This is a genomic window from Pedobacter sp. L105 (assembly GCF_009765875.1).
Classification (GTDB): domain Bacteria; phylum Bacteroidota; class Bacteroidia; order Sphingobacteriales; family Sphingobacteriaceae; genus Pedobacter.
Window position 1 is genome coordinate 115,344 of the sequence record NZ_LMUP01000007.1, and the last position, 115,343, is coordinate 230,686.

Here is a 115,343-nt window from a genome sequence, read left to right on the forward strand (position 1 = left end):
GAATTGATTGAGATCCGAAATCCGGTCTAAAGTTCCGCCGGAAGAGATCACCTTCCTGTCATAACTGATCCTGATATTTCCTGTAAGTTTCTTTTTAAGCCATACAGTTACTCCATGTGTAGTACGAAGGATAAGCTTTCCTTTTTGTGTACCAACAAAATCACCTGCAGAATCAATGTATTCCACTCTCCAGGTGGCTGAATCCAACCTGGAACCAAAATGATCTTTATAGACCAGTGTTCCCCCTTTTAAGGAATTTTGGGCAGTCTGCACCTGGGCCGAAAGGTGATTAACAGCCATTAGGAAAATAAAAAACAAAGGGAGCTTAAGGGATCTTTTCATCAATATATATTAGTTTAAAGTGCTTAGGAAGTTACTATTCTGCATGATCCGGAATAGCCTTGCCTGCATAGGCGAGACATTGAATGGCCGCCAATCCCCACTGGGCAACAGCATTGGTAGAAATTTCCTGATTTTCATCCACAGGGTATAAAACCTGTGTACCAGTTATCTTCCTTATTTTAAACTTACCTGGAACGATGCCTGCTTTACCTGCATAAAATTCTTTCCAGGCTCTTTTTGCTAAAGCCGGGTCCTGATCTTTAAAAGCAGCGAAGGCGGTTAACCTGGAATGTCCCTGTGCCAGGTTCAGTTTTGCAAAACTTTGTCCCAGCTCTTTCTCCTGCTCTTCTGCAGGGGCATTGTATAAACGGCAATATTGCAGCCATGCGGCTGTAAACTCGGGCACATCTAACAGTGCAACCAGTTCTTCCGAAATTTCTGTTAACCCGAATACAGCGTTTAAATGAGAAACATTAAACTCTTTGGAGGTTTTGATCTCAAACTTACCGGTATCTACATGCAGGGTGCCTTCACCGGTAAAAAAGCCATGCGGCTGGGCAGCAATGGTTTTCATACTATTGATTAACCTGTCCCTGATCTCGTGGTTACCCGTACGCTCCCACTCTGTTAACCAGGCGGCAGCAATTGCCCCCCAGTCTGTACCAAAACTTGCAGGGATCATGTTTTCAGTATAGTCTGGCTGTTTGGTATTCCTTATATTATCCAGTTTTCGCCATGGCTGTATACGGCTTAACGTTTTGGCCGCAAAAACCTGTTCTTTCAGCAAATCTCCAACCCTTTCATCGGCTGTTAAATAATAATAGAACCTGCGGTTTGCTGCTGTACTGATCCGCAGCTGTTTGGCGCTGTCTCCCCAGTGCATTACATTATGTCTTGACCCAAGCGGGGCAAAACGTCCGATATGATGTACATCTACTTCCCCTGTATGCCGGGTCATTGCTTCTGCTATTCTAAACACATCATTACGCTGTGTTTTCAGGTAATAGTACCATAACCATAAATCGGTAGACAGTTCAGAATTGTCCCAGCCAAAGCCCCCTACATCATATCTCCAGGTATGCCTGTCTTTATCATAGGTATGCATGAAATCGCCATAATTCCAGTAACCATACCATTTATGTTCTTCCACCTGCTTTTGATAATACTCAAAATACTGGTCCAGCTCATTTTCTATCTTTACTTTAGCTAAAACCGAGCGGTCTGGCAGGCTCCAGTTTCCACCAAATACCTGCTGTTCCTTTAAATAAGTATGATCGGTCAATAACACTGCCGGCTGCTGGATCTGTTGAGCGATCAATAACAGTTCCTCTCTTGAAGGGGTATGATCAGTTAGTTTCAGCATAATTTCGCTGGTTCTCGCTACACCATTCGGTGTACCGAAACCCGGTTCATAATCTTCATAGGTAATATCCAGTGCTTCCCTTTGTTTTTCATAATTATCCTCCCCCATACCGTTGTGATAAAAACGAAGATCCATAGCTGTTGCTTCCGGCGCCCATAACCATAAGCTGAGCTTTCCTTTTGCTGTAGCCGCCTGGCGGATATCCAGCTGGGCAGGAAAACTTTGCCAGAAATTCCTGATGCCGGCCACTACACCACCTTTAGGTGTTCCCAGATAGACTGTTCCCAGTGCCCTTTTGCCGAGGGCAGAGCTGATCCATCCATACCCTGCGGCCGTGCGCTTTTTTATCGTAAATCCTTCAGAATTTCCCTGAAACAGGGTGTAATCACTAAATGCGGGAATATATTTCAAGTGCTCTGCCACTTTATTTTGAAATTCAGCTACTGGCGGGGTAGCTTTTCCATCCAGCTGTGCTGCAATTACTAAAGCTCCGGGATCTCTGCGCAGACCTGTTAAGCCACGCACAGCCTCTGCAAATATTCCATCCGCTTCATCACTCACAAAACGTATATGCCGGTTATGTAACTCATCATTTAAAGGAACATCAAAAGAAAGACCTAATCCTTTGATGAAATGTTCATTTTCATTGGCATCATAAATCAGTGTATGCAGGATACGGATCTCATCCGTACCTGCAAAAAAATGGAGACGTACTACAAATGGCAATAACTTTAGTGCGTCAGCGGCGTGGCGTCCTGTGATTTTAACCACCGCCCTTAGCGGGCCGCTTTGTTCAATGACTACATTTTCAATTTCTCCGCTTAGGATATCTCTATGGACAGGATTTTCATAATTATCATCGGGCTGGTCCTGCAACAGGGCGGTTAAGATGCCAGAACTGGCGATGATTTGTCCGTTTCTGCTGATTTCCGGAATTAATACCCTGCCCGATTTTCGGATGATACACTGAATGAATCCTGTATTGATATGAATTTCATCCGCCTGGTTGCTAACGATCAATATAGCCCCCTCAATTTCCTTTTTACCGGGAACAACAGCATAGCTGCCATCTGATGGCAGACCTGAAGCTGCATGCCCTGTCCATTTCAGCGATCCGTCTGGCCAGTAGGCCAAAGGCCAGGTCTGGATAAAAAAGTTTTTGCCTTCCGTATTGCTCAAATGAAATTTCTGATCTGCTTTTAGCCTCCCTTTTGGCCATGGAACTCCCCAGGTTAAACCTGCCGAAAAAGGTGTATTACTTTTTTCTATCCATGCCAGTGTTGCCGGAGTTACAGGAGTATTGATTTTTGACAGCGTATTTAAGGTAGAAGTATTCACCAGAACTGGTGTTGCCGCAGTTGCTATAATAGAGTTTTTAATAAATTTCCTTCTTGAAAGGGTGCTTTTGATCATGATACGAAAGGTATATGATTGAAGTACTCAAAAACAGGGTTCACCCCCAAGCAAAAGGATTTTATTTTTAATCTTTTACAAATTTCAGGGCATGTTTCCTGATACCAACAATGATCATTTTAGATTTTAATAGATCAATTCAGCAGGCTGGTTCCGGTGATGAATAATATTGAGTAGTCATTAGAACCTGTTCAAAATTTAACAAAATTATTTACGATTTAAAATCAAATAATTGAAACTTACAGGATAGGTGTAATTTTTATTTAAACGAAGCTATGATAACCAATATATTGAGTAATAATTATTTATTTAGATATTATATTTCTTTTAGAAATAATTACCGACGTTTGTATCGTAAATATTAAACCATGGAAGAATTAACAGAAAGATTTTCTAAAATAGAAGAAGCCCTTTTAAATCTGGAGTATAAAATCACAGTTCTTGAACAATCTGTTGCAGATCTTAGAGACACAGTTTTAGCACTTGTTGATCTGGTAAATAAAAAATTTGCTATGATCGATGAGCGGCTTGACAAGATGGATCTAAGGCTCGATAGAATGGATGAGCGTTTCGACAAAATGGATCTAAGGCTTTACAGGATGGATCAAAGGCTTGACAGGATGGATGAAAGATTTGATCGCATCGAAACCAGGTTAACAAATTTGGAAAGCCAGTTAAATACCCTGGCAAAGGAAACTGCTGCCAACTTTGCAAGGGTAGATCAGAAGCTGACCGGGGTAGATCTTAAGCTCATCAATATTTATGAGAAACTAGACGATGTTGCCAGGGAATTTGCAAAACTCAATGAGGTTACCCGTTACGAGCAAAAATATGAGGATTTGGTATTCTACAATATGCTAAAACGCTAATTGTCTTCTACAAATTCCCAGGCACTCTGATAAGCATCTTTACCTTCGGCATAGGTGATAAAGTCTGAATAGAAGGATGAGCGGGAAAGCGTGGCACTGTCTCCAATTACTACGAGCTTCTTTTTTGCGCGTGTCATCGCTACGTTCATCCTTCTGGTATCTGAAAGAAAACCGATGGTACCTTCACTATTGCTTCTGGTGAGACTGATGTAAACCACGTCCCGCTCCTGTCCCTGGAAGCTGTCAATGGTGTTTACTGAGATATGCGTTGCATACAATTGCAGTTCAGGGGCGTTTAGCAATAAGTCTTTCAGGATGTACACCTGTTGTTTATAGGGTGAGATAACAGCTACAGAAGGAAAGTTCTCCGGTGTATACTTTAGCTTTAACTGCTGAACCAGCTGCGTCAGATGTTTCAGTAAAAATACAGCCTCCTCGGGGTTGGTGCTGCTGGTCCCTTCATTTTTTTCATCAAAACCACAGCCCGCGGTATCGATAAAGGCCAGCGGTTTGTCTTCCGGAAAAAGCAAATGGCCAGCCACAGCAGCATTGGCTTTTAGTTTACCCTGGTAAAAAACCTGTGAAGAATAACCCATGATGCTTTCATGCATCCGGTATTGTTCTTCCAGTAGTACTACTGCTTCGGGATGAAGTGTTACGCACTTTTCCAATAAGGTAGTGCTCAACCCATTTCTGGCCGCTACATTCGATTTTACTGTTGGGGATAGCTGGCAATGATCTCCGGCAAAAACTACCTTTTTTGCTTTTAATACCGGTATCCAGCAGGCAGGTTCGAGCGCCTGGCCAGCTTCGTCAACCACTACGGTATGATACTTACGGTTTCTCACGGTATAATGATTGGCACCAACCAGCGTAGCCGTAATCACCTGTGCTTTGCTCAGCAGGTCGTCCATGATATATTGTTCAATATTACCCACCTCCTTCATGATCTTATGCGCTTCACTGAACAGCGCCTTACGCTGCTCCTGTTCTGCTTTACCAAAATTCCTTTTGTATTTGTGGGCCATGTTTTTGTATTCATTGGCCTGTTTTTTTAAGGTTTTTAACTCTTTGGTTTGAGGATGTTCCGCCATTTTACTATCCAGCGTTAAAGACATCAGCCTTTCAGAAACCCTTGCCGGGTTCCCTACCCGCAACACATTTAACCCTTCATCTGCCAGTTTCTCACTCAGCAGGTCTACGGCAGTATTACTCGGTGCAACCACCAGGATTTGCTGATGATCTTGTTTGATCAGTGCTTTGATAGCCTGTACCAGGGTAGTGGTTTTACCTGTACCCGGAGGGCCATGCACAATAGCCAGATCGTTGGCCGCTAATATTTTATCTACAGCCAGTTGCTGTTGAGGATTTAATTTCGGAAGGTCGTATTTAAAAGTTTCCGTATGGAAAGAAGGCGATTTGGAACCGGTAAGCACCCGGATTAAGTTTCCTTCTTCTTTATCATCGAGTTGAGCGGAAGCCTGCTTTAGGGCAGCCTGCATTTCATCATAACTATTGTTATCAAACAATACATCAACACCTAATTTGCCGTCGCGCGACCAATCGGGCAGTTCATCTGTACGCAACGTGATCTTTAGTTTATTACCGCTTTGATGGGAAACCACACCTTCCAGCCTGTCAATCTTTGGATCATGATTGGAAAACAGGACTACAGAGGCCCCAAAACGTAGCTGGTGGTTGATCTCCTGGTGCGTGGTACGCTCCAGTTCTACCGTCAGGTAATCTCCCCTGCTCATCTCTGAAGCCCTGATAGCTATGGGATACCAGGTAAGCCCATTCGCCCTGCGTTCTGCAACGGAAGAAGATTCGGTCAATTTGAGGTAGGCAGCCTGGTCTTCTTCTCTTTCGGTTTTCAGCAGGTCGAGCAGTGTATTAAAATATTCCATTGCTGCAAAGGTAGCAGTTTAGGCTTATTTAAAGGGATGCCCGCAATGTTAAATAGAAGGGTACTTCTACCTGTTTCCTTGAATTTTCCAGGATCAGGTTTGCTGCAATGCGCCCCATTTTCTGAAAATCAGTAGAAATGGTGGTTATCCCGTTGAGAATGATCTTTTTCCAGGGGGTTTCATTGTAGGAGATCAATCCTACCTGGGTACCTATATCCAGCCCCAGGGTTTTTATCCGTTCAATCAGCGTCACCAGATCGTCTTCCATCAGATTAATGAATACTTCTCCTTCGCTGATCGGCTCACGACTAATATTACCGACTATCTTTTGGATAAAGCCGTATTTCTGACAGAACCGGCTAAACCCTTTTTTGATCTCTGTTGGAAAATAACTGTTCTCCGGAAAGACCAGTTTAAGGGTATGGTATTTATTCAGTGGCTCCAGTGCCTTTTCCAAGGCCTGGAAAATGTCTTTTTCAAAGTTCTCATAAGCAGCCCCAAACTCCCCGCAGATACCCGGTATTAATTTGTCCATCAGGATCAGCTTATTTTTGGGGATGCTGTTCAAAAGTTCATACTCTTGATTTCCCGCTTCCAGGAAATGGGGGATAATCACATAATGGGAATATTGCTCATTTTTAGTGGTGATCAGTTCCTTAAACACAGAAAAATCATTGTTATAGATATAAAAATCTATAGCCACATTGTCCCCTATCGCATCTACAAAAGCATCATAAATGATCTTTTTATGGTTACTCAGTTTATTAAACATCAGACAAATCTTTAGCCGCTGGTGATAATCTTCATTCAGCACATAATACCCTTTTCCCGGTACAGAGCCCAGTATACCTAAATTCTTCAGGTGTTTATATCCCTTTTCTGCTGTATCACGGGAGATTTCAAGTTCATAGCTCAGTTCATTAATAGAGGGCAGCGTATCGTTCTTTTTTAACCTTCCTAATTCGATAGCAGATAGTACGGAGTGGGTTAACTGTAAATATTTGGGTATTACCGAATAACCGTCTACCTGAATGTAACTGAAAAAATTATCTAACTTCATTTGGTTTGAATTGCGTGATTAAATTACACAGTTTATCTACATCAGAAAAACTAAACCTGCTTTATTCTACGCAATCGTTCCCGGAAATATTTTATCTTCTATCTATATCCAGTGATCAAAACAGGCCCTAATAAGCCGGATGGCATAGGTGCCCAGCCCGACGCATCGAAGGGTTTATAATTGATATTTACAAAGTTAATTTCGTGGTAATTCCTCCATTTAATGCCTTTCTGATCCATATCCCTGATGCGGTTGGCCATCAGATTGGCCACTTCTACCCTGATGGTATTTTTACCAGGTTTCAAATAATCCCCGATCCGCTTTTTGAAGGGAATGCTCCAGATGATACCGGCATCCCGGCCATTGATCCAGACATGGGCACTTTCATTTACCTGTCCTAAGTCCAGCACATATTCGCGTTCAAGTTTTGATGGCAGGGTAAATGTATGCGTATACACCCCTGTACCTGAAAAGGAAACTGCCTTTGGATCGCCCAGGGTTGTCCATGAAACCAGCTGCTGCAATTTTTGATCCGCGGGTAATTCGGGTCCGCCGCTGCTAAAATGTAATGTCCAGTCATGATCCAGCTGTAACGGTTTTCCTGGATTGGAAAGATATAACCAGGCTTTTTCTGTTTTCGGGCGATTGGATAATTGTAAAAACAAACTCTGTCCTGATTCGAGGTAGACCTTCACCCAGGTTTTACCTTCTTTTAACTTCGTTTCTGCTTTGCCATAATCCCCTGTCAGCGGGTCCAGTATAGTTACCGAAGCCGTTTTTTGGTTGACCGGTATCCATTGGTCGATCAGGTTGGCGGTATGGTTAACCAGGTAATAGTAACGGCCATCAGTTAGCTTACGGCGTATAAATTGAAGTCCGCTGCCGGTTAATTTTTCTCCTTCAATATGTTTATACAACAGTGCCTGCTGTAGATCTGAGGCCAGCAATACTTCTCCTGATCCTACAGCTGCCTGCTGCAGGCCTGCTGTTACCGATTTAAACCTGAGTTCCTGTAGCAGCAGCTTAAATGCTGCCCTGTTACTTTCCAGGTTACTTAATCCCGGAACATCTTCAGGCAGTTCCTGAAAGATGATGCGCGCACCGGCACGTGCCAGTGCAACGATGTGCTGTAGCGTAGGCAGTGGCATAAACCGGCATGCCGGAATAATCAGTGTTTGATACGGCGCCGCAGTACTGGCGGTAACCAGCTCCCTCTTCAGGGTTTTTGTTTTGGACAGCATCAGATCGGATGCAAAATCAAAGGAATATCCATTCTGTTGCAGCAGGATGCTTTGTTTGTAAAATGCGGTAGGATGTAACCATGTATCTACATTATGCACCCTTAGTGGCATATCCAGTCCTTTTGGATCTCCCCAGGCATCATAAACAGGCCAGTAGATCAGCAATTCATTATCTGCCTGTCCTGCCTGCAGCAACGACTGGCAGCGGGTCAGGTAATCATTCATCCCTTTTAAATGCGGCCACAAGGTATTTGCGGGCACCATATTGGTCGACGCATAGAATAACCATCCCGGAAAGGGAATATCTGAAGGGCTAAAAGTAGTACCGTGAAAAAATATATGATTGATGCCAGCGAGGAAAATCTTTTCTGCTTCTGGTTTAGCCTGTGAAAAGGAAGTTTTAAAATGTTCTGACAGCCAGGTGAAGGTTTCTGAAGAAACCAGTGTTTTACCTGAAACGTGTGCGGCTGAGCTGGCAAACTTACTCATCATAGGGTCAGGATCTACATTCCTGACGTCTGCGCTATCCCTTCTTAAACCCGGGATAGGGAAATAACTTGGGCCAAAAGTTTCCGTTTCGGGTATATCTACCGCAGCATATAAGTCGAGCAGGTTACCTGGAGATCCATGCGACTGGTTCCTGCTGATGCTATGATGGCGGTGCGCCCAGTTGCTCCAGTTTATGGTAAAATTATCCAGTAAAAGCTGGCTCATGGTTTCGCGATAATCAGATTTCAGCCGACTGGGTTCGTTACTGCTGGAATCTTTACTCATCAGTTCTTTGATGTGCATATCCAGGTCATACCCTTTCAGACGTTTAAACTCAGCAAAAAAAGTGGGCGTCCAGTTTGCGCCATAAACTTCATAGCTATCGTTAAAAAAAGCCCTTACGCCTGTCGGGCGACCAGCAAAGGCCTGATCAAACCTGTTCAGGTAAGCATCTACAGCAGGTTTATCCAAATGGTCCAATACCAAACCCTGACCACCGGGCGCGGCTCTTTTCACCTGTTGCAGGGTTTTGCCAGAGAACAGCGCATAGATTTCCCAGTCTGAGCCGGGAGCTGTCCAGTTTAATTTTCCGCTGGCATCCACCATATCGATGAGACGTTTCACCTGTCCGTTGGCCGAGTAGGCAGTAACAGATTGTAAAATAGCACCGGCTTTTTTCTGCTTTTCATCTTTTACGGTGATCAATTCTCTCAAAGACTCGTTTTGAGACACTTTATACTGCTGAACGATCAATTTAGAGGCCCCGAACTCCTGAGTTACCTGAGGACCTCCAAATGGCCATCCTGTGCCATTATTCATATCCACACCCATCCCCAGGGCTGCTGCTTCTTTTACGGTATAGTTGAGCATGCCCATCCATTTTGGGGATAGATAATCAATATAACGGTTTTCAAAACCTACAGCACCATAGATAGGCGTAATTTCCACACCGCCAATACCGGCCCTGGCATAAGTAGCCAAAGCTTCACCCAGATTCTTTTCATCTACGGCATTTCCCATCCACCACCATCTCGTCCAGGGGCGCATTTGCTTTTCTATCACCGGCCAGGGTGTATTTTTTTGTTTTAACGTTTGTCCTTCAGTGAGTATCACTGAGCTGAAAAAGGTTAAAAATAACAGTGCTTTCTTCATTATCTTTTTTAATACGTTTTAGTCCAGATGGAATACTTGTTCAAGCGGAATAGCCAGGGGTGAATGGTCTGGGTTGGTCTCCATGATATCGGCCATAAATGCCCACCACCGCTGCACAACTTCTTCCTGCCCCAAGTTCTGGGAGCTCCCTTCAGACACCTGCTGCACCGCAAACAGGATATCCGTTTCTTCATCCCAAAATATGGTGTAATCATAGACACCGTTTCCTTTTAGCAAAGCTAATAGCTCAGGCCATATGGCGTCATGTCTTTTTTTATATTCCTCCCTAAAGCCTGGCTTTAGTTTCATTTTAAAAGCTATTTTCATATGACCTTTTGTTTAAATATCTATTTCACTGGCATACATTTCTTTTTACTTCTTTAGCTGATAGATTTCTGCTCCTGCAAGCAGCAAACAACCCAGGCCATAATCTTCAAAATCAGGTCGGCTTACAGCGGTTACCGGCTGGCTGTCCTTTGGTTCTTTTCCTGTACCCTGCACGTAACTCAGCGAGCCATCTTCATTTACAGCATCTTTCACCAGTGCATTCCATCCTTTAATTACTAAAGGTTTATATACTTTAACATCAAGTATTCCTTTATTTACTCCCCAGGCCATTCCATAGATAAAAAGTGCTGTACCTGAAGTCTCTTTACCTCCAAAATGGTCAGGGTCGTGCAAGCTTACATTCCAGAATCCATCCGGTCGCTGTAAGGGTGCCAATGCTTTCATCATGTCTTTGTAAGTAGTTAGATACTCTTCCCGGTGTGGTGCATCTTTTGGCAAAATACCCAGCACTTTAACCAGTGCGGCAATCACCCAGCCATTGCCGCGGGCCCAGTAGCAATCATCTCCGTTAGGCTCTTTATAGGGAGGAACAAAAGATTTATCGCGCCACCAAAGGGCGTCTTTTGGATTGTACAGACCGCCACCCTCAACTGTTTTTGTATGCCAATATAGCTGGTACAGATATTCAAAATAAGCCTGATCATGATAAACTGCGCCCAGCTTGGCAAACACGGGCATGGCCATTTGCAGGGCGTCAATCCAGGTCCAGTCATTAATCTTCCCTGATTTCATCATCGAATCTATAGAAGCCTTAATTTCTCTGATGCGCTCCGGCTGAGGGTCGAGCTGGTACAGATCAATATAAGTCTGGCCACAAGCCTGATTATCTGCGTTACGGGTAGTCGCCCCGCCGCGTAGCCCCCAGTTATGTTTTTCTCCCCATGATACCGCGTATTGTTCATATTCCTTTTTCGGATCTGTCTGGTATAAACTCATCAGTCCTTCGTAATAAACTGCCCTTGTCCAGATGTTGCTTGGACGGGTAGTATTGGTAGTGATCGAAGCGCCGGGATCGGGCCATTTATTCATAAAATATGCATTGGCCGATTCCATTATTTTTAGAACTGATTTCTTTGATGGCACCTGCTGCGCATGCCCGGAAATAGAAAATAAAAGCAGGATTACAAGTATCCCCGCACTTAATTCCCAGCTAAGAGTTAACCGTCTTTTATACTTCATAATCGATTCAAATAAACTTTGTAAAACCTTGATAAATATCAAACTAAATTAAATACACCTGACACACTGTCACTTAAAACATCGGCTTCAAACCTTCCCATTTCACCTTCCATTTTCCATTTTTCGGAAAGCCCGGATTCGTTACCGTAGCGCCATCCCAACCGGCGCACATCATGGCCACCGCGGTTAATAAACCTCCATTTCCAGGGAGATATAGGCGCAGGCGTCCGTCCTGATAATTGTGCCCATTGTTTAGAAAAGTATTGGTTTTTACCTGCATCATCAGCGCATCAATTGCCCGGTCGGGCAAGCCCAAACGAGTTGCCGTCATCGCTGTCATTGGGAAGTCCCACCCCCATGTTGCTTTCCAGTTCCAGCTATCCCAAACCAGGTTGAAGGTTTTTTTCATCACCTGCCGATCTAACAATCCGGTCTGCGGAAGCATTCCATAAGCAGCCAATACAGAAGGATGATCTGTCTTGTATTCCGGGTTGGTATAAGAATCCTTTGCACTTTCTGCAGCGAGGTAAACTCCGTTTTGTATAGGTAATGGCGAAAGTTTATTCAGCACATCATCCCATTTCGCCTCCCTTTTTAAGCCTAGTCTTTCCCTCCATTTTTGTGCAACCGTTAAGGCCCAGTTCCAGTAAGCCAGTTCATAGGTTGGATTAAAGGTTTGTTCTGCCTTGTACCTTTCCTGCGCGGGAATGAGGCCCGGCCCTAAGCGATAATATCCTGTCTCTTTATCAAAATAGGCAAAAGAAGCCATAAAAGTTGCTGTACCCATTACCAGGTCTTTATACTTTAGCAATGTCTGCTGATCGGGATGTGCACGGTAAGCAAGTTCCGCAAAAGTAATGATGTGCGGTTCCTGCCAGATGAGCATTGCCCCTACTGAGGATGGACTTTCATTCCCGTTATTATCGGTCATTTTTTGCCAGCGCAATCCTTCAAAACCTTGGCGGGCAGCTAATTTTTTCGCTCCGCTGGCCGCCTTAAAATACCAACCCGCACCTTTTTCCATCAATTCCGGTCGCCCCCACAAGGCAAAATGCAGCATATGCCACCAAGTCATTTCCAGATGGGGCTTTCCATACCAGCTATTGTAAGTTAATCCCGTTTCCTGGGGCGGAAAAGAACCTGCACACTGGATTTTAGTGAGGTATTGCGACAATACAATTCGGCGTTCCAGCTCACTGGCGCGGGGATCAGTGCTTCCTGAAAGGTCAACTGCCCCTCCGCTAAGCCAGAAAGCTAACCAGCCTTTGACACTATTAGCTTCAATAGCAGCAAATAAAGGCACTTTATCGGGAGTACTTTGCTGTTTAAACCAGGCACTGAGTTCAAAAGTTGCCGAACTTTTATCCGGAGAAATGATAAATTCGTGTGCCTGTTTTTCTGCGATAGAGGCCTTTCCCTGCCAGTGCAAAGCGGTAAAATAAGTAGCAGAATCCAGGTGATGGCTCAGCATAGCCTGATGGTCATCGGCAGTGATCAGTTTAGACTGATGTTTTTCCGGATGTTGCCAATTGTTGCCTACATCGGACCAGTTACCTGTAGGATAAGGATAACGGAGCCTGATCTTTAACCTGCCTGCCTGAATCAGTTCTGAGGTAACACGGGTAGAAATAATATCTTCTGCCTGATGGCAAACGGTAAACACTTCCACAGGAATACCTTCTACGGTAAACTCACTTTTGATCTCCCCTGTCCACAGGTTAAGATGCTGGTTGATCTGCTGAATATCTTCAGGACGGGCAGCTTTTCCGTTTTTCAGCGTGATTTCAAAGCCCAGGTTGCCCAATTGCAAGCGGTGAACATTCTGCCTGAACCAGTCGGACGCCGCCTTATTTCTTTCTGGTTTCTTGACCTGAACGGCATAAGTAACTGGTCGCCCGTACTGCTGGTAAGTTTTCAAAGATTCTTCTAAACGGTAACCTGCGGTATCGGTAAAAGTATCCCATCCCCATTCTGATTGCGTACCCAAAGGTATCCCGTTTTGATAAGCATCAGGAAAAGTCTGTAAACCTGTAATATCCACTGTAAAGGCAAATTTACCATTGCCAACCGACAAAGACGACAGGGAATCTAACTGTTTTACGGTTACCTTATGCCTGCCTACCAGTTGCTGCCGGTCAATTTTCTGTGCCTGTGCAGTGATGCCGCAAAGTAAAATCACTCCTATCCATCCTGCTCGTTTTATACGGTTTGCTATCATTTCTTTAAAAGAATTTAGAAGATCAGGTGATTTTAAAGATAAACGGTGATGAGGTCATGTATTTGCCTCCCTGTGAAGTGGTAAACAGATAAGTGGCTTTATCTTTTTGAAAAAGCAATTGGGGCCTTTCAAAACGGCCATACTTTTTCAAATAGGAAGGCGGCGGGGGCTGATTGATGCCATAATGTTTCGCATCAAAATAAGCGATCTGCGGCTCTTTCCATTTCAATCCCTTATCAGATTCCATGATCAGGCCATCTTCTTCGTTAAACACGCCCATATCCCTTGCAATGATCTTAAATTCACCTTTCTCCCTCCACACAAATGCATCTTCAAACTGTTTGTTTCCTCCTTTGGAGGAAAAATCAATGACCGGATTACCGGAATACTTTTGATAAGGCCCTTCCAGCCGGTCTGCTATGGCCAGCCCATACTTCCTGTTTCCGCGGATCACAGGATCTTTAGAATTTTCATATTCGCTGGTGTTCCACGACTTATAATATAACCAGTACTGCCCATTAGGATGTTTAATAAAAGCCGGATTAGTGGTACAGTGGTCATCCCACGCCCCGGCCGGACCAGCTTCGAGCAAAGGCTGGTCTGGTCTTATCCAGGGGCCATCTAAGGAATCGGCAAATGCCAATCCTATTCTCTTAGTATTGGTTTTCCCATTGGAATTACCCATAAAAAAGAGGCAGAACTTACCGTCTACTTTTTTAATCAGCGGGTTATGACAAGTTGTAGCATCCCAGAAACCAGGTCCGCGAGGTGCCAGAATAACTTCTTTGAACTTAAATTCCGATTCCGGAGAATCTGCTATGGCATGGGCTATTTCAGAACCATTGATCCATCCGCCCATCTTTTTACTGGCTACCCACCTGGAAAAAAACAGGTGGATCTTTCCGTCTTCTGCTTCTATCGGGCTGTTACACCACACATAATAGCCTTCCATTTCCAAGGCCCTGCCTACCGGTTTAAGGTGTTTGGAAAATTCAGAAACAGGATTGTGTTCTCCTGCTGCAAAAGTAAGATCGGGCAACATGCTGCCTAGCGACAGCATCCCTATACCGGAAATAAAATGTCTTCGTTTCATCGTGTATGAATTAGTTCAAACTACTTTAAAAGATATTGTGCTAAAGGACATTGTGGTGCAGAACGTATGCCTTCTGCCACAGCAGCCGCATTGATCTTTGCACCTTCTAAATTGGTATGGGTATGATCACCCGGAAAATAAGCTTTCACCACCTCCTGACCTGATCGATCATATTGATCTGCGATCAGGTTATTGAGGTCTACAAAATAAGCCCCCTCCGTTTTTGCGGTTTCTTTAGCCGATGCCGCATATTCTCCCTCATTCCGTGTCACCTTGCCATCCTTCCAGTTATCCCGGGGAATCAATGAACATACCAATGGGATACCACCCTTTTCCTTAGTTTCTTTGATGAACTTGCGCAGGTACCAGCCATAGGTATACACTACTTCTTTCTTTTTGGTGATCGGGTTATAGATCTCCTTACTTTCGGTCCCCACCCCTCTAATCGTTCCTCTTGCACGGGCGGTATCATCCAGCTGACCGCCATCGTTATGGCCAAACTGCATGATCACAAAATCGCCGGGTTTAATCCTTACGCGCACACTATCCCAAAGTCCTTTGGTTAAGAAGGTTCTGGAACTGGTGCCGCCCAGGGCATGGTTTTCAATTTTAATTTTATCGGTGTTAAAATACCCGGAAAGCAGGTCGCCCCAGCCCCACATGTTTTTATCCCCGTTTCCTTTACCGTTTTTTACGGTAGAATCTCCTATCACAAACAAGGTGGGCTTATCTTTCAGCAAGGTAAATGCGGTGGTTAAACCTAAAATAGCGGCTAGCGCTAAGCCGAGATACTTTTTCTGTGTAAACATCTGTCTAATTTTTTACGGTAATGATATTTGGTTTTGGTTCTTTTTTCATGCCTTTACCTAAGTAAAAGCCGGTATGCGGAGGCTGATTGTAACCTACATTCTGCCAGGCAATACTTAAACGGTATTGCGGATCATGCATCAGCGTGTACAACCTGTGTTTTGAAGGAATGGTGGTGGTATAAATCCTGAGCTGCTGATTATCAGCGGTGCGGTAGATCACTTCCTCGCGCCAGTCGCCAAAAATATCGGCCGTTAATGCCGGGTTAGCTTTAGTGCCGTTGTTGGACAGGCAACCGGTAGCAGTGAGCAATCTCCCTCCCTGGTATTTATCGATATGGTTATCATCCAGCAGCTCTCTAGACAGATCGGCATCCCACCAGATCACAAAATTGGTGGAAGCGGGACTTTCGCCTACCCTGTTTCCTTTCATATCGAATAAACCTTTGGAACCTGAGTACCAGAACTGTGCACCAGTCAATGACGTATCGATATTATCTGCTACACCACGGCCTACATCTATTCCTTCAGACCCCTGCCATAGTATTTTTCCGGTTTTCGCTTCATATACCGCAGCTCCCGGTCCTTTATAGCCATTTAAGATTTCGTGAATACCAAAAACTTCGAGGCCAGGCCTGTCCGGATCAAGATCGCCCACATGCAGGGCATCTCCATGACGCAATCCTGTGGTATATAAACCCTTGCCATTGTCGTCAATGCACATCGACCCAAATATGATCTCATCTTTTCCATCCCCATCTACATCGGCCACCGACAGGTTATGGTATCCCATTCCTGAATAAGGGCTTGCTGCATCCTTTGAATCGAACACCCAGCGGGAACTCAGTTTTCCATTTTTCCAGTCCCAGGCCGCCAATACGGTACGCCCATAATATCCGCGGCACATCACTATGCTGGGATGTTTGCCATCGAGATAAGCAATACAGGCCGTAAAACGATCTACACGGTTTCCATTGGTATCATTGCCGCCGTTACCGCCTACACCACCCCAGCCGCCTATATTACCTCTTGCGGGAATATAATCTATAGTAGACATCGCTGCACCGGTCCTGCCATTAAAAATAGTAAAGTATTCCGGCCCATCCAATATTTTACCATCTGCATTTCTCCAGTCTTTTTTTGCATCACCGATTACTTTTCCTTTACCGTCGGTACTGCCATCGGCGGTTTTGCAGGCAAACTCAGCTATGCCGTCGCCATCCAGGTCGTACACCATAAACTGGGTATAGTGTGCGCCATCGCGGATATTGATGCCCAGGTTAATTTCCCATAATAAAGTTCCATCCATTTTATAGGCCTGAAAAATGGCCGGGTCAGTAATTCCTTTTTGTGAATTATCATGCGTGCGACCAGTTTGGTGCAGTATCACTTCATATTCGCCATCCCCATCCAGATCGCCTACAGAAACATCATTGGGCGTATAACCTGCCGGAGTTTTTAGCGCAATAGTGAGGTATTGCTGTACCGCAGGATTTGCAGGAAGGATAAAAGCCCTGCTTTCTTCCTGTTCTTTGCCGTTTAGCACAGGTTTTACAGTATAAGCATTTACCAGATCAGGATCTACTTTGGCATCTACAAAATCGGTAGTTGCCGTGATCGGCTTTTTATTTAGTTTTACCGCCGCATTACGGCCGGTTTTACGATAAAGGTTAAAAGCAATTCCATCAGGATCTGTGCCGAGCAAACGCCAGCCCACATAAACGGAATCGCTGCCTTTATAAACAGCTACCACACCACGTCCCAGGTTTTCCATCTGTCGCTGTGCTTTGCCCGCCAGGCTAAAGAACAGCAGCAAGATCATAAAAATGGGTTTGGCCATTTTCAGGAATAAATAGCGGTTAAAGGGTGATGAAGCTTTCATAATTACATTTTAATATCCATAGCTGTACCGTCTTTTACCACCAGTTTAGTGCTATCATTGGCCACAATCTTCACATTATTGAACTTCCATCCCTCTGCATGATCAATTGTACCTGAAGTAGCTGCTGTAACATCCACATTGGTCAGGTTAAAATTCCTGACTTTAGACTGCGGAAAGCCATTTACATTGATGGCAGTTTTAGCCCCGGTGATATGAACATTGGAAACAAAGACATCTTTAAAAGTTGGAATCCCCCTTTCGGCAGGTTCCACTTTAGTGAGTAGTTTCTTCCAGTGTGGCGGCAGCGTTTCTTCTTTATACCCCTCAGGCAGTTTAGAGTAACTATAGGCCGGGTTCCAGTTCATATTTACTTCCAGGAAAGTACCGATATTGGTCATGGTAATATTTTCAAAATAGATATCCTCTACTGTTCCACCTCTTGTAGCGGCCGATTTAATGTTAAGTGCATTTTTTGTGTCATTGCCCCTAAGGTCGGTTGCCAGCACATGACGGATGCTGCCCGAGGTTTCACTGCCAAAGGTCACCAGTCCTGATCCCCTGCGGGCGATACATTTCCTGATCACTACATACTCTGTAGGGCGGTTTACCCGCAGGCCATCCCAGTCCCTTCCTGCTTTTAAACAGAAATTATCATCATTGCAGTCGATATCGCAATTCTGGATCAGCACCCAGGAGGAGGAATCGATATCCACCCCATCCGTACTTGGCCCGTGGCCGCCTATATTATTCTGAATGAGTAAACCATCCACTGTAACATGATCTGAATAGAGCACCTGCACTGTCCAGAAACCTGCCTGCTGCAGGGTTAAACCTTTTATCGTTACATCAGAAGATCTGGAAACCAATACTGTTCTTGGTCTTTTGGCATCATAATCTACAATCCAGCGTAAGCCTTTAGGATCATAGGTTTTGCGCAGGTTCCAGTACATATCCCAAAACACCTTACCCTGAGCATTCACCAGCCCGTTACCTGTAACAGAAACATTCTTACGGTCTAGCACATTGATCAGTGCTGCCGGCCATTTCATTTCAATTCCCGCAATACGGGTATCAATTTCCGGATAATCAGCTATATTCTGGCTGCCCCTTAGTTCTACTCCGGTATTGATTTGCAGATGAACCCCATCTTTTAAAAAGATGGAACCTGTTAAATAGGTTCCTGCATCGAAACTCACTATACCGCCCCCTGCCGCCGCACAGGCATCGATTGCTTGCTGAATAGCTTTGGTATCCAGTGTTTTCCCATCATGCACAGCGCCATAGGAATTTACCTTATAAACCTTAGTCTTTATGGGGGCTTTCCTGGCGCCCACCTTGTTCACCCATTCTGCCCGCGTTTGTGCATAACCCGAATGGCCGGTTACACCAACTAAGACCAACACGCTTAATATAAATTTTCGGGAGAGCTGATTAAAAAATTGGTTCATCATCGTTTTCATTGTTGAATTAAAGTTATTGCCATCAGTCCTGTTACCACATCGTTTGCCAGTGTAATCAGGTGGAGGCTTTTCAAAGTTTTAGTATAATCCAGGGGCAGGTCCAATACTGTAGCCGCACCCCCATCTATCGTTTGCTGATCGGGTTTAAGTCCGCCAGGTTTTCCATTGCTAAAGATCCCGGTTTTCAAATGAACCCTGGGCGGCCTGGGTGTTTTTAAATTAAAGGCAAAACCATCAGTATAATAATCTTCCTGAATGGGCCACCACGTTTCCGGGTTACGCAAAATAAGTGTGGTGGAGGAGCCATCGGTATAAGTCACCACAATTTTACCATTATCAAACTGGCTTTGCATCGGGTTGGTAGACCCGGCCATTAAAAAATAGGCATGACCTGCTTTACCAGACAAAGGGATCTCCTGATGATCAGGATAATTGTCCCATAGGGAGGTGAAGACAATATTTTTTGTTCCTGGCGTACCAGGTGTCAAAAACCTGATGCCCTGCGGCGTTAAAATTTCATTGCCTGTACCTGCCAGTTTCCGTAATCCGGTATCATCAATAACCGGCGCCGCCTTTGTGTTGGTCCAGTCGCCAATGCCCTGCCAGGGAATCTGTAAGGTAGCTGTTGCAGGCCTGGGCGTTAAATATTTGGTATTGAATATATCTGTTACCCTGGCGTTAAAAACAGAAGACAGGTCTACAGTTTGCTGTTTAAGCTGCTTTAAATCAATATCCCAGTTATTCAATTCTAAAGTATCGGTCTTACCATTTACTGCTGTAAATAACACAGCATTGGTTCCCGCCAGCAGGGCTGCTCCTTCCAGTATAAACGACCTGCTCAAAGCTTTTGGCTGCAGGACAACTGTTGCTTCCTCTCTGCCCAAACGGATAGTCCCGGTAATTTGCCGATTACTATTATTGAACATTTTGAAAACCAGTTTGTTTGCTTCCTGCCCGGCTTCAGGTAAAACAGATATGGCTTTTTTAAGCTCAAAACAAAGGGGGTACCAACAGGTCAGCTCTCCCTGTCTCAGTTGTACAAATGCCGTGCGGTTGCCCGTTTTACCGCTTAACCGGGCTTTAAACCGACCGGCTTTAAATTGAATAGCGCTAAATACCTGCTGCGGATCGTTTACCTTTAATACTGAGGCCTGTCCAAAATTTACCTGCAGCAGATCTCCAACAGCATACGTAGGCGACAGAACAGGTTTTTCAAAGAATTTTCCTTTCCAGACCACCTTCACATCATATACTTTAGCAGCAGGGGCATTGATTTCAATCATAGGTTCTCCAATCACCTTGTCTTTATTTTTCCAGTCCGTTTTCTTTCCGTTTATTTCCACGCTACTCACTGCAGTCCCCCTGGCTTTGATTTCCAATTTTAAGGCTAAGGGCGTGGCAAAGGAAAGCTTGAAACGATAATGATCTGTAGTTCCGTTCCGGTTAAACTGTTCATCCAGATCAGGAATATGGATGGCCGCATGGTTCCATGCTGCGGGAAATCCAGGTTTGATCACCAGGGTATGCGCTAAAGCATCCGGCAGGATACCGAACAGACCACTGACCAATGCCCTTGAACTTATTCCAACAGGATCAGCGAAATCGCGGTAAGCTTCGCCCCTGGCGGCGTCATAATAAGAGATCTGTACAAAATTGCCGGGGCTTCCGCCTAAATACATATCGGCCAATATTTCGCTTTTGAACAGGGTAAAAGCTTCTTCATTTCTTCCGGCTTCCCAATTGGCCAGGGCAGTATGCATCACTTCGGCCATCGCTACATTATTGGTAGACCAGGTATAAGGCATCCAGTTACTTGTAGATAAAGTATAAAATTTACCAGCAGGCAGCCCGGCTGAGGATATTGGAAGATGAGGAATCTCCTGATCTATATAACGTAAACTCTGATAAGCCTGGAAGGGATCTGGAAGATCTGAGTCTATAATGTGGTAAATAGTCCATAAAGCTGCTGCCGGGTGGTTATTTTTGAGGCCCTTTACATCTTTGTATTCTGCATACACCCCTTTTCCAGGCATCCATAATTGATGGTTTACTGCATTTAATATTTTTGCGGCTTCCTTTTGATAGGGTATCGGATCTTCATTGATCAATGGGGCAATACGGGCGGCCATTACATTTGCCCGGTAGTTATAAGCTGTAGAATGGGTTACTGCGCCACCGCCGTAATATAGGGCATCACTGGCCCATATAGCGGCATAGGCATCATATAACCCATCGTTATCGGGGTCAAAATTCCTTTTCTCCCAGGCCAGATGCCGCTGTATAACCGGCCACATCTTTTTCACAAAATCCAGGTCGCCCGTCCAGTTAAAGTGCCAGAGCAATTCATCAATATACACCAGGTTCATATCATAATGATGCGGACGAATAGATTTACCTTCAGGATCACGACTGATATAACCTGAACTAAACAATGATGTTCCCATTTTCTCCTGCTGACGGGATAGTTGAAAAGCCGTATCTGCAATGACAGGCCCCGCTAAAGGTTCCCTTACCTGCGATTTTGCATAGGCTTCGAAATGGGTCTTTGCGCGGTCGTGCCAACCCAGGGGATCGGCAGTGTAGGCACCGCGCCAGCCATTGAGCCTTATCCTCCAGCCTATAGCACCGTGCAGATAAGATGGGCTTTCCCAAATCGCATCTGATGCGATACTCAACGCTGCACCTATGGTATTGAGGTAAGGATCGGGGGTATCGAGCTTTACCCGTCCGGTTATTTGTTCCCTAAACTTTTCTGCATTTATAAACGCTTCTGCGGCTTCAGATTTTTCCCCGGCACCTTTAATCAGGATATACAGGCTTTCGTTATTTTTCAACGCTGCAGCCCCTGTAACAACGGGAGCCTTAGCAACTTTACTTTGATAAAATTCAATGGGGCTGGCTAGTTTAGAAGCATCAGAAAGTTTAACTTCCGATGGGAATACGCCTTCAAGAACCGTTCCTTTACCATAAGTTAAATTAAAAGTATGGTTAGTTAGCTGGTAGTTGTTATTTAAACAATTCTCTGGTTTAAGGTAAAAACTAGATTCAGGATCGGGCCCCATATCACCGGAACGGGAGAACTTTTCGCCGCTGGCCCCGCCAAAAGCATATACTAATTTTACCCCTTGCGCCTTACCTTCCAGCCAGGTCTTCACGATTATTCCTTCGGCATCTGCCAGCGCCATAACAATTACATGCAACTTTCCGCTACCCAATAAAGGATCTGTAATTTCATAACTCATCCTGCCTGGCGTATACCTTGCTGTAATTTGTTTTGCAGCGATCAGCCATTTGCTTTCAGCGCCATTGGGGCCAATCAATCCAAATTTGAGGTTTCCGCCCATGCCAGGCATGTAGAGGGCGAACTCGGGCAGGTCTCCTGCTTCTACCCTGAACGCCGTATTTGTACCATAAAGTGCACGGTTAAACCTCCGGTTTCCATTGGTGATCACAAAATCATCCCCTTCAGGATGATAACGTAATTCATGCTGCTGTCCATGCCATAAGCCCTGCTTTAAGCGCATAGCAGGATTTAGCCCCTGTGCGCTTAAAGCATAAGCATAGAGCAGCATTCCGGCAAAAAGCCGGCACCATAAACCTGTGGGTTTAACCTGCATCATTTAATAACCAGCGTTTTGTGTATATAAACCTGGTTTCACATCCAGCTGGCTTTGAGGAACGGGGTAAATCACATAGTTTGTTTTGAATGGCTGGATCAGCTTTTTAACATCATCTACAGCAACCCAAGCGGGCATTACTGTGGTCACCAATCCGCTTCTTACCAGGTCATGCCAGCGTGTGCCTTCAGCAGCAAACTCTTTCCTTCGTTCTTCCATCAGTTGCGGAAGGGTTACACCAACCTGGTTCCCTGCTAATCCTGCACGGATACGGATGGTATTGACCACATTGTCTACATCTGTACTTTGCGACCCCGCAGCGCCATGTAATACACATTCTGCTTTGAGCAGTAATATATCGGTATAACGTGATACAATAAAATTAATCGGCCAGTCGGTCCTGTTTGCAGGAACCTTACTGATATCTACATACTTCTTAAAAAATGATTGTGTTTCTACCACACCACCTGCGGCAGTATAACCCGGCTGGATGGTAAAAGCTTTACGCACATCTCCTGTTTCATAAGAGCTAAGCAGGTTATTGGAAACCGGCCTGATCTCCAGGCCTCCCTGAACGGGCTTGCCAATGGATTGGAAATAGGCATCAGGAACCAACACCCATGGATAAGTTGCGCCCAATACAGGAACCGAACCGGATGAATACTCCACATCAAAAACTACCTCGCTATTGTTCTCATTGGTATAAGAGAATATGTTGGCATAAGCCGTTGTAGCCGTACCGGTATTGGTGATCAGGCTGTACTGGCCGCTGCTAATGATATCATTGAGCTGTGCTTCTGCCAAACTCCATTCATTTAAAGCTAAACCAGGGCCTTCAACTCCATAAGTTGGGCCAGAGCGGGTCATATAAACGAGGGCCAGCAGGGATTTTGCCGAATATTTGTTTGCCCTTCCCTTATCTACTGCTGCATAGGCCGAGGCCTGCGGCAGGTTAGCGATAGCAAATTGCAGATCGGAAATGATCAGGGCATACACATCGGCAACGGCACTTCTTGGAATCGTTAAAGCATCTGCGGTCAATATGGGATGGTCAATGAGTGGTACCTTTCCAAACCATCTTACCAAATCAAAATAATACATCGCACGCAGAAACTTTGCTTCTGCCTGGTACCTGTTCCTTAGCGTAACATCAGGAACAACAGTTCCGTTTTTTGTCAGCTGATCAAGTATGGTATTGGCCCTTGAAATCCCGTTAAAATTGGTAGACCAGGCTTCTTCCAGATAAGGGTTTGAAGCCAGGGTACTGAAAAAATCATTGATCCCTTCCCAGTCGCGCACCCCACCCTGCGAAACAGCGTATAAATTATCCGACCGGGTTTCTGACAAGTTTAACTGGCGATCGGGATAGTTATGCAAGCTGTTGTAAACCGCATTGGTAGCCTGTAAAAAATCGTTTGGTGTAGTGAAATAAGTATCGGTAGTATTGTTTGAAATGGGTTGCAGGGCAAGGTCTTTTTTACAGGAAGACACCAATAAAGTACCTGCTAAGCATATATATAAGAATTGTTTCATGATTGCTGGATTAGAATGTAAAGTTTAGACCAAGGATGATTGACTTTGGCAAAGGCAGCCCGCCATAATCACCTGTTTCGGGGAAGCTGGTGTTACCGCTCAGGTTAGTATTACTGGCTTCAGGGTTAAGGCCACCGGTATAACTGTCATGTTCAAAGAAGTTCTCTGCGGTAATATAAATCCTGGCACCCCTGATGCTTTTTGTTTTAAACTGTTTTCCCAGATCATAACCGAGGGTAATATCACGAATACTGATATAATTAGAAGAATACAACCAGTTGGTATTGGGAATGGCACCAAACAAAGAATAAGCTTTTCCATCTTTTCCATTTCCGGGGCTGTCTGCAGAGCGCCACCTGTCCCTCACTTCTCCCAGTGCATTATCCGGCACCCCCTGCCCTGTTCTGTCCAGCGCACGGTCTAACAGCGAATAAATAGATCCACCGGCCTGTCCCTGTATTAAAAAGGTAAGATCAAAACCTTTGTAACGGAAAGTATTAGTGATGCCATAGGTATAGGTAGGATTTGGATGTCCCAGGATCTGACGGTCATTGGCATTGATTACACCATCCCCATTTGCATCCTGATATTTGGGATCGCCCACGGTTTCGTTGCCAAACAAGGGAACTTTATTGGCGATATCTTTAGCGGAAAGAATACCGATCTGTTTTACCAGGTAATAACTGTTTAAGGGTTGGCCTACCTGTAAAATGGCATGTGAAATATCAAAGCTGGAAGGGATCAGTATCTGCGACTGCCCCGGGCCTAAAGAAGTTACTTTGTTGGTATTGTGACTTACATTGATAGACGTATTCCATGATAGCGTACCCGTTAGGTTACGCGTATTTAATTCCAGTTCCAGCCCTTTATTGCTTACGCTTCCCACATTGCTAAGTTGTGTGGCAAAACCTGTTGATTCCGGAATAGGCACATTGAGCAACAGGTTGGAGTTGGTTTTATTGTAATAATCTGCCGAGGCCGTGATACGGTTCTGGAACAAACCGATATCCAGACCAAAGTCGGTAGTTTTAGATTTTTCCCATTTCAGGTTAGGGTTGGCCGCTCCGATCAGCGCCTGACCATAAGCAGGCACCCCGTTTAAACTGTAGTTACTGCCACCCAATAAAGCACGGCTGCTGTAATCACCGATGTTATAATTTCCTGATTCCCCGTAGCTGACCCTCGCTTTCAGGTCACTGATCTGCGGGATGGCCTTCATGAATTTTTCTTCTGTAATTTTCCATCCTACCGAAGCTGAGGGAAACCATCCGAATTGATTATCAGCACCAAAACGTGAAGATCCGTCCCTTCTCATACTGGCCGATAATAAATACTTATTGTCGTAGCTATACTGCACCCTGCCAAAATAAGAAAGTAATACATCAGCAGTTTCTGACGTGCCACCGGTAATCCCAGAGGCACTGCCTAAAGTAGTTACCCCACTTACGCCAAACCCTCCAACCGAACCGAGGTTTGCCGATTCCAGTTTATCAGAGTTATAAGATTGCCCCAGTAAGAAGGAGAAGTTATTTACCTTGTTGATCACCTTGGTATAGGAAAGTGTATTTTCATTCACAAAAGTCCGTTTAGAGTATTCAGAGAAAGAGCCTGATGTACCTACATTGGGCGAATTCTGCCTGGTAGTGATAGAACCGGTAACGCCATAAGGTGAATAGCCTTTTGCAGTGGTATTGGTATTGTCTAAATTGGCAGTACTCCTAAAAGTTAAACCGTCAATAATTTTGTATTCCCCAAACACTGTTCCCAGGGTACGGAAGATCTTGGTCTCACCAATGTTATTTTGCAGTTTGGCAATCGGGTCGTTAGTAGTCACTGACCAGATATATTGCGAGTTGTTAAATACGTTTACTGTTCCCGGATTATTCTGCTGTATGGGCGACATACCCAGCAGCTGGTGCAGGATATTGTCTTTACCTTCTACTCCAGGATCTTCCGTTACCGAATAAGTAGGCGCCAGATTGATACCAAACTTTAGCTTATCATTCACTTTTACTTCTACATTGGCCCTGGCAGAATAAGCAGTATAACCTAAACCAATCACCATTCCCTGCTGGTTGGCATAATTACCGGATACATAATAATTTACATTGTCCGTTGCACCGCTGGCATTTACCTGATAGTTTTGGGTGATGCCTTTTCTGAAGGCTTCATCCTGCCAGTCTACCACTTTTAACCCGCCATAACCTGGCTGTGTCCATCGGTCATCCAGCATATAACTCACATTGTATTGACCAGCACCCAGCCCTAAGATAGCGCGACGCTGATCGGTAGTCTGACTGGCTGTCCTTCCGGGACCTGAGGCCACCCATTGTGCATTGATCATTTCCGTGGCCCTGTCAATCCAGTCGGCACCACTTAGCATATCCAGTTTCTTACTTGCTTCCAGCACGCCCGAATAGGTATTTACATTGATCGTTGGTTTACCGCTTTTTCCTCTTTTGGTAGTGATCAGTACCACACCATTGGCGGCCCGCGAACCATATATAGCTGCTGCAGAAGCATCTTTTAATACTTCTATTGATTCAATATCATTAGGATTGATGTTATCCAGCGGGTTTCCTGTAGAAAAGTTACCCGAACCGTTCGGCGTAGCCGAAGCCAGGGGGAACCCATCGAGTACATAAAGGGGTTCATTACCGGCAGAAATTGAGCCCGAGCCCCTTACCTGTATACTGAAAGCTTTTCCCGGAACACCGGTAGTTTGTTTTACAGTAACACCGGCCATCTGGCCAACTAAAGCCTGATCTACCCTTGCGATAGACCGTTCTTCTAATTTATCGGCCTTAAAGGTAGCCAGTGAACCGGTTACATCACTTTTCTTTTGCGTTCCGTAACCCACCACCACTACCTCTTCCAGGTCGTTTTTTGTTTCAGAAAGTTTAATATTTAATAAGCCGGCCTTGCTTACTACAACTTCCTGGCTAGTGTAACTCATATACTGAAAAACAAGCGTGGCGCCAATGGAGGTTTTGATATTAAAAATACCATTGGCATCGGTAGCGGCACCTTTTGTTGTACCTTTTACGGTGACAGATACAGCAGGAATGGCGAGTCCTTTTTCATCAGTTACTTTTCCTGTAACCGTTACGTTCTCCTGTGCGAAAACAGCAGAAAAACTAAACAAACACATCACCAGGAGGAGGGAGAATCTTTTGCCGCAGAAAGATGGCAATAGTTGATTTTTACACATAGAAAACAGATTTGATATTTGGTGTGATAAAACTAATTTTAATGTTTATCACTCGCAACCTGTAGTATCCTGCTCTCTATCTGTTCAAAAAAAAATGCCATCCCCTGTTTGGAGGATGGCATTCTTAACTATGAATGTTCTTTATTATAAACCTACAACTTTGTAACTCACTTTGTTATTAGGACCGCTAAACTGTTCGTAATAAACACCGTCTTCAGTCACATATAATTGCTGGCCTTTAACATTGATCTCATGGGTACCATCAGGTAACTCATCAACCACATCGCCTATTTTCTGACCGCTGCCTGCGTTAACTTCACCGTTTTCGGTATTGATCACGCCGTTTTTACCTGCAATGACATAAACAGTTTTACCTTCTGCATTTTGAGTTTCCTGGTAATACACTCCTTTATATTCATAATAGTTCTGTCCGTTGATGGTAACGTCTGCTGCATCATCAGGGATGCTTGGAACTTCACCACCTACCGGAGGTACAACTACTTTATATTTATTGTCTTCAGATTGTTGGTAATACAAACCACCTGAATAATAATATTCATCATCACCATAGTAGAAAGGATAGTAACCGTATGGCAATACGCCAATACTGAATCCCAGGTAAGGTGCGTAGAAGTTATAATATCCATAATATGGTCTTCCGAATCCATATCCATAACCACCATGGCCTCTAAAACCGCCACCATAACCACGGCCACCGTAACCACGTCCGCCAAAGCCACCTCTACCTACTCCTCCTCTAAATCCTGCACCGCCTCTAACGCCTACATTACCTCTTACGCCAACACTTCCGCGCGCCTGGAAATTTCCACGTGGGCCACCAGAAGAAACTCTTCCTCCGCCACCACCACCAAAACCTCGTCCGCCGCCACCGCCGCCGCTAAAGTGACCACCGCCACCTCCACCGCCGGAATGACCACCGCCTCCGCCACCACCACGACCTTGTGCAACAACACTTCCTCCGCTTACTATTGTGGCAACCACTATAGAAGCAGCTATAATTACCGATTTAAATTTTAGAGTTTTCATAATTAAATTATTCAATTTGTGTGAGTATGACTATTAACGTTGTAAAAGGATTATTCGTGCAATACAATATAATTTAAAGGTGACATAAATATGATAATCACGTTTTAATGTGGTTTTAATGCACTTTTCATTCCTCTTTTCTCAAATAGTATAGTACCAAATCCGTGCCGGAAAATACTAATCGCACCGTCTAGCTGTTTCCTGACGATGCGATTACTATTGAATGCCATTTTTTATTAAATTTCCCGCCTATGGCTTGGCAGGTACAGACTTACCGGCGCTTACACTGTCTGTGCCCCTGTCGTTCCTAAAAGAATGCGTGCTGTCGGCAGCACCTACGCGGGTGGTATCCTTTACAGCGCTATCCGCTGCAGCAGTAGAATCTACGTGATCCGTTGATTTTTTATTGCCACTACATGCCCCAAATGCCAGTCCGGCTAAAATAAGGGCAACAAAAGTTCTATTATTTTTCATAAGAATATATTTGTTTTTATTGGTTATGAAGCTTGCATAAGATTATTCATTACTTTTTGTAAGAAGTAACCTTATGCAGGTTTCATTATTCATACGGTTTTATACTATTTCAACAAAAAACACCTGCTTATAGTTTTGTGGATCAGAAAAAACCTCTGCTATTCAGCGCTGTCTTATATAAAATATATGTTATACTGACGCTTTTTAAGCTTCTCCCGAACGTAAACAGAAAAAGAATTGTATTTTCGAATTGTTATTTCATCAACTCAACCTAAAATGAACCTTTTTAACAGGCCGGCCCTTTTAATTATCTCTTCTCTTTTTTTTTCTGCTTTTTCTAATGCCCAAACCACAGCGCCCAAACCTTACGGTGCTCTTCCAACTGCAAGACAGTTAAAGTGGCAGGAAACAGAAATGTACTGTATCATTCATTTTACCCCTACTACCTTTCAGAATAAAGAGTGGGGTTATGGCGACGCAGATCCTTCTATCTTTAACCCCACAAAATTCAGCGCCCTGCAAATTGTTAGCGCCGCTAAAGCAGGAGGGTTTAAAGGTATTGTCTATGTAGCCAAACACCATGATGGCTTTGCTTTATGGCCTACTAAAACCACTACCTATAATATCAGCAAAAGTCCATGGAAAAATGGCAAGGGAGATATGGTGCGCGAATTTCAGCAGGCCGCAAAACAGGAAGGCATGAAATTCGGAATTTACTGTTCTCCATGGGACAGGCATAACCCTCATTATGGAACGCCTGCCTACCTGGTAGATTACCGTAACCAGATCACAGAACTTTACAGCAATTATGGCGACCTGTTTATGAGCTGGCATGATGGCGCTAACGGCGGAGATGGTTATTATGGCGGAACCAATGAAAAAAGAAAGGTTGACCAGTCTACGTATTACGACTGGATGAATACCTGGGCCATCACCAGGAAGTTACAGCCTAATGCCAGCATTTTTAGTGATATTGGGCTGGATGTACGCTGGGTAGGCAATGAAAAAGGCTTAGCTCCGGAAACTAGCTGGTCTACCATTACCTTCAATGAAAAAAACGGAAAACCTGCGATGCCAGGATTTATGGATGATTCCAACCTTGGCAGCGGTACCAGAAACGGTAAACAATGGATACCTTTTGAAGGTGATGTAGCGCTCAGACCGGGATGGTTCTATCATCCTGAACAAGATGAACAGCTAAAGTCTGTTGAAGACTTATTTAATATCTATGTACATACCGTAGGACGGGGCGGCGCCCTTGACCTTGGCCTGTCGCCCACTAAAGAAGGCATACTTTTTCCTGATGATGTAGAAAGACTGGCTGAGTTTGGCAATTTTCTGAAACAGGTATTTGCCTATAATTTAGCCAAAGATGCCACCATCACCCTGTCTAACGTTCGTGGCAAAAGCCAAAAAGCATTTGGCGCAGCTAAGTTAACAGATGCCAGCCGTTACAGTTATTGGGCAACAGATGATAAAGTACATCAGGCCACAGCAGAGCTAACCTTTAAAAAACCGGTTCGCTTTACTATTATACAGCTTCGTGAAAATATTAAGTTAGGGGAGCGTATAGACAGCGTCAATGTTGATGTTTTCAAAAAAGGCCAATGGATTAACCTGGCAAAAGCAACCAGTATTGGTGCCAACAGGATCATTCGTCTGGAAAATTCAGAATCAGCGGCTAAGGTCCGCATTCATGTGTATGCACCGGTAGCTATCGCTTTAAGTGAAATAGGCTTGTACATGGAGCCTAAAATTAAAACGGAGTCTGCTAAGAAAGATAAAAACAGTTATAAAAGCTCAGGATGGAAAGTATTGAACCCTGCTGCGGAGATCACTAATCCTGCCTATGCATTAGATGACAATGAGGCTACTGCTGCCCAGCTGATGAGCGGTAATGCTATTGATATTGATTTTGGGAAAGTGCTGACCTTTGCTGCAGTGGGTTATCTTCCCGCACAGGACGGGTCGTCTGCAGGGGCTATTGAAAAGTATGAGGTGCTTAGCAGTAATGATGGCGTAAAATGGGATAAAATTGCCGAAGGCGAGTTTTCAAATATTAAGGCTAACCCTATTCTACAGCGTATTGGCTTAACGCAGCCGGTTACCGCAAGATACCTGAGATTGTTATCCAAACAAGCTGTTGCCGGAAAAGATGGCCAGCCGCAGGTTCGTATAGCAGAACTTAGTGTTTACAAAAAATAAACCCGCAGCTCTTTTACAGCAAGTCTGATTTTAGATTTTACTGTTCCCAGAGGGATTTGCAATTCATCAGATACTTCGGCCTGTGTGTACCCATGAAAGTACACCAGGTCCAGTATTTGTTTTTGAGAGGCTGTAAGTACGTGCATCAAATCTTTCACCCCAATAGAGTCTGTTTTGTCGGGCACATAGTGGTAATGATCTACCTGTGAGTAAACACTATCAATATCTTCATTACGGGTACTTTTGGCAAAGGTTTTTCCTCTTTTATAGTCTATAGCCGAATTACGGGCCAGCCTGGCCATCCAGGTAAACAATTTTCCTTTTTCCGGGTCATATAGATGAATGGATTTCCATATCTTAACAAATGAATCCTGCAAAATATCTTCTGCTATTTCCCTGGCGGGTACTACTCTCATGATAATACCCAGCATAGAGGCTGAATGTAACGTATATAATCTTCTGAACGACAAACTTTTACGCTCTTTAAGATCCGCAAGAAATTTGCGCTCGAAGCAATTTGAACAAGTAAGATCATCACAATATGTGGTCATTGGTTGAACCGTATCAAAAGTGGCTATCATCATAATATTAAATTATTAATTAATTTAATGTATCCAAAAATACTGCGTTTCATGTTAATTACAAGGGCGAATTGCCGTTCATTTTATTCATTTTTCAATGAAGATAAATGGTCAAATAATGGAGCTTTTATACATTTCTTCGTGCTGAAACAGCAGTAATTAGTAGCTTATTAAAAAGGTTAGATCAATGAGGAGATAGATGAAAATATTAGAGCTTATATCAAATGCAAATGAGCGTGCTGCTAAAATGGCTAAACTGATATCTAATTATATCTATTTAGCCAGTATATATTTTACCTAATTAATTGCCTTTATTTAAAATTGAAAATTCAAATACTCGTTTTGTGATACATCCTTTTTTTTATAGGACTTCATAAATATCCAGCAATGAATATGATCACCTTTATCAGGGGCAGGTATATTCACAGTAACCGTCAAGTCTTCACGCCTGGCTGCATAAGGGAAACTAAACGATTCATTTTTTGTGGAATTGTAAATAAAAATAAAAACGTTATCCTCTATCCATGAACTTCCAGGATGAAAAGAAACTTTCATCCAGTCTAATTTCAGCTGAGAAGCTATAATGGTTGCCTGCTTATTGTGTCTATCTTCAATAATTTCCATTAATAGGTCTCTTTGCGGCTTATCAAGGTTTTGAAGGCCAAAGTCATCCAGTATAAGTAAGTTCTGTTTCTCTATTCGTGAGATTTCTTTATACAAAGAGTTATCAGCATTGGCTCCATGTAATCTTGTAAAGAGTTTGGCCATATTAAAGTAAGCTACCTTATATCCTATGGCACAGGCGTGATGACCAAGAGCCGAGGCGATAAAGCTTTTACAGACAAATAGAATGAAGCTTTCTACAAAATGAACTAATTTAATTAGAATCTAGTAAAATATATTTCATCTCAGGTATTCTTAAATGCTAAACTAGCATAGTTCTAAGCAGATTTTATAAAAATCATTATTCCCATTTTCACAGACAAAAAAAGACCTGTACCAAATTGATGATACAGGCCTTTTATAAAATTGGAATCTCCTAGTTATTCCCAAACAACTGAATCTGATAACTGAAATTTGTCGGTTTTGCATAAACTAAATAAGGCTCTAACGGTTTTGGTCCGCAGCCCCATGATCCTACTCCTAATGTTTTATGGCTAATACACAGCACAGTTCCTTTACTTTTTGGCAGATCTATCTTATACTCTACATTTTCCATTTCTTCGTCACTATAAGGAAGCGCAGCAACCTGCAATAAAGAATCAACCTTTTTAATCTTTATCCCTACTCCTTTTTGTGTCACTAAATTTGCCCATCTTACATCTTCATGATTACCGCATTCCATCGGTTTTTCATAAGGGGTGAGTTCTTTATTGACTGTATTGTAATAATGCCCTACATCAAAGCCGCTTTTACGGTCGGCATAATTTTCCATCGGACCACGGCCCAGATAATCAAACTGAGATAAATCTTTATTCAGGAGCAAACGCACGCCAATTCTAGCTAAGATTAAGGTTGGGTCAGTAAACTTGACATCATTATCCACATTGATCAGCCCGTTACTATTGATGGTATATACTACATTATGATGAACAGTAAAATTCTGTTTGCCTGTTCCGGTTAAACTGACTTTGATTTCTACGATTTTCGGAGATACTTGTCTGCTCTTCACCTCATCAGTTACCCATTGAATGGTTTTCAGACCCTTTTTCTCCCAATTTTCATCAGCCCACATATCATCTTTTCTATGCGGGGCACGCCACAAATGCAGCATAGGGCCACCAGCATCGCGAAGGATATTCTGACCATCCTTTTCTATCTTAGAGAATGTACCTTTTTCCTTATCAAATTCAATAAAGAAATCAGGCCCTTTGATTTTGACTTCATTTTTAGCATCTGTTAAAGTTAAACCACCTGGATTTGCAGGCTCCAAAGGAGCAGGTAAACCTTGTGGCAATTCAAACTGCTGTTCAGCAATCTCGTATCCTTTCTTTGCCCAGATCTGATCAGCAGAAAGATCAAAAGAAATCCTTAGAAAATAGGCTGCCCCAGGTTTTGGCTGAATTGTGTAAGGGATTGTTATATCTTCTTCTTTTCCCGGATCAATGGATAACGCAGCCAGATCACCTGTGGATATCACTGTACCATCTTCTGTTAATTCCCATTTACCCGGGAAAGCATTGAGGTTAGTAAACTGGTACCTGTTTTTAATGGTAAATACTTTATGTTCAAGATCCTTTGCCCGGATACTGATCCATTGGTAAGCATGTTTCAGCTCTGGATAATGGGGTTTCAACGACCGGTCTGAAAAGACCACCCCTTTGTGAATAAAATACTGATCATTAGGATACTCGCCAAAACCACCACCAAAAGCAGTAATATGATGGTTAGGGTCACGATCATTATAAATTCCCTGATCCTGCCATTCCCAGATAGCACCACCCAGTAACTGAGGATATTTATCAAAGAGGTCGTTATAGATATCTACCGATCCCATAGAATTGAACATAGCATGTGCATATTCGCACAAATAGAACGGTTTGGTCAATGCAGGATCATTGGCATTTTTCTCTACATCCTGCACACTGGTATACATCTCACTGTCCAGATCAGCAGGATTACCTTTGCCAATGCCAAAGCCCTGGTAATGTGTTGGACGGGTTGGATCGATAGCTTTAATAGTGCTCAAAGCTGTTCTAAAATTAGACCGCCACTGCCGCATTCGTTACCCAAAGACCAGATGATCACTGAGGGATGGTTTTTGAAATTCTGTACGTTGGCTACATTCCTGTCAATGATGGCCGCTTTGATCCGGGGATCTTCATTGAACTCATCCCATGCACCATGACTTTCTACATTGGCTTCAGCAACCAGATAGATGCCATATTCATCACATAACTCATACCATCTTGGATCGTCAGAATAGTGACAGGTACGAACATGGTTACAATTGGCTTGTTTGATCAGGACGATATCTTTGATCATCTGCTCTTCGGTAATGGCATGACCATCATCCGGCCAGTTTTCATGCCGGTTAACCCCTTTCAGTTTCACCGCTACCCCATTAATGGTAAATAACCTGCCCTTGATTTCAATATGGCGGAAACCAGTTTTGGACGATAAGGTCTCTATTGTTTTGCTCCCTTCTGCCAGTTGGATGACCGTAGTATATAAATTTGGCGTTTCAGCCGTCCATTTTTGCGGATGATTAACTTTAAACCTAACCTCTACATTGACTTCCTGACCCGGTTTTAAAGACGGGATGGCTTTGCTACCCTTCGCGCCGGATACCAGGGTTTCACCGTTATACAAAGAAACTTCAAGGTTGCGGGCTTTGACCGTAGCAGTACCATAATTTTTAACTTTGGTACTCACTACTACATCTGCATTTTGAAACTGTTTATTTAGATTAGTTTTTACAAAATAATCCCTGATATGCTGCTGAGGGCTGCTCCATAATGTTACATTACGAAAAATGCCACTCAAACGCCACATGTCCTGATCTTCGAGATAACTTCCGGTGGTAAAACGATAGACTTCTACAGCCAGTGTATTTTTTCCTGGTTTTAAATATTTGGTGAGATCAAATTCTGCGGCATTACGGCTGTTTACACTATAACCCACTTTACGTCCGTTTACCCAGATAAAGAAACCGGCATCTACCCCATCAAAAGTGATAAATACACGGCGTCCTTTCCATTCGGCAGGTACGGTAAAATCACGGCGGTAACTGCCAACAGGATTTCTTTCCTTAAAAGCGGTATACTTTTCTGGCGGGGCACTCATTACCCTTGGGAAGTCTTTCTTAAAAATGTAGGTATAATTGCTGTAATACGGCGTACCATAACCCTGAAGCTGCCAATTAGAAGGCACGGGTATCGTTTTCCAGCCGGAAACGTCGTAATCGGTTTTATAAAAATTCACAGGACGCTTTTGCGGCCAGTCTACCCAGTTAAACTTCCACAGCCCATTTAAACTTTTGCTATAAGATGATTGATGCCGGTTGGCTACCAGGGCTTCCTTTAAAGAGGCATAAGGCATTAAAGTAGCGTGACTGGCTTCTTTATGGATACCAATATTTTGAGGATCTTCAATTTCTTTTGGAACAGATGCCGTATCACGTTTGGACAACCGGCTGCCAGCTGGCAATTGTGCACTGGCATCACTGTAGTGAAGCAAAACAAAAACAAGGATCAATAAAATTTTCGGGATCAATTCTTTAAATAAGGGTCTGCTCATAGTTTAGGGATAACGGAATAAATTTATAGAATAAGAATTATAAACTTAAGCATTTGTGCTGTAAAACTCAGATGTCTTCTACTAATACCAGTGTAGGACAGTGTAAACCTATTTTAGTAAAATAACTAGCCTATTGTAAACTCTATTCAATAATTAAATTTATCATTGTAAACCACAGGCAGTGAAAACAAATTTCATTGTAACCATATTAGTAATTTACTTTCTCAATGCAAACTTATGTCAGTATAGGACAATTCGACTTTAGTTTGATATTAAAGCGGGATCTAAAGGCAGATCACATAAGGTTGACATACCCGCTACCTATGTCAACCCTATGTTACCCCCCTTTGACACCTATGTCAAAGGTATGTTAACCTGCCACTTGACACGAACGGTCCTATACTAAGACTAGTTTTTTGTCCTATACTTGTTTAACAGCAGCTCAGTTATAGACTAATGTATCAATTTGATTTTTTAAATTCCTGATTATAACCTTTAAGATTGCTCTTTAGCGATTGACGGGCAACATGAATCCTGGTTTGGCAATGCCATAGGTATTTGCAGCATATCAGTACTCTCATGGTTTACCGTGTTGTTTTACCATCTTCTATAACTATTGATCATAGTATTCCTCATGATTGTTTACAACAAGCCTTTCAAATTTGTTCCTTTCCCTATTTCAATGACAAAGAACCTAACAAATAGGATTTTGGTCAGCAGACCGTAAAAATCAAAATTCAAGAAACCACCTGAATGCTTTTCTAAATAAAGAACCTATATTTGAAACATACCACTTAGTATGTAATGAGAAAATCCGAACAGACACGCCTGAGCATTATGCAGACTTCAGCCCAGCTGATTTATGTAAAAGGTTATCAGTCTACCAGCATAGATGATATTTTATCTTCCATGCAGGTAACCAAAGGTGCCTTCTTCTATCATTTCAAAAACAAGGAAGAAATGGCATTGGCTTTTATTAAAGAACTGATGTACCCAGGCATGAGAATGATGATGGTTGAGCCATTGCTTAATTCCAAAGATCCAATTAAAACAATCAGCAAACAGCTCAAAGATATCCTGAACAATAAGGTACATTTTGATATGCGGTACGGCTGCCCAATGATTAACCTGATTGAAGAAATGTCTCCCCTGAGCGAAGCTTTTAGCAATTCCCTTAAAATGATGACACTGACCTGGGTAAATGCAATCAGCGATTGTTTAAAGCGCGGACAGGCCAATGGACAGCTGAGGCCTGATGTAAATACGTTGGAAGTGGCCAACTATATGGTAACCGGGTATGCCGGTGCCAGAAATATGGGAAAAATATTCGGGATTAAATCATACCAGAGTTTTCTGAAACAGTTTAGCTTTTACATGGAAAGCCTCAGATAAAAGGAAATAAACACGCCATTGAGTATTTTATCAAAACCTTATGTTTTCCACTTTTCACAAAACCTTTACCCAATATAAAAGCTAATACTGGATTTCTTCAATTTTCACAGGCCCTAATAAGCCGGACGATTCCAAACTGCTGGTAGCGTTAGGGCCATAAAGTACCGTTGTTTTGCGCTGATCTGCAGGTAGCCTGCTATCGCCAATTAAGCGGTTTGCCCAGGTATTTACTACCTTTACTTCCAGCTTATTTCCACCGGCTTTCAGCGCTTTGGTAATATCAACTTTGTATGGATACGTCCATGCCCCACCCATTTCAATGCCGTTAACAATTACTTTTGCAATTGACCGTGCCACCCCTAAATCAATGTAATAATTTGCACCTTTTACAAGCTTGCCCACCTTAAAATTGGTATGATAATACGCCGTGCCGGAATAATATTTAATACTGTCGTTAGGGTTTGTAGACCAATCTGTTAATGTATTAAACACAACTGGCTTGGCAGGCCCGCGCATGTTGCTGTCAAAATTAACTATCCAGGGTTGCGTGAGTTCAATAGTATTTTTAGGCTGGGGATAATTAATCTTGGTGGTATCTCCATTATTTCCAGCCTCTTTAAATACTACAAATGCGCTTTCAAAAGGTGTGAGCTGCATGGGTATGGAGGTAGTTGATCCTGTTTGTGAATACGCCGGCAGGTTACGCATACTGCCATCGATAGCATTCCACAACTCGGGACGCTTGCCGGTTACGCGGAAAGCCGTTGATATATTAACCGGGCTGTTTTTTTGATTGGATACGAAATAGACAGAACCATCCTGCAGTTGCCTGTGTATAAAAAGGACGGAATCACTTTTCGTTATTTTAAGATCAGGCTGCACTTTGATCAGGTCTAATGCCTGTTGCATGTCCATACCACTTAATACTAAGCCATTGCCGTAACGATTAACCTTGGTTGCCACACCGTCAATATTTCCCCAAAGATCTGCTGCCAAACTCCGTACCTGTTTATCTGCCGAGGGATAATTTGCGAGGCTAGGCGACCGGTTAGGCTTTGGACCGAGTATCACAGCTCCCTGCTGCACCAGTTCTTTTATTTTTTCTAACAGTTCCGGCCGTATAGTTTCCAGTTTGGGTAACACGAGGATGCTGTAGCTGATACCATTAGGCAATACCAGCTTACCGTTACTAACAGTAAGTTTTTGTTTGATGACATCACCATTGATATAATCAAATGAGTAGCCCTGTGGCAGGGCCGGATCAGTTACACCTGTCATTTTTGGCGCGTCTTCACCTATAAAGTAAGCTACATCGGCTACATACTGGCCCTGCTGCAACATCATATTGCACCTTTTTATATATTTCAAAAATACATCCATATCATAAAACCAGGTATTTAAGCGGTTAAATTCCACGCCAAAACCCGCATCCAGCCCTGGCCTGGTATTATCGTCGGGCTGCTGAATGTATAAATGCAATAAAGTGTTATTAATTCCTTCGGTAAAGAAACGGTCGCCACGTTTTTTGAACATGGCCGGATAACGGTAAAATGCGCTGCCACCCGCGGTAAATGATTCGGCAGATACTTTGATCTTTCCATAAATATGTGCTGAAGATGAAGCCGCACGGTTTTCTATATCACCCAGGTCTCCTTCGCTCCAAAATTCTCCTGCTACTTCATCCGACTGGCCGCCATATTGAAGAAATTCACCCGGAAAACCCCAGTGCCCGTAATTTTCAAGCCAGGTGGTAAGGCCGTTCTGGTGGCTGATCTCTCTCAGGCCAGCTACATATTTAAAAGAAACGTCATCAGCAATCAAACGCCTCAGGTCCCAAAGAAAACGATCTGACATATCTTCGCTGCGCACCACTTTTCCCTGCAATACGGGAATATAGGGTGTAGGATCGTAACTATATTTTTGTTTAAATTCCGCTATCAGATCATCTGTCCAATTCTGGCCGCCGGTTTCGTAGCTATCCTCTACAGTAACCTTCCATGTTTTACGGTCTTCGGCAGGGATGCGTTTGATAATTTCACCTAAAAACGCGTTAAAATGCGCTGTAATGTGAGCCTTGCTCATTTTATCTACTTCAAGGCCCCGCCCTTCAGGTGGCGATGGGGCATTAACAACGTTTGTAGGCGTCATCCCACTCCTTTCAATGATCCAGTTTCCGGATGGAACATTCCATTTCAAGGTGCCATCAGCAGCCAGATATTTTGATAAATCTACAACACTTGCCGGGTCGATGATATATTTTGACGTCTCATCAGGTTGTGGAATCCATTGATAGGTTTCCCAAAACGGATGTGGAGTAGGCCACATTTTAGCCAATGTCTTCTCCAGATAACTTTCCACTGCAGGCGTAGCTGATAGTTTTAACTCGGTAATACCTGCATGTGAAGATATACCTGTAAAAACTATCCTGAAACTAGTTGAAATGGTAGCAGGAATAGATATTGTTGCAGGGCCATAAGGTGTAAAACCAACATACAAAGCTGAATTGCTTCGGTCAATTGAAAAATGCCTCACGTTAACATACTGATCATTTATTTTAGCCTGTACATCGCCTTGAAAAAGTTGTTGCCGCTGTGTTGTATTGATAATTACGCTGCGTACGGTATAGGGTGACGAGGTCTGTATAGTTAAAGAAAGTGGCTGATCATGGTTGAGATGAATGGCCGTAGCAGGATTATGATCCATTACATTACTAAGCGAATCGATAAGGGGAACTGAAGATAAGGACGGCTTTAATGAGCTGATATCGTGATCATAATCTTTATTTACGGGATAAGCCAGCACCTTTACATCCTGAAAATTCGCCTTCGGTTTAGGGAGCTGTTTGTTAAATAACACTGGCCCTTTTACCATAACTTCTGATGAAGTAAGGTAGCGCATTGCCTGCTCTGGTTTGACCCAGGGGCCGCCCGACTGACTCCAGCCAGGGCTATTAAAAATACCAATTTGTATGTTTAAACGCGTGGCTGTTTTTAATGCAGTATGTAAAATATCCCACCATTCTTCTGTAAACATTTTAACTTTTCCATAAGGAACCTCTCCATCCAGGCCAATATTGCCTATAAAAGCCCGGTTGATCCCTACTTTTTTCATCGCTTCCAGGTCTTTGATTACACCTTCTTTTGAGATATTACCAGAAATCCAATACCAATAAACGCTGGTTTGAATGGAATCGGGCACGGTAATAAACCCGGTTGCTAACCGGGTTAACGATACAGACGGAGAAACAGATTTTTTTTGGCCCTGGCATTTGGCAATATTAGCGTCAGTTAAAAATATAAGCGTAAAAATTGCGCTTAGACTGATTAGTAAAGTTGATCTCATTTAAATTGTATTATTGGTTGACAAATAATGATCATGTTTGCTTTAACAAAATTAATAGTTAGCGATTCACCTGATTTGAAATGTTAATCCTATTACGGAGATATAACACTGCTTAGGTATTAAAGTCTTCACGCTTTTTTATTCTAGTGATGAGCATAAAAAGTACTTCTTGTGGGATTTAAAGAAATTCACGCTATCAGCACACTTTGATATATTCAATTTTTAGCACTGCCGCCAGCTTCTGTAGTTTCGAACTGATATGACCCTTTCCCACCGCACAATGATGCGCCGGCCCATGCAGGTTCCAGTTTTCTATAAAAGCTTTGGCACCGATTGAAAACTTATAGCGGCTATTGGTATTACCAATTTCCAATATATCGCCGCCCACAGATTGCCCTTCAGCTATTAAAAACTTCATGCGGCCATTACCGTCTTCAATGACGGAAAGCAATGTAACGTCTCCATGTTTTACCGACATTTCTACCGACAGCCCATTCCCTACTTTGCCATGGTAAACCTGTAGAGGCTTTACTTTGATCTTTCCTTCTGCAATGCCGGGGTGGCATGGCCCATCGTGCCCCATCAGCACTACATCGTCCGTAAAATCCATTGCATAATATTCTGTAAAGGACCCTCCCGCCCCAAACGTGTCTATGATTTTCATGGCAATGGCATTCTTCACCTCATATTCACCGGCCACAGGGATATTCCGGCCTGTTAGAAGTGAATTACCCAATATTATCGATGACATGGTATCCTCATTTTCTGCATTACCGCTGCCTTTATGGTAATAAGCAAATGCGCCCAGTTGATATTGCGAAATTATTTTGTCCAGTGCCACTGCGGTTTTGGCCGCCCGTTTAATCTCTAGTTCAGAACAATCGCTTTGAACATCAAACGCCTCGTATATTTCTGTCACCTTACGGTTCAGCTCATCCTCAGTAACCGAACGTTTTGAAGCAGACAGCGCATCAACCTCAATGATTTCCATATGACCGCCAAAGGTGGCGTTAACAGCTGTCAGATCAGTATAGATATCCATCATCCCACCGTAGTAATTGCCCATTAACCCTAACCTGTTGTAATGAAGAACCCTGGATACATGTGCCGCTTCTATCCATTCTGTAATCTCTTTCCAAACACTATCATCATTGTACAATACCCCGGTAACCTGGTGAAACGGGATATGGCAACGTTTAAATACATTTGCAATTTCGGGCACAGGACATGCCGAGCAGTAGGCAAGCCATTCGCCGGTCATTTTAGTCCTGTCATTCAAACTATTAAACCATTTATAGTTTATAGCGGGTTCTGGCGATAGATTGAGCACAATAACAGGTACGCCGGCTTTTTTTATAACGGGTAAAACTGTGGCAGAAAGCGCATAGGTTGACACATAAAGAAAAACCAGGTCTACATCTTCTTTCTTTAAAATATCACCTGCAGCGAAAGCTTTATCTATGGAATCGATCAATCCAAGGTTAACCAGGTGGGCACCTTTGTTTTTTATTCCTTCGGCCACAACATCAAGGTAACCGCTTAACCGCTTTTCCAAACCTTCAAACTGATCCCAGTAAGCATCCAGCCCAATTCCAAACAAGCCAACTCTTGTTATATTATTTTTGCTCATTAAAATCTTTCATAAAGGTGTGACAATATATTCCTGGTGAAATAGCAGCAAAAAAAAATTGTAAAATACAGATTTCCCCAGGCAGAATAAAGTTCATAAATGGTTATTAACTGATTGATAAGTATCAAATGTGCGTAAGGAACGGTTAAAAAAAAATAGACTTTGTGCTGTTAAAGATGGACTATCTTACTTTATCTACTACCCATTCGCCTACCTGATGTCCCTGGATCAAACCATGGTTTATGGCATCCATAAAATGTATACCTCCCCAAAACCTGGATATGCCCGCCTCGTTGGCTGCCTGTTGAAAAGAACTAAAATGCCGTGTCGGAATACCAAAGTCTTGCTCAACATTATCGGTATAACTAAAGTTACCCCCAAAAAAATAAGTGAGGATTGTTGACGATGTTGCAGATACAACGGAGTGCCCGCTAATATACTCCGGAAATGGAGGAGTTTGCAGCAGTGGTTTCCAGTTAGGATCGATGTATTGCCGTATGGCCGTTTCCGGACGGATCCTGTTAGTGCGGTATTTATCATCCCAACAACAAATAAAAGCGTCCAACAAACCGATAGCTTCTACGGTATTTACCCGAATGGTTTGCGAAAAGCCGGCCTTTGTTTTTGCGCAGGCGATGTTGGCAATTCCCATCCAATGCGCTCCCGGCGAGATCTTTTTAAGCCCAACCAGCATATGCCCGTTATTTTGAACAGCAAATGGATTGCAGTCCCAAAAATTTGCGATATCTCTTTCTTCCTGTGTTAAACCATTACCACTCTTGTGATAACTTAATAAAATGTACTTATAAAAAGCAGAGCCCTTGCTGGTAGAAAAAGGGACAGGGGCATCCGGCACAAATTGCCCGGCAGAATCAATTGATAAAGGCCTCACGGTATTAAAATAAGGCTCAACGGGCACCATATAAGACGGTGCGGTAGGTGCCCAGCTTCCCGGAACACCGGTGGGGCTATAACGGCGATAATTACTAATTCGGTTATAATGGTCAGACTTGGCATAAGCCAATATCTTTTTGCTGATCAACTGTGCATAATGTTGGGAGCTGTCGATTGTTTCTCTATCAACACCTAATTTTTGACAGGAATCAATAAACCGCTGCTCGTTTATTGCCATCAGGGTGCTACCAGAAGGCTGGAGCTTTTCGGCAGTTTTATACATTGCCAGCACCGCACTGAGCTGAAAATCATAGTTGCCAAGCTTTTCAGGTATACTGATAGACGGATATTCATTTAACACACCATGCATGCTTTTAACATGTTTATCATTTTCTGATACGATTTCATAGCCAGACAAACAAGTGTAAGCGAAAAATCTTGCAGCCAGGGGCGGATTGGTTACATCGTGTATCATCACATCGCTCATCTGGTGAATTACTTTAGCAATATCCCTATTGCTGAGCGATATTTTTTTTTGATGGTGGTGACAGCCACTGATGACCAGACAAATTACCCAGGTAGCCGATATAAAATTAATTTTTTTCATGAGATCAGTTTAATTTATAAGCCGCCATACTGCTGCTGTTTATACCGAAAAGAAGGGTGTTGTTTATGTTCACTACGCTCCTTACATCGCCCTTGAGCTTAAAACCGGATTGCAACTGTGGTACATAGGTAAAATCGCCTTTTCCGTTACCTTTTAATAACACGCCGTAATTAGCATCGTATTTACCAAAATGGATCCGTGCCTGATTCATATTTCCGCACAATAGAAGATCTGCATTGCCGTCATGATCATAGTCTAACGCGGTGATAGAAAACACAGGAGAATATTGCGCCTGCAAAGGCAGTGGTACCTCCCTTAGTTTTTTCCCTTTATTGCTTACAAAAAGTACTGTTGACAATGTATTAGCCGACAAATGCCCGGCCCCTTGCATTTCCTCCGGTGTAAATATCTGATTGATTGTAGCCTCCGCATAACTTTTATAATCCGGAAAACGGGTTCGCATCATACTGATCTGGTCCAGCAATTCATCACGGGTTACACAGGGATAGCTCTTATGCTGAATGTAAAAACATAGTATCGGATCTACTGAGCCATTTCCATCAAAATCCTTAAAATAGATCTCTGCCGGCTCCTTATCAGTTGCTTTGCATTGAGAGTTTAAACCAAGATTACCCACCACCAGATCTGGCCGCCCATCGTGATTGAAGTCACCCACCTGCAGACAATTCCACCATCCTGAATATTTTTTGTCGAAATATTTTGCGCTGGCATCGATCAATTTCCCGTTTAGATTCTCAAAAACCGTCACCGGCATCCACTCCCCTACTACAATCAGATCTGGCTTTCCGTCGCCATTCATATCTTGCCAGGCGGCATCTGTTACCATACCGATATGTTTTAATGATGGGTTTATCTTGTTGGTCTGGTCTGTGAAATGCCCTTTGCCGTCATTGATCAAAATAAAGCTTTCCGGTATTTCAGGATAACGCCCGGGAATTAACCTGCCCCCGATAAACAGATCTAATTTACCATCTCCGTTAATATCCGCTGCTTTTACACAGCCTTTGCTACTCAGCATTTTAGGTAAGGCATTCGCTGATTTTATAAAATTGCCCTTTCCATCATTGATATACAACCTGTCCATCAGTAAAGGATCATCAGCTGCATAATCTCCATAACCACCTGAGCAGACGTACAGATCGGGTTTACCATCCCCATTGGCATCAAAAAAAATTGCAGCTGCATCAGTACTCTTTTTATCATTATCAAATGCAGGCTCCTCTTTTAAGCTAAATGCACCATTCTTTTGCTGAATATAAAGGCTGCCAGCTTTACCGTTACCGCCACCAATGTACAGGTCTTCCAACCCGTCGCCATTAACATCTCCCTTTGCCACACACGGACCGGAAAAAGAAAGGGGATTGACTAACAAAGGCTGCCGCTTAAAATCATTGATGGTATTTTTTGCCTCGCGATAATTTACCGGGGAGTTGATTTCTTTAAATAATGGCTTTGAAATTGCCGGCTTTAGCTCGCTACCCGAAGCATTTTTCTCTTCGAGCGTTAGCAGCTGATCGCCCTTAATAGCTAACAAAACCTGCCTTTTGCCACGAGGCCATATGATTTTTAACGAATCAACCTTCTTATCCTTGCCTAAGCCAAAATGCAGGACAGGAGATACACTGGATTGATAACCACGTGTTGGCATTTGTTCCAGATATTGTTTTTTAGCGCCAACATATATTTCTATTTTGGCCCCGATACCCTGCGTATTTTTGCCGGCCCCTTTTAAAGAAATAGCCAGGTAATGATTTTTATTCTGGCTTTCTGCCTGGTTATGATAAATGAAAGCAGGTTTATTAATATTGTTTACCACCAGGTCCAGGCTGCCGTCATTATCAAGGTCGACATAAGCCGCCCCATTACTATTAGAGGGTTGATTAGCCCCCCATATGGCGCTAACATTAGTAAAAACAAGGTTACCATTGTTCCGAAAAAAATAGTTTTGCACATCTGATGAAGGCATCTGGCGAACGAGCTGAAGCAGGTCTTTCCGCATCACACGCCTGTCCCGCAGGTTATCGCCCATAAATTTCAGGAAATCCATGTTGGTTACATCGCGTGTATAACCGTTAGATACAAAAAGATCTTTCCAGCCATCATTGTCGTAATCTGCAAAAAGTGGTGCCCAGCTCCAGTCTGTATTGGAGATACCGGCTACCTGCCCGATTTCACTGAAAGTATTATTCCCGTTATTGAGTTGAAGCATATTGCGCATATACTGGTAGTAAAAGCCCTCCCGCAAATTGAGGTTGAAGCCTTCATAATTATCTGCCCCGAATAATAATTTTTGTCGTTTATTATCTTCAGGGAGCATATCAAGTGTGTAAATATCGGGCTTGGAGTCATTATTAATATCGGTTACATCATTCCCCATAGAATAAAATGAGGTATGCCCCAGCTGTTGCTGCAATTCATCACTGAACGTACCATTACCCTTGTTGATATATAAACGATCGGGCACGTTGTAATCGTTAGAAATATAGATATCTGGCCAGCCATCGCCATTAACATCACTTATACCTGCCGCTAAACCATAAGATAACGTTGTATTGACGATACCGGCTTGTTTGGTGGTTTCATGGAATACATTATTATCATTTTTGAACAGCCTTATTCCCGCCTCACTATCATTAGTTTGCATTAAATTACGTACCGTAATATCATCGGCCAGGTTAATGCGCTGAGGATTATGGTTTACCAATAGCATATCCAGATCGCCATCCCTGTCATAATCAAAAAAATAAGCCTGCAGGCTGTATGATGAGAAGTTGAGCCCGTACTGTGCAGCAGATTCTTTAAAAACCGGCGCGCCACTTTTATCGTTACCCTGGTTTATAAACAGCTGGTTTACCCTTTTTTCTGATTTGAGATGTCCGGAATAACAAACGAAAATATCCAGTTTGCCATCGCCATTGATATCTACAGCCGTTACGCCGGTTTTCCATGGACCGGGCCGGCCGGCAACTCCTGCTGATGCGGTAACATCGGCAAATTGCATATGCCCTTTGTTGAGATACAGTTTATTATCCGTCATGTTAGCGGTAAAATAAATATCCTGCAAACCATCCCCGTTAAAATCGCCTATGGCAACCCCGCCGCCGTTATAAAAATATTCGTACATCAAAGAATTTGTATTTAACCCTTCCGTTAATGTATTGGTAAAATCTATATGGGTCATCTGCTGGCTTAGCAGTTTGAATAAAGCTGGTGATTTTTTAACGGAATGGTCATTTTTGCATCCGGTTCCCATAAAAATACAGACCAAAACTACAGCGATAATAAATTTGTAAGATGGTAACAGTTTCATCATCAGCGGGGTTTAAATGATAACCAGAACCTTTCTTTAATAGGTTCTGGTTATCAGGATAAATATTAATAGCCAGGATTTTGAACCAGCTTTTTATTTTGATCTATAGCGCTCTGCGGAATTGGGAATACGTAGTTTTTACTTGCGTTAAACCTTCTGTCACCGCCGGGCGTGGTTACGGGCGTATAGCTTAAGCCACCCTGGGCATTGGCTTTTATGGCAATTCCGTGTAATGGTTTGTTAATATTGACCTCGGCAAGGCGCCATCTGATTAAATCCCAATAACGCTTGTCTTCGAACACCAATTCAATTCGTCGTTCGCGCCTTATCGCAGTTCTCATTTGATCTTTGGCTAATCCAAAGGTTAAGTTTGGCAAGGCAGACCTAGTGCGGATTTTGTTTATGGCATCGTAAACTGTCCCGTCGGGCCCTGAAGCTTCATTTTGTGCTTCAGCATAATTTAACAACACCTCTGCATACCTGAAATAATAATAATTCTGCCCCCCACTTTTGTTATTCCAGTTGTCTGGCCCGAGGTTATTGGAGTTGATATTCTTGCAGGTATAGTAGCCGGTTTGCGTAGCATCACTATGGTCGGAAAGATCAATTTCATTCGCACTGTTTACGCCCTGGCGGGTAAAAATGGTGTCATTGTACCAGAATGTATTGTCATAAACTATTGTTTGATAAAAACGCTGTTCACGGTGTAAATAAGGGTTATTAGGATCAAAACCCGAGGTAGGATCTGTGATCTCTTTGCCGTTATCCATTTCGTAATCATCAACCAGCTCCTGTGTAGGGCCAATACCTCCCCAGCTGGTTTCTACACCGCCTTTAGTAAAAGTAGGGCCATTAACACCAGAATACCAGTTGCCTTTTACATAAGGAATATATTGCCTGTAAAAAATAGCTTCTACATTGGCTGTATTGTCTAGAAACAGCTGACCATAATTTGAATATAAATTGTAAACCTTTCCGTTACCTAAACTATCTATTACCATTTTGTTGGTAGCTGCCGAAGCCGCGTAGTCATTAGAGAAAAGCTCTACCCAGCCGCGTAAAGTTAAGGCAGCTCCTTGTGTGGCCCTGCCAGCATCAGCCGCAGTTTTAGGCAAATCATGAGAGGCTGCGGTTAGCTCTGATTGTATAAACTTATAGGTATCGGCAGCGCTACTTCTGGCTACGAAAACATCATTTCCCTGGGTATTGATATTAAGCGGTGTGGTGATGATGGGAACGCCACCATAGGCCATATACAACAGATGATAAAAATAGGCCCTTAAAAACCGGGCTTCAGCAGTTCGCAGTTTTTTATAATCTGCGGTTAAGGTTGGTGACGACGCTACGTTAGTGATAAATAAATTACATTTACGTATATAGGTATAATTAGACGACCAATCCAGATTTATTGAGGGCCAGCCGATGTTTGAAGGTGTATATTCTGCCTGTGCAAATAACGTTCTTGAAATATCCTGCGAAACACCATTTATAGAATTATCTGATATATTATCAAGAGGATCTGCAGAATTATTTTCGTCAGGAAGGCTGCCGTAAATATCATTCAGAAACAGATCGGTGGCCGCATTTGTGGCAAAAGCTTCACCTCCGGCTATTCGGTCATTCGGCGTAACATCAAGTGATTTATCCAGCGCCTTCTTACAGGAGAAGTTTAAAAGACTTACAATCAGCAGTAAAGCACAACTGAAGTTAAAATATGCATTATTTTTCATTTTTGTAATCTTTAAGAATTTTAAAATGTTACGTTTAACCCTAGGGTAACTATCTTGGTCTGCGGATAATACTGGCCGGTGCTTGTACTTGAGGCTACTTCAGGGTCAAAGTTTTTGATTGGGCTCCAGGTAAATAAGTTTTGCCCTGAAACATAGAACCTTACAGATTGCAAACTGATAGACTTAAGCACACTAGGCGGCAAGGTATAGCCAAAGTTTATCGTTTTTAACCTGATATACCTGCCATCCCTAACCCACCAGGAAGATGTTTGAGTATTATTTGTTGTCGGGGCCGTGGCTATGCGCGGATTAGGTGCGTTTGTATTAGTGGGGGTCCAGTAATTTAACTCATCAATTGTGGCAGAACCATTTTGTTGAAATGGATACACCTGGTCATACCAATCGGCCTTTGCCGCTCCCTGAAATAAAAACGACAGGTCAAAATGTTTATAATTTACGCTTGGCGTAAGCCCATAAATAATTTGCGGATTAGAGGAAGTTCCTATCGGCACAATGTCGTTATCATCTATTTTACCATCGCCGTTAACATCCTTATAGCGTAAATCGCCGGGAGCTACAGTTCCCCAGGGTTGAGTTGCAATGCCGGTTTTCAAATTTCCCTTGCCGTCAAAATCAGATTGTTGAAAATAGCCGAGGGCCTGAAAACCGAACAGCTGTCCAAGCGGCCTTCCTGTTTGCCGGCGATTTGGATTGTTAAAGGTTGTTGAGGTTTCATAAACCTGTAACAACTTGTTATGGGCGTAAGTAATATTTCCGGAAATACTAAGGCTGAGGTCTTTATTAAATCTATGAGATGTACCCAATGTTAATTCAAGGCCCTGGTTTTGCATCGCTCCCCCATTTACCTGAGATAAGCCAATACCGTATTCTCCAGGAACGGTTGTAGCCGGGTTTACCAGCATGTCATTCCTTTTTTCAAAAAAGTATTCGGTTATAAAAGTTAAGCCGCCATTCCACAAGCTTCCTTCCAAAGCGATATCGGTTTTCTTAGCACGCTCCCAGGTAATATTTGTATTTGCTTGTGCGTTTTCATATAAACCCTGTGTACTTTGTCCGCCTATGATTGCAGAATTACCATAGAGTGTATAAGAGGTAAGGTATTGAAATGGCGTACCCGCCAAATTACCAGATTCACCCCATGATCCTCTTAACTTCAGATTATCTACCCATTTCAAATTATTTTTGATGAAGGGTTCCTGAGATAATTGCCATGATGCCGAGAAAGCGGGAAAAAATCCAAGTCTGCTGCCAGGTGCGAAATAGTAGTGCCCATCATAGCGGCCTGCTGCTTCAAAAGAGTATTTGTTGTCATAGGTATAAGAAGCACGGTAAATGGCTGATTTCTGCTTTGCTTCTGATGAAGAACCGCTATTGCTGATGTCGGCGTTATTTGAACTGCCATTGTTTAACTCTGGTATGGGAATATTATAATTAATCCTGGTGGCGCCGAAACTATCAATTTTTGAATTCCTGCTTTCTAATACCAGTGTGCCTGTGATTTCACTTTTTCCAAAAGTATTATGATAGTTGATATAACCCTGATAAGTGAAGGCTTGAGTCTGTAAAAAATTTTCAGCATAACTCGGCTTTACCGGCCCGTCATTACCGCTTAGGGTAATCGCCTTAGTAGTAGGATCGTAAGTATAAATTGGAATTGGGGTTAGCCAGGTCCTTTGAAAAGACGGACTTCCGGCAGCATTATCTGGATTATAGTCATAACTTACCACCGCTTTAACACTTAAACCTTTAACAAAGGGTAGCTGCTGTTCAATACTCAACTGATTAAGCAAAGTAAAATCTTCGTTAATAATATAACCACTGTCATATATATTTCCGTAAACAGACCGGCCAATATAACTTCCAGGTGAGCCATCTGTGAAGGTTACGGCCTGGTTTGGCGGTGTACGGAAAGCCTGGTAAAATATATTGGCAGATGAAACACCTGGGTAATGCCCATTTTCTACCCTTCCATTCATGGAAACGTAGATTTTGGTTGTTTTAGTCACATCCGCATCCAGGTTCATATCAAGATTATACCGTCTGAAATTTTCAGTTCCCCATAAACCATCCTGCGAAAGATATCCCAGAGAGGCAAAATATCGGGTACTTTCATTTCCGCCTGATAATTGCAGGTTATTACTTGACATGGGTGTATTACGATTGTATAGTTCTTTTAACACATCATTATCAGGATGGCCATTCGGATCAGTATGGTTCTGGTATAGCGCAAGGTCTGTTGCTGAGTAGGCATGTGGCGCACCCATATTATCGTCGGCAGCATTATACAGCGTTGCATATTGAAAAGCATTGACAAACTTTGTGGTAACTGTGGGATTTTGTAAACCGTAATAGCTATTGTAGGTAAGTGTAGGTTTACCTGCTTTCCCTTTTTTTGTAGTGACCAAGATAACGCCGTTTGCTCCTGCCAATCCGTACGGGGCAACGGCAGCAGCATCTTTTAAAATGGTAACAGATTCAATGCTATTAGGATCAAGCTGGTTATAGGCTCTTGGAACACCATCCACAATGGTCAGGGGCGCTGAACTGCCCGTTGTACCAACTCCCCGGATCATAATATTCGCGTTATCAAAACCAGGGTCACCATCAGGCTGAGTGAATAATACCCCGGCCACGTGCCCGCCCAGGGCATTACTGATGTTCGGCACAGGCTGAGATGATATATCTGAACCTTTTATCGTGGATACGGCTGACGTTAGCGAGCTTTTCTTTTGCGTGCCGTAAGCAACAACTACAACTTCATCCAGGTTGTTGGAACTCGAAACCATTTTCACGTCTATTTTGAGGCGGCCTTTGGGATCAATTTCCTGCGGGGCATATCCGGTCATGTGAAATTCAAGTATAACTTGACCGCTGGGCACATTAATGGAGAAGTTACCCTGATTATCTGCTGATACACCGATCTTCGTTCCTTTTACGGATACAGTAGCACCTGGCAATATTCCTTTTTCATCCGTAACTGTACCAGTAATGGGTTTTGATTGTGCCTGCACCGAGCAAATGCCCAGAAGCAGTAGAACAACAAATAAGATTCCTTTTTTGACGATTGCTCCCTTCGGGAAAACAAACGGGTAGCGGGAAATCTTTACAGGAGTAAAAATTGAGTTCATATATATTTGGTTTTAAAGTTTACAGGCTATCGCTGCAACAAATATGATACTCATAGCCTTACGAGTAAATAGATATTTATACTATAAAACTGGATTATCTTATTATAGAAGAGGAACGGTAATTCAGAAGGTCAATTTCAAAGGGGCAACAGGAATTAATTCTTACTCTTCCTGGTTATTTAACCCCTGGTAAGCACACCTGATTTTAGAAATTACAATGATTATATAATCTTTTACAGCTATATCATCTTAATGGAAAGAAGATGTGATTTCGATGGGAGCAGTTTTTTGATGTGCGTCTTTTGACGAATATTCATAGGCCTTAATCAGTTTGCCCATTTTATCGAATACTAACATCTGCGTGGAAAAAGATGGAATGTGTCCTTTAAATTCCCGGTCCAGGTCGGCATTAATACTAATTACAGCGGGATCTGATTGAACTGGTCCACGCTTAAAAGCCAAAGTATAATTCAGGTTTTCGGTTTTATTTTTGTTCAGGATCATTACCGAAATACCACTTTCATCTCCGGTAGGGATAACCACCAGATCATCGGTATTTGGGCTATGTAATAAGTATTTACTTTTGATAAAATGAGCAAGCAGCGCCGTATGGTAATAATTAGACCGGGGTTTATAAACACCGTCTTCCAGATCAAACAAACTTAGATCTGTACCTGTACGTTCGGCACCTCCTTCCAGCATGCTCCAGGGGCACATGGCAAATGCGCCTTCACGCATGCCTAAGTCATACATTTCAGCATAGATCTGCCCATTGTGAAAATTATAAGGCAAGTAAGCTTCGTTCAATGTCAGGTCTACCATCCAGTGCGTATTAAACTCTGTAATTGCCCATCCAATTTGCTCTCCGGCAGGACGTTTTGCATTGATGGAGGCCAATCTGGATTTTAAATCTTTAACGTTTTCCTCAATTTTGGTGATGTTCATGAATTTGTATTGATGGAACGTTACCTTATCCAGGTAGTAATACTGTTTTCCGGGAACTTTGCCTGTAACGTCAAGGTTTCCACCCAGTAAGCGGTTTAGGTAAGATAAATTATAAGAAGCCAGGTCAAAACCCATCACTACGGCCGTTGGATCGTAACGTTTGATCTGCATGCTGATTTTAGTAAAATACTCCCGCACCTGTTCTGGAGTGGCAGGCTGGTGTTTATGGTCGGGCTCATTTCCTATGCTCCAGAAACGGATATGTTTTCCCATGGTGCCATTGATATAGGTGACCGCTTTAAATGCAGCATCGTTATCTTTTAGCTGCCGGGGAAGCTGAACAATAGGCTCCGCACCGGAAGCCCTCACGTAATCGATCAGCGCCAAAGCCGACTGACTGATAAAATCAGCCTTTTCATAAGTGTTCCCTCCTATTCTTACCGACTGAAAACGCACCTCCGATATCTGGTCTTTCACTTTTGAAATGGAATGCTGTTCCCAGGCATTCTGCCCGATTAAGTAAGGACTGATTGTTATTTGCGCCGAGCTGATTAACGGCAAAATGAATCCCGCAAGTAACATCATGCCTGTTTTTAACGAAGATCTTATCGCTTTTCCTGATAAATACATACAATTCTTTATTTCCTTTTTACAACCCATTTTATTTGAAAAACCGCAATAAATACCTCCATAACCGGGAAAGACCTTTGACAATTAAAGGATATCATTTGACGGGTACATATTCGCTATTTTTAAATTAAAACAGTGTTAAAATTGTTAGCACTACAGATTACGTCTCATTTTCTATCTCTTTTATAGAGTATTACCAGAAAAAATCTCTTTTATCAGAATAAAGTCAATTTAGAAGCGAGGTTTCAAAGGAATCATGAAACGAGGAGCTTTTTATGTACCTGAATACATCTTTAAATAGGAAAGGGAAGAAATAACACAAACATTTCCCCTTAGATATTTGTAGTGACAAATAATTTAATGAAAAATTTCTAAAAAATTTGCCCTATGAAAAAGATTACACTTATTGCAGCACTTGCTGCCACTGCGCTTAGTTTTAATGCACATGCCCAAATTCAAAAAGGAAATGTATTTGTTGGCGGAAATTTTGCCGACCTGAACCTGGGTCTTGATAACCCAAAAGTATTTAACCTTAATGTAACGCCTAAAGCAGCATGGTTTGTTGAAGATAACCTTGCATTGGGTGGATACGTAAACTTTGGTTTAGAAACTACTAAACATGCCCCAACTACTACCTCTTACGGTGCCGGTGCCTTAGGCAGATATTATACCGGTAAAGATGTTGAAATCTTAAAACACGGCAGGCTTTTCGCAGAAGCTACAGTTGGTTTTGGCGGCGTAAATGTGAGCGAGGGTGGTGGAAAGACAAATGGCCTGAATCTGAGCGTAGGTCCTGGATTTGCTTACTTTATTACACCTAACATCGGATTGGAAACATTGTTGAAATACAATGGCCTGGTAGGTTTTGGCAATGCGACTTCACAAAATAACCTTGGCCTTACTTTCGGACTGCAGATTTATCTGCCAGGACAAAGTACAGCTAATAAAGTAAAGGGAGATTATAACCACTAGCTGTTGCAGATTGAACCGTATCCATGGATACGGTTCAATCTACTTATTAATATCAGTCTTAATTTATTTGATTATCTCCCTAAAATCTTTTTTACCACAAAATTATCAAAGAAATAGCTCCGGTATGAATTGCCGATCGGGATTTCAAACTTCCGGATTAAAACAGTATTGTTATCAAATGAAGTGATCTCATTGACATTGATCACGTAAGACTTGCTGATCCTTACAAAAATATGTTGCGGCAATTGCTCATGGATGGTTTTTACATTCATCGCGGTGATGACCCTCTGGTCTTCAGTTTGCATCACTACATAATCTTTTAAGCCCTCAATAAAAAGAATGTCTTTGAATTGAACTTTTATAAAACGTCGCTCTGACTTCACAAAAAAGTAATCATCTCCTTTATGCTGGATTTCACTGGTCGGGATTTCACTTTCTAACAACTTGTTATATGCGAAGGCTTTGTTCAGGGCTTTTTGAAAACGCTCTTCTTTTACCGGTTTCATCAGGTAATCCAATGCATCCAGTTCAAAACCTTCCAGTGCATATTCGGGATAGGCGGTAGTAAAAATAATCAGCGTATGCTTAGGAACGGTTTTAGCAAACTCTATCCCATTTAGGCCGGGCATCTGAATATCAAGAAAAATAAGGTCGACCTTTTCTTCCTGCATATATTTCCCTGCTGTCAATGCATTACTAAAATCGCCCACAATTTCTAAGTTAGCAACTTCAGCAGCCAACAACAATATGGCTTGCCTGGCTAAAGGTTCGTCATCAATGATTATAGCCTTCATATCTTGATTTTTAAATGCACATCGAAGGTTTTCGCATCATCAGTAATGATTAACTGGTACCGGTTTGGATAAATCAATTCTAACCTTCGTTTTACGTTGGCTAATCCCAGGCCCCCACCGCCATTTTGGGCAACTTTGATACGTGGTATGGAGTTGATGCAGCGAAAATGAAGTTCCCCATCTACAACGAAGAAAAAAACATCAACAAAAGAAGGTTCTTCTGCATCGATATTGTGTTTGATGGCGTTTTCGACAAAGGTAATGAATAATAAAGGCGCTATTTCAACACCCTCCAGCGCGCCATCCTTACAAATGGTGAAATCAAAATTATCACGTCTGATTTTTTCCAGGTTTAAGAAATCTTCCAGAAACTGAATGTCTGAGGTCAGAAACACGTTACTCTGCACACTATCATACAATTGATAGCGCAACAGATCGCTCAATTTTATTAAAACCTGCGACGCTCTTACCGGGTCTATCTGCGTTAAGACATTGGCATTGTTGAGCATATTAAACAAGAAATGAGGATTGATCTGTTTTTTTAAATGCTCCAGCTCTGACTGGATAGTAGCCGTTTCCAGGTCATTGATCCTTTGCGAATCAACGATCCAGCGCTGGAATAGTTTTACCGCAGCCGATGCGCCAAAGAGTATCATAAATATAAAACTGAACGCGAATAGGTTAGGCCCGTCATGCGGCCGGGCGTAAACAGTTTTAATATGAAAAAACATAAATTCTTTAATCTTAGAAACAAGCGTTTGAACCAGCACAAACCAGCCTATGATCCATAAAAAATAACCCAGATAGTTATCTCTGAAAAGCAGTCTTGGAACTAACAGGTACATATTGATATAAAACAACGAAAGCAACATGGAGAACATGGCAATCTTGGCATAAGTGTTTACGGGTTCCGTAAATTCCACATTACCATTATAGAATGCAGCCACCAGCAGCACAATTAAACTTAAATGCCGGAATATACGGTACCTGGGACTGATCAGGAACTTAAGGATGATCTCATTATGAAACGGCTTGGCCGTAGGTGCAGCACTCATAGTATTTCTAAATAACTAATCTAAAGGTACACAATTGAACCAAGCGCCTTTTTGCTATTATACCAAAGCGGATAACTATTATACCAAAATATTTTTTTTAACAAATGGCGGTAAAAAACTAACCTGACCAACTCTCCATACAAATTAATTAAATCCATTTTTATTGATATAACCAAAATCCATTTTTGTATAATAAGTGACTTCTTTGGTATAATAGGAAGATTTGGTATTGGTGCGGCCCATAGTTTAGTGCCAAATCAAAAAAATATGCTTAGAATACCTTTACTTTTATGCTTTGTTTTTAGCGTGATTTTCGCCTTTGGGCAGAAAAGATATAGCATTAGCGGCACCGTTAAAGATAATACCACGGGTGAAACACTCATTGGTGCATCTGTCAGGATCAAAGAGATTCCGCAGGGCGGAACATCAACCAACAGTTATGGATTTTATTCCGTATCGGCTCCCGATGGCGATTATACCCTGCTCTACAGTTACCTCGGGTATGAAACAGTTTCCCGTCAGGTTTCCATCCATAAAAGCCAGGTTATTGATATCCGCATTACGCCAAACAGTTCTTTAAAAGAGGTAGTAATCAGCGCCAATAAACCAAATAACGATCAGATATCTTCGCCACAAATGGGGCTTGAAAAACTGAACATGGCCCAAATTAACGCTGTGCCTGTGGTTTTTGGTGAAAAAGATGTGTTGAAGACCATTACCTTAATGCCGGGAGTGAAGTCTGGTGGCGAGGGTAATACAGGGTTTTATGTGCGTGGAGGGGCTTCTGATCAGAACCTGATTTTACTGGACGAGGCACCCGTTTATAATGCCTCTCACTTGTTTGGGTTTTTCTCTACTTTCAATTCTGATGCGATTAAAGATGTGAGCATCTATAAAGGAGGTATGCCTGCAGAATATGGCGGACGCCTGTCATCGGTACTGGACATCAAAATGTTTGACGGAAATACCGAAAAGTTTACCGTACAGGGCGGCCTTGGCCTGATTGCCTCAAGGCTTAAAGTTGAAGGGCCAATAGACAATGGCAAAGGGTCATACATGGTGAGTGCAAGAAGAACATATATTGATCTTTTCACCAAAGCCTCAAAGGATTCTACCGTTAAAGGAAGCTCACTTTATTTTTATGATGTAAATGCTAAAGCGAATTACCACTTTGACAGCAATAATGCTATTTTCTTTTCGGGTTATTTTGGAAAGGATGTGATTGCTTTAAAAAACACTTTCGGCACCAACTGGGGCAATACAACAGGAACAGTGAGGTTTAATCATGTTTTTAGCCCAACGCTGTTTTCTAACACCTCATTGATTTACAGTAACTATAATTACGTTGTTCAAAGTTTTCAAACCGACAACAGCTTTAAAGCGACTTCAAAAATAACTGACCTTAACCTTAAAGAAGACTTTCAATGGTCGGCCAGTGACGATCACCGGGTTAAGTTTGGGTTCAACGTGATTCACCATAACATTGAGCCGGGAAATATTTCATCCGATGCAGATAATGTGAACGATATCAACGTACAGAAGCGTAATGGCTACGAAGATGCAATTTATGTTAGCGACGAGTGGAAGGCAAGCAGTAAATTAACAATACTATATGGACTGAGGTTAAGTGGCTTCTCTCTGGTTGGCCCGGGAACAATTGATACGTATAATACCGCAGGAGAGGTAACGGATACTAAAACCTATAGTTCTGGTCAGACGGTTAAAAGTTATTATTATCTGGAACCACGGTTTTCTGCCGGCTATCAGCTGAATGACGAAAACTCCATCAAAGTTTCTTACAACCGCAATACCCAAAACATCCACCTGTTATCCAATTCAACCACCAGTTCGCCAACAGATCTGTATGTGATGAGCAGCAATAACATTAAACCTGAAATTGCCGACCAGGTATCTACGGGTTATTTTAAAAATTTTAGCGACAATAAGTTTGAGTTCTCTGCAGAGGTTTATTATAAATGGCTGCAAAACCAGATTGACTATAAAGACGGTGCCCAGTTAATTGCCAACCAGGATGTAGAATCGCAATTGGTATATGGTTCTGGAAGGGCTTATGGACTGGAACTTTTCTTAAAGAAAAAGTATGGTAAGTTTAACGGATGGGTGGGTTATACCTTATCTAAAACGGAGGATAAATTTGCTGCGATCAATAATGGCAATTATTTCCCGGCCAGACAAGACCGTACACATGATGTTTCAGTGGTTGGTATTTACCAATATAACAAACGCTGGTCCTTTTCAAGCGCATTTATCTATGGAACAGGGAATGCGGTTACTTATCCCACTGGTAAATACAGCACGGGCGGCTTAACCACTTTTTCTTATTCCGGACGTAATGGTTTCCGCGAACCCGCAACTAACCGTTTGGATGTAGGCGCTACGCTTGAAGGCAAGGAACATAAAAAATATCATTCCAGCTGGACCTTTAGCATCTATAACATTTACGGAAGCAGAGAACCTTATTCCATCACTTTCCGCGATAGCAAGACTGTAGCCAACACTACCGAAGCTGTAGAAACCAGCATTTTCGCTACCCCTATCCCATCAGTAACCTGGAACTTTAAATTTTAATCCAATGAAGACTATTCAATCTTATATAAGCCTATCCATCATATTGCTTTTTGCAACAGCCTGCACCAAGGTAGTTGATATCAAGGTGGGTAATGACACCGGCAGACTGGACATTGAAGCCAATGTGACGAATACAAGCTTACCGCAAGTGATCAGATTAAGTAAAAACGTACCCTTTACGGATACCAATACTTATCCGGCCGTTACCGGGGCAACGGTATCGGTCACTGATCAAAGCGGACAGGTTTATCCCTTTGTAGAGGGACCCACTGGAACCTATACCAGCAATTCATTAACCGGTGTGGCCGGTAATACTTATAAAATGACTGTGCTGACCAATGGCAACACCTATAATGCAAGTTCCGTAATGCCGGCACAGGTGATGTTAGATACTTTAACTTCTCAAAACACACCAACCCCGGGCAGCGACAACAAGAAGGAAATTTCAGTGCACTACCATGATCCTATTGGCGTTGACAATCATTACCGTTTTGTTTTGTGGGTGAACGGCGTACAGGAGAGAGTTGTTTTTGCAGCTGATGATCAGTTTAACGATGGAAAAGATGTAAGCGTGATTTTAAGACAGGATGACGTAGATATCCATGCCGGCGACAAGGCGGTTGTAGAAATGCAATGTTTAGATCAGCCTATTTATTTATACTGGTTTACCTTATCACAACAGAGTGCTGACGGACCGGGTGGCAGTGTAACCCCATCAGATCCCCCAACAAATATTAGTCCTGTATCCCTGGGTTACTTTAGTGCCCATACCACCCAAACAAAAAGTATAATTGTCAAATAAAATGAAAACCAGGAAGTTATTACAACTGATGGTAGTGGTTTGTCTGATGGGTTGGTCGACCGGACTATTTGCCCAGGACAGTTTAAATGTATCTCCCGGTGCATGGCATTTGCAAAAGTGCCTGGATTACGCCAGGAAAAATAATATTCAACTCAACTCCTTAAGGCTGGATCAAAAGACCAGCCAGCAGGAGTTGTTATTGTCCAAGAGTGCAGTACTCCCCGGCTTGTCGGGCTCTGCAAGCCAAAACTACGCCCACGGCAAAAATCTGGATGTCAACACCGGGAACTATCAGTCAGGATTTACTCCGAGTGGCAGTTATAGCCTGAATAGCTCTGTAGTGCTTTACCAGGGAGGCTACCTTAAAAATGATATCCAACAAAAAAACTTATCCCTTCAATCGGCAAATCTAAGTGTGCAGGAACAGGAAAATAATATCACCCTGACCATTACGCAGTCTTACCTGAATATTCTGCTGGACAAAGAAACCATTATTTACGAGGAGGAAATTGTAAATACATCCCAGGCACAGCTTGACAATGCGAAGCAAAAGCTGGTTGCCGGAAGTATAGCCGGCAAAGACGTTGCCCAGCTGGAATCACAATTGGCAAATGACAAATATACCCTGGTATCGGCAAAAAACACCCGTCGCCAGGATCTGCTGGCATTGAAGCAGTTGTTACAGTTACCCATTAGCTATTCACTGGAGATTGTTGACCCCGATACGGTGATTGCCAAAAAAGCGGTACCGGCCTTAAACCTTGTTGTGGACAATGCCATGTCATTCAGACCGGAAGTTAGAATAAGTGAGCTCGGTGTTGAAAGTGCGAACATTAGCCTGGCAAAAGCCAAAACTGGCTTTAAACCAACGTTAACCGCCAATGGTTCTGTGGGATCAAGTTATGCCGGTACCACGCCGGGATATTTCCGGCAGCTGAACAATTATTTTAACCAGCAGGTGGGAATCACCTTGTCTGTGCCCATTTTCAGTAAGCGGGTAACCAAAACCAATGTGGAAGAAGCCAAAATTAATATCGACCAGGCGGTGCTTACCCTGCAGGATACCAAAACTACGCTTTCGCAAAATGTTGAAAAATCATATATCAATGTCCTTACTGCAGAAAGTCAATATGATGCCGCTGCCGAAGCTTTGCGATATAACAAAGAGACCTACCGCATTGCCGATGAGCAACTATCGCTGGGTGCAACTGCGATGGTAGATTTCCTGCAGCAAAAGGCTTTGTACGTGCAGGCACTCCAGAATTTTATACAAGCAAAATACAATGCGGCATTGACTATTGAAATATACGATTTCTATAATGGCGTGCCTGTGCAACTTTAATATCCAGCAACAATGAAAAAGTCTACCAAAAATATATTACTAACCGTTATACTGATCGTCGCAGCTGTCTGCATTTGGGTGTTGTTTTTTCATAAACGAAGCAAACCCATTGCCCTGGTAACGGAGAAACCTGTTTACGGCAACATTGCGCAAAGTGTTACCGCTACCGGCACCATCGAACCTGTAGATACCGTATCCGTGGGTACGCAGGTTTCCGGAACAATCAGTGTGTTGAATGCCGATTTCAACTCCAAGGTGAAAAAGGGGGAGTTACTGGCGCAATTGGATAAATCACTATTACAGGCGGTGGTTGATCAGGATAAAGCAAATTTGCGCACACAGAAGAGTTCACTGGCCTTTAATGAAAGTACATACCGCCGGCAAAAATTACTTTATGGCGTTAAAGCAATTAGCAGGGCCGACTATGAAACGGCGCTTAATAATTACAATGCTGCAAGTGCCGGCGTAGCTAATGCGGAAGCAGCTTTAAGATCTGCCGTGAAGAACCTATCTTATGCGGATATCTTTTCACCAATTGATGGTGTAGTTTTGTCAAGGAACATCAGTATTGGTCAGACAGTAGCTGCTTCTTTTAGCACGCCAACCCTGTTTGTTTTAGCAAAGGACATTACCAAAATGCAGGTAGAGGCCGCTGTAGATGAAGCCGATATAGGCACTGTGCATCAGGGCCAGCGGGCTACTTTTACCGTGGATGCTTATATGGATGATTCATTTAGCGGCATGGTGGCTGATGTGCGTTTGCATCCAAAAGTTTCCTCCAATGTGGTTACTTATGCTACGATCATCAAAGCCCCTAATGAGGATATGAAGCTAAAGCCAGGGATGACCGCTAACATCGTAGTATATACCAAAGAGGTGAAGCATGTTTTGCTGATCAGTTCCAAAGCTTTAAATTTTTCACCTGATTCTACACTGAAGAAGGATTATGTCATTGACACGGCTGTGAAGAGGCTTCCAAAAACAACAGTTCCAAAAGCAAAACCAGGTGCTGTATGGGTACTATCCGGAAACAGGCTCAATGAAGTGCAGGTACTTACAGGCCTGGATGACAATACGCATGTTCAGATTCTGGAAGGCCTGAGCGCCGATCAGCAGGTGGTGACCTCCTATCCTATTCCGGGAGAAACGGCCAGCTCTTCTTCGCTATTCCCTAAACCACCTGAAAGCAATTCAAAGAAGAAATAACAGACCATAAACCGCTGCGAAAGATCAATTCAAATGTGTTGCTGAAGCCAGCATCAGCTTACAGGTTACAAATTTAACAAAACGAGTTGATGCTGGTTTCACAACAGATAGTTAATGATAAGACCAGCATCCGCTTACTGATTACAATTTAATAAACCGGGTTTACGGGCTCTTGAACATAAGAGCAACAATAAAAAAGATGAAAAACAAGCTGATAATAACTTCATCACTTACAAACCGCAGAAGGCAACCAGAAGACATTGTAAAAACAATAAATAAACTTCTAAAAAATATTTACTGATGAATAACAAGATCCTTGAACTGAATGATATCAAAAGGCATTTCCAAATGGGGACAGAAGTGGTTAACGCACTGAAAGGCGTATCCTTTGACGTGTATGCTGGCGAGTTCGTGACCATTATGGGAAGCAGCGGTTCTGGTAAAACTACCCTGTTGAACACCTTAGGATGCCTTGATAAACCAAGTGAGGGCACTTATTCCCTGGATGGGATCAATATTGGTCTGCTGAACCGGGACCAGCTGGCCAAATTACGCAATGAAAAGATCGGTTTTGTTTTCCAGGCTTATAATCTGCTGCCCCGTACTTCAGCACTCGAAAATGTAGAATTGCCTCTTTTTTATAATCCTTCGGTCAGTGCTGCCGAAAGGAAAGAGAGGGCGATTGCCGCATTGGAGGCGGTTAAACTTGCCGAAAGAATGTACCATATGCCCAACGAATTATCTGGCGGACAGCAACAGCGGGTAGCCATTGCAAGGGCACTGGTAAATGAGCCGGTGATGATACTGGCGGATGAGGCTACCGGAAACCTGGATACCAGGACGTCCTACGAAATTATGGCACTGATGCAGGAACTGAACCAGTCAAAAGGAAAAACTATCGTTTTTGTAACACATGAACCTGATATCGCTGCATTTAGCGGTCGCACGATTACGCTTAGAGATGGTAGGGTGATGAAAGACAATACCAATGAAAACAAGCGGGATGCAAAGGAAATGCTGGCTTCACTCCCGGTTACGGAAGATTATTAACAAAACAGCTTACACAGGTTTAAAAATCAAAACAGATGAAACTAATCAACCTTGTGCTGCTTGCGATAAAAGCGCTACAACGGAATAAATTAAGGGCCTTTTTAACCATGCTGGGTATTATTATCGGCGTAGCGTCGGTGATCACTATTGGTGCTATAGGAAATGGCTCCACTATCAGCATCCATAGATCTTTGTCTGGCCTGGGTTCTAACCTGATTACTATTCTGCCCAATAGTAACGTTCCGGGCGGTGCAAGGCTACAGGGTGCTGACGTGGAGACCCTCACTTTTAAAGATATTACGGCAATCAAACAACATGCTGTTTATGTTGCGTATGTATCCCCTTCTTCACAGGCAAAAGGACAGGTGATCAATGGATCGTTAAACTGGCCAACAACTATCAATGGCGTAAATTCGGATTTTTTAACGATCCGTAACTTGTCTGTACAGGATGGAATTTCATTTTCCGAGCGGGACATACGCACCTATGCAAAGGTTTGCCTGTTGGGTAAAACTGTAGTAAAAAACGTTTTTCCGAAAGGTGTTAACCCAATTGGTAAGGTGATTCGATTTAACAAAATCCCCTTCCAGGTAATTGGTGTATTGGCACCCAAAGGGCAGAACACTTTTGGCCAGGATGAAGATGATGTCATTTTATCTCCCTATACTACCGTTCAAAAGAGAATAGTTTCATCAATATATTTTGGAAGTATCTATGCATCGGCCAAGTCGGAAGATTTATCTGATCAGGCATCAAAAGAATTAACCCGGATTATGAGGGCATCTCATCGCCTGCGCGATAATGCAGATGATGATTTTGTGATCAGGACGCAGGAGGAACTGATTAAAACACTAAGTTCTATTACCAATTTATTAACTTATTTATTGACCGGAATTGCGGCCATCTCTTTGTTGATTGGCGGAATTGGCATCATGAATATCATGTATGTATCAGTTGTAGAAAGAACCAAGGAAATAGGCTTAAGAATGTCTATCGGGGCCAGAGGTATTGATATATTAAGCCAGTTTCTGGCTGAAGCAGTGATCATTAGTGTTGCCGGCGGATTAATAGGGATAATTTTAGGTGAAGGCCTTGGTTATATGATTTTTCATCTTTTAAAGTGGCCACCTGTAGTGAACACCACATCAATACTGGTATCCTTTTCTTTTTGTACGGTAATAGGTGTTTTCTTTGGTTATTATCCTGCTTTAAAAGCATCGAGATTAGACCCTATTGAAGCCCTTCGCTATGAATAACAGGGATAAAATAAACCGATAAAATTAAATTCCATAGGAACAAAATTATGAATAGTATGTTATAGTGTTACAACATATAAATGACTGCCCTTTCGCTCAAAAACAGATTTAATCTTTTGACAGATGATCATTTTAAATAGGATTATTGCAGGAGTGGATGTCTGAACAGCGGGAAGGACGTGGAGATTTATAGGTTGAAATAAAATATATTATTCATAAATACAATAAACGATGGATTTGCAGTTGAACAACAAAACAGCCCTGGTTACCGGTTCTACAGATGGAATAGGCTTTGCCATTGCAGAGGGCTTATTAAAAGAAGGTACCAAAGTATATATTAACGGACGCAGCCAGACTAAGATTGATGAGGCTATTAAAAAGTTAAAAACAGCAGTTCCCAAGGGAGATGTTGAAGGTATTGTGGCAGATTTCAGCAAAATTGAAGAGGTGGATGCATTACTTGAGCAATTGCCCGAAGTAGATATCCTGGTGAACAATGTGGGGATTTTTGGCGACCAGCCTTTTGAAACTACAGATGATGAAACCTGGTTTAATTCTTTCAATGTTAATGTGATGAGTGGGGTTCGTTTGTCGCGTCATTATGCGCCCATTATGAAAAAGAAAAACTGGGGACGCATTATTTTCTTATCCAGCGAGTCGGCGGTTAATATTCCTGATGATATGATTTTATATGGGGTTACCAAAACAGCTTACCTTTCATTAAGCCGAGGACTAGCGAAACATTTGCGTGGAACCAATGTAACGGTAAACGCCATCCTTCCCGGCCCAACATGGTCTGCCGGAAATAAAAAAGGTATGGAAAAGGTAGTCAAAGAAAAAGGAATAACCCTGGAAGAAGCTTCTTTACAGTTCATTAAAGAAAAAAGGCCTTCTTCTATTATCCAACGATTTGCAAGTGCAGAGGAAGTTGCCAATCTGGTTGTTTATACCGCCAGTGAATTATCTTCTGCTACAACCGGAGCAGCCCTGCGGGTAGATGGCGGTGTAATAGATTCGGCATTTTAAAGAAAAATCAGCATACGGACATTGCCAGGTGCCCGTATGCTGATGATAAAATTTCCAATATTCGGCAATGGTATTAATCTTTTATCAGGCACCCGCAGAATACTTTTTGGGCTTTTGCAGATGATGACGTTCAAATAGCCGTGTAAAATGGCTGAGGTTGGTAAAACCCAGGGCATAACCCGTTTCTGATACAGAATAGCCTTTGCTTTTGAGCAAAAAAGCAGCTTCTTCCATACGCGCATTTTGGTAATAACTGTAAATGCTATTACCAAATACCTGTCTGAAAAGATCCTTCATTTTTGTTTCACTAAATCCCGCAGTTTTAGCTAGCTGGGGCAGGCTTGGCTGGACACTCAGATCATTTAGAATTTCGGTTCGGATGATGAATAGCTTTTCCACATCCGCTTTGTTGATGGGATTGTGCCGAAGCGATTGCCGGTTATGCAACTGGCTGAAAACATATAACAACAAGGATTCTACTTTTACACGGTAAAAGAAATTGGTCAGCCCGCTTTCTTCTTTGGGTTCAGATATTTCCTTCAGCGTGATCTGGGCTTCCGGACTCATACTTTCATAAAAAAGATATGAATCTTTCGAATTTATGATGGTTTGAATTAAAGGATCTGGTTTACTCATCCGCAGTAAAGGGCCCAAATTGGCTGCCCTGATGGCTACAACGGTAAAGTAAATCTCAGAATTTGCAGGAAACGTAATGGTAGAATCCAGTGTATTTGAAAAGATCTGAACGGCAAGATCGTTATAGCGGGTAAATACCTGTTTCTGCTGGTGATCTGCAATCAAAGTAAAAGGTTCTTCATTGCTATAAAAGATAATGCTGACAAAGGTGGTAGGCTCTTTAGTCCCTATCCTCCTTAAAACCAGCTCTTCTTTAAGCCGGTAGCGGTGCACCAGCATTCTGAAATCGGTATCAATATCTATCCAGCGCACAAAACCTTCCCCCAGGGAAGAAGGAATTTCAAGCCGGTTATCGATCACCGGAACATTGAGGCGCCCGGCAAAAAAGTGTAAAAAATTAAGATCTACGTCGGTTACAAATTCAATAAGCATAATAAGGTATACGTTTTAAAATTAATGATCATTGTTGATGGAATGCTATAAAAGGAAACATATTTTTTACAGCACGAGTTATGACCAGCAATTTAATCCCGGCGGAACCGACTATTTTTAAGGCGGAGCGCGCTATTTTAAAATCGTCATTGACATGATATTTGACCTATCATTTAAAACAAATATGTCATGAAAAAATTATTGATGCCTTATCATACTGAAACTTTAAAATTAAAAAACCACCTGGTAATGGCCCCGATGACCAGAAGCCGGGCTCTAGGAAATGTACCCAATGCACTGATAGCCGATTATTATAAGCAGCGAAGCGGAGCCGGACTGATCATTGCTGAAGGTACTGCCACTGCTCCCGAAGCATTAGGTTATCCACGTATCCCTGGCATTTTCTCAGCAGAACAGATAGCTGGCTGGAAAACGGTAACTGAAGCGGTTCACGCTAACGGTACTAAAATATTTTTGCAATTGATGCATACCGGCCGTATTGGCCATGTAGACAATTTACCAACCGGCGTTTTCTTATACGGCCCCTCTAACATCACTGCAGCCGGTCAGATATTTACGGATACTGCAGGTCTACAGAATCATTCAAATCCTGTTGCATTGACCACTGAACAAGTTGAAAATGTGATTCAGGAATATGTTCAGGCAGCAAAAAATGCAATTGAAGCAGGATTTGACGGTGTTGAATTACATGCTGCCAATGGTTATCTGATAGAACAGTTCCTAAACCCGAACGTAAATAACAGGACTGATATTTATGGTGGAAATATAGAGAACCGCAGCTGGTTTGCCATAAAAATTGCCGAACAGGTAGCCGAAGCCATAGGTAAAGAAAAAGTTGGTATCCGCATTTCACCTGATTCAACACTTGGTGATCTACAGCCCTATGATGCCGAAACCGTACATGAAACCTATATTCATCTCGCTAAGGCTTTCAACAGGATTGGACTAGTGTATGTTCATATCAGTCTCAACCCACAGGTTACAAAAGAAACGCTAAGTGCAATCCGAACTGAATTTGAGGGCACACTGATACACTGTAATAATTTCACTACCGAAAAGGCCGAACAGGAATTAGGCAATGGCGACGCAGATTTGATTGCATTTGGCCGTCTGTTCCTCGCTAACCCCGATCTGGAACGAAGATTAGATCAGGGAGCAGTGTTAAATGCACCAGATTTCTCTACTTTATTTACTCCTGGTGCCAAAGGTTTTACAGATTATCCAGGGCTATCCTGATAACCAGCACAGTTTTTGAATAGACAGTAGCAACTGAGAAACAATTCTTGTGAAAGCATCATGATCGTAGAATCACAAACAGTAATGAACCGGAAATATGAGCTCTTGAAAACAATAAGAGCTGGTGAGAAAAAGATCATGATCGCTTCATAAACACTAAATCGCTGAAGGCAGCAGATGGTTAAAAGACCTGAGCGCTACTGATTAAACAAATAGATATACTGATTAAAATATATTCTTATGAAAAACGAAAGTCAAGAACAAACCAATCATGCCGTTAGATATGATAAATTTGGAGGTACAGAAGTATTATATATAGCTGAAACACCGATGCCGGAAGTTGGATCAGATAAAGTGCTGGTCAGGATAAAAGCTGCCGGCATCAACCCTGGTGAAACATCCATCAGGTTAGGAAAATTGGAACATATGTTTAAATCCACCTTGCCAACCGGTCAGGGAAGCGACTTTGCCGGAACAATTACAGCTATTGGAGATCAGGTTAAAGATTTTAAGATTGGAGATGAGGTAATTGGTTTTTCTAACAACCGTAATGCCCAGGCGGAATATATTGCCGTAGGTCAGGATCAGCTGGTGATCAAACCTGAACAAATGACCTGGGAACAGGCCGGTGGATTATTTGTAGCGGGAACCACTGCTTATGCCGGGGTGGATGTACTTTCTTTATCGCCTGGTGATGTGGTAATCATTTCTGGTGCTGCTGGTGGTGTAGGATCAATCGCCGTGCAGATTGCAAAAAACCTGGGTGTAGAGGTGATCGGTTTTGCAAGTGAGGCTAATCACGAATGGTTAAAAAAACATGGTGTAATCCCTGTAACTTATGGCGAAGACAATTTAAAAGCAGTTCAGGAGGTTTTAGATGGGCGAACACCTTCCGCTTTATTTGATGTTTCAGGCAATGGATATGTGAAATTAGGTATCGATCTGGGGATTCCCAAAGAACGGATCAATACAATCATAGATTTTGAAGCAGCTTCTACCTATAGCGTGAATACTGCAGGAAATTCTGCCGGGGCATCTGCAGCCGTCATGGAAAAATTGACAAAAATGATTGACGAGGGAAAACTGGAAATACTGGTTGCTGGCTCTTATCCACTAGCTGAGGTAAAAGCTGCTTACGATGATCTGGCAAGCAAACATACACATGGAAAAATAGTTTTGATTCCTTAAAAAATCGCGCCATACAAACCAATGTGACCTAGTAATTTAAAATAAAGCCAGTTGTAATAGGAATTACAACTGGCTTTAAAAAAAACTTAAATACCATAAATAGTTTTCAGGAATTCTTTTAATTCCAATGGTTTCCTACCCAATAATTTTGCAAGGTCGCTGCGATTGGTATCAAATTCACCGTTTTTGATGGCTTCACCGAAACCAGCAAAAAAAGCAGCGTTTTCTTTGGGAACGCCAACCTTTACTAGTTGTTCAATATAAGCAGTTGCATCAGGATGATGATACAACACTTCTTTACCAGTAATCTCTGAAAGCATTTCAGCTATTTCACTAAATGAGTAAGCCGTTTCTGCTGTGATTGCATATTCCTGGTTTTCATGTCCGGAGGTAGTTAGCACCACTGCAGCTGCTTCTGCCATTTCTGTTCTTGCAACGAATGGTGTTTTACCCTCTCCTGCCGGGAAGAAAATGCCTGTTTCCAGAACTTTTTCGCCCGAAAATAACGGTACCAGATCAGCGTATAACGTGTTGTCCAGAAGCGTATAAGGGATGCCAATTTCTTTTAGGTAATTGGCTGTGTCAATATGGATTTGACTCACGTAAGGAATAGCAGTTCCTTCAAAGCTTTTAATGTCTATACTGGTGTAGACGATATGTTTCACGCCATTTTCTTTGGCAGCATTGATCACATTTTTATGCTGTGTAAGCCTGTCGTCCAAATCGGATGAAGAAACGAGTAATAACTTATCCACTCCCTGAAGGGCGGATTTTAAAGAATCATAATTTTTGTAGTCACCGATTTTGAGCTGCACCCCTTTTTCGCTTAATTCGGCAGCTTTGTTTTCATCCCTAGCCAATGCAGCGATGTCATTGGCTGGAATACCTTTTTCCAGAAGAGATTTGATAGTAGCATTTCCTAAATGGCCTGTTGCGCCTGTTATTAAAATCATAGTTTCGTCTATTTTAAAATGAATAATTACCTTTGTTACGCAAAGAAACTAATAATGATTTCAAATTGTAACTTGTTACCTTTTGGTAACAATGAAAATAGTGGTAACCTAAAAGTGACTAATGGAAGATAAATTTGAACATTCGGCATGTCCTGTTACAGCAACGATTGCTTTAATTGGTGGAAGATGGAAAACAATTATTATGTACATCCTTTCCGACCATACCAGGCGGTTTGGCGAAATAGCAGCACGAATGCCTTCTATTTCCAGAAAAGTACTGACTGAACAGCTAAAAGAACTCGAAGCCGATGGATTGATTAGCCGAAAGCAGTACAAGGAAATTCCGCCACGCGTAGAATATTCATTAACAGATTTAGGCAATAGTTTATCGCCGATACTGAGTGAAATGGCAACATGGGGACAGGAAAAGGTATTGAATGTGCAAAAAAATTTAGTTCCTGAATACCTGCCTGCCGCACCGCTTCACGATAGCCTTTGATTTTTTCCACTAAACCAGCTATTTGAGTTTATCAATTGAATTTGATAAATTAGGCTGATATATGATCAGTAAATCTATCCCTTTAAAAAATCAGTTTAATCTTTTTATAGCCCTGGTTATCATTTTAAATACAATTGTATTTACGGGTAAAGCGCAAACTTTAGATCATATTTCCACAGCAGCAATCCCCTTAGGCGGTAATACATGGCGGTACGATCATGGAAAAACCGACCTGAGTTTTATAGCTAACCAAAGTGCACCCATAGGTGGAAACATAAGCAATGATGGAATTGTAAACTGGAGTTTAAAAAGTATAACTTTTAAGACCTTTGTAAGGTTTGCCCAAACAGGACCAATAAGGGCTTCGCTTACACTCAAGGTTCCTACAGGAAAAAGTGAAATAGAAGTTATCGCAGCAGGGAAATCATTGAAATTAAAAGTTGAGGGAGATACAGCGAAGGTATATGATTTAGGAAAGTGGAATGTAAGGGATACCGGGTATTACAGCTTCAAAATTAAAGGGCTTTCTAAAACAGGGAAGAGTTTCGCCGAGATTTCCAACCTGACCATTAAGGATATGGACGGCAATAAACTTTCTTATGTTCAAAATAATGAGGGCAACTATTTCCATTGGGGAAGACGTGGGCCATCGGTACACCTGAGTTATAAAGTACCAGCAAACCTAAAGGCAGAGTGGTTTTATAATGAAGTCACTGTACCTGTCCATCAGGATATTATTGGTTCATATTTTATGGCCGATGGTTTTGGAGAAGGGTATTTTGGTATGCAGGTAAATTCTCCAACAGAACGGAGAGTCCTTTTTTCTGTGTGGAGCCCTTTTAAAACGGATGATCCGGGTAAAATACCAGACAATCAGCAAATTCGTCTGATCAGTAAAGGTAAGGACGTACATGCCGGATCTTTTGGAGATGAAGGCTCAGGCGGACAAAGCTATTTGAACTATCTATGGCAGGCTGGTGTTACTTACCGCTTTTTATTACACGGGGAACCTCTGGCAGATAATTATACCCGATATACCGCTTATTTTTATGACCCTAAATTGAGCAAGTGGTTACTGATTGCCAGTTTCAGCAGGCCCGCCACACAAACGTATTTAACACACCTGCATTCTTTCCTGGAGAATTTTGAACCAGAAGCCGGTAATGTACAAAGAAGTGTTGATTTCACTTCCCAATGGGTAAGAAGTAAGGAAGGTGAATGGATAGAATTAAATACTGCCATGCTTACCGGAGATGCTACAGCGCATAAAAAGTTCAGAATGGATTATGGCGGAGGATTAAGAAATGGTTCTTTTTATCTTCATAATGGCGGTTTTTTTAATGATTATACCCCATTGAATACAATTTATAAAAGGTCAAAAACAGGTAAAAAACCTGATATTGACCTTTCTGCTTTGCCAGAGTAAAATCAATCGATGATAAATTACCAGGGGTTTGTTGCGGTGTGCTCAAGTCTGTGTGTAAAGAAGCAGCCTGTGGGCCCATCAGCATCCAGGCAAGCCAGCCAAACAGCAGGTTTAGCCCCTTGCGCTACCGTATTCGGTGCAGTAGGACCGCCCGCATCTGTCTGCGTCAATCCTGGATCAGCACTATTCACTTTGATTGAGGTACCAGCCAGTTCTTTTGCAAGCTGGACAGTAAACATATTTAAAGCAGCTTTTGAAGCCGCATAAGCCAGGAAAGGAGGTTTTGGGCCATTTTCATGTAAATGTTCGCTTGCTATGGTAACTGAACCTATAGAGGAAGACATATTGACAATTCTTCCTGCTTGGCTTTTTTTAATCAATGGAAGAAAAGCCTGGGTAACTGCTACCTGCGCCATAAAGTTGGTATTTATATAACCATAAAGCAATTCGGCACTGATATCAGATGGTAAAAATTTTTGACTTTCTGCCTCTTTTCGATTCGGCAAGCGGGCTGCGTTATTGACCAGAATATCCAAACGTCCAAACTGTTCTTCTACCAGAGCAGCAGCATTTCTAATGCTTTCCTGCTGAAGGATATCCAGCTGAACAAAATGGACTTCGATATTTTGTGTGCTTAATTGGCTTACAGCAGCTTTACCAGCGTCTGCATTACGCGCACCTAAAATGACAACCATATCTTTTTCGCCAAGCTGCCTGGCGATCTCATACCCCAAACCACGGTTTGCACCAGTGATTAGGACAATTTTCTTTTCTGTGTTTTTCATATCCCAAAGTTAAAGCAGCTCTGGTTATGGACACTTGATAAAAGGCAAGAAATCTTCTATTGCGGGAGATGACTTATTTTTCTCCTTACCCTGCTCAGGGTACTATCTGTAATATTAAGATAAGAAGCCAGATATTTAAGCGGTACCCGCTGTATCAGAGACGGGCGTTTTTCCAGAAGATATAAATAACGGTCGGTTGCACTCAATTGTACACGAAATAACATTTGTGCTTTAGCCTGCGCAAACCGGTCTTCATATAGTTTACGGGCAAATTTTTCAAATATAGGGAACCGGGAGTAGACCTTTTGCAACTCCTTATGGGAAAGGAAAACCAGTTTAGTGTCTTCCAGTGCATGCACATTGACGGAACTTGGTTTCCTGCTTTGAAAACTGAGAAACTGACAGATAAAATCATTTTCCATGATGAAGCCGTTGGTATATTCTTCTCCCCTATCATTAGGCGTGTAAGACCGGACAATACCCTGATAAATAAAACCCCAGAAATCACAAACCTCGCCCTCTTTTAATAAAAACTGGCTTTTATTAATTGTCCTGCTTTCAAAACAATCGCTAATAGACATTAAGTCATCAGGATTGATCTCTACTAACTTCGATATGGTTTCAATGATGAAACGAATCTCCTGTTCACATGGCTTCATAGTACGAATCATTTTTACAAAGAAAGTATTTTTAAATCGATCAGGTGAGATATATTTTATCTGACCTGATCAATTGATTTCACCACAAGCTAAAATGTACTTTCGACTTATTTATTCCTCCAGGTAGCAGGATGGTTATCTGGTATTATCCTCTTACTCTTTACTGTCGTTGATTCGCTTGATCGCATCTTCCGCTAAGTTCGCAGATTCCTTGTCATCAATATTTTTGCGTTCCTTTTTGATGTCCTCTAAAGAAGCAATCAATTTAGGGCCAACACCATATTTTTTATAGGTAACTGCGAGATCGCTGATGGTACGGATACCTTCTGCTACATAGGTACGGTTGGTCATCCTTCCAATCATGCCTGGCATCAGCTTTACCGCATTATCAATCTTAACCTGTACAGAGGCTTTTTTAAATGCTGCCATTACGTAAGGCCATTCTGCATCAGCGCCGTTCGTTTCATAAACACCAACAATTGCCTGAGAAACTGGCCCCTCTGCAGCTTGTTGTAATTCCTTTGCTGTTTTAAAAGCCTGGGCAGGAGCTACCACGTTCAATGCTGTTAACGCCGCGCCACGTACAGTGTAAGATGGACTTGTTAAGGCTGTCTGATAAAGATCCTGATAAGCCGCATTTTTAGTTTTGCCCAGCAAGGTTATTGCGGCAGCACGTACCGGATAGTTGGGATCGTTTTTAGCCAGGTCGGCAATAATGGGAAGAAACTCTGCCAGTAAACTTTGATCATCTGTTTTAATTGCCTTAACAGCCTTGATGCGCAAGCCATGGTATTTATCTTTTAATGCTGCTTTTAGTATTTCCTTGCCTTCTGCAGTTGTTTGCTGATCGGCAGCTGCCTGGAAAGCCTCAAAGCGATCCATATAAAGTGGGGCATGCTGATATTGGTAAAGCAATTCGGTTAAGGTTTTATGATCTGTTTTCTTAGTCAGCAGTATCTTCTCTGCATCAACATTCACCAGGTCTGGCCTGGCAGATAAATTAAAACTAAGCGTATCTTTTGCATGGCCTAACCAGATCTGGTGCCTTTCAGTTTTTCCACCAGCATATACATCAACAGCCACTGGCAACTGGAAGATCTGGCCCGACTGATTTTGGGCAATAAAAACCTGTTCTGTTTTTGTAGATTCGTTCCATTTATAGGTAATATCCAATATAGGATGACCCGCACCGTAATACCATTGGTTGAAGAACCAGTTCAGGTCCCTTCCGGATACTTCTTCCATAGCGAGGCGCAGATCCTGTACTTCGGCACTTTTAAAGGAACGATTTTTAAGATAAACACCTAAGCCTTTAAAAAAGGCTTCATCACCCAGGTAATTACGCAGCATGGTAAGTACCAATCCACCTTTATCATAAATATTTGAACCATTGATACCTTCACTATCAGAAAAATAGAACGGCACCAGGTTTTGATCTGCAGCTGTCTTATTCCTCAGATAAGCCTGCAATTCATCATAGCGTTTATCGTCACCATCATCTTTACCATATTTCTTTTCGTTCCAGTATTTTTCACCAAACACCGCAAAAGACTCATTTAGCGTTTCATTACTCCAGCTTTCGCAGGTAGCAAGGTCGCCAAACCATTGATGGAAAAGCTCATGCGCTATAGTAGTACCACCAGTACCATTTGGATCATCTATCAGTTCCCATGGGCTTTTTTGTACGTAGTCGCCAAGCAGGGTTGCCGAGGAATTTTCCATTGCACCAAGCGGGTAATCCCTCACCACCACCTGCGAATATTTTTCCCAGGCGAAATCAACACCAAGTGCTTTAGAAAAAAACTCCATCATCTCCGGGGTTTGGCCGAATACCGCTTTTGCATAAGGGAAATATTTAGGCTCCAGGTAATAGTTGACCTCTATATTGCGCCATTTATCTTTGTAGATCTTGAAGTCGCCAATGGCCATCATGAACAGATAAGGCGAGTGTGGCAATTTTTGTTTCCAGGTATCCGTACGGGTACCATCAGCATTAATTTTCTGACTGATCAGCAATCCGTTAGACAGTGTGGTGTATTTAGCGGGCACGGTCATGCTTAATTGCTGGGTAGTTTTTTGCTGTGGCTGATCAATGGTAGGGAACCAGCAGGATGAACTTACAGCTTCGCCCTGTGTCCATATCTGGGTCGGTTTATCTTTTTCGGTACCTTTTGGATTAACAAAATATAAACCCTTACCGTCTAATTTCTGACCAGGTTTATCGTGCAGCAGGTTAGGCTTTGAGGTATATTCGATATATACCACGTATTGCTCGCTGCCTTTATATTTTCTATCCAGTTTGATATGGAGTAAAAGGCTGTCTTCATAGTTGTATTGAAGTGATTTGAGCTTACCGTCTTTTAGGATAGCAATTTGCTGAATATCCATTCCTTTTGCATCCAGCGTCAGTGAATCTGTTGTATAAAAATGGGGCTTTAGCGTCACCCATTCTTTACCGTACAGGTAGGATTTCTGGTAATCAAACCTGACATCAAGCCGGGTATCAACCAAATCATTTATTTTAACTGGCGTTTCGCGGTAGCCTTTACCGTCTTTAGGGTTGATATTCGGCTGAGCGAAAGCAGCAGCAGAAATGACCGAGAAGAGTATAATCAGAAAAAAGGGCAGGTAGCGTTGTTTCATTATCAAAGTAATAATTTTAGGTGTAATTAACTGTTTTTATTAAGGCAAAAGCAGGTCATTTTCCAAACCACGGCTTTAGTGGGCGGAAGATAGAAAACAATTTTTCCAAACGCAAGATTAATCGGTTTAGCAACTTATATAATACATATAACGATCTTCCACTTGACCCGCCACAGTGATCTTAAAAAATAAAAAAGATTTCCGCAAGCCAGCTTACCTGGTGATACAAATTCAAGTGAGTAAGAGTGAAAAATAGATGATGCTTTTAAAATGCTATTGTGCTTTTCACAAGATATAGCTACTCGATTTTAATGACATAGCTATACCTGGTTTTAATTTTACCCGGAATAAACTCAGGAAATTTAACCTCTGAATTTCCCCCGGTAACAATATAAGGTAATACCTCTCCGGTTTCCAGCAGGCTTACCTTTTTACCTTTTAAATTCATATCTCTTAAAAGCACTTTGTGATTTGCAGGCCACACTGGAACAATCGCAAATACGGTGTTGCCTTTTTGGGTAAAGAACACTTCTTTTATCGCATAACCGGGATCCGGATCTTCAGTCAATTTTAACATGATGTCTCCACCAACATGGTCGCCGTTGTCTTCAGATTTTGGCTGATAATCTCTTTTACCGGGCCCCCACTGAATCGTGTTTTTATACTTGGTAGTGCCGTAAATAGCCTCACCATTTATTTTAAGCCATTGACCAATTTCCAATAAGCGTTCTTGCATGATAGGCGGTATTTTTCCATCTGCATCCGGACCAATGTCTAAAAGGAAATTGCCACCCCTGCTTACTTTATCAAGCAAATGAAGAATCAGCACCTTGGCAGAGTTATAATCCCAGGCATCCTCCATTCTGTTATACCCATAGGAGAATCCCATACCACGGCTTTCCTCAAAATAGTGGTTTTTAAAATCCATGTTAGGTTGGTATTCAGGGCTGTAAAAACCTCCGTGTTTGTAACGGGTGTCTTTACCCCAGCGGTCGTTCACCACAATTTTATCTTTGACTTTACTGTCGTTAAACATCCAACTGAGTATTTCTGTTGAGTGCCATAAAGTATCTGGCTGCTCCCACTCCCCATCAGTCCAGAAAACATCTGGTTTATAGGTATCGATCACATCCTTAATCTGCGGGATCATGTGTTTCTGAACGTACAACTGTTTATTATTTAGCCATAAAGGATTATACCATTCATACAAAGAATAATAAATACCAGGATGTACAGACGTTTTTCTTACCGCCTTAAACAGGTCACCCAATAAATCTCTTTTGGGTCCTACATCTACTGCGTTCCAGGCAAAACCACGACTTTCTGAAGCTTGTTTACTTGGCCATAAGGCAAAGCCATCATGGTGTTTGGAAGTAAGTACAATGTATTTGGCACCAGACTGTTCAAAGAGTTTGGCCCAGGCTTCAGGATCAAATAAATCAGCTTTAAAAAGCGGGGCAAATTGGTAATAACTAAAATCAGCGCCATATTTTTTATTGTGATATGCTACCGCTTGCCCCTTAAAACCATTTGATTGCAAATTTTCCTGGTACCATTCAGCATACTGCCCTTTTGGGGCCCATGCCGGTACGGAATAAACTCCCCAATGGATAAATATTCCAAATTTGGCATCCTTGTACCATTCAGGAATGGGTCTGGAATCTATTGATTTCCAGTTTGGCTGGTAGGTTTGTGCAAACATAGATTGACTAACAAGCAGTAACAGGTACAATAAGTATTTCTTCATCTTAGTTCATTGGGAGTTGACAGTTTAAGGGGTAGCACAAAAGAGATTAGAAAATCTATGATGTAACGCCCTTAAAGATAGTAAAATCTGAAAGGTATAAACAGATGGAGAGAAAAACTTGTTACAGCTCCTCCAGATGCTTCAAATAATAATTTGCGCGGAGTAAAATAGCTTCCCGATCGTGAGGAGCCATTTTATTCCATAAACGATAGACCATAGTGAGCCGGTAGTTAAGACTCAGCTTGTTGCGGTGGCGGTCGTGAAAATCCCAGTAGAGACTGTTAAAGGGGCAGGAATTTTCTTCGGTTTTTGTAGTGTGGTCATAGTGGCATTTTTCACAGTAGTTACTTTGCTTATGGATATAATTGGCACTTCCAGTATAAGGTTTTGATCCAATTATTCCTCCATCAGCAAACTGGCTCATTCCTCTGGTATTGGTAATCTCTACCCACTGGATGGCATCAATGTAAATTCCGAGATACCAAAAGTCTACATCGTCGGGTTTGATCCCTGCCAGTAAGGCAAAATTTCCAGTAATCATCAATCGCTGGATATGGTGCGCATAAGCATGTTCGAGTGATTGGCCAATACTATGTTTGAGGCAATTCATTTTTGTTTTTCCGGTCCAATACCAATCCGGCAGTTTTCTCTGGTGATCAAAGTAATTTAGGGTCTCAAATTCCGGCATTTTTAGCCAGTAGATGCCTCGCATATATTCGCGCCAACCCAGGATCTGCCTGATAAATCCTTCAAGCTGATTGATGGAAATGGATTTTTTATCCTGCTTCCAGGCTAAAAGTGCAGCGGTGATCACTTCCTTTGGGGATAGCATCTTTGTGTTCATCGCGAAAGACAAGCGCGAGTGATAAACTGACCATTCGTCCGTGTGCATCGCGTCCTGAAAAGTACCGAACAGCGGCAAACAGTAGTCAGTAAAATAATGCAAAAGTTCCAGCGCTTGGTGGCGGTTGATTGGCCAATAGAACTTTTCAGGATCTATGTAGCCGATAGTTGTTATTCCTGCTTCTCTAATACGTTCATATTGAGAGCTTATATTATTATCAAACAATAGCGGTGCATAGGGCTTATGGTTCTTTGGTAGCTTCTTGCGGTTCTCTTCGTCAAAATTCCATTTCCCGCCTACAGGCTCCTGCCCTTCCATCAATACTTTATGTTTTTTACGCATTTCCCGGTAAAAATTCTCCATCAGCAAAGCCTTTTTACCTGAAAAAAATGTGCCCAGTTCATCACGGGTAGTATAAAAGTGTTCGGTATCGCAGGCCTTACCAGCGATAAGTAATTTGCTGCAATAGGCTTTCAGTTCTTCATCCAGCCGGTATTCATCGGGCAATTGATATTCAAATCTTTCGATCTCATATTTTTTGATCAGTAAATCGCAGTTCGTGGCAAAGCGCTGTTTGTTTGAAGGATCATCAATTTTGAGGTATAAGGTATCATGACCACTCTTGTTCAGCGCTTCAACGAAACCTTCCATGGCCGCGAAAAATGCACAGACTTTTTGGATATGGTGCCATATGTAATCCGTTTCCGTACGTATTTCCATCATCACATATAAGACTGATGGATCTTGATGCGCAAACCAGGAATGCTGCAGGTTGAGCTGGTCGCCCAATAGCAGTCGTAATACTTTATACTTTTTTTCCATGTTTGTCTAGCTCATATCCTTAACACAGTTTGATCCGTAGTGTTTCCGATAGCTTTGATTATTTATCGAAATCTACCGGACCAGGAAGCCGCCATCAATTGATTATCGCATTTATCTTTTAAATGGAGTTGAAATTATTCAGCATTTAATGTTTTTCATAAAATGCAACTCCAACTTTCACTAGATACAAACCCAACGAACTGGCCGAATGAAAACATCTGACAAAAAATAATATTTTGTCAGAAAATACAATTATATTTGAGCATCAGATCAACTCATGACAAACCCGGACGATATTATTCAACAGGAAATTTTGCAGTCTGCCCTGCAGCTTTATCGTAAAGCCGGCCCCAGAAAGGTAACCATGGATAATTTAGCCAGAGCTACAGGCCGCAGCAGGAGTTCTCTTTATTATTATTTCAAAAATCGCGATGAGATTTTCCAGGCGGTACTCAGCAGAATTGCGGAGGATGTTGCGTCAGAGATTCGGGTTGCAGTAGCTGCAGCGAAAAGTTTAAACGAAAGGATATTCGCATTTTGCTTCACCAAGATCAAAACCTCTCAGGAATGGAAACGGGTTTTTAATGCCATTGATCAGCTAATGAGTGCCGAAGAACAGTCAAAGCATGCGAAATTTTTAGATGCTTTACATAGCAAACTTATTTACCTGGAAAGGGGTATATTGATGGAAGTACTTTCCACTCAGGATTTACAGGTTAACGCCCGTATCCATAACAATGCTGAATTGGATATACTGACTTTTTTGATTTCAAGCAGTGTACGTGGCGTAAGACGCGAAATCTATGACCATAATGACCCGCATGATGCAAAAGATGCAGCGCAATTATTGAGCGATATGGTTACCCAATGGCTGAGGTCATAATTTTTTATCCATTTTTCGACATTATTTAAAATTTCGTCAGTTACATGAAGCAAATAAGTGAGTATAATATATTTAGAGCATTTGCGAGCCGCAACTTTATGCTCTATTTTTTCGGCAGGGCTGTTTCTCAATTCGGTACCTGGATGCAGCGAACGGCTGTGGTATGGGTAGTATATGCTATGACGCATTCTGCATTTCTGCTCGGCGTAACCATTTTTGCAGAGCAATTCCCATCCTTTCTTTTTTCCATACTTGGCGGCGTGGTTGCCGACCGCTTTAACCGATACACCGTGATCAAGATCACCCAGATTACCTCTATGATTCAGGCTGTGTTGCTGGCCTTACTGGTGATTACCGGCCACACCACAGTGTGGGCCATCCTCTTGCTGAGTGTGATTCTGGGTATCATTAATGCCTTCGACGTTCCTGCCCGGCAATCTTTGATCAATGATGTGGTTGCCAGGCCGGAAGATTTACCCAATGCACTCTCCCTCTCTACAGCAACAGCCAGTCTGGCACAATTGCTGGGTCCTGCCCTATCAGGCATTGTGCTGAGCGCTTATGGAGCTGGTGTGTGTTTTCTCCTGAATGCAGCAAGCTTTGGCGGCGTTATCCTGTCGCTATTGCTGATGAAATTACCGGCTTATCTTCCCAAAAAAACGGATAAAAAGGTGATGACTGATTTTGCTGAAGGTTTTGCTTATATTAAAAACACTCCTGAAATTGGCCTCATCGCAGTTATGCTGGCGCTAGTTAGTTTACTGGTTCTTCCTTATAATACCCTATTGCCTGTATTTGCGAAAGTGGTTTTTAAAGGGGATGCGTCGACCTTTGGTTATATCAATAGTTTTGTAGGTATTGGTGCAGTAATGGGAACGATCTTTCTGGCCTCCCGCAAGTCTGGCGCAAATTTGAAACGTATTTTATTCTTCAGTACTGTGCTTTTGGGCATAGGGCTGATTTCTTTTTCACAGATCAGGAATTTCCCCGCAGCTATGTTTTTTGCCGCTATAGCCGGCTATGGGTCAATAGCACAGTTTACCATCAGCAATATTCTGGTGCAGTCGGGCGCTACCCCTGCTATGCGTGGCAGGGCGCTCGGCATTTTGCTGATGGCAACTTTTGGTATGCTACCTGTTGGCAGTTTGCTGATTGGCGCCATTTCTGAACATATCGGCGCACAGACAACTGTTTTGGCCCAGGGTATTTTAACGCTGGTCATTGCATTATTGTTCGTTAAGTTTTTAACCCGGCCTGCAAATAAGCTGAACATGCAACCAACTCAATGATAAATGCTGGTATTTCTAATCTTAAACTAACCATTGACCCAACCAGTCTTCTAAAACACTAAGATTCTCCATGGTATCGCAGGCGGCTACATAGCTGTCAGGTCTTACCAGGATAAAACCTGGGTGGCGGCCAAATACGTTTTCATAATCTGTTTCTTTTCCTGTCACGCTGGCAATGATTTGTACAGGAATCTGCTGTTTAGTCTTTAAAAGTGTGCCTGGCACCTGATCTGCATCCTGGTTGACCAGCAAAATAGTAAAGGCTGAGGGGTTCAGCAAATCGTAAACAAAGCTTGTATGGCCGTCTTTTAAAACGACCTTCACCTGCAATAGTGTGTCGGGAACCCTCATACCGGCGTTTAAACTACCCATTGAACGACCTTTTGCTGAAAGCCTGCTTTCTTTATATTCGTTTGCAACTTCGCTGATTATAGAAGTCCCTTTTTTCTGGATAAATTTAAAGCTTAATAGAGGGGGAATAAAAGCTGACATTAAGGAATAAATTACCGGATTTAACGAGTTAAACATATCTGTTGCTTTTTCAGTCGTGTTGAGCAGGCCTTTAATAATTGGAACACGTTCTTCCTCATAACTTTCTAAAAGTTCAGATTTAGCCAATCCTTTAATTACAAATGCCATTTTCCAGGAAAGGTTGATCATGTCCTGTATGCCTGTGTTCATTCCCTGACCACCAGCAGGACTATGAATATGGGCAGAATCACCACCAAAAAATACATTCCCTACTTTTAAAGTCTTCATCATACGACTATTGATACCATAACGTGATCCCCAGTTCATATCAAACAACCTTCCGGGAAGATGTACCACGTTATTATACAGATTTTGCAATTCCTCAATTGTTGGTGGCGCATCTGCTTTAGTATGATTTTCAGGATCAGTAACCATCATCCTAAACCGCTTTCCTGTCATTGGAAATAAAGCTACAAAGCCTTTTTTACTGATAAATACAGACATTTCGTCTTCAGGAATTTCCCCATCAATATGCAGGTCGCCCAGCGCGTAATTCTGCCCCATAGTTTTACCTTCAAAATGTAACCCCAGCTTTGTACGGGCGATGCTATGGGCACCTTCAGCACTAATCAGATAGGATGCGCCAAATTGTTCAGTTTTGCCATCGGGCTTTTTTATAGCAGCAGTGATGCCATTATCTTCCGCCAATTGCGTAAAATCAGTCATTTCTGTAGCCCATTCAATCACAATTCCCTGTCTGGCAACCTGATCACGCAATAGGCCCTCTGTTTCCGCTTGAGAAATCAATAAGCAAAAGTTATAGCGGCTTTGGATTAAAGCCAGGTTTACCTTTCCCAAAATTCTTTTTTCATTGTAGATGGTAGTATGATGAACCGGGTTACCTTTTGCGAGCATGTCTTTAGCAAGACCACGTTGCCCCATCAATTCAATTGTGCGTGACTGAACAGCCAGTGCCCTGGATGTTTTAGATGGCCCCTGAGCTTTATCAATTATTCTGACCGGTATGCCCATACGGCTCAATTCCATTGCAGCAGTTAATCCTGTAGGACCTGCACCGGCAATCAATACCGGCAAGGTTGTTTTTTCCTGTTTCTGTTGATTATTCATCTGATTATATTTATGACCGCGATCACTACAGTAAAATTAAGCTGGTGAAAATGGACATCACAAAAATCCGGTATTGAACAGCAAAGCACAAGGTTGAAAGGATTGTAAAAAAGGTAAAAAAGTCGCTATTTTGAAATAAGCTTTCGGTAAGCCATTGGTGAATCACCGGTCAGGTTCTTGAAATATTTCCCAAAATTGGACACATCGTCGAAACTCAAAAGGCCTGAAATTTCGCTTACTGTTAAACTTTTGTTTTGAAGCAATGCTTTTGCTTCGAGTATAACCCGTTCGTCGATCATCTCTCCAGCTGTTTTTCCAGCGTGACGCTGTACAATACCCGAAAAATATTTATTGCTTAAATTTTGTAAGGAGGCAAAAAAGCCTACTTTTCGTGCATTTCTGAAATGTTTTTCCAAATTATCTTTAAAGATGGACATGATGACTTCGGTGTGAGAATAATCAGCTGCAATGTTGTTCTCCTTGCTATTAATCTCAGCAATTTCAAACAGCAGAATTTGCAGGATGCTCCTTATCATATCCGCTCTATAAACGCCAGACTTTTTCACCTGTCTTTTGATGAGGTTAAAATACGTGCGGATAATTTTATTTTGACTTTTATTTAACAGGAGATTATGGTCATTTTTGTGGTAGAAAAAACTATAATGGTCAAGTTTACTGGTATCAGACAGGTTTTGAAGGAAAAATGATTTATCGAAAAAAATCACTTCGCTTTCAAAATCTGAACTGCTATGTATAAACTTACGGATGACGGCGGGGGCCATAGCAAAAATAGCTGGGGCCTTTACCTTTTGAGACAGCAAATCTGACTCGACCAGCAGTTCCCCTTTTTGAAGAAATGCAATAAAATACACCTCCATCCGACAGGGTTCCCACTTGGGTTCATTTTCGCGGTCAAACCGGTGAATGATAAATTGATCACTTGATTCACATTTTCCAAACCTGTTTTTTAAGGTTTCAATGTTGACAATATTTATTAATGACATATCATATGGTCAGTTTACCCTGAAGATAAGGATAATCAATTTAGCACGAACGACCAAACTAGTGCAATCCCTCTAGTTTAGACTGAAAATAACAGTCTCCTTAAACTCATCATCAGCACTTTTATCGTCTTTGATCTCTGTTAACAATTTGCTGAATTCGATTTTTTTACTGGTGAGGCTCAATTGAGCAGTCTTAATCGTTCTAAGCAGTTCTTTATCATCAGGATTTTGAGTAAGTTTTGATTCAAGATGATACAGGTATTTCTGTGCAGAGAGCGCTACTGATTTAAGTTCAATTAATTTCTCTGAATTTGTCATAAGCCATGATTTGAAGGGAAGGTCGTAAATAGTTTGATCAAGACAAAACAATTTAGAACAAAGTTTTTCATCAATTTGGCTAAGAAATCAAATAATTGCTATAAAAAGATCATCAACTTAGCTCGATATCCATCTGTTGCAACAGACCATCATTGATGATGTAAACATGTATTACTTTACCATCAAATAAGATATTGCCCTCTAAATCCTTCACCAATTGGTCAACTTCAACCGCTAAAGTTCCATTCTCTCTTTCATGGAAACCAACCGGTATTACCTTCGGGTCAATCTCTTTCCATTGGCGTTCCCAATAAGCGCTAACTTCATCATGACCGTTTGCATAGTCACCTTCCCAGGCTTTTGACCATTTTACTTCAGGATGCATTACCTGTAGTATGGCATTAATATCCCTGGCGTTAAAAGCCGTATAAGCATTTTTTATTAACTCTTGATTTTTAAGCATTTTTTCTTTGTTCATGAAATTATGTTTTTAATTGGAATTGTGTAGGGAGATCTAATCTGTATCACCCAAAACTTCATCTACCATACCCTGTGCTTTAGCTTCCGGGCCTGTCATCCAATAATCCCGGTCAGAAGCATTCTGTACCCAGTCATAGGTTTGACCGCTATGTTTAGCGATAATGTTATACAGATCTTGCTTTACCTTTATGATTTGTTGCGCAGTAATTTCGATATCAGCTGAAACGCCCTGCACGCCACCTGAAGGCTGGTGGATCATGATGCGCGAATGCTGTAGCGCTGCTCGTTTTCCTGCTTTGCCTGCGCAAAGTAAAATGGCGCTCATAGAACAAGCCATGCCAATACACACGGTGCCCACATCAGGTGTGATCAATTGCATAGTATCATAAATCCCCATACCCGAATACACATCACCGCCGGGAGAATTGATATAGATCTGGATATCTTTTTTAGCATCTACAGATTGCAGAAAAAGCAATTGCGCCTGGATAATATTTGCCATCCTGTCTGCAACAGGTTCGCCTAAAAATATGATCCGATCCATCATTAAACGTGAAAAAACATCCATTTGTGCTACATTCAGCTGGCGCTCTTCAGTGATATAAGGCGTCATGTTTGTCGGGATATTGATTGCACGGTTCAGGTAGCTATCCACATACTGGCTCCCTATGCGGTGGTGTTTAACTGCATATTTTCTAAATTCATTATGGTCGATATTCATGATTAATCTTTTTTGAACAGGTTTGTGATACGCTTCATAAAGCCGCTGTGTTGTGGTGCAGTAGCCAATATTTTTTGTACGGCGATAATCTCGTCTTTTAGCTTTTGGCGGCTATATTGCCTGACCAACGCATAAGTGTTTTGCTGATGCTGTATATCGTTTATCAGATCTTTGTTCAGCAATGTGTTAGCCTCGAACAAAAGCATGTCGCCAGGGGCCAGCCGGCCAGAAAGATAATCTTCGATAGCTTTGATATTATTCAATGAAGTCCGCATAGTTCAATGAGTTTTGTTTAACAGTTTCCCTGACTTTTTCGAGGCATTTATATTTTGCTACTGTTGCTGTATGTACGCTTGAGTAGTCAAATAGCGTTGCTACATTTGCAACCGGCAAACGATCATAATAATAAGCTTTAAGCAGTTCCATACATTTTTTACCTGCAGTTTCGAGGTAGTACAGTATTTTGTCGGTGGCAAGTTGTTCATCAGGTACAACTGCGGTGTCAAAATCATTTAATGGCTCGTTTTTACAACTGGCCCTATAACGTTGCAGCCATATTTTTTTGGCAATACCTACCAGATACGCTTTCTCGTTTATAATGATCTCAGCCTGTGTTGAGGTAACTTTCTCATAGTAGATGACCAGCGTATCCTGGAAAATATCCTGTGCTTCTTCAAGGCTGCCTCCCATTCGTGCAACATAACGGGCAACAGGGGAGAAAGCCTTTTGATATAGTGTTATAAAAAAAGCTTCTCGCAGTTCGACCTTTAAAAATCTGTTGTTATTTTTTGCTGTCATGAGTGTTTATTAGTAGGTGTAACCTATACGCCAAATATCACCCATGAAATTGCAAAATATTTTAAAAAGAATATTGTATCAAAACTATGATGATTTATAATAAATCTAAGGTATGGCTATTAAATAGCTATTTAGTCTTGTTTATCAGCTAATTGCTGATCCCGATTGCGTACATGATCTGCAAGCTGGTAGCTGGTTCCTTTATCTTCACTTTTATCTTCCATTCTTAGCAGAATGAATAGCGAAATAATAGGAATCAGGAAGGAGATGAAAAACCAGAACCAAAAACTGTATCCCCTGCTTTTCGCAAGTACTCCAGCTGCAGTTTGAGGAAAGAAGATTAAACCGAATAATAATGCTTCCATTATATGATGTTTAAGTTGCAGGTTTCAATAGCGATTCAAAAATAATCAATCATTTGATTAAAACGATTGATTAAAATCAATAGATTCACTTTGTTACCTTTTTATGACCATTAGCCTTTAATCATTTCTTTCATCCACATGGGGATTAATTTCTTGCGCTCCTGCATCAATCCTTTAAATTCATCAGAGGTAAAATATCCGGAGTCCAGCATTCTGGGGCGGGTTAAAAATGGAAAAAAAATCATTCCTGAAACATTCCAAAAAAGATTAACCGGGTGATAACTAATCTGTCCTCTGGTATTCATATCCTTTAATTGGCTGGAAAAGTGCGATTTTTCCAGTGATTTCATCCTACTGGTCATGTTTGGCGAGTTTAGGTTTCCACTCATCACCTCACTTACGGTAAAAAAAACGAAATCAGGAGTTTCCACTATAGTGTCAATATAATAACCTACGCAAAGCTCAATTTTTTCACTGACTGTCATTTTTTGATTGTTCAAAACCGGCTCAATTTGATTAAAAAGCTTATCTATGGTTTCGTCCATTATAAATTCAAAAAGCTTTTCCTTGCTCCTGAAATAATAATTTATAGAGGCTATATTGATGTCAGCTTCTGCAGCAATATCCCTTGTAGTGGTGGCCAGGAATCCCTTTTTTGTAAAGATCCTCCTTGCAGCATCCTTTATCTTTTCTTCTGTTGAAGTCTCGGTATCTGAAGACATAATCAATTTTAAATTTATCTGTAAAGCTAACCAATGCCTTACAGATAAATTAATAAAAATTAGTGTGAATCGGTAATGGCTTTCTGTCCTTTAACAAAGGGCGCCAAAAAAACCAGGGGAATAGCGCATAACATGGCAATACCAACTACCCAGTAAGAATCAATATAACTTAGGAGGGTGCTTTGCTTTTGTACTGCTCCATCAATAGCAGCGTAAGCCATTTTGGTAGCATCAAGAACGGATTTTCCTTTGAACATGAACGTTTGGGTTAAGCTATTCAACCTGTCGGTAAAGGAGGCGTTATAAGGATTGATGTTTGTCAATAGGTTATTCCGGTGAACGGCTTCCCTGATGTGGAGTAATGTATTTAACCCGGCTATACCGAAGGAACCACCCAATTGGCGCATCATGTTATTTAATCCAGTTCCCTGCCCTATTTCTTGTCCTTTTAAGCCGCCAATAGCTAAAGTAGTGAGTGGAACAAAAAGCAACGCTAGTCCAATTCCTCTGATTGCCAGGGGCCAGAAGAAATCACCTGCACCAGATGATAATGTTGAATTACTAAGCATCATTGAAAATATAAAAAATAAGACCATACCAACTATGGCCATAAATTGCGCAGGCACTCCTTTATTTAGCATAATACCAACAAAAGGCATAGTTAATAAGGTAAATAACCCACCTGGGAAGAGAATCTCGCCACTCTGTTGCGGCGAAAATCCTAAAAGGTTTTGTGTAAACAACGGGAAAACATAATTAGAACCATACAAACCTACACCCAAAATAAATGAGAGGAGCATTCCTGAAGAAAAACTCCGGTGCCGCATGATCTTAAAATTAACGATGGGATGATCGGTGCTCAACTCGCGCCATATAAAAAATAAGAGACCAAATATTGCAGTCACCGTTAACACCGTTATATAAGTGGTGGAAAACCAATCTTCATCCTCGCCTTTTTCCAGTATTGTTTGTAAGCTACCCACTGCTACTGCCAGCAGTGCAATGCCCCACCAGTCTATCGGTTTACCTTTGCCGGTGGCCGGTGTTGAATTTATATACATCAACGTACAAACTGCGGCCAGGCAGCCGATAGGGATGTTTACATAAAAAATCCATTGCCATGAAGCATGGTCATTAATAAAACCGCCAATTGTTGGGCCAACGGTTGGGCCAAATACAGCACCGAAACCGAATATCGCCGTCGCAGTTCCGGCCTGGCTTGCAGGCCACGCTTCCAAAAGTATAGCCTGAGCTGTTGATATTAAACCTGCTCCAGCAAGTCCCTGCAATATGCGAAAGCAAACCAGTTCGGTAAGGCTATGTGAATTCCCACATAAGAAAGAAGCGATAGTAAAAACTATGATCGACGTCAAAAAGTAATTCTTGCGTCCGAAAAAACTGCTTAGCCAGCCTGACATAGGCAGAATAATCACATTGGCGACACTATAACCTGTAATTACCCAGGCCGTGTCTGTGATGGTGCTCCCCAAATTCCCCTGTATCTGGGGAATGGAAACGTTAACAATTGTTGTATCTATCAGTTCCAGTAACGACGCGGTTACTACAGTGATCGTAATGATCCATTTTTTAAAACCTGTTTCTGCCATTTTTGATGATATTGATTGTGCAATTACAGGGGACAAAACTAATCAATCATTTGATTTAATCAATTGATTAAATCAAATGATTGATTATATTGCAGTTTGTTGACGGAGCAGTCAAAATCAATAAAAAAAAGAAAATAAACTATGAAATTATCAAATAACAAAATCCTGATTACAGGCGGCGCCACAGGTATAGGTCTGGGACTTACCGAAAGATTTTTCCAGGAAAACAATACCGTTATTATTTGCGGTAGAAATGAAGCTGCACTTCATGCAGTGTCTGAAAAACATCCTGGTGTAATTGGCAAAGTATGCGATATATCAAATGAAAAAGAACGCATTGACCTATATAATTGGGTTGCTGAAAACCATCCTGACCTGAATGTATTGGTTAACAATGCAGGTATTCAAAACTGGATGACCATACAGGACGATGACTTTTACGAGAAGACTAACAATGAAATTAACACTAATATTATTGCGCCTGTTCATTTGACCAGGCTTTTCCTGAACCTTAAATCTTTAAAAACAATCATCAATGTGACATCGGGTTTTGCTTTTGTACCATTTTCAAAAGTCCCTGTATATTGTAGTACGAAAGCATTTATGCGTTCATTCACACTTTCATTAAGGCACCAATTGAAGTCAGCGAATACGGAGGTCATTGAAATTATACCGCCAGCATTGAATACTGATTTGGGAGGAAAAGGCATTCATGACGAGCATCCGCCTGTAGGTGAATTTATAAAATCGATATTTGAGCAGTTAAAAGAAGGTAAAATTGAATTGACATTCGATACTACTGTAGCTATAACAGCAGCAACCAACGAAGTGATCGCCGGTTATTTTAATAAAATGAACCCATAATTGCTTAATCTTCAAACCAGAAGTATTGTATCTTCTGTCAAAGTTGAAACAGCAATGGTTATTTAGAAAACAGGAAACACGGCAGATAAATTAGTTTGAATTACTTTCATAACTATTTTATCTGCCGTGTTTTCATTATTTTGCCAGCCAGCCTCCATCAACAGCTAACGATGTGCCATTTATATAGGAAGCTCCGTCAGAACAAAGAAAGATAACGGCGTTTGCTATTTCCTGCGGTTCTCCTAAACGTCCCATGACCAGCGAGCTCTCGATTTTATCTTTAGCCGTTTTACTATTTCCCATCGTTCCTTCGAGCATAGGTGTTTTTATAGGGCCAGGGATCACGGCATTCACCCGTATGCCCTGCTTACCATAATCAATGGCGGCAACTTGTGTAAGTCCTATAATTCCATGTTTAGAAGCCGTGTAAGCCGACAAGGAAGGTACCCCGGTAATTCCTGCTGTTGATGAGGTATTCACGATAACGCCTTTTCCTTGTTTTAACATTTGGGGAATCTGATATTTTAAACCCAGCCAAACCCCTTTCATGTTAATACCAATGACCTTGTCAAATTCTTCTTCATCCACGTCAGCCGTGAGTTTTCCACCCAATTCAATACCTGCATTGTTAAATGCATAGTCCAGCGAACCATAAGTAGATACTGCCTTTTCTACCAAAGCTTTAACATCTGCACTTTTTGAAACATCCGTCTTTACGTAAATAGCTTCGCCTCCGGCTGATGTAATCGCATCGACCGTTTCTTTTGCATCAACTATATCTGCTACAACTACTTTTGCGCCGTTTTTAGCAAATTCAATTGCTGTTGCTCTTCCTATGCCTGTTGCCCCGCCAGTAACCAGGGCGACTTTGTTTTCAAACTGTCCCATTGTTTTTATAATTATATATCCGATTATATCAAATTTATTGTAAAATGTTACCACTGACCATGTCAGAAAACTGGATTTACATGTCAGTTTTCATTGGATCACTTAAAGCGCCGGCGTGTTAGATAATCCCGCTCATACTTTCACAACTTTCAGTTGCCGCGCCAGCAATCTCATAGTCCGGCACAATTGGGATATAATTGACCACTGATAATTGTGCTCAGGGCATAAATCCAGAATTTGCTGGTTAATCTGTATAAGATAAATACGTATTTAGACAATCAACTTACCGAATCAATCATTCTCTAACAATTTATTTCATTAAACAGGAAACAAACAAACCCAATCCACACCATATACAAAGCGGTAACATACTAATAGTTAATTTTTATACAAATAAATTTGTATTTCTGATAAGAATTTCATTAATTTTAGTTCAGACAGACACTTGTATAACCACATTTAACAGTTTAGCTAAAACGTTTAATTTACTCCACGAAGTTTCGATCCACCATTTCAATTAATCCTCAATCTCGATCATTTTATGATATAACTATATAATTAATCAAAAACCACTAAACAATTCTCTCATGAAAACTAAATTAATTCTTCTCCTCACGTTACTTATTGCAGTGACAATTTCGTGTAAAAAACAGGAAGAGAAACAGCCGGAGTTATCCCCATCAACTCTTTCTATGGTCAATAAAGCCCGCGCATTAGCAGAACCCCCAGCCACCTGGCAGGAACATTGGTTTGAACATGTACAACTGCTTAATAAGGTATTCAGTGATACCAGTGTTGCCGTGTATTTTGACAACGATGTAAGCCGTACGATCACCTGGCCTAATACTTACCTGGCACAGGTATGGAATTATACTAAACAGAAATATGGGTCTTTTGGTACTGATTCGCGCCTTTTTGTGATCCTGCATACGGGAAGATATGGCGGCGGACACCCAAGTACTTATATGGATGCCAGCCATGACTACAGAAATGTTATTGACTGCGGATCTAACAGCACCACTGCATGGCTATCCGGAACAGGCAATGACCTCGATCTGACCACTCATGAGGTAGGCCATATTGTGGAATTGGCCTCTAAAAATATTCAGGGTTCTCCGGCTTTTAATATCTGGCACGACAGTAAGTTTATGGAATTGTACATTTATGATGTATACCAGGGACTCGGCCGTACAGCTGATGCACAGCGCTGGTATAACCTTGTGCTGGGTAATTCAGATACTTATCCCCGGGCAAACAGTCATTGGTTTAAAGACTTCTGGTACCCAATCTACACTCAGCAGGGAAATCCCGCTTCTATCAACAATTACTTCACTTTATTGTCACTTTACTTCCCAACACAAACAGTATCCAATGGGATAACTAATATCAGTAAATATAGCAGGGACCTTAATTTTGGGGAGTTTGTCCATTTCTGGAGTGGCGCCACCGGTATAGACCTTACACCGCTTGCACTGACCGCTTTTGGAAACCTCGACGAACAGGGAAATGACTGGCTGGCACAACTGCAACAGGCAAAACTGACTTTCCCCGCTTTAGTTTATAGTAAAGATATTACTTCTCAGGGTGCTGTTACCGTTAGTAATGAAAACTCGGGAGGCGCATCAGCGACTGAAGGTTCCTCAAAACTCATTGACCGTTTGTATAATACCAAGTTCTTCTTAGCCGCTTTCCCAACCAGTTTCTGGGCAGAGGTAACTTTCCCGGGGGCGATGGTATCGCGTAAATACACCATTACCTCTGGTAATGATTCACCGGATAGGGACCCAAAGAACTGGAAGCTCCTGGGTTCTAACGATGGCAGCAATTTTGTGCAGCTGGACCTGAGATCAGGTGAGACCTTCGCGGCAAGAAATCAAACTAAAATATACACTTTTAACAATTCTACGGCTTACAAATATTACAGATTATCTATCACGGCAAGTAATGGAAGCGCCGATCTGCAATTAAGTGAATGGAGGTTACTGCAGTAAAGTTTATAAATAATAAAGCCGTATCGCAATGATTGATACGGCTTTATTTTAAGAAAGTGGATACGCTTTATATTAAGAGATCTTTTTTATCTAAAGATTATTCATAAATAGCAACAAAACGGCCATTTAACCCACCTTTTTTCAATTGATCCAAACTGTCAGGAATATCATCAAACGTGATCTTTATAATCTTTGATTTGATATTACCAGAAGCCATTAGCTTTAATACTTCATCAGCTTCAAGTTTCTCTCCATTAGAAGCACCTACATAGGTAATTTCTTTCATGGTTACTTTTTGTGCAGAAATTGTTGCCATTTCTTTGGCCAGTCCAATTTGAACTACGCGCCCTCTTGGTTTGATCGCATCAATAGCTGAAGCTGTAGTTGTACCGAAACCCGCAAAATCAACAATCACATCTAAACCAACCGACTCAAAATCGCGAATATCTGCTGACACGCCAATGGCGCCCATTTCTTTTACTTCATCCCATACTTTTTCATTCACTTCAGCTACATATACCTTAGCACCTAATTCATTTGCGATTTGTACACCTAATGAACCTAGTCCGCCAGAACCTATCACACCAATATTCATTCCTTTTTGAACCTGGCCTATTGTTACAATTGCTCTGTAAGCTGTCCTTGCCGCATCCATTGCCGGTGCCGCCTGTTCAAAAGGTACTTCGTCAGGAACATGAACACATAGTTCGGCCAACACCACTACACTATCGGCAAAACCACCGTTTGTAGCCGTACCCGGGCCTTCTGTCGTTGCCGGAACACCAACTCTCTGGCCAACTTTAAAATCATCTACACCCTCACCAACTTCGCTAACCACGCCTGCAATTTCGTGACCTAACACCGTTGGAATGTGTTTTAAAAGAGAGGTAATCGTCCCATCCATGAAACTCACATCACTATGGCATAGTCCTGCAGCTTTAATAGTCACCACAATTTCTCCTTTCCCTGCTTTTGGAGTAGGTATTTCGACTCTTATCAAAGGTTCATCGATTCCTGTAAACTGCCATGCTTTCATATATTGCTTGTTTTATTTACGATTTTAAAATTCTCTAAGGTAGATAGGATATTCAAAATTTAACCTGTCCAAATCATGACTTTTCATGTCCATTTCAATACTATTAATTGTTCAAAATAAGAAGCCTGAATTTGACTGGAGACATTCCAGTTTAGGCAATCAATTAAAAGCCGATCTGAATTGCACAGGAGAAACCCTTGTTTTAATCTTGAACAATCTGCTGAAAGACTGTGGATGTTCAAAGCCCAACCTGTAAGCCACTTCACTGATAGTCAGGTTAGTGGCAGACAATAATTCTTTTGATCTTTCGATCAGTTTTTGGTGAATATGCTGTTGTGCATTCAATCCGGTGAGCGAACGTAACATATCACTTAAGTAATTGGGCGTATAATTCAACTGCTCTGCCAGGTACTGGACTGTCGGTATGCCATGAACAATCGGTTTTTCTTCATTAAAATAACCATTCAGCAATTCTTCCAGCTGCTGAAGCAGCTCATTGTTAATCACTTGCCGGGTTAAAAACTGGCGCTTATAAAAGCGCTTGGCATAACTCAATAACAATTCGATCTGCGCAATAATAACTTCGTGGCTGAAGTCATCTATACGACTGTTTAGCTCCTTTTGAACGATGGAAAATATGGACAATATGGTTGTCCATTCCTGCTCGGAAAGGTGTAATGCTTCATTGCTTGCATACGAGAAGAAACCATAACTTTTAATTTTTCCAGCCAATGGATAACCTTGCAGAAAATCCGGATGGATGATCAGTGAATAACCTGCATTGTCCTCATATTTTTCTGTACCACCCATAATCTGGTTGGGAGCCGTGAATAATAAGCTTCCTTCATCAAAATCGTAATAACCCTGACCATACTTAAACTTTCCGCCTAGTTTGGTAATGAAAGAGATTTTATAGAAACTTGTCACATAACTAACAGGAAGTCTGCACATGTCGATTTGCCCTTCCGTAGCATCCATCAAGCTGATTAATGGATGGACAGGCCCCGGAAGCCCCAGCATACGGTGAATTTCTGATATAGATTCCAACTTACTGACTTTCGGTATTTCAGTTTTCATGTTTAAAGATAATAAATTATAACCGAGGGCGATTGAGGCCATCGGTCATAAATAAGGTTGCATTTAAGTATTGACCTGTGATTACCAGGGAAACGGTCCTTCAGGCCCCGTAAAAGTAGCGGTTGGACCATCTGTTTCCAGTGCCACACGGATAGGTTCACGTGAGCCTACCTCAACCGTATCGGTACCCTGGAAGTTATTCAGTGCTGTGGCCGTAAAACCCGGGCTGACTGCGTTCACCTTGATATTTTCCTTTTCCAGCTCTATAGCAAAGGCAACGGTTACGGCATTAAGTGCCGTTTTGGAGGCGGCATAAACAATGCCGAAATGTTCCTTTGCCCAGCAAGCAGGATCAGTTATCCAGGTTAAAGAGCCCAGGCCGCTTGATACATTAACAATACGGGCTGCCTTTGATTTGCGAAGCAAAGGCAATGTTGCCTGGGTCACCGCAATCACTCCGAATACATTCGTTTCCCAAACGGTCCGTACCTCTTCAAGCGATGCAGTGGAAGCTTTGCCGTCCTCCGTTGTTTCTTCTAAGGTGCGGCCAGGTTTGCCGGCATGTGATACAGCTGCATTGTTTACCAGCACGTCCAGGCGTCCGGATGCTGCCTCGATATGTGCCACCGCTGCGCTGATGGTTGATTGCTGGGTTACATCCAGCTGGATCGCATGTGCTGTACCACCGATCTCAGCCGCAGCCTTTTCTCCGTTGCTCAGCTTACGCGAACCGACATAAACAAGATAACCATTGTCTGCAAGCGCTTTGGCGATCTGAAAACCTACGCCCTGGTTGGCACCAGTGACCAGCGCAACAGGCTGGTTATTTGATGATGATTCAATCTGACTTTCCATAAAATTATGTTTAATGATTGAACAAAAGTGGGCATTCAACATACGGTAGTCATAACCAAATCAAGGACATCCGTAACCAAAATAAAAAAATGCGAGCGGTCAATTGGGATGACTATTGACCTGCTTTATTGAAATTTACTGATAAATGATTACTATCCTATTTATTCTTAAAGTTTGAAATATTGTGGCGCCATATTTGTTTAAAGGTCACAGATTTGGATGACGGGATCATCCTGCAAATCTCAAAATCTGACTCTAAATTAACCAGCTTTATGAACGAACCTAAGATATTCGACGCCGTAGCAACAGATCGAATTATAGAAATGGCCTGGGAAGACCGAACTTCATTTGATGTCATTAAACTTCAATTTGGAATTGGCGAACAGCAGGTCATTGGACTAATGCGCAGGGAAATGAAAGCATCAAGTTTTAGATTGTGGCGTGAGCGCGTACAAGGTCGAAAAACTAAACATAGGAAACCCGATGAAAGTTTGCCCAACAGATTCAGGTGTAGCAGACAGAGACAAATCAGCTCCAATAAAATCAGTAAAAGGTAATTAATTCCCTATCCGCTGACGTTCATCTTTTGCACCGCTATCTGATCTTCTTTCGTTCTTTACGCCATTAGAACCAAACGAACGGGAATAGACCAGCCTGAAAACAGGAAACCTGCTTGTTTCACTGCTATAGCTCAGATTAACATTGGAATCGAAGGCATCCCTGGTTAGCCTTCCAATATAACTTCTGTAGGTGAGCGACCTGAATACATCAGCTACCGATAGCTGAAAGCTTCCCTTATTATTCCCTAGTTCTTTTTTGATCCCCATATTTACTGTACCCATTCCCTTGATTTCCTGAGCGCCATAATAAGATAAAGAGTTGTAATAACCAGAAAGTTCAAGGGAGAAAAGCCTGGGAAGGGCAAATGATTGATTGTAATTCAGCGTGTAACTGTAATAAGACTTTTCAACCGGCACTAAAGTATAATCAAGCCTGAACTTTCTCCATCCTCCTGCAAAGCTATAGCTCATTTTCCACCAGTCAGTTATTCTGAAGGGTAAATTGGCTTGAAGAATAATATTATTTTGCCATGATATATTCTGCGGGGAAATATAAACCAGCTGTTTGGAAGGCCCGCTGACCACCTGCCCTTGTGCAATCGGATCGCTGTCCCTGCTGGCAAGAAGAGAAAAAGAGTAAGCGCGGTAATTATAAGCAAATTTCACGTTATCGGTAAGCCCTGGTTTTAGTAATGGATTACCCGTAAAAACAGAAACGGGATCATTGTAGTTAATATATGAGGCAAGGTCATTATAGGAAGGCCTGCTGATCCGCCTGGTGTAGGATAATTGCAGTTCTGTATTGCCATCTAGTTTCCTGCTAAAGAAAATATTCGGGAACAGTTTTGACAGATTGCGGTTGAGCGTATTGCTGTGGTTCACCTCATTCTCTGCCCGGTTATTCGAATATTCGTACCTTGCACCAACAATCAGACTCGTTACGCTATCCGGTTGTATATTAACGGATAGATAAGCAGCTGCGATAGTTTCCCTGATCAACAGATTGCCGGATTCCGGCAAAGGGTTTACCCATTGATCACCAACGAGATTTTCTATCCCTGATACCCCGTTATTACTGGTATACGTCCCTTTTATACCGCTTTCTAATTTCCAATCAGGGCTAAACTGTTTCGAGTAATCCAGCTTGGCAACTTTTACATTAATGTCTGTGTTGGCAAAGTTTCTCTGCAAAGGTGCATACAAACTATCCGTTGTTCCTGCCGGGTTTCCATGATTATCTACGAAAGAACTTTGCACAGCAGTGTTCCCATTACTTTTATAAACAATATAATCAAGTCCCAAACTAATCTTCTCTCCCTTTTCAATGATCTTCTCCATACTTAAACTACCGGTTACATTTTGTCCACTGCTCCTTCCATTGATAATAGAATTAAATAACAAGACTGAATCTGGTTTCATCATATAGGTACCCCGGTTAAGATGGTGACTGTAGTTAAGGCTATTTGTATAATTGACACTGCCATCTATCGTAATTTGAGGAGAAAGGATAGCATTAAAACCCGCAATTGCATTGTGGTAATTAGTTACAGGTTTGCTTGTTCCGAGATAGCTAAACCTGGTTTGTCCACCTATAGCAAGTACATTCTCTGTTCCTTCGGCCAGCATTTCACCAAAAGTTTTTTCGTGGGTATAGACGTAGGAACCATACCAGTTAACCTTAGTCCTGTTATAGTTTAAACTCATGCTCAGACCGGCCTTTTCTCCTTTGCCATAACCGCTATTCATACTTAAAGAACCACTTGTACCTTTTTGTTTATTTTTCCTGGTTACGATATTGATCAGTCCGGCATTCCCGTCAGCATCATAATTAGCAGGAGGAGTAGAAAGCAACTCTATCTGAGCAATGTTATCTGCATTCATGTTATTTAGCAAATCAACAACCTGCGCAATGGAAAGCCTGATCAGTTTACCATCCAGCATAACCATTACACCGGTTTTCCCGTTTAAGGCTATGGTATTGTTCCTCGGATCGATCACTACTCCCGGCGAACGTTCCAAAACCTGCAGCACTGAACTTCCTTTAGTCAACAGGCTGTTTTGCACATTCACGACTACGCCACCCGCACGTTGCTGAAACAAGGGTTTACTACCTCGAATAACAACCTGCCCCAATTGCTTTGAGGCTGGAACCTGCAGGCTATCGGCAACTTTTCCTGTTACCTGTCCAGAAGCATTCTGACAAAAACAATATAGACTCAGGGAAATAATGATGGCTCTCATAATAATGATTTTGCACCAAAAGAATGTTTTACAGCTATCCCTCAAAAATTGGATTGACCATGGGAGACGTATAACTGATCAAATGCAATAAACGGGAATTAACCGGCTAGAAAACTATAAAAAAGAGCCACTTTCCTGTTATACGCCAGTAAATGCATTTGGTCAATTATTTATGCCTATTGATCTACATACTGCAAAATTTATGCAATTAGCTGTATCTTTAACTATGCCCACCACTCAATTAAACCGGAACTGGCTGATCAGAAATAAGTTGTACCATATTCCATTTTGGTGCATTTACCATTTTACCTGGTGGTCAATTGCTATAGGCAACCCCTTAAAAGCAGCTGGTATCTTACTTTTCTCTGCATCAATTATTAAATTCTCCTTCTATGTTGTTTTCCAGGCGATAGCGGTTTACTTCAATTTATATTTTCTGATTCCGCGCTACCTGGAAAAAAGCAGGTTTGCCTTATATATTCTCTTTCTTTTGATAACTATAGCGGGCACTTCTTTGCTCATCACTCCCGGCTATTATTTAAGCGCTTCTTTTTTTGACAAAACCTTTGCGCAGACCTACGGCAGCTTTTACAATTGCCTTGGCGAGGCTATCCCTTCAACTATAGCCAGTATCACGCTGGCCATGAGTATCAAACTGACAAAAAATTGGCTGCAAACCGAAAGAAGGAAGCAACTGCTTGAAAAGGAAAAACTGGAGACTGAACTTAAATTCTTAAAACACCAGTTCAATCCGCATTTTCTCTTTAACAGTATCAATTCTATCTTCTTCCTGATTCATAAAAATCCGGATATGGCCTCTGCATCGCTGGCCAAATTCTCCGAATTATTACGTCATCAGCTTTATGAATGCAATGATCATCAGATTCCTTTACATAAGGAGATCAGTTATCTGGAAAATTTTATCGAACTGGAAAAACTAAGGCATAACACACAGATAGAGACTAATATCCATTTGGAGACTTTTTATACCGATCAGCTAGGTATCGCTCCATTTATATTAATGACTTTTGTTGAAAATGCCTTTAAGCACGTATCGGCTCATGCCGCCAAGCCGAACTGGATCAGCATCAAACTAACGCAGCATCAACAGCAATTGGACCTTTATATTGCAAACAGCACTTCAGAATATACAGGCAATGATGTAGTAAAGTATGGCGGTATCGGTTTAAACAATGTAAAAAGAAGACTGGACCTACTCTATGCGGGCGCATATGAGCTGGATATTAAAAATGAAGGTGAAAAATTTGAGGTCAGGCTTAAACTTTCACTTGAAATGCTTCAATTTTCACCGGCAATGCAAATGACCTCCATATGAATAATGCTATAATTAACTGTGTGATTGTTGATGACGAACCCCTGGCCCGGGAAGGCTTGTCCAACTATGTGAGGGAGGTTGATTTTCTGCATCTGACAGCAACCTGTGAAAACCCACTTGAACTGTTAGATTTACTGGACCAAACTCCGGTAGATTTGATTTTCCTGGACATACAAATGCCAAAAATGAATGGGCTCGATTTTCTAAAAATAGCACAAAAAACACCAATGGTGATCATCACAACAGCTTTTCCTTCTTATGCGCTGGAAGGTTTCCAGTTAGATGTACTGGATTACCTGCTCAAACCTATCACCTTTGAACGATTTTTTAAAGCAGCAAGAAAAGCGAGAGACTATCACCTTCTGCTAATGAAGCCCGGTGTAACTGATCTTAACAAAACTGAAAAACAGGATTATTTCTTTATAAAATGTGGCAGTAAGTATGAAAAGATCCCATTAGAAGATATTCTGTACGTTGAGGGGATGCAGAATTATGTGATTATCTATACCCTAAAAGGCAAATATCTAACCATTCTTTCTTTAAAAAACCTGGAAGAAAATCTTTCAGAACAATCCTTTATCCGCGTTCACAAATCCTATATTGTAGCAATTGGCAAAATTGACAGCATAGAAGGTAATGAGATCTGTATTCAAAACAGTAAAATACCAATCAGCCGAAATTATAGGGAAAAAGTAATCGGCCAGGTGATTACCAAGAGGCTTTGGGACAAAAAATGATTAGAAGTTGGCAGAATGTTAAAATAGTTCAACAAATATTCTAACACTCTTAATTACTTTCCGATACAAAATATTATAATCAGATAATTGCCTGGTTAGGGGTACAAATAAATTTGAAAAGAAGCGAACTAAATTCCCTTCTTTTCAATGATGCAATATTGCCTAAATCTATCTCTCAAAAATATTTAAGTTCCAGTTCTTTCAAACGTCCTTTTTTAATAGCTCTTGCTGCAAGGAAATTAAAAAGAGGTTCCGCAATTTTTTGCAGTCCAACCATTTTTGAATTGTTTAAATAAACGAACAAAGCAAGGTCAGTTAATTTTTTCGGTGTTCCTGCAGCACTTGCCAGGCCATCTCTTGCAAGACCTTTGGATATTAGAAGCGCGTTTTCAAAATTTTCATTACCCGGGCTTATGGTCACCAAAATTAAACATTCGTCTTTTGAAATGTTATTGAAGTAATGTTTCTCGTTGGGTTTGATGGTTACCCTGTCGCCTTTTACCAATTGATGAACCTGGTTATTTACCCCAACTTCCAATGTACCTTCCAGTATTTCAAAGGTCTCTGAAAAAAGTGTGTGGTAATGCCAGGGTGTCTTTTCATTTGGAACGATATTAAACTCAATAACACTTTCTTTACTGGTTTTTGCTGAACTCGTCAGTTTAATGTTTCCCTGCGTTTTCATATCGCTTTGTTTGAGGTTTTATAGGTTAATAAAATCGTTCCGACTGCGGCGCAAATGATAATTGCAGTGATATGAGGGATAGCTTGTGCGATGCCATTATAATCTTTGTTTAAAACAATCAGCATATCGGTGGTCGGAATAATTGTTCCCACTGCCAGCGTAATCCCCAATGCTTTTGTTTGTCTAGTCAGGACGAAGATGCACATCAGTAGACCCGAAAACACATCACGAATGCCTTTAATATAATCAAAGGAGTAATCGCCATGTGCATTAAAATGTATGCCGTAACCGGCTGTTGCTATTTCGGGTGCCAGAAGGAACCTGGTCCCGATGAAGATCATTCCCAACCCAGTCAGGAAAGCGATTGCAATAGAAATTTTCTGTGTCATAAAATCTTTGTTTTAAATGATGACACAAATATCCATCCCCTCAATGCAGGATTCATGCACCTGGGTTAACAAATCATTTTTCAGCAGAAATTCTTTTGCGGATACGGCTCAGTGATTGCGGCTTTACGCCTACATAGGATGCAATATGGTATTGGGAAACTCTTTGCAGCAAGTCAGGATGTTCCTTTAATAGTTTTTTATAGCGATATTCAGGGATATCCGTGTATAACGAACTAAGGGCTTGTAACAACTGTACAAACACCTGTTCAATGACCAGCCTGCCAAAGCGTTCTCCCCCTCTGACAGATTGATAAAATACCTGTAGGTCGGAATAGGAGATCTGCAATATTTCACAATCCTCTAAGGCCTGAATAATCTTTGTTGATGGTGTTTGCGGCAGAAAACTTTCGTAGTTGCAAACAAAATTATTTTCTTGTCCAAAGTCGTATGTTTTTTCTTCCCCATCGTGATTAATATAATATCGTATCAGTCCCTTTACAATAAAGCCCGCATGCTTACAAACCTGACCATCTGCCAAAAAGAAGTCACCTTTTTTAATCTCCTTTAATTTAAAGAGCCGCTTAATGGACTCTTCCTCTTCCTGGGTTAAGTCAATTAAATATCGGATGCTGTTGATCAATTTTTCTACCATAATTAACAAGCTATATTATTAACATAATTACCATCAAAACATCCGACTTTTTAATGGTAATTATGGTGGCAAGCTTATTTATCGCCAGCCAAGTGCGGGGGCAACATGCTCCAGGATTGAAGATAGAACATGGATATTGTAGTCAACACCTAAAGTGTTCGGTATGGTTAAGAGTAACGTATCTGCTTCTTGTATTGCTTCGTCCTGAACCAGGTCCCTGATGAGCTGATCGGGTTCTGCTGCATAACTCTTTCCGAAGACTGCCCGCTGATCAGCTTCAATGTAACCAAAGCTATCGCTGCCTTTTCCTTGCTGTCCAAAGTAACGTCTGTCCTGCTCAGTTATCAGTGCAAAAATGGAGCGGCTTACCGAAACTCTTGGTTCGCGTTGGTGACCGGCTTTTGCCCAGGCTTCTTTATACAATCTGATTTGTTCTGCCTGCTGGATATGAAAAGGTTTGCCGCTTTCATCCATTTTTAAAGTAGAACTTTGCAGGTTCATGCCGTTCTCGGCCGCCCAAACCGCAGTTGCATTAGAAGCAGCTCCCCACCAGATACGTTCCCGCAATCCATCGGAATGCGGCTCCAGGCGTAACAAGCCTGGCGGGTTGGGAAACATTGGTTGAGGGTTAGGCTGAGCAAATCCTACACCTTTTAATTTATCTAAAAACTGTAAAGCCTTTTGTCGTCCCATATCGGCGTCAGTTTCACCCTCGGCAGGGCCATAACCGAAATAGCGCCACCCTTCGATAACCTGCTCGGGTGAACCACGGCTGAGGCCTAATTGTAAACGTCCGCCAGAGATCAGGTCAGCAGAGCCGGCATCTTCCACCATATACATCGGGTTCTCATAACGCATATCGATGACGCCTGTACCGATCTCTATTTTGCTGGTCCTGGCGCCAATTGCAGAAAGTAAAGGAAATGGCGAAGCTAATTGTCGCGCAAAATGGTGAACCCGAAAATAGGCACCATCCAAACCTATTTCTTCCGCAGCAACAGCCAGATCGATGGACTGCAGCAAGGTGTCGCCCGCGGTACGAGCATCGTATGCGGGATGGTCAGACCAATGCCCGAATGATAAAAATCCTATTTTCTTCATCAATAGATCAATTGTTTACTTGTAAAGATAAGTATCATGGAAGTCCGTGCAGGTCACGGATTAGTAATAATGATTGTCTATGCAGCATATCAGTATGTTCTTACTTTATTTTTTGCCTACTCTTGCACCCGGCTAAACCTCAGTAAACAACTTTTAGTTATTTACCTATATGCCTCATATAGAGGTTTTTTAGTCTGTCTATTTTGAATGTATACTGTAACGATAGTATTAACGATAAAGATCATAAGCGTTAAAATTAAAATATCACCAAATAAATTATAATAGAAAAAGTTTTCCCGTTGAATATTCGGGTCGAAAGATTGTCCTGTAAAAGTTTCCTGGATTGGAAATGGAAAGCCAAATCGAATAATGTCCGGAGAAGTATTAGACCCATCGCCATATATAGTGTAGCTAAAACAAATAAAAGGATAATGATTGAGCTAACTATAACTTTTCGCCTCATTCTTGATTATTATAGGGTGCCCTATACCGATACTGGAAAGAAAGTAAAAGTCCTATATATCTCCGGGATGATCCAGATCTATCATCAACATTTTTAACTGTCGTTAAGAATAAACTTCACAAGAAAGGTTAAACAATTTAGCATGCAAACAAAAAAACCCCCAATAATTAACCTAAAAGACACTATGGTACTATTTTACCAAAGTGTATCATACACACTATAGTGAAACGGCTTAATAATGTGTCTTACACACTAATAAAAGCATTTAAAAACAACGGTCAAAAAAACATAATAAAAAGCCAAAAAAGAATCATCTATAATTTACTAAAAATTTTAATACTTTATATATCAAATGGTTATAAATTATATTAACGTTTTTTAACATTTTATGTACAAGCGATTAATTTAAATAATAGATTTGGGTTAGTGTAAAAAAAATGTTACACTTCTAACCAAATAGAAAAAACTGTATGACCATTAACCTCTCCAGGTAAACGATATTAGTTTACCCTCTCACGAAATTAACTAACCAAATATTTACTCAAAAATCAAAATGTATGAAATGAAGATTATTCTTATTTCTTTATTTTCTGCATATTCTTTTTTCCTACCACAAGTTTGCACAAGACATTAAGGCATCATGTCATTTGAGTTTATTGATCGCGATATCCCTTTAGAAATGGTTAAGAGCTACGTTCCAAGTTGAGATCCGACATATATTAATTAACCACTGATCAAACTATTATAACAATTCTGTTCGCAATTAAATAAACCAAATATATAACCAACTAAATCTCAAATTCATGTTTAAAAGTTTACTCCTAAAAAGAAGTTTTCTGGGCGTGCTCTTATGCTGCCTGGTATCTTCGCTGGCAGTTACAGCGCAAACAAAGTACAAGGGGAAAGTTATCGGAAGCGATGATAAATTGCCCATTCTGGGTGCTTCTGTACGAGTCAAAGGCGCTGCATCCGGAACGGTAACGGACGTTAACGGTAATTTTAGCCTCAGTTTAAGCCCAGGTAGTACACTGGTGGTATCCTACATCGGCTACCTGACCCAGGATGTACCTGTAGGTAGCGAGCCCTTATTGATGATCACTTTAAAAGCGGGCAATAATTCATTAAATGAAATAGTTGTTACAGGTTACGGCAGCCAGCGCAAGAAGGATCTGGTTGGTGCGGTAGCTGTAGTTGACATGGCCGTCGCTAGCAGGCAGCCAACATCCTCTGTTGAAAATCAGTTACAAGGACAGGCTGCAGGTGTTACGGTTATTTCATCCGGTCAGCCAGGTGAAAACCCATCTGTGAAGATCAGAGGAGCTAATACTTTTGGGAATAACCAGCCATTATATGTAGTTGACGGCGTACCTACAACCAATGTAAGCGATCTTAATCCAAACGATGTAGCCAGTATGCAGGTATTGAAGGATGCAAGTTCAGCGTCTATTTATGGTGCGCGGGCTGCAAATGGTGTAATTGTGATCACCACGAAAAAAGGTACAGGTAAAGTAAGTATTTCCTATGATGCCTACTATGGTGTCCAGGTGCCTAAAGGAGGCAATGTATACAATTTGCTGAATCCACAGGAGATGACCAGCTTAAGAACATTGGCGCTTACTAATACAGCTGCGTTAAAAGGTATTCCTGTTGACCTGAGCAGTAATCTTTATGGTCCTAATGGTAACGTGTTACCAGACTATATCAGTGCAGGGCCAAATAATCCTTACGGAATCCATGCCGGTGATGCCGCAGTTGATCCGTCTAAGTATAACGTTAATCCATTTTATACTTCCGGCGACCCCTCAGGATTTTACCGTATCGCACAATCGAACAAAGCCGGTACCGACTGGTATCACCAGATCTTTAAATCTGCCCCTATACAAAGTCATAATGTTTCTTTAAGCGGCAATTCTGACGTGGCTTCGTATTTGTTCTCTATGAACTACTACAATCAAAAAGGTACCCTAATTGACACTTACGATAAGCGTTACACCGTTAGAGCCAATACCAGCTTCAATATTAACAAGCATATCAGGGTAGGTGAAAACTTATCGTATTCCCTAACCGAGAACCCGCTGATCAATGAGAATGACGAAGGTTCAGGCATAGGCATGTCCTTTCGCGAGCAACCTATTATCCCGGTATATGACATCGCTGGAAATTACGCAGGTTCAAATACCGCGAACTTAGGTAACGCGCGTAATCCGGTAGCCATACAGCAACGTACTGCCAATAACTATGGAGCCAATACCAGGCTATTTGGTAATGTATTTGCAGAAGTAGACCTCCTGCAACACTTTACATTACGGACCCAGTTTGGCGGCGAATCTTATTCAGATTACAATCATAACTTCACCTATCCGGAATATGAAAACTCTGAAAACAATACTACCAATACTTACGGTGAAAACTCTTATAACGGCTATAATTACACCTGGACAAACACCCTGACCTATCACCAGATCATCGGTAAACACGATGTAAAATTATTAGTAGGTACGGAGAGTTACAAAAACAGGTATGAAACATTAGGCGCAACTAATACAGGTTATTTCACTTTCGATCCTAACTATACAACCATATCTACTGGTACCGGCACACCAACTGCCTATAGCACTATTGAAAGAGATAAAATACAATCGCTTATTGCCCGTCTGGATTATACATATAATAACAAGTTTCTTTTGAATGCGACGTTGCGCAGGGATGGTTCTTCCAGGTTCCTTACGTATCAGTATGGATGGTTCCCGGCTGTCAGTGCCGGTTACCGCATATCGCAGGAAAACTTTATGAAAAGCATCAGCTGGATAAACGATTTCAAAATCCGCGGTGGTTATGGAGTATTGGGTAACCAGATCAACGTTGACCCTTCCAACGCATTCACAACTTTTGGTGCCAGTAAACTAAACTCCTATTATGACATTGCAGGTACCTCTACCAGTACAGTTGCCGGTTTTGCTCAAAGCCGCATCGGTAATCCCGATGCCAAATGGGAGCTGGATAAAAACCTGAATGTTGGTTTTGACGCTTCCTTTTTCGATCAGAAATGGGACATTTCCGCCGATTATTATAAAAAAATTATCACCGGTTTGCTGTATAACCCAAATCTTCCCGGTACCGCAGGCTCTGCTACCCAGCCCTACAGTAACGTAGGCGCCATGAATAATACAGGTCTGGATATCTCTATCGGTACACATCAATCCCTGGGTCATGACCTGAAAATGAATGCATCGTTAACTTTTACCACTTATCATAATATTATTAAAGCGGTAACCGTGGGTCAGCCGTATTTCGACCAAAACTCCGGTCGTTTTAACGGTAGTTCAATCATCCGTAACCAGGTAGGTGGCCCAGTTGGCGCATTCTTCGGCTACAAAACCGATGGTTTCTGGGATTCGCAGGCGGAAATTAATGCTGCTAATGCCAAAGCTGGGGGCAATTACCAAACGGATGCCGCCGTAGGCCGCTTTAAATACGCCGATGTCAATGGTGATGGAAAAATTGACGCTAACGACCGTACAATGCTTGGTAACCCTAATCCTAAATTTACAGGTGGCTTGAATCTCGATTTTACTTATAAAAATTTTGATTTCAACATGTTCTGGTACGGTTCATATGGTAACAAAATATGGAATGATGTAAAATGGTATACTGATTTTTATGCCAACTTTGCCGGTGCAAAAAGTGAAACAGCACTGTATGATTCCTGGACACCAACCCACATGAATGCTAAAGCGCCGATACAGGAAATTGACGGCTCATTCAGTACTAATACCGTCCCTAACTCCTACTATGTAGAAAACGGCTCATATCTACGGTTAAAGAACGCTCAAATCGGTTACACCTTTAAGCCGGAACTATTGAAATCAATTGGTGTCGACAGGTTAAGAGTTTACGTTTCCGGAGCGAATTTGATCACAATAACCAAGTACACCGGTGTTGATCCGGAAATTGTGGGTGGCGGTACCAGCAGCAATACCAGCAGCAGTACCAACTTTGGTGTTGACAGGGGTAACTATTCGCCAAGCCGTACTTATCTATTAGGTGTACAACTTAAATTCTAATTCAAACATTATGAAAAATATAACACGTTTATCAGTTTGCGCGTTAATAGCAGCTGGTATAGTTCAAAGTTCCTGTAAAAAGTCTGAGCTTGATCAACCCGCCCTGGGAGCTTTAAGTACTACCCAGATCACTTCGGCATCAGGCGTCGATGGGCTATTGATTGGCGCCTATTCGGCTTTAGATGGTCAGTCTGGCACCAATACCGCTTTTGGAGGCGGTTCAGCATGGGAAGCATCACCGGATAACTGGATCTATGGTAGTGTTGCCGGTGGCGATGCACACAAGGGCAGTTCAGGTATTGATCAACCTGCAATTAATTCCATCGCAACATTCACTGTTGACGCCAGCAATGGTTTCCTGAACAGTAAGTGGAAGGCCGACTATGAAGGTATCACAAGAGCTAATAATGTGCTGAAGGCGGTAGGCAACGTTACCAGTATTTCCCCTTCAGATAAAGCTAATATTATCGGCCAGGCCAGGTTTTTACGCGGCCATTATTATTTTGATCTGAAGAAAATGTTTGGTAATGTACCCTACGTAGACGAAACAACCACTAATTTTGTACAACCCAATACCGCTGACATCTGGCCTAAGATTGTGGCTGATTTCGCATTTGCTTACGCGAACTTACCAGCAACGCAATCACAGGTTGGCAGGGTTAACAAATGGGCAGCAGGTGCTTACCTTGCTAAAACTTACCTCTATCAAAAGGATTACACCAATGCCGATAAAACATTTACGGAGGTTATTACCAGCGGTAAAAACACAGCAGGCGTACCATATGGCTTAACTGACAACTATTTCGATAATTTTAATGCATCTACCAAAAACAATAAAGAAACCGTTTTTGCTATCCAACAGGCAGCGAATGACGGTACCAATACCATTAGTGAGGCGAATAACGGTGACATGTTGAACTATCCATATAACAGCCCGTTTGGATGCTGCGGATTTTTCCAGCCATCAGAAGATCTGGCCAACTCTTTCCGTACAGATGGTTCGGGCCTTCCTTACCTGGATGATTATAATACGCATCCTTTAGTAAATGATCAGGGAATCGCTTCAAACGTTGCGTTCACGCTTGATGCCGGCAATCTTGATCCCCGTTTGGACTGGACCGTTGGCCGTCGTGGCATCCCGTATCTGGATTGGGGCAATCATCCAGGTCAGAACTGGATTCGTGAACAAAGCTCAGCAGGTCCGTATTCCCCCAAAAAGAACGTGTATTTCCAGGCAACAAAAGGCACTGTAGCTGATGCACATGCCTGGGCACCGGGTAATGCCAATCAGGTCAACATCATCCGTTTTGCCGACGTTCTGTTGATGGCTGCTGAAGCTAAAGCACAATTAGCTACCGGCGATCTGGGATTATCTTATGTGAATATGGTGAGAGCGAGAGCGGCTAAACCTGCTGGTTTTGTTTATTCCTATATAGATCCGGCAAACCCGATGAGCGGATATACCGCAGCTCCGGCTGCCAAATACGTGGTAAGCACATACCCGTCCGGTTATTTTAGCAACAAGGGCCTTGCGTTAAAAGCTATCTATTTTGAGCGGAAGCTGGAGTTAGCTATGGAAGGCGGGCGTTTCTTCGATATCGTTCGCTGGGGCATCGCCCAACAGTCTCTAGCCACTTATTTTGGATATGATGGTAAAACCATCAGCGATGTGGCCGGTGCACATTTTACACCCAATAAGAATGAAGTTTACCCATTGCCGCAAGCGCAGATCGACCTGGAATCTACCGGATCGGCTTCAGCTTTGAAACAAAATACAGGCTATTAATATTCTACATAGTTGATTTTACAAGAGGCTGATCTGAAGTGAACCCCAAAAGTTAGACAGAAACTTTTGGGGTTCACTTCAGATCAGCCTCTTTTCTTAACGGATGTTTGTTGTTATTTAAGGTCTACTTCCCGATACAGCATATTCAATATGCTTATTTACAGTTACTTATGCCAAACGAGGTACAAATAAGGTACAAAATCAGAACTTTTTTTAGTCACTTTATGTATGTGTAGATCCTACCGAAGCAATTATTTAACTTTGAAGTCTTTAAGGTGAATATATAATAAAGGTAATCCCTTTTTGATCCATGTTTTCTTTAGTGCTTTGAGAGACAAATATTCAACGATATTATTATCCAAACTACAAAGCAATGTTGGCACTAACATTCCGTCATAGAGTTCTATCCTTTGAAAACTTTGGTACTGACTATTGATATGCATCAAATTATCATTAAATACACCTTTGATTGTATCTGGTCTAACAAGATGCCCACCTTCAAGAACTCTTTGTTCGACCCGACCAATACAATCCCCTACCTTATCCAGACAGAGATAATTAAGCTGTACCTGATATCCAGCTGACTCAAACATATCTATGTATTTCCAGTAATCTGGATGTGACAATGGTGTCTCTAATACGAAATGTTCCTTGTTCGATATTGCCTTTTTCATTTCCAAAAAAAGCTTTTCCTCCATCATGCGAGTAGCGCGGGGTACTATTTCTATTTCCAGAACTCCTGCCGCCTTTAGCTCTAGTTCGAAAGATACACGAGTCTGATCCCTGTCAAAAGAAAATATTCCTTCAAATGGATCAGGTAGCATGGTCTGAATATGAGTTGATTTTCCAGCACCATTAGGGCCGGATATAACTAAAAGAGTTGGCTTAGAGTAATCCATAAGTTTTACGGATGCTATCTGCCTGCATTCCTTTAAGAACTTTAATCACACGGGTACTGAATTTTTTTCCGGCAGACACTACTTCCTGGATTTCGATACGACCATCAGCAAATTCTTTGTAGACCTGCCCTTCTGGGAGACTTTCTGAAAGAATAAGGAATGGTAGGTCTTTACTGAAATTATTTGCCCTCAGATTTCTGATGGTAATCAAATATTTTTCATGCTTATTTTCAAGCTCTAAATCTGACATATTATTAAGCAGCTGATACAATGTAAAAATACAAAACTTACGACGAAAATTGAAATATAAAGCTTTCGTCATATCAGACTGTTAAGATCCTTCAATAAAATTGCAAACAATACTTAGTAAACCGATATCACTCCCTGAATTATTTTCCAGAAATTAGTGGGCAATTTTACCGAAATCTACAATCAATATAGATTATAAAAACTTTTGAACACTCATTATCAATTACTTATAACACCTATTTTCCAATACAGAACTTTAAATTCATTGATTATCAGATAGTTACATCGACACGAGTACAATATGAGTACATTTATTTTACTTCCAATTGACAACATTAAATAAACAAATTTAAGCTTCAAATAACAACAACAATTCCTTGTAAATCAACACCTTATTAATCATACCTCAATATAGTCAAAACACAAGGATGTGATTTCATTCCTCATAATATCGAATTCAAAAGCTGATAAACCTACTAATTTAGCGCTATCGAACAAAAGATTATGAGTCTTTTAACCTAACCGCCTTATTATGAAGCAAAATGTGCTTTTTTGACTTACAGAAGCAATTTATGAACTATTTTTGAAACCACAAAATTTTGCTCCGTTACGTATTTGTTATGGTTTCTGGAGAGTGTAACTTTAATTAGTGGATAATAAAAAGGCTAGTCAACCGAAGACTTATTTTCTAAAGCCAAAACCTGCGCTTATAGTTATGTCGCTTAAAAATCGAAACCGAACAAGGTACCTTGGGGCCCTTGGTCATCTAGTCGCAAAACTACTTCGTCAACCGGGAAAAAGATAAGTTGATCTGCTTTATCCATCGACAAATCAGATTTGATCACAGAAAGGATATATTGCAAATCGTACTTCTGACATAAGTCATGGATCAACGCTAGCAAACGATGCTTTACTCCTGGATCCTGTTGGGAAAGCACATCATCATGGTATACAAAATGGTAATCCGATTGGTCGCTATAACTGGTCAGTACAGCGGCGAGATCGAAAGCAACACACAATAACTTTTTATAGGTATTTCCTATATCCTTAGCAGTAGTCCGCTGATCGCCGCCCTTTTCATGAACCTTTGGTTGAGGAAAATCGACATTGTCATTGCTGTTGATGCTCCAGAACATCCGAGCATCTTCATCCATTATTTTTTTATAATAGCTGTTGAACTTGGCACGGATATCCGCATACCTCTGCCTTTAGAGAATAAATACGACTTTTTGTCTTTGATAAATGCGATATGTATATAGGATTGCTTAACTTCAACGATATTAAATTTTCCAAGTTAATTAACGCTATTTAAATGAATCATCCATCCAACGAGCATGCTATCCCAAAGCCGAAAATCCATCCTGCAAGACCTAGCAACATTCGTAGAAGATTAAAAATTTTTCGGGCCGGGATTAATCGTGAATACCGTTCTGCACAGGCAACAATAACCGCAGTTCCGCAAAAACTACGTAACTCGACAAGCAAAAGGTTTATCAAAGCCATCATCTTTTTGGACAGCAAGATCACGGGCTTTGCTTTTAATCCTAATACAAGCAGCTATCGTGATCTTGCCCCTATTGAAGACGCCGATCAAAACAAACTTTATACAAACATGCTGCTTTGGGGGATCAAAAATCCAAATGTCAGCAACATAGCTATTACTGGGCCTTATGGCTCTGGAAAAAGCAGCATCATCAGAACTTTTCAGAAACGCCATCTAGAATTCCGAAGTGTCAACCTATCATTAGCATCATTTGATGAAGAGAAAGATGATAAAGGCGAATGGAGGAATAAAGTTGAGCTCAGCGTATTACAACAACTTATCTATCATGAACGCAGCCATGATCTACCGGATTCTCGATTCGTTAAGATCAGGCCCATTCGTTGGTATAGTCGACTATTCGGCACCTTGCTCCTTTCCATTTTTGCACTGTCATACTTCTATGTAACACAAGGGGATTATTTCAAGCGCTTCAAATTTATCACCGAAGAAGTGAAACCTTTTTTAGACCTTGGCTTTTTAACCCTGTTGGTGTTGGGTAGTATTTATCTTCTTTACCGCCTTTATCGCAACATTCGAAATTTGCGTTTCACTAAACTCTCGGTTGTAACGGCAGGCGCGGAATTTTCGGAAGGCGAAACCCGCTCAATATTTAACAAGCACCTCGATGAGATCATTTACTTTTTCGAAGAAACCAATACCTCTTTGATAATTATAGAAGATCTTGACCGCTTCAATGATACTGAGATATTTACCAAGTTGCGTGAAATTAACATTCTGATTAACAATTCACGCCAGATAAACCATAAGGTTAATTTTATTTACGCTGTTCGGGACAATATATTTACCCAAAACAACCGGACTAAGTTTTTTGACCTACTTATCCCCGTTATACCGATAATCAGTGTGGCCAATGCCGGAGATGCCCTTGCGGTCAGATTGGATACGATTATTCCAAACCGGAAGATGCCGCGTGAACTTCTTAGGACAGTTACTTTGTATATCCAGGATATGCGGATGTTGCTAAACATTGTCAACGAATTTAGCCTGTATTATGCCACTCTGTCCAAAGATTTAGATCCTGAAAAATTACTTTCCCTTATCATTTTTAAAAATCTTCATCCTGGAGATTTTGCAAAACTACATCATGGTAAGGGTATGATTATCCGTGTACTAGACAAAAAGAAATTATATGTTGGTGCTCAGAAAGAATCTATAGATCAGCAAATAAATTCGCTTCAATCCCATATCCGGGAGCTGGAAGCCCTTAAAATCAAAGACATTGAAGAACTCCGATCACTTTATGTTTACAAAGCGATAGCCGCACTACCTGCCCAGGCAAATCTGACTTTCAACGGAGAAACACGCCCCAGCGAATTCATCAAAGAGACTGCTTTTGACTGGTGGCGCAACGGTGGTGCGCTAATAGCAAACGGATTTAATCGTAATTACGGTTCTTATCAACCCATTAGTTTTAGCTACCCTTTTTCAACGGCTGAAAAAGAAGTAGATCAAAACCAGACTTATCTCCAAAGATTGGAGAACATTGAAACCTATACCAAAGATGGTATCAGCAAAGCAAAGCTAAAGATAGAAACCCTCGGTCACGAACGTGCTTTGCTTTCAAGACAGAGCCTTAAAGAAATCTTAGATAACGGCGGACAGTTCGATTTTCCAACAGAAAAGCCCACCTCGTCTATCTTGATTTACCTCATGAGCAATGGCTATATCGATGAATATTATCATCCATATATATCCTATTTTATAGAAGGTAGCTTAAAACAGGAAGACATGAACTTTGTGATGAGCATTTTAAATCGGCAACCGCTAGCTTATAATTACTCACTAGCAAATATAGATGTTATAGTTCGTGACTGGATAAGCATCGGCCAATATTCAAACACTGCCGTTCTGAACTTTAACCTACTAAGCTGGTTGCTAGAACAACCTGACCGCAATCAGGAGATATCCCTCTTAATAAATATGCTTAAAACAAATCAGGACGTTTCTTTTATTGATGCGTTCCTAGGTGAGCAAAAGAATCAGGATACGTTTATTCCTGCACTGGTAGCGAATTGGCCAGAAATTTGGGATTATCTTTTTGAAGAATCTTTTTATGATGACTCAACAATGGCTGTTTATGCTGCGCTTTTTATTCGCCACCTCTCCACCGATATTTTAGAAAAATCCATCAACGCAACCTCTAAATTTAGTGGATTTTTATCTTACAATACGGACGTCTATAACACTAATTTACTGACAGATAAACAGGAAGCTTTAGCTCGAGTCCTCAGTGATTTGAAAGTTTCATTCTTAAAAGTTGATGTCCTAGAAATGCTTCCCAAAACTCTCGAAGCTGTTTATGAACAACACCTTTATCAACTAACGGGAGATAACCTCAGATACATCATGGTTAAATTTGGTGGTCAGGATCCTTTTCCAGAAACAGAATGGGACAACGCCAATTTTAGTACTATACTTGCTTCAGATGCAAGATTTTTAAAAACCAACTTGGAAAAAGAAATGCCCGTTTATCTGGAGCTGATAAGCAAAAATGAGAAAAATACGAAAGAGAATGCAGAAACCCTCGTCAAGCTACTAAACACTACTGGACTTGATCAAGAGAAAACAAAAGCGTTTGTGAAAAAGCAAACCACTATCCTACCAGATTTAGAGGCGGTACCGGAAGAATACAGAGAATTTCTTATATCAGGGCGCCAGGTTACGCCATCCTGGAAAAACGTGTCTACTTATTTTCTACAACAGCAATCATTAGACGAAACACTTACCAGCTACCTAAATGATCCTAAGGTTTACTCCA

The 115,343-nt window shown here is 41.7% G+C and carries 84 protein-coding genes (2 of these 84 cut by a window edge); 25 read left to right on the plus strand and 59 right to left on the minus strand.

Features of this window, described 5'->3' with window-relative positions; all coding sequences use genetic code 11:
* Both GSQ84_RS14225 and GSQ84_RS14230 read right to left on the minus strand, forming a co-directional pair.
* Nucleotides 1-300, minus strand: partial view of a DUF6250 domain-containing protein gene (locus tag GSQ84_RS14225; protein WP_158797945.1) — the 5' end (the start) only. It extends 369 nt beyond the left edge of the window; 300 of the gene's 669 nt are visible here — the first part of the coding sequence; the start codon lies at nt 298-300; its stop codon lies off the left edge, out of view.
* Nucleotides 301-376: 76 nt separating this feature from the next.
* Nucleotides 377-3,118 carry a Tat pathway signal sequence domain protein gene (locus GSQ84_RS14230; RefSeq protein ID WP_158797946.1) on the minus strand — a complete coding sequence of 914 codons (2,742 nt, stop codon included), beginning with the start codon at nt 3,116-3,118 and terminating at the stop codon, nt 377-379.
* Between the two features lie 368 nt (nt 3,119-3,486).
* Here GSQ84_RS14230 and GSQ84_RS14235 point away from each other — a divergent pair, with 368 nt between their 5' ends.
* Entirely contained in the window at nt 3,487-3,987 is a 501-nt protein-coding gene (locus GSQ84_RS14235) for a hypothetical protein (RefSeq protein ID WP_158797947.1), read from the plus strand.
* Here GSQ84_RS14235 and GSQ84_RS14240 read toward each other — a convergent pair.
* The 15 genes from GSQ84_RS14240 to GSQ84_RS14310 all read right to left on the minus strand — a co-directional run bounded on the left by GSQ84_RS14240 (nt 3,984) and on the right by GSQ84_RS14310 (nt 28,704).
* The gene (locus GSQ84_RS14240; protein WP_158797948.1) at nt 3,984-5,894 is read right to left on the minus strand and encodes an AAA domain-containing protein; all 1,911 of its coding nucleotides are present in this window, start codon (nt 5,892-5,894) and stop codon (nt 3,984-3,986) included. The genes GSQ84_RS14235 and GSQ84_RS14240 overlap by 4 nt on opposite strands.
* 28 nt (nt 5,895-5,922) lie before the next feature.
* Nucleotides 5,923-6,954 carry a GntR family transcriptional regulator gene (locus GSQ84_RS14245; protein ID WP_158797949.1) on the minus strand — a complete coding sequence of 344 codons (1,032 nt, stop codon included), beginning with the start codon at nt 6,952-6,954 and terminating at the stop codon, nt 5,923-5,925.
* 98 nt (nt 6,955-7,052) lie between these two features.
* Nucleotides 7,053-9,836, minus strand: a complete 2,784-nt coding sequence (locus GSQ84_RS14250; protein ID WP_158797950.1) for a glycosyl hydrolase — start codon at nt 9,834-9,836, stop codon at nt 7,053-7,055.
* An 18-nt stretch (nt 9,837-9,854) separates the two neighbouring features.
* Nucleotides 9,855-10,163 carry an L-rhamnose mutarotase gene (rhaM, locus tag GSQ84_RS14255; RefSeq protein WP_158797951.1) on the minus strand — a complete coding sequence of 103 codons (309 nt, stop codon included), beginning with the start codon at nt 10,161-10,163 and terminating at the stop codon, nt 9,855-9,857.
* A 45-nt stretch (nt 10,164-10,208) separates the two neighbouring features.
* The gene (locus GSQ84_RS14260) at nt 10,209-11,363 is read right to left on the minus strand and encodes a glycoside hydrolase family 88 protein (protein WP_158797952.1); all 1,155 of its coding nucleotides are present in this window, start codon (nt 11,361-11,363) and stop codon (nt 10,209-10,211) included.
* A gap of 73 nt (nt 11,364-11,436) precedes the next feature.
* On the minus strand, nt 11,437-13,581 hold the full coding sequence (locus GSQ84_RS14265) for a hypothetical protein (RefSeq protein WP_158797953.1): 2,145 nt from the start codon (nt 13,579-13,581) through the stop codon (nt 11,437-11,439).
* A gap of 22 nt (nt 13,582-13,603) precedes the next feature.
* Entirely contained in the window at nt 13,604-14,674 is a 1,071-nt protein-coding gene (locus GSQ84_RS14270) for a glycoside hydrolase family protein (protein WP_158797954.1), read from the minus strand.
* Between the two features lie 20 nt (nt 14,675-14,694).
* Entirely contained in the window at nt 14,695-15,483 is a 789-nt protein-coding gene (locus GSQ84_RS14275) for a rhamnogalacturonan acetylesterase (RefSeq protein WP_158797955.1), read from the minus strand.
* Nucleotides 15,484-15,487: 4 nt separating this feature from the next.
* Nucleotides 15,488-17,362, minus strand: coding sequence for a rhamnogalacturonan lyase (locus GSQ84_RS14280; RefSeq protein ID WP_216848930.1), 1,875 nt, complete (start codon nt 17,360-17,362; stop codon nt 15,488-15,490).
* A gap of 2 nt (nt 17,363-17,364) precedes the next feature.
* Nucleotides 17,365-18,813, minus strand: a complete 1,449-nt coding sequence (locus GSQ84_RS14285) for a glycoside hydrolase family 28 protein (RefSeq protein ID WP_254070869.1) — start codon at nt 18,811-18,813, stop codon at nt 17,365-17,367.
* Between the two features lie 5 nt (nt 18,814-18,818).
* A complete protein-coding gene (locus tag GSQ84_RS14290) occupies nt 18,819-22,442 on the minus strand; it encodes a DUF4450 domain-containing protein (RefSeq protein WP_158797956.1) in 3,624 nt (1,207 codons plus the stop codon).
* Complete coding sequence (locus tag GSQ84_RS14295; protein WP_158797957.1) at nt 22,443-23,972, minus strand: RagB/SusD family nutrient uptake outer membrane protein; 1,530 nt, start codon at nt 23,970-23,972, stop codon at nt 22,443-22,445.
* Between the two features lie 10 nt (nt 23,973-23,982).
* Complete coding sequence (locus GSQ84_RS14300) at nt 23,983-27,183, minus strand: TonB-dependent receptor (protein ID WP_174238662.1); 3,201 nt, start codon at nt 27,181-27,183, stop codon at nt 23,983-23,985.
* A 144-nt stretch (nt 27,184-27,327) separates the two neighbouring features.
* Entirely contained in the window at nt 27,328-28,230 is a 903-nt protein-coding gene (locus tag GSQ84_RS27815) for a DUF6515 family protein (RefSeq protein ID WP_174238663.1), read from the minus strand.
* A gap of 249 nt (nt 28,231-28,479) precedes the next feature.
* Nucleotides 28,480-28,704: a hypothetical protein gene (locus tag GSQ84_RS14310; protein WP_158797958.1), complete on the minus strand. Its 225-nt coding sequence runs from the start codon at nt 28,702-28,704 to the stop codon at nt 28,480-28,482.
* 276 nt (nt 28,705-28,980) lie between these two features.
* Between GSQ84_RS14310 and GSQ84_RS14315 the strand changes: the two genes are divergently transcribed.
* Entirely contained in the window at nt 28,981-30,909 is a 1,929-nt protein-coding gene (locus GSQ84_RS14315; protein WP_158797959.1) for an alpha-L-fucosidase, read from the plus strand.
* Here GSQ84_RS14315 and GSQ84_RS14320 read toward each other — a convergent pair.
* The 4 genes from GSQ84_RS14320 to GSQ84_RS27900 form a co-directional block, all read right to left on the minus strand.
* Nucleotides 30,897-31,493 (minus strand): sigma-70 family RNA polymerase sigma factor, encoded by a 597-nt coding sequence (locus tag GSQ84_RS14320; protein WP_216848931.1) that lies wholly within the window; start codon nt 31,491-31,493, stop codon nt 30,897-30,899. The genes GSQ84_RS14315 and GSQ84_RS14320 overlap by 13 nt on opposite strands.
* Nucleotides 31,494-31,805: 312 nt before the next feature.
* The gene (locus tag GSQ84_RS14325; protein WP_158798163.1) at nt 31,806-32,378 is read right to left on the minus strand and encodes a DUF6266 family protein; all 573 of its coding nucleotides are present in this window, start codon (nt 32,376-32,378) and stop codon (nt 31,806-31,808) included.
* Nucleotides 32,379-32,529: 151 nt separating this feature from the next.
* On the minus strand, nt 32,530-34,179 hold the full coding sequence (locus GSQ84_RS27895) for a glycoside hydrolase family 2 TIM barrel-domain containing protein (protein ID WP_216848932.1): 1,650 nt from the start codon (nt 34,177-34,179) through the stop codon (nt 32,530-32,532).
* Nucleotides 34,176-35,729 carry a glycoside hydrolase family 2 protein gene (locus GSQ84_RS27900; protein WP_216848933.1) on the minus strand — a complete coding sequence of 518 codons (1,554 nt, stop codon included), beginning with the start codon at nt 35,727-35,729 and terminating at the stop codon, nt 34,176-34,178. The genes GSQ84_RS27895 and GSQ84_RS27900 overlap by 4 nt, the downstream gene beginning before the upstream one ends.
* Before the next feature lie 804 nt (nt 35,730-36,533).
* Between GSQ84_RS27900 and GSQ84_RS14335 the strand changes: the two genes are divergently transcribed.
* Nucleotides 36,534-37,121, plus strand: coding sequence for a TetR/AcrR family transcriptional regulator (locus GSQ84_RS14335; RefSeq protein ID WP_158797960.1), 588 nt, complete (start codon nt 36,534-36,536; stop codon nt 37,119-37,121).
* An 81-nt stretch (nt 37,122-37,202) separates the two neighbouring features.
* On the opposite strand, the gene GSQ84_RS14340 is transcribed toward GSQ84_RS14335, so the two are convergent.
* From GSQ84_RS14340 to GSQ84_RS14370, 7 genes are all read right to left on the minus strand, one after another.
* Complete coding sequence (locus tag GSQ84_RS14340) at nt 37,203-40,463, minus strand: glycosyl hydrolase (RefSeq protein WP_158797961.1); 3,261 nt, start codon at nt 40,461-40,463, stop codon at nt 37,203-37,205.
* 196 nt (nt 40,464-40,659) lie between these two features.
* Nucleotides 40,660-42,093, minus strand: coding sequence for an arabinose isomerase (locus GSQ84_RS14345; RefSeq protein WP_158797962.1), 1,434 nt, complete (start codon nt 42,091-42,093; stop codon nt 40,660-40,662).
* 181 nt (nt 42,094-42,274) lie between these two features.
* The gene (locus tag GSQ84_RS14350) at nt 42,275-43,594 is read right to left on the minus strand and encodes a vanadium-dependent haloperoxidase (protein ID WP_174238664.1); all 1,320 of its coding nucleotides are present in this window, start codon (nt 43,592-43,594) and stop codon (nt 42,275-42,277) included.
* Between the two features lie 4 nt (nt 43,595-43,598).
* Nucleotides 43,599-46,928, minus strand: a complete 3,330-nt coding sequence (locus GSQ84_RS14355) for a VCBS repeat-containing protein (protein WP_216848934.1) — start codon at nt 46,926-46,928, stop codon at nt 43,599-43,601.
* 62 nt (nt 46,929-46,990) lie between these two features.
* A complete protein-coding gene (locus GSQ84_RS14360; RefSeq protein WP_158797963.1) occupies nt 46,991-48,655 on the minus strand; it encodes a RagB/SusD family nutrient uptake outer membrane protein in 1,665 nt (554 codons plus the stop codon).
* A gap of 20 nt (nt 48,656-48,675) precedes the next feature.
* Nucleotides 48,676-51,804 carry a TonB-dependent receptor gene (locus GSQ84_RS14365; RefSeq protein WP_158797964.1) on the minus strand — a complete coding sequence of 1,043 codons (3,129 nt, stop codon included), beginning with the start codon at nt 51,802-51,804 and terminating at the stop codon, nt 48,676-48,678.
* 249 nt (nt 51,805-52,053) lie between these two features.
* Nucleotides 52,054-53,379 carry a hypothetical protein gene (locus GSQ84_RS14370; RefSeq protein WP_158797965.1) on the minus strand — a complete coding sequence of 442 codons (1,326 nt, stop codon included), beginning with the start codon at nt 53,377-53,379 and terminating at the stop codon, nt 52,054-52,056.
* A 387-nt stretch (nt 53,380-53,766) separates the two neighbouring features.
* Between GSQ84_RS14370 and GSQ84_RS14375 the strand changes: the two genes are divergently transcribed.
* Nucleotides 53,767-54,351, plus strand: a complete 585-nt coding sequence (locus tag GSQ84_RS14375) for a hypothetical protein (RefSeq protein WP_158797966.1) — start codon at nt 53,767-53,769, stop codon at nt 54,349-54,351.
* 71 nt (nt 54,352-54,422) lie between these two features.
* On the opposite strand, the gene GSQ84_RS14380 is transcribed toward GSQ84_RS14375, so the two are convergent.
* Together GSQ84_RS14380 and GSQ84_RS14385 are read right to left on the minus strand one after the other, a co-directional pair.
* On the minus strand, nt 54,423-55,145 hold the full coding sequence (locus tag GSQ84_RS14380; RefSeq protein WP_158797967.1) for a LytTR family DNA-binding domain-containing protein: 723 nt from the start codon (nt 55,143-55,145) through the stop codon (nt 54,423-54,425).
* Nucleotides 55,142-56,200, minus strand: a complete 1,059-nt coding sequence (locus GSQ84_RS14385) for a sensor histidine kinase (RefSeq protein ID WP_158797968.1) — start codon at nt 56,198-56,200, stop codon at nt 55,142-55,144. Before GSQ84_RS14385 ends, GSQ84_RS14380 begins: the two co-directional genes overlap by 4 nt.
* 267 nt (nt 56,201-56,467) lie before the next feature.
* Between GSQ84_RS14385 and GSQ84_RS14390 the strand changes: the two genes are divergently transcribed.
* From GSQ84_RS14390 to GSQ84_RS14420, 7 genes are all read left to right on the plus strand, one after another.
* Entirely contained in the window at nt 56,468-58,789 is a 2,322-nt protein-coding gene (locus tag GSQ84_RS14390) for a TonB-dependent receptor (RefSeq protein WP_158797969.1), read from the plus strand.
* A 4-nt stretch (nt 58,790-58,793) separates the two neighbouring features.
* Complete coding sequence (locus GSQ84_RS14395; RefSeq protein WP_158797970.1) at nt 58,794-59,591, plus strand: DUF4249 domain-containing protein; 798 nt, start codon at nt 58,794-58,796, stop codon at nt 59,589-59,591.
* Nucleotide 59,592: 1 nt separating this feature from the next.
* On the plus strand, nt 59,593-60,933 hold the full coding sequence (locus tag GSQ84_RS14400; RefSeq protein ID WP_158797971.1) for a TolC family protein: 1,341 nt from the start codon (nt 59,593-59,595) through the stop codon (nt 60,931-60,933).
* A gap of 12 nt (nt 60,934-60,945) precedes the next feature.
* On the plus strand, nt 60,946-62,139 hold the full coding sequence (locus tag GSQ84_RS14405) for an efflux RND transporter periplasmic adaptor subunit (RefSeq protein WP_158797972.1): 1,194 nt from the start codon (nt 60,946-60,948) through the stop codon (nt 62,137-62,139).
* 300 nt (nt 62,140-62,439) lie between these two features.
* Nucleotides 62,440-63,189 carry an ABC transporter ATP-binding protein gene (locus GSQ84_RS14410; RefSeq protein ID WP_158797973.1) on the plus strand — a complete coding sequence of 250 codons (750 nt, stop codon included), beginning with the start codon at nt 62,440-62,442 and terminating at the stop codon, nt 63,187-63,189.
* 35 nt (nt 63,190-63,224) lie between these two features.
* Nucleotides 63,225-64,445, plus strand: coding sequence for an ABC transporter permease (locus tag GSQ84_RS14415; RefSeq protein ID WP_158797974.1), 1,221 nt, complete (start codon nt 63,225-63,227; stop codon nt 64,443-64,445).
* Between the two features lie 231 nt (nt 64,446-64,676).
* Complete coding sequence (locus tag GSQ84_RS14420; RefSeq protein WP_158797975.1) at nt 64,677-65,471, plus strand: SDR family NAD(P)-dependent oxidoreductase; 795 nt, start codon at nt 64,677-64,679, stop codon at nt 65,469-65,471.
* Between the two features lie 84 nt (nt 65,472-65,555).
* Here the strand turns inward: GSQ84_RS14420 and GSQ84_RS14425 are convergent, their stop codons facing one another.
* On the minus strand, nt 65,556-66,539 hold the full coding sequence (locus tag GSQ84_RS14425; RefSeq protein ID WP_158797976.1) for a helix-turn-helix transcriptional regulator: 984 nt from the start codon (nt 66,537-66,539) through the stop codon (nt 65,556-65,558).
* Between the two features lie 189 nt (nt 66,540-66,728).
* Here GSQ84_RS14425 and GSQ84_RS14430 point away from each other — a divergent pair, with 189 nt between their 5' ends.
* Nucleotides 66,729-67,796 (plus strand): alkene reductase, encoded by a 1,068-nt coding sequence (locus GSQ84_RS14430; RefSeq protein ID WP_158797977.1) that lies wholly within the window; start codon nt 66,729-66,731, stop codon nt 67,794-67,796.
* A gap of 240 nt (nt 67,797-68,036) precedes the next feature.
* Complete coding sequence (locus tag GSQ84_RS14435; RefSeq protein WP_158797978.1) at nt 68,037-68,984, plus strand: NADP-dependent oxidoreductase; 948 nt, start codon at nt 68,037-68,039, stop codon at nt 68,982-68,984.
* Between the two features lie 86 nt (nt 68,985-69,070).
* Here GSQ84_RS14435 and GSQ84_RS14440 read toward each other — a convergent pair whose 3' ends face one another.
* Complete coding sequence (locus tag GSQ84_RS14440; RefSeq protein ID WP_158797979.1) at nt 69,071-69,937, minus strand: SDR family oxidoreductase; 867 nt, start codon at nt 69,935-69,937, stop codon at nt 69,071-69,073.
* A 121-nt stretch (nt 69,938-70,058) separates the two neighbouring features.
* Between GSQ84_RS14440 and GSQ84_RS14445 the strand changes: the two genes are divergently transcribed.
* Both GSQ84_RS14445 and GSQ84_RS14450 read left to right on the plus strand, forming a co-directional pair.
* Nucleotides 70,059-70,436: a helix-turn-helix domain-containing protein gene (locus tag GSQ84_RS14445; protein WP_158797980.1), complete on the plus strand. Its 378-nt coding sequence runs from the start codon at nt 70,059-70,061 to the stop codon at nt 70,434-70,436.
* A 61-nt stretch (nt 70,437-70,497) separates the two neighbouring features.
* The gene (locus GSQ84_RS14450; protein ID WP_158797981.1) at nt 70,498-71,862 is read left to right on the plus strand and encodes a DUF3472 domain-containing protein; all 1,365 of its coding nucleotides are present in this window, start codon (nt 70,498-70,500) and stop codon (nt 71,860-71,862) included.
* A 17-nt stretch (nt 71,863-71,879) separates the two neighbouring features.
* Here the strand turns inward: GSQ84_RS14450 and GSQ84_RS14455 are convergent, their stop codons facing one another.
* The 5 genes from GSQ84_RS14455 to GSQ84_RS14475 all read right to left on the minus strand — a co-directional run bounded on the left by GSQ84_RS14455 (nt 71,880) and on the right by GSQ84_RS14475 (nt 79,362).
* Nucleotides 71,880-72,647: an SDR family oxidoreductase gene (locus GSQ84_RS14455; RefSeq protein WP_158797982.1), complete on the minus strand. Its 768-nt coding sequence runs from the start codon at nt 72,645-72,647 to the stop codon at nt 71,880-71,882.
* Nucleotides 72,648-72,703: 56 nt separating this feature from the next.
* Nucleotides 72,704-73,306, minus strand: a complete 603-nt coding sequence (locus tag GSQ84_RS14460; RefSeq protein ID WP_158797983.1) for a Crp/Fnr family transcriptional regulator — start codon at nt 73,304-73,306, stop codon at nt 72,704-72,706.
* Nucleotides 73,307-73,459: 153 nt separating this feature from the next.
* Nucleotides 73,460-75,949: a M1 family aminopeptidase gene (locus tag GSQ84_RS14465; protein WP_158797984.1), complete on the minus strand. Its 2,490-nt coding sequence runs from the start codon at nt 75,947-75,949 to the stop codon at nt 73,460-73,462.
* 298 nt (nt 75,950-76,247) lie between these two features.
* The gene (locus tag GSQ84_RS14470; RefSeq protein WP_158797985.1) at nt 76,248-77,696 is read right to left on the minus strand and encodes an alpha-L-fucosidase; all 1,449 of its coding nucleotides are present in this window, start codon (nt 77,694-77,696) and stop codon (nt 76,248-76,250) included.
* A gap of 121 nt (nt 77,697-77,817) precedes the next feature.
* A complete protein-coding gene (locus tag GSQ84_RS14475) occupies nt 77,818-79,362 on the minus strand; it encodes a cryptochrome/photolyase family protein (RefSeq protein WP_158797986.1) in 1,545 nt (514 codons plus the stop codon).
* A 277-nt stretch (nt 79,363-79,639) separates the two neighbouring features.
* Here GSQ84_RS14475 and GSQ84_RS14480 point away from each other — a divergent pair, with 277 nt between their 5' ends.
* Nucleotides 79,640-80,245: a TetR/AcrR family transcriptional regulator gene (locus GSQ84_RS14480; RefSeq protein WP_158797987.1), complete on the plus strand. Its 606-nt coding sequence runs from the start codon at nt 79,640-79,642 to the stop codon at nt 80,243-80,245.
* Nucleotides 80,246-80,289: 44 nt separating this feature from the next.
* Nucleotides 80,290-81,534 (plus strand): MFS transporter, encoded by a 1,245-nt coding sequence (locus GSQ84_RS14485; RefSeq protein WP_158797988.1) that lies wholly within the window; start codon nt 80,290-80,292, stop codon nt 81,532-81,534.
* A 21-nt stretch (nt 81,535-81,555) separates the two neighbouring features.
* Here GSQ84_RS14485 and GSQ84_RS14490 read toward each other — a convergent pair whose 3' ends face one another.
* From GSQ84_RS14490 to GSQ84_RS14535, 10 genes are all read right to left on the minus strand, one after another.
* Entirely contained in the window at nt 81,556-83,133 is a 1,578-nt protein-coding gene (locus GSQ84_RS14490) for an FAD-dependent monooxygenase (RefSeq protein ID WP_158797989.1), read from the minus strand.
* 125 nt (nt 83,134-83,258) lie between these two features.
* Nucleotides 83,259-84,137 carry a helix-turn-helix domain-containing protein gene (locus tag GSQ84_RS14495; protein ID WP_158797990.1) on the minus strand — a complete coding sequence of 293 codons (879 nt, stop codon included), beginning with the start codon at nt 84,135-84,137 and terminating at the stop codon, nt 83,259-83,261.
* Between the two features lie 72 nt (nt 84,138-84,209).
* Nucleotides 84,210-84,455, minus strand: a complete 246-nt coding sequence (locus tag GSQ84_RS14500; RefSeq protein ID WP_158797991.1) for a hypothetical protein — start codon at nt 84,453-84,455, stop codon at nt 84,210-84,212.
* A gap of 112 nt (nt 84,456-84,567) precedes the next feature.
* Nucleotides 84,568-84,933 (minus strand): nuclear transport factor 2 family protein, encoded by a 366-nt coding sequence (locus tag GSQ84_RS14505; RefSeq protein WP_254070871.1) that lies wholly within the window; start codon nt 84,931-84,933, stop codon nt 84,568-84,570.
* A 36-nt stretch (nt 84,934-84,969) separates the two neighbouring features.
* Complete coding sequence (locus tag GSQ84_RS14510; protein ID WP_158797992.1) at nt 84,970-85,656, minus strand: ATP-dependent Clp protease proteolytic subunit; 687 nt, start codon at nt 85,654-85,656, stop codon at nt 84,970-84,972.
* A gap of 2 nt (nt 85,657-85,658) precedes the next feature.
* Entirely contained in the window at nt 85,659-85,931 is a 273-nt protein-coding gene (locus tag GSQ84_RS14515) for a hypothetical protein (RefSeq protein ID WP_158797993.1), read from the minus strand.
* The gene (locus GSQ84_RS14520) at nt 85,912-86,454 is read right to left on the minus strand and encodes an RNA polymerase sigma factor (RefSeq protein ID WP_158797994.1); all 543 of its coding nucleotides are present in this window, start codon (nt 86,452-86,454) and stop codon (nt 85,912-85,914) included. Before GSQ84_RS14520 ends, GSQ84_RS14515 begins: the two co-directional genes overlap by 20 nt.
* Nucleotides 86,455-86,585: 131 nt before the next feature.
* A complete protein-coding gene (locus tag GSQ84_RS14525) occupies nt 86,586-86,819 on the minus strand; it encodes a hypothetical protein (protein ID WP_158797995.1) in 234 nt (77 codons plus the stop codon).
* A gap of 110 nt (nt 86,820-86,929) precedes the next feature.
* Nucleotides 86,930-87,541 carry a TetR/AcrR family transcriptional regulator gene (locus GSQ84_RS14530; RefSeq protein ID WP_158797996.1) on the minus strand — a complete coding sequence of 204 codons (612 nt, stop codon included), beginning with the start codon at nt 87,539-87,541 and terminating at the stop codon, nt 86,930-86,932.
* 59 nt (nt 87,542-87,600) lie between these two features.
* A complete protein-coding gene (locus tag GSQ84_RS14535; RefSeq protein WP_158797997.1) occupies nt 87,601-89,148 on the minus strand; it encodes a DHA2 family efflux MFS transporter permease subunit in 1,548 nt (515 codons plus the stop codon).
* A gap of 141 nt (nt 89,149-89,289) precedes the next feature.
* Here GSQ84_RS14535 and GSQ84_RS14540 point away from each other — a divergent pair, with 141 nt between their 5' ends.
* The gene (locus tag GSQ84_RS14540) at nt 89,290-90,012 is read left to right on the plus strand and encodes an SDR family oxidoreductase (RefSeq protein WP_158797998.1); all 723 of its coding nucleotides are present in this window, start codon (nt 89,290-89,292) and stop codon (nt 90,010-90,012) included.
* Between the two features lie 135 nt (nt 90,013-90,147).
* On the opposite strand, the gene GSQ84_RS14545 is transcribed toward GSQ84_RS14540, so the two are convergent.
* A complete protein-coding gene (locus tag GSQ84_RS14545) occupies nt 90,148-90,900 on the minus strand; it encodes an SDR family oxidoreductase (RefSeq protein WP_158797999.1) in 753 nt (250 codons plus the stop codon).
* Between the two features lie 587 nt (nt 90,901-91,487).
* On the opposite strand from GSQ84_RS14545, the gene GSQ84_RS14550 reads away from it, so the two are divergent.
* Complete coding sequence (locus GSQ84_RS14550; protein WP_216848935.1) at nt 91,488-92,891, plus strand: discoidin domain-containing protein; 1,404 nt, start codon at nt 91,488-91,490, stop codon at nt 92,889-92,891.
* A gap of 97 nt (nt 92,892-92,988) precedes the next feature.
* Here GSQ84_RS14550 and GSQ84_RS14555 read toward each other — a convergent pair whose 3' ends face one another.
* From GSQ84_RS14555 to GSQ84_RS14565, 3 genes are all read right to left on the minus strand, one after another.
* Nucleotides 92,989-93,927, minus strand: a complete 939-nt coding sequence (locus tag GSQ84_RS14555) for a zinc-binding dehydrogenase (protein ID WP_158798000.1) — start codon at nt 93,925-93,927, stop codon at nt 92,989-92,991.
* Nucleotides 93,928-94,086: 159 nt separating this feature from the next.
* The gene (locus tag GSQ84_RS14560; protein WP_158798001.1) at nt 94,087-95,004 is read right to left on the minus strand and encodes an AraC family transcriptional regulator; all 918 of its coding nucleotides are present in this window, start codon (nt 95,002-95,004) and stop codon (nt 94,087-94,089) included.
* A gap of 81 nt (nt 95,005-95,085) precedes the next feature.
* The gene (locus tag GSQ84_RS14565; RefSeq protein WP_158798002.1) at nt 95,086-95,859 is read right to left on the minus strand and encodes an SDR family NAD(P)-dependent oxidoreductase; all 774 of its coding nucleotides are present in this window, start codon (nt 95,857-95,859) and stop codon (nt 95,086-95,088) included.
* Between the two features lie 272 nt (nt 95,860-96,131).
* On the opposite strand from GSQ84_RS14565, the gene GSQ84_RS14570 reads away from it, so the two are divergent.
* Entirely contained in the window at nt 96,132-96,416 is a 285-nt protein-coding gene (locus GSQ84_RS14570) for a TIGR03643 family protein (RefSeq protein ID WP_158798003.1), read from the plus strand.
* Here the strand turns inward: GSQ84_RS14570 and GSQ84_RS14575 are convergent, their stop codons facing one another.
* On the minus strand, nt 96,417-98,660 hold the full coding sequence (locus tag GSQ84_RS14575) for a TonB-dependent receptor domain-containing protein (protein WP_158798004.1): 2,244 nt from the start codon (nt 98,658-98,660) through the stop codon (nt 96,417-96,419). It abuts the gene before it with no gap.
* A gap of 202 nt (nt 98,661-98,862) precedes the next feature.
* Between GSQ84_RS14575 and GSQ84_RS14580 the strand changes: the two genes are divergently transcribed.
* Both GSQ84_RS14580 and GSQ84_RS14585 read left to right on the plus strand, forming a co-directional pair.
* Complete coding sequence (locus GSQ84_RS14580) at nt 98,863-99,996, plus strand: sensor histidine kinase (protein WP_216848936.1); 1,134 nt, start codon at nt 98,863-98,865, stop codon at nt 99,994-99,996.
* The gene (locus GSQ84_RS14585; protein WP_158798005.1) at nt 99,993-100,733 is read left to right on the plus strand and encodes a LytTR family DNA-binding domain-containing protein; all 741 of its coding nucleotides are present in this window, start codon (nt 99,993-99,995) and stop codon (nt 100,731-100,733) included. The genes GSQ84_RS14580 and GSQ84_RS14585 overlap by 4 nt, the downstream gene beginning before the upstream one ends.
* A gap of 175 nt (nt 100,734-100,908) precedes the next feature.
* Here the strand turns inward: GSQ84_RS14585 and GSQ84_RS14590 are convergent, their stop codons facing one another.
* The 4 genes from GSQ84_RS14590 to GSQ84_RS14605 all read right to left on the minus strand — a co-directional run bounded on the left by GSQ84_RS14590 (nt 100,909) and on the right by GSQ84_RS14605 (nt 103,560).
* Nucleotides 100,909-101,418 carry a cupin domain-containing protein gene (locus tag GSQ84_RS14590; RefSeq protein ID WP_158798006.1) on the minus strand — a complete coding sequence of 170 codons (510 nt, stop codon included), beginning with the start codon at nt 101,416-101,418 and terminating at the stop codon, nt 100,909-100,911.
* Nucleotides 101,415-101,807 (minus strand): DUF4267 domain-containing protein, encoded by a 393-nt coding sequence (locus GSQ84_RS14595; RefSeq protein WP_158798007.1) that lies wholly within the window; start codon nt 101,805-101,807, stop codon nt 101,415-101,417. The genes GSQ84_RS14590 and GSQ84_RS14595 overlap by 4 nt, the downstream gene beginning before the upstream one ends.
* A gap of 73 nt (nt 101,808-101,880) precedes the next feature.
* The gene (locus GSQ84_RS14600) at nt 101,881-102,459 is read right to left on the minus strand and encodes a Crp/Fnr family transcriptional regulator (protein WP_158798008.1); all 579 of its coding nucleotides are present in this window, start codon (nt 102,457-102,459) and stop codon (nt 101,881-101,883) included.
* A 78-nt stretch (nt 102,460-102,537) separates the two neighbouring features.
* Nucleotides 102,538-103,560: an LLM class flavin-dependent oxidoreductase gene (locus tag GSQ84_RS14605; protein WP_158798009.1), complete on the minus strand. Its 1,023-nt coding sequence runs from the start codon at nt 103,558-103,560 to the stop codon at nt 102,538-102,540.
* Between the two features lie 1,266 nt (nt 103,561-104,826).
* Here GSQ84_RS14605 and GSQ84_RS14610 point away from each other — a divergent pair.
* Together GSQ84_RS14610 and GSQ84_RS14615 are read left to right on the plus strand one after the other, a co-directional pair.
* The gene (locus GSQ84_RS14610) at nt 104,827-108,087 is read left to right on the plus strand and encodes a TonB-dependent receptor (protein WP_158798010.1); all 3,261 of its coding nucleotides are present in this window, start codon (nt 104,827-104,829) and stop codon (nt 108,085-108,087) included.
* A gap of 10 nt (nt 108,088-108,097) precedes the next feature.
* Nucleotides 108,098-109,873, plus strand: coding sequence for a RagB/SusD family nutrient uptake outer membrane protein (locus GSQ84_RS14615; protein WP_158798011.1), 1,776 nt, complete (start codon nt 108,098-108,100; stop codon nt 109,871-109,873).
* A 251-nt stretch (nt 109,874-110,124) separates the two neighbouring features.
* Here the strand turns inward: GSQ84_RS14615 and GSQ84_RS14620 are convergent, their stop codons facing one another.
* From GSQ84_RS14620 to GSQ84_RS14630, 3 genes are all read right to left on the minus strand, one after another.
* A complete protein-coding gene (locus GSQ84_RS14620; protein WP_158798012.1) occupies nt 110,125-110,772 on the minus strand; it encodes a zeta toxin family protein in 648 nt (215 codons plus the stop codon).
* A complete protein-coding gene (locus GSQ84_RS14625; RefSeq protein ID WP_158798013.1) occupies nt 110,759-111,022 on the minus strand; it encodes a hypothetical protein in 264 nt (87 codons plus the stop codon). The genes GSQ84_RS14620 and GSQ84_RS14625 overlap by 14 nt, the downstream gene beginning before the upstream one ends.
* Nucleotides 111,023-111,743: 721 nt before the next feature.
* Nucleotides 111,744-112,175: a DUF2326 domain-containing protein gene (locus tag GSQ84_RS14630; RefSeq protein WP_158798014.1), complete on the minus strand. Its 432-nt coding sequence runs from the start codon at nt 112,173-112,175 to the stop codon at nt 111,744-111,746.
* A gap of 158 nt (nt 112,176-112,333) precedes the next feature.
* Between GSQ84_RS14630 and GSQ84_RS14635 the strand changes: the two genes are divergently transcribed.
* Nucleotides 112,334-115,343: the 5' portion of a hypothetical protein gene (locus tag GSQ84_RS14635; RefSeq protein ID WP_158798015.1), read on the plus strand. It continues 776 nt past the right edge of the window; 3,010 of the gene's 3,786 nt are visible here — the first part of the coding sequence; it begins with the start codon at nt 112,334-112,336; the stop codon falls past the right edge of the window.

Excerpts from the sequence above, each read along its gene's own strand:
- GSQ84_RS14230 (WP_158797946.1), bottom strand. The coding sequence starts at position 3,118 with ATGATCAAAAGCACCCTTTCAAGAAGGAAATTTATTAAAAACTCTATT.
- GSQ84_RS14235 (WP_158797947.1), top strand. The coding sequence starts at position 3,487 with ATGGAAGAATTAACAGAAAGATTTTCTAAAATAGAAGAAGCCCTTTTA.
- GSQ84_RS14240 (WP_158797948.1), bottom strand. The coding sequence starts at position 5,894 with ATGGAATATTTTAATACACTGCTCGACCTGCTGAAAACCGAAAGAGAA.
- GSQ84_RS14245 (WP_158797949.1), bottom strand. The coding sequence starts at position 6,954 with ATGAAGTTAGATAATTTTTTCAGTTACATTCAGGTAGACGGTTATTCG.
- GSQ84_RS14250 (WP_158797950.1), bottom strand. The coding sequence starts at position 9,836 with ATGAAGAAAGCACTGTTATTTTTAACCTTTTTCAGCTCAGTGATACTC.
- rhaM (WP_158797951.1), bottom strand. The coding sequence starts at position 10,163 with ATGAAAATAGCTTTTAAAATGAAACTAAAGCCAGGCTTTAGGGAGGAA.
- GSQ84_RS14260 (WP_158797952.1), bottom strand. The coding sequence starts at position 11,363 with ATGAAGTATAAAAGACGGTTAACTCTTAGCTGGGAATTAAGTGCGGGG.
- GSQ84_RS14265 (WP_158797953.1), bottom strand. The coding sequence starts at position 13,581 with ATGATAGCAAACCGTATAAAACGAGCAGGATGGATAGGAGTGATTTTA.
- GSQ84_RS14270 (WP_158797954.1), bottom strand. The coding sequence starts at position 14,674 with ATGAAACGAAGACATTTTATTTCCGGTATAGGGATGCTGTCGCTAGGC.
- GSQ84_RS14275 (WP_158797955.1), bottom strand. The coding sequence starts at position 15,483 with ATGTTTACACAGAAAAAGTATCTCGGCTTAGCGCTAGCCGCTATTTTA.
- GSQ84_RS14280 (WP_216848930.1), bottom strand. The coding sequence starts at position 17,362 with ATGAAAGCTTCATCACCCTTTAACCGCTATTTATTCCTGAAAATGGCC.
- GSQ84_RS14285 (WP_254070869.1), bottom strand. The coding sequence starts at position 18,813 with ATGATGAACCAATTTTTTAATCAGCTCTCCCGAAAATTTATATTAAGC.
- GSQ84_RS14290 (WP_158797956.1), bottom strand. The coding sequence starts at position 22,442 with ATGATGCAGGTTAAACCCACAGGTTTATGGTGCCGGCTTTTTGCCGGA.
- GSQ84_RS14295 (WP_158797957.1), bottom strand. The coding sequence starts at position 23,972 with ATGAAACAATTCTTATATATATGCTTAGCAGGTACTTTATTGGTGTCT.
- GSQ84_RS14300 (WP_174238662.1), bottom strand. The coding sequence starts at position 27,183 with ATGTGTAAAAATCAACTATTGCCATCTTTCTGCGGCAAAAGATTCTCC.
- GSQ84_RS27815 (WP_174238663.1), bottom strand. The coding sequence starts at position 28,230 with ATGAAAACTCTAAAATTTAAATCGGTAATTATAGCTGCTTCTATAGTG.
- GSQ84_RS14310 (WP_158797958.1), bottom strand. The coding sequence starts at position 28,704 with ATGAAAAATAATAGAACTTTTGTTGCCCTTATTTTAGCCGGACTGGCA.
- GSQ84_RS14315 (WP_158797959.1), top strand. The coding sequence starts at position 28,981 with ATGAACCTTTTTAACAGGCCGGCCCTTTTAATTATCTCTTCTCTTTTT.
- GSQ84_RS14320 (WP_216848931.1), bottom strand. The coding sequence starts at position 31,493 with ATGATGATAGCCACTTTTGATACGGTTCAACCAATGACCACATATTGT.
- GSQ84_RS27900 (WP_216848933.1), bottom strand. The coding sequence starts at position 35,729 with ATGAGCAGACCCTTATTTAAAGAATTGATCCCGAAAATTTTATTGATC.
- GSQ84_RS14335 (WP_158797960.1), top strand. The coding sequence starts at position 36,534 with ATGAGAAAATCCGAACAGACACGCCTGAGCATTATGCAGACTTCAGCC.
- GSQ84_RS14340 (WP_158797961.1), bottom strand. The coding sequence starts at position 40,463 with ATGAGATCAACTTTACTAATCAGTCTAAGCGCAATTTTTACGCTTATA.
- GSQ84_RS14345 (WP_158797962.1), bottom strand. The coding sequence starts at position 42,093 with ATGAGCAAAAATAATATAACAAGAGTTGGCTTGTTTGGAATTGGGCTG.
- GSQ84_RS14350 (WP_174238664.1), bottom strand. The coding sequence starts at position 43,594 with ATGAAAAAAATTAATTTTATATCGGCTACCTGGGTAATTTGTCTGGTC.
- GSQ84_RS14355 (WP_216848934.1), bottom strand. The coding sequence starts at position 46,928 with ATGATGAAACTGTTACCATCTTACAAATTTATTATCGCTGTAGTTTTG.
- GSQ84_RS14360 (WP_158797963.1), bottom strand. The coding sequence starts at position 48,655 with ATGAAAAATAATGCATATTTTAACTTCAGTTGTGCTTTACTGCTGATT.
- GSQ84_RS14365 (WP_158797964.1), bottom strand. The coding sequence starts at position 51,804 with ATGAACTCAATTTTTACTCCTGTAAAGATTTCCCGCTACCCGTTTGTT.
- GSQ84_RS14370 (WP_158797965.1), bottom strand. The coding sequence starts at position 53,379 with ATGTATTTATCAGGAAAAGCGATAAGATCTTCGTTAAAAACAGGCATG.
- GSQ84_RS14375 (WP_158797966.1), top strand. The coding sequence starts at position 53,767 with ATGAAAAAGATTACACTTATTGCAGCACTTGCTGCCACTGCGCTTAGT.
- GSQ84_RS14380 (WP_158797967.1), bottom strand. The coding sequence starts at position 55,145 with ATGAAGGCTATAATCATTGATGACGAACCTTTAGCCAGGCAAGCCATA.
- GSQ84_RS14385 (WP_158797968.1), bottom strand. The coding sequence starts at position 56,200 with ATGAGTGCTGCACCTACGGCCAAGCCGTTTCATAATGAGATCATCCTT.
- GSQ84_RS14390 (WP_158797969.1), top strand. The coding sequence starts at position 56,468 with ATGCTTAGAATACCTTTACTTTTATGCTTTGTTTTTAGCGTGATTTTC.
- GSQ84_RS14395 (WP_158797970.1), top strand. The coding sequence starts at position 58,794 with ATGAAGACTATTCAATCTTATATAAGCCTATCCATCATATTGCTTTTT.
- GSQ84_RS14400 (WP_158797971.1), top strand. The coding sequence starts at position 59,593 with ATGAAAACCAGGAAGTTATTACAACTGATGGTAGTGGTTTGTCTGATG.
- GSQ84_RS14405 (WP_158797972.1), top strand. The coding sequence starts at position 60,946 with ATGAAAAAGTCTACCAAAAATATATTACTAACCGTTATACTGATCGTC.
- GSQ84_RS14410 (WP_158797973.1), top strand. The coding sequence starts at position 62,440 with ATGAATAACAAGATCCTTGAACTGAATGATATCAAAAGGCATTTCCAA.
- GSQ84_RS14415 (WP_158797974.1), top strand. The coding sequence starts at position 63,225 with ATGAAACTAATCAACCTTGTGCTGCTTGCGATAAAAGCGCTACAACGG.
- GSQ84_RS14420 (WP_158797975.1), top strand. The coding sequence starts at position 64,677 with ATGGATTTGCAGTTGAACAACAAAACAGCCCTGGTTACCGGTTCTACA.
- GSQ84_RS14425 (WP_158797976.1), bottom strand. The coding sequence starts at position 66,539 with ATGCTTATTGAATTTGTAACCGACGTAGATCTTAATTTTTTACACTTT.
- GSQ84_RS14430 (WP_158797977.1), top strand. The coding sequence starts at position 66,729 with ATGAAAAAATTATTGATGCCTTATCATACTGAAACTTTAAAATTAAAA.
- GSQ84_RS14435 (WP_158797978.1), top strand. The coding sequence starts at position 68,037 with ATGAAAAACGAAAGTCAAGAACAAACCAATCATGCCGTTAGATATGAT.
- GSQ84_RS14440 (WP_158797979.1), bottom strand. The coding sequence starts at position 69,937 with ATGATTTTAATAACAGGCGCAACAGGCCATTTAGGAAATGCTACTATC.
- GSQ84_RS14445 (WP_158797980.1), top strand. The coding sequence starts at position 70,059 with ATGGAAGATAAATTTGAACATTCGGCATGTCCTGTTACAGCAACGATT.
- GSQ84_RS14450 (WP_158797981.1), top strand. The coding sequence starts at position 70,498 with ATGATCAGTAAATCTATCCCTTTAAAAAATCAGTTTAATCTTTTTATA.
- GSQ84_RS14455 (WP_158797982.1), bottom strand. The coding sequence starts at position 72,647 with ATGAAAAACACAGAAAAGAAAATTGTCCTAATCACTGGTGCAAACCGT.
- GSQ84_RS14460 (WP_158797983.1), bottom strand. The coding sequence starts at position 73,306 with ATGAAGCCATGTGAACAGGAGATTCGTTTCATCATTGAAACCATATCG.
- GSQ84_RS14465 (WP_158797984.1), bottom strand. The coding sequence starts at position 75,949 with ATGAAACAACGCTACCTGCCCTTTTTTCTGATTATACTCTTCTCGGTC.
- GSQ84_RS14470 (WP_158797985.1), bottom strand. The coding sequence starts at position 77,696 with ATGAAGAAATACTTATTGTACCTGTTACTGCTTGTTAGTCAATCTATG.
- GSQ84_RS14475 (WP_158797986.1), bottom strand. The coding sequence starts at position 79,362 with ATGGAAAAAAAGTATAAAGTATTACGACTGCTATTGGGCGACCAGCTC.
- GSQ84_RS14480 (WP_158797987.1), top strand. The coding sequence starts at position 79,640 with ATGACAAACCCGGACGATATTATTCAACAGGAAATTTTGCAGTCTGCC.
- GSQ84_RS14485 (WP_158797988.1), top strand. The coding sequence starts at position 80,290 with ATGAAGCAAATAAGTGAGTATAATATATTTAGAGCATTTGCGAGCCGC.
- GSQ84_RS14490 (WP_158797989.1), bottom strand. The coding sequence starts at position 83,133 with ATGAATAATCAACAGAAACAGGAAAAAACAACCTTGCCGGTATTGATT.
- GSQ84_RS14495 (WP_158797990.1), bottom strand. The coding sequence starts at position 84,137 with ATGTCATTAATAAATATTGTCAACATTGAAACCTTAAAAAACAGGTTT.
- GSQ84_RS14500 (WP_158797991.1), bottom strand. The coding sequence starts at position 84,455 with ATGACAAATTCAGAGAAATTAATTGAACTTAAATCAGTAGCGCTCTCT.
- GSQ84_RS14505 (WP_254070871.1), bottom strand. The coding sequence starts at position 84,933 with ATGAACAAAGAAAAAATGCTTAAAAATCAAGAGTTAATAAAAAATGCT.
- GSQ84_RS14510 (WP_158797992.1), bottom strand. The coding sequence starts at position 85,656 with ATGAATATCGACCATAATGAATTTAGAAAATATGCAGTTAAACACCAC.
- GSQ84_RS14515 (WP_158797993.1), bottom strand. The coding sequence starts at position 85,931 with ATGCGGACTTCATTGAATAATATCAAAGCTATCGAAGATTATCTTTCT.
- GSQ84_RS14520 (WP_158797994.1), bottom strand. The coding sequence starts at position 86,454 with ATGACAGCAAAAAATAACAACAGATTTTTAAAGGTCGAACTGCGAGAA.
- GSQ84_RS14525 (WP_158797995.1), bottom strand. The coding sequence starts at position 86,819 with ATGGAAGCATTATTATTCGGTTTAATCTTCTTTCCTCAAACTGCAGCT.
- GSQ84_RS14530 (WP_158797996.1), bottom strand. The coding sequence starts at position 87,541 with ATGTCTTCAGATACCGAGACTTCAACAGAAGAAAAGATAAAGGATGCT.
- GSQ84_RS14535 (WP_158797997.1), bottom strand. The coding sequence starts at position 89,148 with ATGGCAGAAACAGGTTTTAAAAAATGGATCATTACGATCACTGTAGTA.
- GSQ84_RS14540 (WP_158797998.1), top strand. The coding sequence starts at position 89,290 with ATGAAATTATCAAATAACAAAATCCTGATTACAGGCGGCGCCACAGGT.
- GSQ84_RS14545 (WP_158797999.1), bottom strand. The coding sequence starts at position 90,900 with ATGGGACAGTTTGAAAACAAAGTCGCCCTGGTTACTGGCGGGGCAACA.
- GSQ84_RS14550 (WP_216848935.1), top strand. The coding sequence starts at position 91,488 with ATGAAAACTAAATTAATTCTTCTCCTCACGTTACTTATTGCAGTGACA.
- GSQ84_RS14555 (WP_158798000.1), bottom strand. The coding sequence starts at position 93,927 with ATGAAAGCATGGCAGTTTACAGGAATCGATGAACCTTTGATAAGAGTC.
- GSQ84_RS14560 (WP_158798001.1), bottom strand. The coding sequence starts at position 95,004 with ATGAAAACTGAAATACCGAAAGTCAGTAAGTTGGAATCTATATCAGAA.
- GSQ84_RS14565 (WP_158798002.1), bottom strand. The coding sequence starts at position 95,859 with ATGGAAAGTCAGATTGAATCATCATCAAATAACCAGCCTGTTGCGCTG.
- GSQ84_RS14570 (WP_158798003.1), top strand. The coding sequence starts at position 96,132 with ATGAACGAACCTAAGATATTCGACGCCGTAGCAACAGATCGAATTATA.
- GSQ84_RS14575 (WP_158798004.1), bottom strand. The coding sequence starts at position 98,660 with ATGAGAGCCATCATTATTTCCCTGAGTCTATATTGTTTTTGTCAGAAT.
- GSQ84_RS14580 (WP_216848936.1), top strand. The coding sequence starts at position 98,863 with ATGCAATTAGCTGTATCTTTAACTATGCCCACCACTCAATTAAACCGG.
- GSQ84_RS14585 (WP_158798005.1), top strand. The coding sequence starts at position 99,993 with ATGAATAATGCTATAATTAACTGTGTGATTGTTGATGACGAACCCCTG.
- GSQ84_RS14590 (WP_158798006.1), bottom strand. The coding sequence starts at position 101,418 with ATGAAAACGCAGGGAAACATTAAACTGACGAGTTCAGCAAAAACCAGT.
- GSQ84_RS14595 (WP_158798007.1), bottom strand. The coding sequence starts at position 101,807 with ATGACACAGAAAATTTCTATTGCAATCGCTTTCCTGACTGGGTTGGGA.
- GSQ84_RS14600 (WP_158798008.1), bottom strand. The coding sequence starts at position 102,459 with ATGGTAGAAAAATTGATCAACAGCATCCGATATTTAATTGACTTAACC.
- GSQ84_RS14605 (WP_158798009.1), bottom strand. The coding sequence starts at position 103,560 with ATGAAGAAAATAGGATTTTTATCATTCGGGCATTGGTCTGACCATCCC.
- GSQ84_RS14610 (WP_158798010.1), top strand. The coding sequence starts at position 104,827 with ATGTTTAAAAGTTTACTCCTAAAAAGAAGTTTTCTGGGCGTGCTCTTA.
- GSQ84_RS14615 (WP_158798011.1), top strand. The coding sequence starts at position 108,098 with ATGAAAAATATAACACGTTTATCAGTTTGCGCGTTAATAGCAGCTGGT.
- GSQ84_RS14620 (WP_158798012.1), bottom strand. The coding sequence starts at position 110,772 with ATGGATTACTCTAAGCCAACTCTTTTAGTTATATCCGGCCCTAATGGT.
- GSQ84_RS14625 (WP_158798013.1), bottom strand. The coding sequence starts at position 111,022 with ATGTCAGATTTAGAGCTTGAAAATAAGCATGAAAAATATTTGATTACC.
- GSQ84_RS14630 (WP_158798014.1), bottom strand. The coding sequence starts at position 112,175 with ATGGATGAAGATGCTCGGATGTTCTGGAGCATCAACAGCAATGACAAT.